We start from the raw sequence: 115,343 nt of genomic DNA on the forward strand, positions 1-115,343 counted from the left end.
CCTGCTTCGTCGTTGAAGTTGACGTACACGTTCTCGAGGTTGATCAGGCCCAGGTCCAGCTGCATGGCACCGGTCGAGTCGGCAGGCTGGGCTGCCGTGGTATCGGTGGCGAAGGCGTCCATCAGGAAGTCGAAGTTGGACGTGGAGTCAGGGCGTATGTGCAGGTTGAGGGTGGCCTGCTGCAGGTCTATTTTACTGATGTTGATTTTGCCGCTCAACAGCGACCATACCTTGAGGTCGAGCCCGAGGCGTTGGCTATACCAGAGCGTGTCCTGCTGCTGGTCTTCCATGTACACATTCTCCAGCACAATGGCATTGCGCCAGTCTGTCTTAAAACGCCCGATCTCCACCCGAGTGTCGAGCATGCCGGCCAGGTATGAGGCTCCTTTCTGCGCAGCAAAATTTTGTACTTTCGGGATTTGCAACGCGATTATAATGAGCAATAAAAGCCCCACTACGATGGCGAGGAACCACAGTATTACTTTGGCAATGATCTGTCCGATATGTTTAGCTGATGCGATAAGTCTGGTATTTATTTTTTGACTTTACGCAGGATTGCTAACAAGGATAGAATTTTTTACTAATGGCAGTTGTTGCGAAAATCCAGGGTTGCCGTGGAATAAAATTACTGCCTTGGTTTACGCTGAGATCCCTAGCGGGCGCAAGTTGAAATATTTAGTGAAGGTTATGTTGTAACTGACTAATAGACAAACTACTAAATAAAATTAGAGTACACTAGATAAGGCTTACTTTATTGCATTCTTTATGGCAGGTTCAGCTATACCCCCCGGGTTTGAGGATATGTTAAGTTTTGGATTAGTGGAGGCCTTGTTGGGGCGTAGGTCGCGCCGCTTTTTCAGAGGTGCAGAGATTCCGGACGGGGTATTTGCCTACAGATCGAGGCATGAACCCATGCCGCTCTCAGAACTGGAGAAGCTTCTCGTGGTGACTGCCTGCGCCGGCAATACGGGTTGGCACAATATGATCTACCGCGCTCAGCGTTATGCTCCCTACCTCTCGAACTACGCCGCCGCCGCCGGGGGACGTATTTTTCCATCTGCAGCGGGCTTTCATACTTCCATGACCTTTTTCACAGATGACACTGGTGTGTATGTGGTCAACAACCGCGATGCTCCTGCCTCCGCTGATCGCAAAAAGGATAGTTCGCTGGAACTCGATGATGTGGTGCAAGCAATGCGTAGCCATATCACCAAATTACAGGACGGCCGCTTGAAATTACCATCTGAGGTGCCCTTTGTAGAAGCACATAATACCTGGGTGAGTAACAAGCCCGGCACACTACTCGTCATTCCGGTGGCAGATCTGGCGCAACATATGCTGCTGGGCCTTTGTTATATGCTTCAGAACGGACTCGTACTGTACGACGACATCAACAAACGGCAGATTCCAGGTATAGACCGTTTCAAAGCGCTGGCCGATCCGGATAGCACGTGGCCGATCACGTTTGTCGAACAGCTTTCGCTGGCTGAGGTTTCAGTAGAGATGTCGACTTCCTGCTACGCGGGGACGCTGATGCTGCAGGCCATGGGGCTCGGCGGCTGGCTGTATGATGGCATCGATCCAATCAGTGTGTTGGGAGCAAGTGGCGTAGCGGGAGTAGATGGACTTGGTTTCCGTTACGACACCGATGACCGGTGGCCCTACCCAAACCCAACCGGGCTGGACGGGGTGATGGAAGCGCACTGTCCGCCACACTATGCTGATATGCGCGCTGCTGTGGATGCAGTTTGTGATCGTAAATTCGGCAAAGGGGGGCCCTATCACCCGGCGACTCCGGGTCCGTGGAAAGATTCGGCAGGAGTGAGGCAAGCTGCGCAGGTACACGATGAAGCGTTCAGGGAATGTGTGGCGCTACAGGCACAGTATGTGTATGATACATTTGGCAAATTTCCAGGCACCGTGCCGTCGGTTTTCATCTGCACTTATCTGCAGGCGCATCACCTCGATCTGGAATTTTACGACAAGTTTTACCAGCCCGGTGCTTACCTGCACACACACGCTAACCACAACAGGCAATGGCACCCGGACCTCTCACAAAATCAGTAGATTTTTTCCTTAGGCCATCATCACGTTGTAGCGACTGTACACGCCCATCAGTTCGCCCATCGCCAGTACGTGCGGACCCAGCACGCGGAGCAGGGCCTGGCGGCCGGTGCCTTCTTTGATGTTGAGCATCACGTCGAGGGCGTAAATCCTGAAGTAGTAATGGTGCAAACCCTGTGGCGGGCAGGGGCCGCCGTAGTGGAGCCTTCCAAAATCGTTGGTGCCCTGTATACCGGGCACATCGCCTTCTTCAATCAGGTTGGTGGGAGGTATGTTCCATACCAGCCAGTGCGTCCAGATGCCCCGCGGCGCATCAGGGTCTTCGACAATCACTACCACACTCTCCGTATACTTAGGCAGGTTTCTGATTTCAAGCGGCGGACTGATGTTCTCGCCGTCACAGGTATAGCGGGTCGGTATCCGCTCCCCCTGCGAAAAGGCGGGACTTGTCAGGTATAGCTTTCCTTGTGTTCTCGGCTGCATAGCGTTTCAGTTCCAGTTTAGTGTAAGTATAACTGTCGTTCAGGTGGGTGGGTAAGTAAAATAGTGGCACATTAGTAGGTGTAATATTTATATTATAACTTTGTTTACTTATAAAGGTTGGGTTTTTAAATAAAAAAAGGTATATATTTACTAATAATTTTATAAGTTTATACCTCCATCAGCCACAAATCAGTTTAGATTCTTAAACTAGGCAGCTATTATTAATTTTTTTTGAAGATTTTTTCGTAAATAATTGAAAATTAGTCAGAACCTATTAACTTTCGTATATAAGGAAACTCGGATAAAAAAGCATGGGGTTATGGAGATATTTATCATCTTGACGGTACTGGCGATTTATGCAGTAGGCTACCTGTTGTACTACATGTATGGCAAAGAGGAGCGAAGCGACCGGAAGTACGATCGCTACCAAAAGTACGACCGTTACCAGGTATAAAGAGGAATCATACTGTTTGTGTATGCAGTGCCCGGGCATTGCCCGCAACTGTTGCGCCATTAAAAAAGGTGCAGGTTAAAGTCCTGCACCTTTTTTAATGAGTCAATTAGGGAATTTGCTTGTCTAACTTGCTTTGCTTAGCTGAAGGTAGTTCACCAGATCGTCAATTGAGTATACCGGAATTTCGTCCGGAATAACGACGCTGTACTTTTTCTCTACAGCCAAAATAATATCTACTACATCAACTATATCCATTCCATTTTCCCAAAGTCCTTTGGGGCCGGAAAGTTTATGGGGGGCGATTGCTTTTAACCTGCTAACCAGGCTAATTACCTCTTTGTAGAGGGTAGTTCTGGGATCTGCCATATGCATCATCATAAAGGGTAGTTTGGAACCTCGTATTCCCCTGATCTCCTCCTGTCACTTTAACTGACAGGAGGAGAGGGGAGTGACATTAAGATCTTAGTGTGCAAACTCGTGTGCCATTTTCTTTTCTTCGAGCTCTCTGGTTTCGTGCTCCAGTTCTTCCAGCGATTTCTCTTCCAGCACAATTACCGTTTTCTTGTCCCAGCCAAACTTAGCGAGGATGCGGTCGAAGCCGTAGTAGATGATCGGCACTACGATCAGAGTCAGGAACATGGATGAACTCAGACCACCGATCAGTGCCCAGGCCAGGCCGTTTTTAGTCGCGGCCACGGAGCCACCCGCGAGCGCAATCGGCAGCATACCGATCACCATCGCCAGCGTCGTCATCAGGATCGGGCGGAAACGGATTCTTACTGCTTCGGTTAGGGCTTCCTTCACTTCCACACCCTCGTCTTTGAGCTTGTTGGTAAAGTCTACTACCATAATGGCGTTCTTGGCTACCAGACCGATCATCATGATAATACCCAGGATCGAGAAGATGCTCAGCGACTGCTGTGCCAGCGCCAGGGCCAGCAAGGCACCAATGATCGCCAACGGTATAGAGAACAGAACCACCAGCGGGTACACGTACGAGTCGTACAGGGCCACCATGATCAGGTACACGAAGATGATAGAGGCCAGCAAGGCAACACCCAGCGTACCGAAGCCTTCGCTCTGGTTTTTCAGGTTACCACCATACTCGATGCTCACACCAGCCGGCATGTCCACTTCTTCCATCAGCGCCTGGATGTCGGCACCCACTGTACCTGTCGGACGACCGATTACCTGTGAGTTCACGTTAATGGACGTCACGCGGTTATAGCGCTCGAGCTGGGACGGACCAGTTGACTGGCGTATGTCGGCAAACTGACCAAGGCGCACCAACTGCCCCGTGTTGTTCACAAAGGATAGGTTGGCGATATCGGTCACGCTGCGGCGGTCAAACTCGTCCAGTCGTATGTTGATGTCGTAGTCTTCGGTACCGGAACGGAAAGTCACGTCGGAGTTACCGCTGAAGGCCAGCTGCATGCTCGCACCCACGTTCTCCAGCGACAGGCCTACGTTGGCCATCTTGTCACGGTCCACCACTACCTCAATTTCCGGGTTACCTCCTTCTACCGACATTTCTACGTCGGCCGTACCTGCCACACCTTCTACCACACGCATTACCTGCTGCGAGAAAGCCATCACGCTGTCCAGGTTAGAACCTGAAATGATCAGCTGGATAGGGGCCTGTGAGTTACCTACCAGACCTACCGGAACCGGCGTCACTTCCACGTTCGGAAGTTTGCTCTCGATGTCGGCCTTAGCCTGACGGCTGAACTGGTCGGTGCTGAAGATACGCTCCTTCACGTCCACAAGCGTAACGGATACCTCCGCTTTGTAAGCCGTGTTCTGGCCCTGCTGCGCCGATGAAGTGGTACCTACGGTGGTAAATACTTTCGATACTTCCGGGAAACCCTCTAAGTACTGCTCTACCTGGCGTGTGGCAAAGTTGGTTTGCTCCACAGTGGAGTTCTTAGGCAGCTCCAGCTGTAAGCTCACTTCGCCACGGTCACCGGCAGGTATAAAGTCCGAACCGATAAAGCCGAGTGGCACCAGCGCAAAAGAAGCGACAAGCAACAGGATCGTTACCGCCAATGTAATGAACTTGTGATTAAACGCCCACTTCAGGGCTGCTGTAAAGCCATCGATGATGTTGTCCAGGAAGCGCTCGAATGCCAGAATAAAGCGTCCGAAAATGTTCTTGTCCGAGATATGCTCCAGGCGTGAGAAACGGCTGGCCAACAGCGGAATCAAGGTAAAGGCTACGAACAATGAGATCATCGTCGATACGGCTACCACTACAGCAAACTGACGCAGAATGTCTGATACCAGTCCTGATGAAAGGGCAATAGGTATAAACACCACCGAGATTACCAGGGTGATGGACGTAACCGTCGCCATGATCTCGCGGATACCGTCGTATGCAGCCTGTGCCGGCTTTTTACCCATTTCCATGTGGCGGTGAATGTTCTCGATCACCACAATGGCATCATCCACCAAGATACCCACCACAAGCGAGAGTGCCAGCAGCGACATCAAGTTGAGCGAGTAGCCGAATAGGTACATGAAAATAAAGGTCGCCACCAAAGAGGCAGGTATAGAAACCATTACGATCACCGCATTTCGGAACGAGTGCAGGAACAGCAACATCACAACTGCCACCAGGATGATCGCGATCATCAGGTCGTGGAGTACCGAGTCGGCAGCCTCCAGGGTGAAGTCTGATGAGTCGTTGGCGATGTTGAAGTTCAAACCAACGTTAGCGTACGTCTTCTCCAGGTCAGCCAGGGCTTCCTTCGTCAGACGGCTCACCTCCACGGCGTTGGCATCCGACTGCTTCTGTATCGTGATACCCACGGACGGGCTGCTGTTCACGCGGGTCAGTACTTCAATGTCTTTCTGCGTGTCCTGTACCTCGGCCACGTCTGACAGGCGCACAATGCCGTTCTGGTCTTCGCGGATGATCAGGCCACGCAACTGGTCCAGCGATGCAAACTTTCCTGCCAGACGGATCTGCGTCTGTCCGCTTTCCTGCTTGATCTTTCCGGTAGGAAAGTCGAGGTTGGAGTTACGGATTTTCTGCTGCACCTGTAGGATGGAGAGGTTGTAGGCTTCCAGTTTGTTGGCGTCGATGTTCACTTTGATCTCACGCTCCTGGCCACCCAGAATTTTGATGGCAGCCATACCTGGTATGCGCGACAGTTCCGGCTTGATCTTCTTGTCGATCAGGTCGTAGAACTCTGTCGGCGACATGTTGGCCGTGGCCCCCATCTTGATGATCGGAAGGTCGTCGAGGTCAAACTTGTTGAGCGTAGGCGACTCGGCATCATCCGGCAGATTGGCCAGGATGGTGTTGATCTTTCGCTGCGCATCCTGCAGGGCCAGGTCCACGTTAGTGCCCTGGTTTAGCTCTACCACTATAATAGAGAAACTCTCAAGAGAGGTGCCGCGCATGGTCTTCACGTTCTCGAGTGACGACAGGGCTTCCTCGATCTCCTTGGTCACCGAGTTCTCTACCTCGTTAGGGGAGGCACCCGGGTAAATAGTGGAGATGGTGAGTACCGGCGGGTTGAACTTCGGAAGAAGCTCGTAGTTAAGCGACTGGTAGCTCGCAACACCCAACAGTGTGAGGACCGTGAAGACCACCACCACCAGGGTTGAGCGCTGTATCGATATTTTGGTTATGTTCATTTCTTAATGTTCTTAATGCTTTAATAGCGCGAGCGTCTTCGCTCGTGTTTGGTATTGTGTGGCCTCTGGCCGCCTGTAACTATCGACTGGACCAAAGGCCACGCTATAGTTAGTCACGAGCGAAGACGCTCGCGCCATATTCCATTATTTCAGCACTGTCACTTTGATGCCTTCACGCAGGTTGATCTGGCCGCTGCGAACTACCTGCTCGCCTGGCTTCACACCATCCAGTATTTCTACCTGATCCTGCGTTACCACGCCTACACGTACCGGGCGCTGGCTGGCCTGGCCGTCTTTCACCACATACACAATCGGGTTCTGGATGCTACCTACGATTGCTTCACGTGGCAACAGCATGGCGTCACGCTGGTCGGCTACGTCGAAGAAAGCGGTGCCATACATACCGGCACGCAGGTTGTTATTAGCGGCATTTTTTACTTCCACTTCCACATCAAACTTCAGGGTAGGGTCAGCCTGGGCGGCGATGGCCGTTACTATACCTTCGTACTCCTGGCCTGAACCAGCATCGGCTTTCACTTTTACTTTGTCGCCTTTGTTGATCAGCAGTACTTCGCTTTCAGAGGCTTTTACTTGCAGTTTCAGCTTGTCTACGTTCACAATGTCGTACAGCTTCGTACCTGCATTCAAGTATGAGCCTACTTCTACATAAATCTCATTGATCTCGCCGCTGATAGGAGCGGTAATGCGTGTCTTGGTCAGGCGCTGACGGGCAGCTACCAATTGGCCTTCCGTAGCTTTTGCATTCAGGCGGGCATCTTCCAGCTGACGCTTAGTGATGGCATCTCCTGCAGCCAAGTTCTCGAATCGCTCGAGGTCACGCTTGGCTTTTTCGGCATTGGTTTGGGCTGTAGCCAGGTCGGCAGCCATGGTGTTGCTTTCTACCTGCACCAGCAGTTCGCCTGCCTTCACTTTGTCGCCTTTGCGCTTGAGCACGCTTTTGATCTGGCCTTGTGTTTCAGACAGTAATGTCAGACTCTGGATCGGAGCAAAGTTGCCTTGCGCTGTAAAAGACTTGTCGAGTTTGGCGGAAGCTACTTCGGTAATGGTGACAGGTATAGCATCGCTCTTGATGGAGGCTACGGCGGCGTTGGCAGCCATTTGCTCTTTGTTGCTCATCAGCTTAAAGCCTATAGCGCCCAAAATCACGATTACGACTACGATATAAATCAGCTTTTTCATTTTGTTCTTTGTGATGCTTATTTAATTAATGTGTTTAGGTCGCCGGTAGCTTTCAGGTAGCCAAGTTGGGCCAGCTGGTACTTCAGCATTTCGTTGTTCAGATTTGTTTTGGCTTCGCGCAGACTCACTTCAGCTTCCAGTAGGTCAGTCAGCGGAGAGATGCCTTCTTTGTACAGGTCGTTGGTGGTGTCGTATACCTCCTGGGCCAGGGCCACATTCTGCTCCTGCGCCGCTATGGACGATGAGCTGTTCTGCAGCTGGCTGATCGAGTTCTCAAGCGCCACTTCCAGGTTCTTGGTCAGTTTCTGGCGATCCGCCTCCAGCGACTTGAGCGTATATTCGGTCTGCTTGATCTGGGAATGCTTTTTCAAGCCATCGAAGATCGGGATGTTGAGCTGCAAACCGACAATACCAGTGCTAAACCAGGGCTGACTAGAGTCAAAGAAGTTAAACTCCTTGCGCATGGCATTGTACTGGAGCGTACCGGTAGCAGACAAGGTAGGGTAGTAACCGGACTTGATGTTCTGCATTTGCAAATCTGTCAGTTCGGTCTGCTTGTTGAGTAACTCCAGTTGCGTTTGACCCTGCACCAGGTCTTTGCTGCTGTTAAATGCCGCAGCACCTGTATCGAGCGTAATGGCAGCGTCTGTCAGGGCTATACCTTCTTCCAGTGGCATACCCATAAAGAACTTCAGAACATTCATCTGCTGGTCAAGCGCACTGGTCAGCGTCTGTAGCTGCGTCTCGAGGTTGGTTTTGTTTACTTTGATGCGGTTCACATCTACCTTGCGGGCCAGGTCGTTTTCGTACTGCAACTGCAGGATCTTGCCTAATTGGTCCAGTCGGGCCAGGTTGGCGTTGATGATCTCGAACTGCTCTTTTGTTTGCAAAATCTGGAAATAAGAAGAGCTCACGTTGTACATGACTTCTTCTTCTGTCATGACTTTGCGCAGGCGGTAGAGGTCCTCGCTGCTTTTGGCTGCCTTAAGTCCTACAAAATAAGACTGGTTGAACAGCAATTGCGACAACTGTATACCTGCTGAGGCATTGTATTTGGTACCGAACTGCACCGGAATCATCTCGTCTGGCTTGCCCTCAAACACGTTCGGGATCACCTGTACCGGGATGGCCGGATACATATTAAAGTTACCAAAGGCATTAACCTGCGGCAAGCCATTGCTCTTCGCCTCTTTCACCATGTATTTGGCGCTCAGTTGGTCATACGAAGCCTTTTGCATGTCCTCGTTATGCTCTAGCGCATACGTGATGGCCTCCTGCAGACTCAGCGTCCGTACATCGGGCTTCTCCTGCGCCGCCACCGGCTTCACGAAAAGCATGGCCAATCCGATTACTAAATATTTGATTTTCACGTTGTTGGTTTATTGTGTTTAGATGTAACTAGTAAGTTCAGGATAAAATGAACTAAAAGCATAAAAAATTATTTGCGGGATTTTTCCCACTCATCAATCAGGGAAGGCATTCTGTCTTTCATATAATCCAGAAAGCTGATAAAATCGTTTAACTTGGCGTCATAGACCGGGTTGTCGCGCTTTCTTACCTCCAGCACACGTTTCAGCAATCCGTTGAGATAGCTCAGGTCCTCCATCTTCTTGACAAAGAATTCGCGCCAGTTAGAAGACTTGATGCGGAAATAGCGCTTGCGGTCGCCAGAAAAGGTCGTGTACTCGATGTGACCTGTGTTAAGCAGCATATTAAGCGCGTTGCTGGTGGCACTTTTACTTATATTCAATGCCTCACTGATTTCTTCGAAAGTAAGTTCCGCCTTATTTGATACAAGCAGTAAGCCCATCACACGAGCCACAGCCGGCTGAAAGCCGTTGTTCTCCTGATAAATGCCAAATTCTTCAATCAGTTGCCTTTGTTCGTTGTTCAATGTCATGTCTTTTGCTTTCTCTTATACAGATTAAACGTTACAAAGGTAATACTTGGTTTCATTAGTTCATAATTTACAGAACTAAAAAATCACTATTATTTTAAACCCCTGATTCAACTTTATTCCAGCATGCGCCGCAGGTAGTTGATCTGGCCCAAATGATAGTTTAAATGACCGCAGAGGTGTAGCAGGAAAAAACTGACAGTCATTTCGTAGCCGAGCACCTGCTCTGGGTAGGATTCTTGCAGCTGCTCTGGAGTGAGGTGCGCCAGCGTTCGGGCAACGGTATGCTTCACTTTGGTGATTTGTTCCAGCAATTCTTTTTTGGGTATGTTCCGAAGGCTAAATTCTGCATCCCTGTTCCGCACATAGCCACTCTGGCCCAGTATAGCTCCAATATAGGTATTAAGGTTACCAACAAGGTGCAGGCAGAGGTTTCCGGCAGGATTAGTTACATGGCCTTTTACTTTCCAAAGATTTTCCTCCTGCTCAAATGCCTGAATCTCTTTATATAGTTTATCCAGGTCGCGTGTTATGATTAAACTTATCTCATTGATCATAAGCGTTTCAAAGTGGTCAGTTGACTTTTGGTAAAGCCTGATTATACGGTTTTTGTTGCCATAAACGAATGCCACGCCTTTACGTTTTAGGCTAGTAGCGCACCCTTATGTTTGTCTTTATTCATAAAACGATGAAAACAATTTGGAAAGAGTCGCCTGGCTACGGGTTGATGAAAATACACGATGACACCGCTGCCCGCAGGCTAGACTTTGATCTGCCTGACAATTGCGGCCATACCTGTGTGCACTACCAGCGCCTGGATGACAGTGACGGAGAAGTAGGTGCTACTATGGTTTCAATACAAATTTCCTGATCAGCTATGAGTCTCGAGAAATATAACCAGAAGCGGAACTTCGGTGAGACGACGGAGCCCGCCGGGAAGGAGCAACAACATAAAGGAAAACTGCGCTTCGTAGTGCAGCGACACGAAGCTTCCACCCTGCATTACGACTTCAGACTGGAAATGGAAGGCGTCCTGAAAAGCTGGGCTGTTCCCAAAGGACCCTCGCTTAACCCGGCCGATAAACGCCTGGCTATGGAAGTGGAGGACCATCCATTTTCTTACCGCACCTTTGAGGGTACAATACCGGAAGGAAACTACGGCGCCGGCCGTGTGGCCATCTGGGACGAAGGCACCTACCATGCCGCCGAAACCGATGAACCTGAAAAAGAGGAGGAGTATCTGTTGCGTGGTCTGCAAGAGGGCAGTATCAAATTTGTGCTGGAAGGGGAAAAACTGCGGGGTGAGTTCAGCCTCATCAAAATGAAAGGGCGGCAGAAAGGAGCCTGGCTTTTGGTGAAGAAGAAAGATGATGAGGCGGTGACAGAAGACTATGACAGTGAGGAACATCTGGGTAATATTACTGTGACCAAACCAGCCAAACCGGCTAAAAAGGCTACTGAAAAAAAATTCACCTCAGCCAAGAGAATACCTAAATCCTCACCTGAGAAAAGTAGCAAAGACGATAGCAGGGAAGAGTTGGAAATTGCGGGGCAGACCGTTTCTTTCAGCAACCTAGATAAATTTTACTGGCCAGCGGAGGGCATTACAAAAGGAGATCTGATAGCCTATTACCAAGGTATAGCCGACGTGCTGCTGCCATACCTGCAAGACCGGCCACAGTCGCTGTTACGGCATCCGAATGGGGCCGAAAAGCCGGGCTTTTACCAGAAAGACATCGACCATACGCCCGACTGGGTGCGTACTGTGGCACTGCATGCAGAGTCCACTGGGAAAGATGTCGATTACCTGGTGTGCGACAACAAGGCGACGCTGGCCTATATGAATAACCTGGGCTGTATTCAGCTAAATCCCTGGAACTCGCGGCTGGCCCACCTGGAGAACCCGGATTACCTTGTCATTGACCTCGACCCGGATGAAAACCCCTACGATGAAGTAGTGGAAACCGCCCTGGTAACTAAAGAGTTGCTGGACAAGGCCGGGGCCGCCTCCTTTGTTAAAACATCGGGAGCCACAGGCATGCATATCTACGTGCCGCTGGGAGCCAGGTATACCTTTGAGCAAGCCAAACAGTTCGCACATGTGGTGGCCCGGATGGTGCACGAGCAGCTGCCCACCCTGACCAGTCTGGAGCGTAACCCGAAGTCACGTAAAGGGAAAATATACCTGGATTTTCTGCAGAATGCCATTGCACAGACGGTGGCTGCCCCTTACAGCGTCCGGCCTAGGGCAGGCGCGCCGGTTTCGGCTCCACTGCGTTGGGAAGAGGTAAAGCCGGGACTGAGGCCAACTGATTTTACTATTTTGAACATGCCGGATAGAATACGCCAGCTGGATGATATTTTCAATGGCGTGCTGGGTAAAGGAGTGGACCTGCCTGCATGTCTGAAGAAACTTGATTCAACACAAACGTAATAATTAGCTGTTCGATTGTAACTCCTGCACATCAGCTTACAACAACACAATCAGCAAAGGCATCCGCTACTTCTCGGATGCCTTTGCTTTATCGGGCTTAACCCTTACTCATGGCTTTGCCGCCTTATCTGCTGTTAGTTTAGGAAGGTCGCTATACCTTGTTTAGGATTGTTTTAGCCGGATGACCATCCCTTCATCGCCGCTCAGACTGACGTGCTTGCTGACTGTTCCGCCCTCACGCTCCGGCAATGTGTCGATCTCGATGGTGCCTTCGAAATTGAAATGCTCCGGTGAGAAATGGCAAGGTTTGTGGCTCAGGTTGAGCAGAATCAGGAAACGCTCATCCGAGGTATAGCGCAGGTAGGCCAAAAGCGGACCGCTGGCTACCACTGGCCTGTAGTCCCCGATGTTCAGGGCGGGCTCATCCTGGCGCAGTTTGATCAGGCGCTTGTAAAGAGCGTAGATCGAGAATTCATCTTCCAGCTGCGACTTCACGTTCACGCGGCGGTAGTCTTCAGGCAGGCGCAGCCAGGGCTTGCTGTTGCTGAAACCGGCGTTTTCGCTCTTGTCCCACTGCATGGGGGTGCGCTGCGGGTCGCGGCTCAGGTCAAGGCCGGGCATATTGAGCCCTTGCGGATCCTGAATTTCGTCCGGAGGTATAGGTACGTCCCGCATCCCGATCTCATCTCCATAGTAGATGGTAGGAGTTCCGCGCAATGTCAGCAATAGCATGGCCGCCACACGGGCTTGAGCCTTACCTACCCGGCTCGTGATACGGGGTTGGTCGTGATTACCCAGTACCCAGTTCGGCCAGCCGCCATCAGGCAGAGCGCCTTCGTATTGATTGATGTTAGACGAGATTTCCGTAGCATCCCAGTCGATGGAGAGTAGCAGGAAGTTAAAAGGCAGGTGAGCTCCGTTCTTGTCAGTTCCGTAGTAGGTCATCAGTTTGTGAATGGGCAGGTATATTTCACCGATCATCATGCGCTCGTCGTAACTGTCGAGCACTTTGCGCATCTTGTGCACGATATCGTGTACCTCAGGCTGGTCAGTGGAGTAAGCCGGGATCAGTTTTTCATAGGTTGCCTGGTGCGCTTTGTAATTAGGGTTCACCGGGTTATCGCGCAGCTGGTCGTCTTTGATCATGTGCCACATCACGTCCACCCTGAAACCGTCCACGCCTTTGTCGAGCCAGAAGCGCATCACATCCAGCATGGCCTCCTGCACCTCGGGGTTGCGCCAGTTCAGGTCGGGCTGCTCTTTCAGGAAAGCGTGGTAATAGTACTGCCTGGTGTGCTCATCCCATTCCCAGGCGCTTCCGCCAAACACGCTGAGCCAGTTGTTTGGCTCGGAGCCGTCTTCATTAGCGTCTTTCCAGATATACCAGTCGCGCTTCGGATTGTCCTTGGAAGAGCGGGACTCTTTGAACCATGGGTGCTCATCAGAGGTATGGTTGGGCACCAGGTCCAGGATCAGTCTCATATCCCGGCCGTGCACGGCCTCCAGGAGTTCATCAAAATTATCCATGGTGCCGAACAGCGGGTGTATGCCACAGTAATCAGAAATATCGTAGCCAAAATCGGCCATGGGAGAGGAGAAGATCGGGGAGATCCAGATAGCTTTGATGCCCAGTGACTTGATGTGGTCGAGCCGTTGGATGATGCCCTGTAGGTCGCCCACGCCGTCGCCGTTGCTGTCCTGGTATGAACGTGGATAGATCTGGTAAATAACTCCTTCCTGCCACCACAGGTGTTTTTGCTGCGTGTCTTTCATAGTGTTTGGTTTGCGAATTGGCCTCAGACCGGTACTCAATAGAATTAATGTCTCATGTACGGGAAACTCTTTGGAGGGTATGGCTTAGGCGGGTAACCGACTCTCTTTGATAGAAGGAAATGTTTAGAATTCCCTTGCCAGAAGTGATTGCCTCTTTGCTACTTCGGATTTACCAATCCGAAGTATAACTGTTGAAGGTCTTCAGACCCGCGTGTACCACCTTTGGGAATACGGGGATTAGATAATCCCACAGCGTATGTTTTCGGATTGATAAATCCGAAAGAGCCTGTAGGCGAGCGCAGGCAGAGGCTCGAATACTAGGCGGCCGACGCTGGATAGCTAACAACCCGAATGCTTTGTGATAAGAGCAGCGTTTATGGGCCTGAGCCACTACCCTAGTTGATAGAAACAAGCTTGGTTGTCCGCGCCATTTTTTAACCACACTCCAAGGCCTGCGTTATAAATAGTTAATAAAAAAACTATGGAGCAGAGTTACTCGTCCTTCCTGGCAGGTCTGGGCCTCATCAGCATCATCACAGGTATAGTAATGCTGATATTTATTGCCTGGAGTGTGATCTAGTCTTACAACGATGCCCAGCGACGGGGCAAGCCTCCCTTGTTGGTGGCCCTGATGGTTTTGCTCATGGTCTGGCCGGTTGGCCTGATCATCTGGTTATTGCTCAGACCGCAAAAAAAGGAGCGGTAGGTATAAGCTAGTCCCAATTCACAATGTCGTCGTATTCTTTATGGCGCTTCACGTAGGCTTCCACGACTGGGCAGGAGGGTACAATCTGGCATTTGCATGCACGGGCGTGATCCAGCCCTTCTTTTACTAGTCTGTCGGCTATTCCCTGGCCCCGGTGTTGCTCGGGCACATAGGTATGGTCAAAGTCCATTTGTCCCTGATTGGTAATAGAGTACGTGAGCTCGGCCTCGCCGCCATCGAGCGTGATATAAAAACGGGTGTCATCTTCGTCGTGAATTATTTCCATGGTAATAGGTAAGAGGTTCGAAACAGGTATACGGCTCCAGGGTGTATGGCGTTAATAAAGCCAAATTTTACGCAGTCATATTAAACAATTTATATATAGTTATGGACTAAAATGCGAAAATTCAGTGCAATTAAATTTTTATCATATATTTAATTTGTTATATGTATACTTGCATCATTATCTACTCAAACTAAACAGTAGCACAATTGCTGTTTCGATTATATGAACCGTATATTATTCACTTTCGGAGCCATAGCCTGTCTTTTTTTTAGCACTGCTGAAGAAGTCCTTGCACAGCGTGATGGAGTTTCCAACTCAAGGGCTAAACGTATTTCACAGCGTTTTTACAAAAAGTCAGATAAGTTTTCATTGATGGCAAGTGGTGGCATTACAGTGATGAACAGCGACAACCGAACCAGTGGTTGGGATGATGGGATGGGAGGCATGTTACGGCAAAATGGGGTTGGACCTAACTTAGGTATAGGGGCGATGTATCAGGTAGCACCCCGTGTAGGGATTCGAACCAACCTGAATTACGTGAGCTTTAATACCAATTTGCTTGACCGCCCAGGTATGCAGGTGCCATTTAATTCGCACGTTGCCGAAGCAAGTGGCACAGTGGTTTTCAACCTCGTGCACAGCTACCTGCCGTCTCGTGGACATGGCAGCTCTGGTCTGCTTCGTTTGGCTGTGCCTTATTTGAAAGCAGGTGTAGGCATGCTCTATTACAGCGCCTCCTCCTCCACTATGGAAGATAATTCAGGGATTGCAGCCTTTATACCTGTAGGTGGTGGTATTCGCTTTAATTATACGAGTAATTTCAGCATTGCTCCGGAGCTTACCTTAAACTATACGACTACAGACTATTTAGATAATTTGCAGCGCGCTGGCGGTTTTACCGGTGACAAGGATGCTTACGTAAGCGCAAGTATTAACTTCATATACAGCCTGCCTACTGTCCGTAAATACAGCTTCCGCAGAGGGCGCTAGATCACCGCGAACCGCATAAAAAAGGGGAAACCCGTCGAATTCGACGGGTTTCCCCTTTTTTATGCGGTTCAGGCTATATTTTGAATAAACTGTTCTATTCTAAAAGTATTTTGAGATACTAGCTTCTTTTAGCAAAATATTTTGCGCAAATTTGCCAACTTAAGAATTACGTATTTGTCTATTAAGGGTTGCGTTGGTTTGGCGCCTTCATGTTGAGACAATTGCCTTATGCTAATGAAAATAAGATTTGTTTACCTCATTGCCCTTCTTTGCTTCGTGTCCTGCACTCCGCGTAACCTGGCATATTTTAGTGATCTACAGGAATCTTCTGAGTATACTGAGAAGATACAGAATAGCAACATAGCCAAGATTCAGCCAGACGATCTGCTGAGTATCAGCGTAACCAGTCCAAGCCCCGAAGCCAATGCTTTGTTCAATCGAGGCGAAAATATTACAACAGGTATAGTTTCGAATTACAGCATCAGTTCTGGTACAACCAACAACCTTTACCGTGAAGGCTATCTTGTTGATGAAAATGGTTTCATCAATTTCCCCGTTTTGGGCAAAGTAGCTTTGGCTGGCCTGACTCGTAATGAAGCAATAGAGAAGTTCTCAAAAGAGCTACAGCCACACCTCAAAGATCCGATTATCAATATCCGCTTTTTGAACTACAAAATTACGGTAGTAGGCGAAGTAAACCGCCCCGCTACGTTCACCATCCCTACTCAGAAGATCAACATTTTAGAAGCACTAGGTATGGCTGGTGATATGACTGCTTTTGGCAAGCGCGAAAATGTGTTGGTGATCAGGGAAGAAGATGGCGTACGTAAAATGACGCGACTTAACTTGAACAGCAAGGACGTCTTGAACTCCCCTTATTTTTACTTGCAGCAAAATGATGTAGTGTATGTGGAGCCTGATAAGATGAAACAGGTGCAGGCTAGCACCAATACCCGAACTATTTCTATCATTGCTTCTGTTACCTCCCTTCTAATTGTAATCGCAACCCGCTTATTTTAATAGTATTTTATCATGGCAGAAAAAGGAGCCCCTGAATTTCAGCGCCCTGTGTTTGCGTTTCAACAAAACCAAGCCGAGGAGATCAACTTGAAAGCTATACTTTATAAGTATGTGCGCTTTTGGTATTTGTTTGCCTTGGGGATCGTAATGGCACTGACACTAGCTTTCTTGTACCTGCGCTATGCCACGCCTGAGTATACTATTAAAAGTAAGGTCCTCATTCGGGATGACAAAAAGGGAGCTGACATGCTAGGAGGTACCGCTCTAGGAGATTTAGATGTATTTCAATCCAGTAAAATTGTTGATAATGAGATAGAAGTGCTTAATGCTGTAAGTCTGATGCAGCGGGTACTAACGGACCTTTCCCTGCAAACAAGCTATTACCGTGAAGGTCGTTTCCGTAGTGGAGAAATTTACGGAAACGCTTTGCCAATAAAGCTTATTGTAAGTAAGTTGGATTCTGCCGCCTTTGGTAAGTCTATTGTGCTGCAGATGCAGGGTGATAATAGTATCGTGCTGGAAGAACAAAACGAAGCAGGCGAAACGATTGCGACGACTCACCAGTTAGGACAAGAGATAAAAAGACCGTATGCGACATTCACCGTGGTAGCCGGGAATCCTGCCGCAGATCGAGAGTCAGGAGATATTATTGTGAAATTCCATGATATCCGAAAACTAGCGAATCATTACCAACGGTTGCTCACTATCAGCCCAGTTAATAAAAATGCCAGTGTACTTTGGATCAGTATAACAGATCCTGTACAGGAAAAGGGGAAGGATATTGTTAATAAACTTATAGAGCTTTATAACGAAGAGGCTGTTGAAGACAAAAACCTTATTGCTTCCAACACGATTGAGTTTATTGATGAGCGCTTAAAGTTTTTGACTGCGGAGCTAACAGACGTTGAAAAAGAAGTTGAGGACTATAAGCGCCAGAATGAGCTGACGGATGTAAGTTCCGAAGCCAAGCTCTATGTAGAGCGTGCCAGCGATTATAATAAGCAGTTAGCAGAGTTTGAAATACAGCTTGATGTTCTCAATTCTATTGAAAAATACCTAAGTGGTAATGGACAGCAATACCAATTGGTACCCAGTGCGCTGAGTATTCAGGATCCTACGTTGATGGGATTGATCACGAAGTTCAACGAACTGCAATTAGAGCGTGAACGCTTGCTTCGCACTACTCAGCCAACCAATATTTTGGTACTGAATGTGACAGACCAATTAACAAACTTACGTGCGAATATTTTAGAGAACCTTACTAATATAAAAAGGGGCCTAACTATCACTCACAATAACTTGAAGGGCAGCATGGCTCAGTTTGAGAATCGCATCCAGCAGGTACCAGCAATTGAGCGCGAGTTGTTGGAGATACAGCGACAGCAGGGGATAAAGCAAGGATTATATCTATACTTACTACAGAAGCGGGAAGAGTCTGCCGTTTCCTTGGCCGCTGCCATCTCCATATCGCGCGTGCTAGACCCTGCCATGGCCAGTGATTCTCCTGTAAAACCTAAAAAGCAGTTAATTTATTTGTTGGCAATTTTACTGGGATTGGGTTTGCCATTTGGTTTTATCTATATGCGAGACCTTTTTAATGATAAGGTAGAGACACTGCAGGAAGTAAAACAAGGTACAACAACGCCGATTCTAGGTGAAATTTCTCATAGTGATTTTCCTGAAAAATTGGTGGTGACGGAGAATAGCCGTAGCACGGTGACAGAACTCTTCCGACTGATCCGAACAAATTTGCAGTTCTCTACTGTAGGGAAGCAGAATAAAGTCATACTGGTAACATCAAGCATGAGTGGGGAGGGGAAAACCTTCTTTAGCATTAACCTAGGTGCTAGTTTGGCGCTGACAGGTAAACGTGTTGTACTGGTAAATTTCGACTTACGCAAACCGCGTTTGATGCAGGACTTGGGTTTGTCTAACGAGCTAGGTATCACCAATTATCTTATTTCAGACAAACTATCGATTGAGGATATCCTAACACCGTCAGAAGAAGTATCAGGCTTGTATGCTATAGGTTCAGGACCTATACCTCCCAATCCAGCGGAATTGATGCTAAGTGCAAAGGTTAATCATTTGCTGGATGAACTGAAGGAGGCATTTGATTATGTCTTAATTGATACAGCACCTGTAGGGCAAGTAGCAGATGCCTTTACCTTAGCGCCTCATGTAGATTCGAGTATTTATATTATTCGTTATGGGTATACGCGTAAAAGTCAAGTGGAAATTGTTGATGATATCTACAAAACCAATAAGCTGAACCACCCTATGATCGTGTTAAACGATGCCAAAAAAGAAAATGGCTATGGCTACGGTTACGCTTATGGATACGGCTATGGCGAAAGCCCACAGCCAAAATCCTGGACTAAAAAACTAAAAGCGAGAGTAGGTGCTTAGTCACAATACATCATTAAACACTCATTTTAAATCCCCTTTTCAGAGGTCAAACCAGTAAGTTAAAAAAAAACTATCCCCTTGAGGGGATTATAGGGGCGTCTTTATCTCTATTATCTATCAATCACATTGAATATGACATCAAATACAACTGGCTTAGAAAACGCCAGAATTACTATAATAGGCTTGGGCTATGTGGGCCTGCCGCTGGCCGTGGAGTTTGCAAAAAAGTACGCCACTGTCGGTTTTGACATAAATGAGGCCCGGGTGCGAGAGCTTAACGAGGGGCACGACCGCACGCTGGAGGTGGAGGACGAATACCTCAAGGAAGTGCTGGTAAATGCACCGCTTGAGAAGGGGCTCTACTGCTCCCACAGACTTGCCGACATCGAGGGCTGCAACTACTACATCGTAACCGTGCCCACGCCGGTGGACAAGAACAACCGTCCGGACCTGACCCCGCTCTACAAGGCCAGCGAGACGGTGGGCAAAGTCTTGAAAAAGGGCGACATCGTGATCTATGAGTCGACGGTGTACCCGGGCGTGACCGAGGAGGAGTGCGTGCCGGTGCTCGAGCGCATGTCGGGCCTGCGCTTCAACGAGGACTTCTTCGCCGGCTACTCGCCCGAGCGCATCAACCCGGGCGACAAGGAGCACACGGTGGCCAAGATCCTCAAGATTACCTCCGGCTCCACACCGGAGGCGGCAGAAAAAGTAGATAAGCTTTACAATGCGGTCATCACCGCGGGCACGCACAAAGCGGCCTCCATCAAGGTGGCCGAGGCGGCCAAGGTGATCGAGAACGCGCAGCGCGACATCAACATCGCCTTCGTCAACGAGCTGGCCAAGATCTTCAACCGGCTGGGCATCGACACGGACGAGGTGCTCGAGGCGGCCGGCACCAAGTGGAACTTCCTCAAGTTCAAGCCGGGGCTAGTGGGCGGCCACTGCATCGGCGTGGACCCCTACTACCTCGCCCAGAAAGCGCAGGAGGCGGGCTACCACCCCGAGATCATCCTCGCCGGGCGTAGGCTCAATGACGGCATGGGCGAGTACGTGGCCCACGAGGTGATCAAGCTCATGGTCAAGAAGGACATTCCTGTAAAAGGAGCAAATATCTTAGTGCTGGGTGTGACCTTCAAGGAGAACTGCCCGGACGTGCGCAACACCAAGGTGGTCGACATCCTACACACACTGAAGGAATACGATACCAACATCACCATCTACGACCCATGGGCAGAGTCGGCGGAGGTGAAGCACGAGTACGGCTGGGACTCGGTGAGGGAGCTCAACGGCGTGAGCGACTGCGACGCCATCATCATGGCCGTCTCCCATAACGAGTTCAAAACCCTCGATCTAAGCAAACTCTGCAAAGAGAAAGCCGTGATCTACGACGTAAAAGGCGTGCTCCCCAAAGAGCTCTCCGACGCAAGACTGTAATAGTAATTAAAACTCCCCTCCTTGGCTAAGGAGGGGCAGGGGTGGTTTGACCCGGTACTTCAAACTCTTTATGAAAAAGGAATATGTATAATACCCCTTACCACACAGCAGACTTAAGCCAGAGCACCTTCCTCGTCACAGGCGGAGCGGGCTTCATCGGCTCCAACATCGTCGAGTACCTGCTCAAGTACGGAGCCAAGAAGGTGCGCGTGCTCGACAACTTCTCCACCGGCTCCCACGCCAACATCGAGGAGTTCAAGTCCAACCCAGCCTTTGAGCTGCTGGAGGGCGATATCCGCGATCCGGAGACCTGCAAGAGAGCCTTAGAGGGAATGCATTATGTCTCGCATCAGGCAGCGCTAGGCTCGGTTCCCCGCTCCATCAACGACCCGATCACCAGCAATGACGTGAACATCAGTGGTTTCTTGAATATGCTGATTGCGGCGCGCGATAGAGATGTAAGGCGCATGGTTTACGCAGCAAGCTCCAGTACCTACGGCGATCATCCGGGCCTGCCGAAGGTGGAGGATCAGATGGGTAATCCGCTGTCTCCCTACGCCGTGACCAAGTACGTGAATGAGCTTTACGCGAGCGTCTTCTCCAAGACCTACGACTTCCACACCGTCGGGCTTCGCTACTTCAACGTGTTCGGGCCGAAGCAGAACCCGAAGGGACCTTATGCGGCAGTGATCCCACTTTTTATTGAGGCCGCTCTTAAGAACAAGACGCCTTATATTAATGGGGACGGGGAGACCAGTCGCGACTTTACCTTTGTAGAGAATGCAGTGCAAGCCAATATCAAAGCCCTGCTTTCTGAAGGTATAGACAAGCATGAGGTAGTAAATGTAGCTTTCGGTGAGCGCACTACGCTAAATCAATTGTGGAACAGAATCACAGAGATCGCAGGAATTGAGTTGACCCCAGAATATAGGGAAGAACGGAAAGGCGATGTAAGGCATAGTTTAGCCGATATTTCGAAAGCACATGCTTTGTTTGGTTATACACCTGCCTATTCAGTTCCAGATGGTCTTTATTTAGCATATCAATGGTATAATGATATTTAAATATAGATCATGTTCATAAATTACTATTAAGGAAAATACATTGTCATGTATAATATATTAAGAAAGTTATATTCTCAATATTTGAAATTTAAATTTAGAAAATTAGGAGTGTTTGATAACTCCGTTGATTTTTCTAAACATACTAGCTTAAAGCTAATAGATGGTAGTAGAAAAGACGATATAGTTATTGGTTCAAAATGTAGAATTTACTGCAGCCTTATTACACAAAGTGGAGGTAAAATTTTTATCGAAGATAATGTTAAAATTGGTCATCATTCGATAATAGGCTCTGTTAAAAATATTCTGATCAAAAAAGGAACGGCAATTGCAGATGGGGTCAAAATATTTGATAATAATAATCATCCCATACATCCCGAGGACCGTTTAAAAATGTACAATTCACCTTGGGATTCCCCTTATAGGAAATGGAAATTCTCAGTTTCGAAACCCATAATAATTGGAGAAAATGTTTGGATAGGTCAAGGCGTTAGAATAAATAAAGGGGTAACTATTGGAGATAATTCTATTATTGCTTCTGGCGCAATTGTAACTAAAGATGTACCTGCAAATGCAATAGCTGCTGGTAATCCAGCTAAAATTGTAAAAACGGATATACAGAACGAACCCAGAACATTATGATAAAGAAATTATCAGCAATGGTTTCTTACAGTTTTATAGCTGTTGTGCTGACTTTTGTATTTCAAACATTAGCTACACACATTCTGACTACTCATGAATATGGAATATTAGCTAAATGGATAACTGATATTGGTTATTTAAGCGTTTTCTTTATACTTGGACTTGACTCTTCTTTACTCTACCATGCTAAATTGGGAGAATCAATAGAAAGGAACATTACAAAAAATATCATTGTATATTTTACAATGCTTGTATTGAGCCTTATTGCAATTTCTATATTACAGGTAGACAAACTATATTACATAACTCTATCAATTAGTATTTTCTTTATTGCTATAGTAGGTTTAGTCAGAGCTAGTTATCAATTCAACCAGAACTTTAAAGTATATAACATACTTTCAATTATAAAACCTTTATTTATTCTTATAGCTTTTCTCTTATTGTTTTTTAAAGGAGAGATTGTTAATTATCAAACTGCATTAATTATTTATTCATTAATGAGCTTGATTGCAAGTGTATGTATTGTCTTAATTTATTTGAAAAATAATACCTTTTACCTAGCTGATAGTAAAATTCTTGATAAGAGTTACTATTCTTATGGGATTAGAAGCATACTTAATAAGGTTTTGTCTCTTACATTATATGCTTCAACTGTGTATTGCATTACTGCTTTATTGGATTTTCAAATAGTTGCGTACTTTTTTGTAGCTAGTAGTATTTCAAAAATTGTATGGGTAGTTCCAGATTCAGTCGGTAATTTGCTATATCCAAGGTTTTTAAAAATTCATAGTAAAAAAGACGATGAAATTGCGCTTAATGAGATGTACTATTATGCACAAGTGGTGTTTATAATTAACATAGCATGTATTATGCTCTTCTTTCTTTTAGGCCCTACAGTTTTGAGTATACTATATGATAGTACCTATTCTGTTAATTATTTTCCAATACTTATATTATTGTTTGGAAATCAAGGAATGGTATATTACAAATTGATCAGTAGGTATCTTGCATCTAAAAACTATTGGAAACCACTCTATCTATCTTTAGCTGTTGGAGTATTTACAAATGTTATTTCTAATTATATATTATTAGAAAGGTTTGGATTGATTGGTGCGGCTATTAGCACGTCACTATCATTTTGGGCTTGTGGATTGACAATAAGCTTCTTCGTAAGAGATAGTCTATTCAAGTTTTTAAATTTAGAATCTCTATATAGATCTTTTACAAACAAAAAAGTTTTAAAAGTATAGTCAATTATTGATGAGTAGATTGTTTTGGATGTTAAGCATTATTACTATTCCATTATTAATGCTTAGAGTTTTTAGGTTTAATGAAATCCCTTTGACACATGCTTTTTTATTTTTAGCTGGATTATTTAATATCAAGCTTCTACTAAAAGATAGAATATTTAAGGTTGAAAAGTCATTCTATTTACTTTATGGGGCTTTTATCCTCCTAGCTATTATTGATTTAACAAGAGCTGTAAGCAATGAAATTACTTATTTTTTTGAACTAAAATTAATAATATTATTAGTTGCATTGAAACTTTATTCTTTCTTAATGTTTAAGTATAGTATAAATTTTTTTTTAAAATACCTATCCATCAGTTCTACAATAATTTTAGTATTACTTCTTTTCAGATCTATCTATATCTATAATGCCCCTTTCTTCGTGGTAGACTCTGAGCAAATTACTGAATCAGGTAAAAATCAAGTAGCATTCTATCTTGCATTGATAATACCTTGCCTTTTTTGGTACTTAAGACAGCATAATGATTTTGGGTATAAAAAAATGCTATTAACGGCATGTTTATTAATACATTTATTTGCTGCAATTTATGTGCAATCTAAGGGGCTATTAATCACTTTAATAGCTGGTTTGGGAATTACTTTTTATCTATTTAACAGAGATAAAATTAAAATTACTACAATTCCTAAAGTTGTTCTATTAGCTTTAGGCCTTTTATATTTTGTAATTTATACTGATGCAATAGAACTAGATGGTTTTGTTGATGAATTGGTAAGTTTATATCAAGGCGATATTGAATCTAATAATTCATCTTCTGAAAGATATCATCTTGCTTTTGCAAGCCTAAATTATTTTGCAGACAGTCCGTGGGTAGGTATAGGAACTAATAATTTTGCTGGTATAGAATCAAAAGCAACTCATAACACTTATTTACAAATTTTAGCTGAAAATGGATTTTTAGGTTTCATTTTATTTATCTCTTTTTTCTGTTATAGTATTTATCATTTAATAAAAAATAGTATTAAAGAAAATTATTTTTTATTAAGTATAAATACTTTGGTTTCATTGCTTGTTTATTTGTTTTTTATAAATGGTTTTTTTAATGCAATTACTGTAATAGTTTTAGCTATGGTTATTTATTATGAGAAGCATAGACTTTTTAAATTTAATTTGAATAAAGGTGTCGTCTAATAAACTCTTACTACATGCTTGGACTGTTGTGTCCATTAATAAGATTTATTATCTTCCATACACTCATTGGATTTATCTTAATGAAATTGTTCGGTATTATGATAAAATAACTCTTCTGGCACCTGTACTTGTAAAAGACGGGTTGGAAGATGATAGCATGTTACCAATTTCTGAACTAGGGAATATCGATGTTTATGCCTTACCATACTCAAGTGGCTATATATCTGCAATACCCAAAATAAGAGCATATATGCAAGCTTACAGAAATCTTGTGGGCTATGATTATGTATATCTGCGTTATCCTGTGCCTTTTGGTTGGTTAAGCAAGCTTTATTTAAAGAGTACTAAAAGAATAATTCACTTTGTTGGTGATCCTATTGATGCCGCAATCAACAATCCTAATTTTAGTGCAATTAAGAAAAAGGCCTTAGTTTCATTTTTCATGCCGGAACACCTAGCTTACATGTGGGCATGTAGGGGCGCAAGAGTTTATACAAATGGGTTTCATTTAAAAAATAAGCTAAGTAAATATGGTGTGGATGCTTCGGCACTAATATCTTCGACACTAAATAAGCATGACTTTTATTTCGAAGCACATAAAGCAATTGTAGAAGAATCTCCTAAACTTTTATATGTTGGATATTTGCGGAAAGCTAAGGGAGTTGAAACTATTGTAAAAGCTTTGAAAAAAGTTCATGCAACCTATCCTACTGCAACTCTTACAATTGTAGGTAAAGGGGAATTCGAGACAGACCTTATAAATCTTACTAAACAACTAGGTTTGTCGGACTTTGTAAACTTTGCTGGGCATGTAGACAATCGAGATTCGTTGAATAAAATTTTTAGAAGTCATGATATTTTTTGTTTTGCAAGTTTATCTGAAGGTTCACCAAGAGTTGTGTTAGAAGCCATGGCAAACGGAATAAATGTATTAAGTACACCAGTTGGTGCCTTGCCTTCTACATTTTCAGATTATAAGGAAATTATTTATGCTAACTATAATGATGAGGTTAGTTTCGCAGATAAGATTCAAAGCCTTATATCTGATCAGGAATTATTTAATGCTATTAGATTTAATGCATTTAATAAAGTAAAAGATTATACTATTGAAAAATTCTTAAAAACCATTTTCAATGATAATTAAAATTTCAATTCTTTATTCTTGGTTTGTTAGAATGGTTACTATAATGTTACCTAACATACCTATATTTATGCGGTTTAGGGGATTTTTATACTCTTTAATGATGAAAGATTGCGGTAAGAACTTTCAAGTTTCTTCTTCAACTGTGATTAATTCTTTGACTAAATTATCTGTTGGTAAAAATGTTTATATCGGTCCTAATACAATTGTTATAGGTCAAGATATTGAGATTAACGATGAAGTTTTAATAGGACCCAGTTCGTTGCTATCAACAGGAAATCATACTATGAAAAATGATTCTTTCAGATTTGGTCCTCCTAAAAGAGGGCAAATAATAATTGGTAGAGGCGCTTGGATTGCTGGTAACTGTTCAGTTGTTTCCGGTGCTATTTTACCTGCTGCATCTGTATTAGCAGCAGGTTCTGTTTTAAATAAAGCGTACATGGAGTCTCATTCTATGTATGCTGGTGTGCCGGCTAAGTATATAAAAAAACTGTGAAGTTTAATTATGAGAAATAACCAAGCTATAGATATTTTAATAACAGGTGATATTTGTATACGTTATCGTGCTAAGAGCCTTTTAGATGAGGGACGAGGAAATGAGATAGCTGACATCACACAATTTAGTGATGTTGATTATAAACTTACTAACCTAGAAGCTCCTTTAGTTGATGATGGTTACCCACTTTTAAAAACTGGGCCTAGTTTAAAAAATCCAACGTCAAGTCTTAATCTCATTAAAAGCATGGGATTCAATCTCTTGTGTTTGGCTAATAACCATATTATGGATTACGGTTGTGAAGGGCTTAATAATACGATTAAACTATGTGAATTAGAAGGAATACCTTTTATCGGAGCTGGTGCAAATTCTAACAAAGCTTCTACTCCATTCTTTATAAATAAAGCAGGCCAAAAAATTGCTATTATTAATATTGCTGAAAATGAATTTGGTGAAGCTACAATAGATTCGCCTGGATTCTATGCTTATGAGGCAATAAATGCATATAACTCTATAAGGGAAATTAAAGGAACAGTGGATCATGTTGTAGTTGTTTTTCATGGAGGTCATGAACATCATCAATTACCCAGTCCAGAGATTCAGAAAAGATACAGATTTTTAATTGATTCTGGAGCTTCAGTTGTTGTTGCTCATCATACTCACTGTTTCAGTGGCTACGAAAAATATAATGGTGGTCTAATTTCGTACAGCTTGGGAAATTTTATTTTTGATCACCCTAAAAAGAGAAATGATATTTGGAACTATGGGTACGCCCTCAAGCTTACTTTTGAAACAGGCTTTGAGCCTAATTTTGAAATATATCCATATTCACAGTGTGATAAAGAAGCTAAAGTTGTTTTCTTAGAGGGCGAGGAAAAGAAAATATTTTTTAATAAAATTTCTGAAATCAATAGTGTCATTTTGAATGAAGAGAGGTTAACTAATGAGTGGAGGAAATATCTAGAAGTTAATTACAAAAAATATTTAACTTATTTAGAAGTTCCTAATTATAAATATTTAAGAGGAGCAAGATTGTACAAGCTTCTACCAAGCTTTATTTCTAAGACCCATAAAGCACTTTTATTAAATATGGTAAGATGCGACTCTCATAATGAAATTTTCAAATTTGCCTTAAAAAAGAGCGTTTTTAAGTAAGACTAAATTCTTCTAGCTTAGTATTGGTTTTACTTAGAATTTTATTTTTTTTAGTTTTACAAATTTCATAATGCTATGAGTATTGTATAAACTATTATTTTTTCTACTTGTAAGGTTTCAATATAGATAGTTTTAAAATCAGTAGGCAAGTAATATCTAATTTTAATTTTGGATATGTATGGATTGTGCATCTAAATTTATAAGTAATAGGAGTTTGTAAGCAGTAAGTAAATCTAAATGAACTGCCGGTAATTTTTATTGAATATAATGAATAATATTATAAGCAAAATAGTATATAATTTAGGTGTCAATTTTAGAAATCCCTCAATTAAGCAGTCACTTGCTTGGCTTAAGGAAACAGATAATTTTAGCCTAGAGGAACTTGAAGCAATTCAATTGCAAAAATGTAAGGAACTGTTAGCTTTTTCTTACAAGTACTCTAAATTTTATAAAAAACTATTTGATGAAATAAATTTTACACCTAGCCAACTAAAGGCCTTAGAAGATTTGAAGTTAATACCAACAATTAACAAGAAAACATTAATTCTTCATAATGCTGACATAAGAACATCTTACTCATTTAATAAGGTTAATGAAGTTGAGACTTCAGGAACTTCTGGGGAGTCTTTAAAATTCTATAAGGATGAACTTTGGGACTCAAAAAATAGAGCTGCTTTGTTTAGGTATTATAGTTGGTATAATGTTAAACCATGGGAAAAAAACGGTTATTTCTGGGGTTATAATGTTGATAAAAGTAAAATCTTCAAAACTCGAATTTTAGATTTTCTTCAAAATAGATTTAGAATATTTTCTTATAAAGAAGACGAGATAAAAGCGTTTACATCGAAACTTGAGAAAGCAACTTATCTACATGGTTATTCATCTATGATATATGGAGTAGCTAAAGTAGTAAATGAAATAGGTTTAAGTCAGAAATATAGTTTAAAGTTTATTAAAGGAACATCAGAAAAGATATATGATAAGTATCAAGACGAAGTTAGAAAAGCCTTTGGATTAAAAATAATAAGTGAATATGGGGCAGGAGAAACAGGTTTGATTGCTTTTGAATGTCCCGAGGGAGGTAGAATGCATATTAATATGCAAAATGTAATTGTAGAAGTTGAAGACGATGAAATAATTGTTACAAATCTACTATCGAATTCATTTCCGATTATTCGTTACAAATTAGGTGATTATGTTAAATTAGCTCCTAAAAATGATAAATGTATTTGTGGAAGACAGCATCTCATTATTGACGATGTTCAAGGCCGGGTTGGAAAACTTATCATAGGTAAAGAGCATTCTTATCCTAGTTTAACATTTTATTATGTCTTTAAAAATTTAGGGTTAGAAAAGAATATTCTTCTTAATTATCAAGCTATACAATATAAGCCGGGTTATATACAGTTAAAGATAGAGCAGAACATGCCTGAAGTTTTATCAGCAATAGATGCCGAGTTAGTTAAATACTTTAAAAATGATATAGAATTTGAAGTGATTTTCGATCAAAAATTACATGCTATGAATGGTAAACTTAGAGACTTCATTTCTCATATTGATTAAAACAATCTATGAGGTAATTCTTGTACTCTTCTCCCATTAATTTATATTTTTATATATCACTTGTGTATCGGTTGGTAAATCAAATAGCTTTTTTTATTTAATAATAATGATTTCAATAGTTACTGCTGCTTATAATTGTGAATTGTACATTTCTGAAACAATTAGATCTGTACAAACTCAGACATATGAAGATTGGGAATTGATAATTGTAGACGATCACTCTACTGATAAAACAAACAAGGTTATTCTTAAAGCAGCTGAGTCAGATAAAAGAATTAAGTACATCTATAACGAAAATAATCTAGGTCCAGCAAAAACTAGAAACAGAGGTATAGAGTTTGCTAAAGGTCAATATTTGACATTTTTAGATGGAGATGATTTATGGTTGCCTACTTTTCTTGAAGTCTCTTTAAGATTTATGGCCAATAATAACTGTGTATTTACGTTTGCCTCATATAAGAGAGTAGATGAAGAACTAAACCCTTTGTTATCTGATTTTATTGTGCCAGATAAGGTTTCCTATTCAGACATTCTTAAAACTTGTTCAATTTCTTGTCTCACTGCATTTATCGATATTAGTAAAGTGGGAAAGCATTATATGCCTGATTTAAAAAAGCGCCAAGATTTCGTATTATGGCTTTCAATTCTTAAAAAGATAGACTTTGCTTATGGTATTAAAGAACCATTAGCTATTTATCGTATTAGAAAAGGATCGGTATCCAGAAATAAATTTAAGGCTTTACAATATAATTGGAGAGTATATAGGGATGTAGAAAAATTTAACTTACTCAGGTCTACATATTATGCTAGTCACTATATCTACAATGGCTTAAGAAAATACGCACGTTAACTTTTGAGCAAGTTTGAGCTTGAATTCTATTATAAATGATTACACTGTTTGATGTAGACAAATAATAACATAAATTGCACTCAAAATTCATATATTACATATTTTAGCATTTTTAATAAGCATAGTTATATATGAAATCTTGACGAGTTTTCGCTAGTGCTAATTATGATACAAACTTTTACGTTCTTTCTAACTGCATTTATCATCACCTATTTTGCAGTTCCTTCAGTTATAAAAGTAGCTTCTATCCGCAATCTTTTCGACGAACCCGACGAGCGAAAGCTGCACAAGAATACAATCCCCGCACTTGGTGGTGTTGCTATTTTTGCAGGTATATTCTTTTCTGTTTTGTTCTGGGCTGAAGAGTTCAATTTCAGTCTCTTGCGTTGGATTATGCTGTCACTAGTTATCATTTTTCTGCTTGGTCTGAAAGATGATATTGTAGCAATCGACCCGATGAAGAAACTAATTGGCTTGCTAGTGGCTTCAGGATTAGTGATTGTGTACGGCGATATTCGTATCATGGGCTTCCATGGCTTGCTAGGGATAAGCGAGTTACCATATTTAATTAGCGTGCTATTTACGCTGTTTGTTTTTATAGTTATTATCAATGCAGTAAATCTCATTGATGGGATTAACGGTTTGGCAGGTGGTATTGGTACAATTGCCTCACTTGCCTTTGGTACGCTATTTCTGTTAAATGACCACAATAATGCGGCTGCTTTTGCTTTTGCTACTGCTGGTTCCCTCTTAGCCTTTTTGCGATATAATTTCTCATCCGCAAAAATTTTCATGGGAGATGGTGGGGCCTTAGTAATAGGTTTTATGCTTTCAGTACTGAGTACCCGATTTATGAACAGTGACATCACATTGGGGTTAATTTCAGATGTGTCAGTTTCTAAGCCTCTCGTGGCCTTAGCTATCCTGATCATTCCTTTGGTAGATACTTTACGTGTATTCACCATAAGGATTCTAAATAAACGATCACCATTCAGTGCTGACAGGAACCACTTGCATCACCAATTACTGGATTTGGGTATGAGTCACAGAAGAGCCGCTGTGGTACTGTATTCGGCTAATATCTATTTTATTGTTCTAACTCTTGCCTCTCAAATTTTGGGTGCGCATACGGTATTATTTCTGATGGTTCTAACTGCTTTTGTATTCAGTCAAATACCTGCTTTAATTTTACGTAATAGAAACGCTGAAACTGTAATTGAAATTAAGCGACAAGTGATGTAGCGAGAGCTTTACATTAGAAGAATTAAAAAAACAGTGGGCAGTGTTAGCTGCCCACTGTTTTTTTAATTCTATAATATCGCTGTAATATTAAGGAATCAGTGAGCTGTGAACTGAGCGTGCCAGAGTATAAAAGACAACTGTTTGAAAGCAACATTAATAAAGGATATAGGAAAATTGTGTTGGGCTAATTTTATACCGAGGAAATCGCTACAGACTGGTAGGAGTAGGTAGTTGGGATATATGGCTGAAATCTGGCTTCGTACAGATGTAGATAATCTATCGAACGAAGAATACATCGTGCGCATATAGGAAAACTTTGGATGGTAGAAGGCCAATCATTTGTTCTTTTTTATAAAAACGAAAGGGAGCAAGCTAAATGCCTGCTCCCTTTTATATTATATCTAGAGTAGAGGATGATTTACTGATCTGAAGTCTTTACTTGCTGACCTGTTTCAAATTCAACCCTTCTATTCCTGGCACGTTCCTGAGCTGTTCTGCGAAGCGACAAGCGTTCATTCACCTTAATCAGCGGACTTGTTTCACCGAAACCCTGGGTGATCAGTCTGCCCGGGTTCTCGACGCCCTTGGTAATTAGGTAGTCTTTAACGGCTTGCGCTCTTTGCTCTGACAGCTTCTGGTTAAACTGTTCGGAGCCGACATGGTCGGTGTGGCCATTAATGTAAAGTTCGTGCTCCGGATATTTGTTCAGGGCTACGGCCACACTATCAAGGTATAGCTTGAACTGATCGGTTAGGTCCGCCGAACCAAAAGCAAAGCGTACTTTCTCCTGCAGTAGCTTATTGGTGTGCTCGTCTATCGCCACAGGTTCTACTTTCACAGGGCAACCATTAGCGTCTACTTCAGTTCCGGTTGGTGTGTCCGGGCACTTGTCATCTTTATCCGCAATGCCATCACCGTCGCTATCTGGGCAACCGTTTGTAGCTGCAGTTCCAGCTTCGTCCGGACAAGCGTCATCTTTATCGGCTACTCCATCCCCGTCACGATCCGGGCAACCACCCAAGTCGGCTGTACCGGCCTCGGTAGGGCATTGATCCTGGTAATCAGGTATACTGTCTCCATCTGTGTCAATAGGACAGCCGTACTCGTCAACCTGAACGCCAGCAGGTGTGTCCGGGCATTTGTCTTTTCGATCAGGTATGCCGTCACCGTCAGTATCTTTCGCCTTTCCAAGGTTGAAGCTCAACCCAACATTATGGCGCAGGTATTGTTCCCAATTGCCCTGGTCGCGGCCGTCAATCTTGTCGGAATCCGTCACCATCCAGGTTGATTCCACAAAAGCATTAATATTGTCTGTGAATCTGAAACGAATACCGGCACCGGTCATGCCTGCCAAACTCACAAACTTTTCAGTAAAAGGCGTTACAGGCATACCTGCCGCCGGAGCTGCATTACCAGCACTGTTGGCATAGACGCCGCCGCCATAGAGCGAAAGGTATGGGCCGATAAATGCATCTTCTTTCAGTAGCGTGCCATAAGCCTTCAGGCGCAGTCCAATCATAGTGCTTCCCAGATCTGCTTCGAAAAACTCATTTGGGTTGGAAGCCTTTACTTTATTATAAGTGAGATGAAGGCCTGCATCGAAAGAAGCACTCAGGTATTTGTTCAAGCCAATGCCACCTCCCCAGTTCAGACGCGGCTCCAGGTAAGCTTCACTGAATTTGTTATTCGGCCAGAACTGGTGTTGTACCTCTCCTTTGTAGGAAAGAGCTGATCCATAGATGCTTAAGTTGAGTTTCTGGTCGGCGTTTTGAGCAACTGTCGCCATTGGAATACCAATAGTTATCAACGCAATAAGCGGAATTTTTAATAATTGTAAAATTTGTTGTCGCATATACTGCAATTTAGGTTGGCGTTTTTCTATATCTTAAAATCTGAAACAGCAATATATTGAAAATTCTATTACTATATGAATTTGCCTATATTTAATTTTATTAATAGATATTAGGGAATAATAGACCAACTACCTATTAGCGTTGCCTGACCATTATGAGTAATCTCGTGACTACTAGAGGATTTTTAAAGATGGGATAAGATCCTATGTGGCTTCCGTTGCCAGCTCTATAAAGGGCCAGTTCGGGGGAAAGCGATTTTTAATGTAATTTGCAGTCAGATATTTAAAACCTGTGGGGGATTGATAGAGTACAATCAGCGGTCCTTCACAATTCACATCTATAAACTATGCATCAAAACGCTAACCTGACCGGCCGCATCGCGCAGCGGTTTTCTCTTTTCCTTTTCCTGTTCCTGATCACCGTGCTGGTGCAGGCGCAGACCATCACCTCCCCGGACAAAAATCTGTCGATGACCTTTGAGCTGGCCGCTAACGGGGTACCCACCTACCAACTCACCTATAAAAAGAAGCCGGTAATCAAGCAGAGCAGGATGGGCTTCGAGATGAAGGACGTACCCTCGATGATGAACGGTTTCTCCGTAGCCAAAACCGAGCAAAACAGTGTGAACGATACCTGGGAGCCGGTATGGGGGGAACAGAAAACCATCCGTAACAACTACAACGAGCTCCTAGTGACGCTTAACCAAAAGGAGCATAAGGACCGCCATATCCTGGTCCGCTTCCGCCTCTTCAACGACGGCTTGGGCTTCCGCTACGAATTTCCACAGCAGGATGAGCTCAAGTACTTCATTATCAAAGAAGAGCACACCGAGTTTAATCTGACTGGTGATCACAAGATCTTCTGGATTCCGGGCGACTACGACACCAACGAGTATGCTTATACCACCTCGCAGATCTCTCAAATCCCGGGCCTGATGAAGAAGGCGACCATCGATGTGCATGCGCAGTTCCCGATCAAAACACTGGCGGTGCAGACGCCTTCCATGATGAAATCCTCGGACGGACTGTACATCAACATTCACGAAGCGGCTTTGCTCAACTACCCTGCCATGCAGCTGAACGTGGATCCAAAGACTTTTAAATTCAGTTCGCACCTGGTGCCGGATGCCGTGGGCAACAAGGGCTATATGCAGACGGAGACGCATACGCCCTGGAGAACAATCGTGGTGAGCGACAAGGCGACCGATATCCTGGCCTCGAAGCTGATCCTGAACCTGAACGAGCCGACCGAATACGAAGACGTGTCGTGGATCAAGCCGGTGAAGTACATCGGCATTTGGTGGGAGTACTTTGTGGCTGGCAAGAGCACCTGGGCTTATGGCAAGGAGACGAATGTAAAACTGACCGACGACTTCACGAAACTGACGCCAAACGGACGCCACGGCGCCACCACCGAGAACGCTAAAAAGCACATTGACTTTGCTTCCGAACATGGCTTTGACGCCGTGCTGATCGAGGGCTGGAACATTGGCTGGGAAGACTGGTTCGGTAACTGGAAAGAGGAGGTATTCGATTTCGTGACAGCCTACCCGGACTTTGATGTGAAGGAGGTACAGAAGTACGCGGAGTCGAAGGGCGTGCGCGTGATGATGCACCACGAAACGTCTTCCTCCGCCACGAACTACGAGCGCCGCCTGCAGGATGCTTTCCAGTTCATGAAAGACAATGGCTACAACTCTGTCAAGACCGGATATGTGGGTAAGATCATCCCGCGCGGCGAGCACCACGACGGGCAGTGGATGGTGAACCACTACAACCACGTTGCGCGCACAGCGGCCAAATATAAGATCATGATCAACAGCCACGAAGCGGTTCGCCCGACCGGCTTGCACCGTACTTTCCCGAACTGGCTGGCGCAGGAGTCGGCCCGCGGTACTGAATTTGAAGCGATGGGCGGCCTCGCCCCGGACCATGCCACGATCCTGCCTTTCACCCGCCTGATGGGTGGACCGATGGACTACACGCCGGGTATTTTCCAGACGGACCTGTCCTACTACCATGGTGGTGAGCAGCGCGTGAACACGACGTTGGTGAAGCAACTGGCCTACTACGTGACCATGTACAGCCCGCTGCAAATGGCCGCTGATATTCCGAACAATTATACCCGCTTCCCGGATGCTTTCCAGTTCATCAAAGACGTAGCAGTGGATTGGGATGATACCTGGGTGCTCGAAGCAGAGCCAGGTGATTACGTGACGATTGGCCGTAAAGCCAAAGGCAAGAACGAGTGGTACATCGGCGGAATCACCGACGAGAACACCCGTACGGCCAACATCCGTTTCAACTACCTGCCAAAAGGCAAAACCTACATCGCCACCATTTATGCCGATGCCAAAGACGCCAGTTGGAACAAGAATCCACAGAAATACGTGATCCGCAAGGTGCTTGTGAACTCAAAGAGCGTACTGAAGCAGCAACTAGCCCCGGGCGGAGGTGTGGCTGTAAGCGTAAAGGAGGGAAGCAAGCAGGAGCAGAAGGGATTGAAGAAGCTCTAGTTGCTATACCTAATGAAATAGAAAAGCGCCGTGCAAAAATGCACGGCGCTTTTTTTTGCTAAAAATCGAATTATTTTAAGGTATAATTTGTATCTTTTTGATAATGAAAACTTTTAGCCACTTTACCTATGAACCCAGACGAATTTGAAGAGAATTATACCCAAATCCTTCACACGCTTCTAAAAGCTTTTGCAAACAGCTCCACAGTCGACCCCGAAAAGTTCTTTGACCTGGCCAATGTCATAGAAAAGCTGCGCGATGCCAGCCCGGCACTCTACGACGCTATCCAATCGTTAGAAGACGAAACGCGCGAAGCTGCTTAGTTTGTAAACCAGGCTGACGGTACTGCAGTAACCTTACATGAACTAGGTTCTTACAGTACCGTCAGCTTTTTGGTGATCATCCCTCGTTCCGTCTGAATTTGCAGGAAGTATAGGCCAGCTTTAGTAGCCGGCAAACTGATCTCCACGGCTTCCGGTCTTGGCCTGGTGATGTGCGTCTGGTGCAGTCGCTTGCCAGGGGCGTCGTATACCTCGATCAGATGTACATCAAAATCGGCATGGTGGAGACTCACCGTGAAAGTTCCGTTGTTAGGGTTCGGGTAGACGGTGATCGACTCAGCTGGCGCCAGCTCCTCTATCACAAAATTGGAGTTACTTTGAGCTTGTCCACCGAAACCGGTGATGGTCACTTTGCCGGTGCTTGTCCCCCGCGGCACGCGTACTTTATACCTGTTGCCAGCGCTTTCGAGCACCAGGGCTTCCTGCCCATTGAAAACGATTTTGTCCTGCAAGCCCATGATGCCGAAATGCTCACCTGTGATCTCGACCACAGTACCCACTGTTCCCGAGGTTGGTTGCATGGCAGTGAATCTCGGACCCGGAATGACTTCGAAGTTAGTGGCAGTAGTGGCCTTTCCGCCGGGTGTTTCCACGGAGATCAAACCGGTCTCGGCCTGCTCCGGCACACGCACCACGAGCTGCTGCGGACCAGCCTCCAACACCTCAGCCTGTGCTTTACCGAAGTATACCTGGTTGCGTGATTTGTCTGTGGCAAAATGCTGGCCGGTGATGGTGATGCTCGCGCCCACAATGTCGGTCTGCTTGCTCTGGCCCGTGATAACCGGGGCATACCACACGGTATAGGCTGAACTGCTCAGGGCCTCGCCACCCTTGGTGCTGATCTGGAATATACCTGTCGTGGCATCTGCAGGCACGCGCACTGTTAGGGTGCTGCCGGTATGGCTTAGGATCTCGCAGGTCAGGTCGCCTAGTCTGATGCTTTCGATCAGCTCGGTCTGCAGGTGTTCGCCAGTGAGTGTTACGGTCTGGCCCACCATACCTTCAATTGGACTAAAGGAACTCAGCAGCGGTGGCTGGTATACCTGGAATTTATCCGTGGAGGTCACACCACCGTCAGGGGTGATGACTTTGATTTTGTCTGTGAAGGCGCCTGTTGGTACGATCACTTTCAGCTCTGTGGTGGAGGCGCTGACAACCGTTGCTGGCTTACCATTCAGGTATACCTTATTGTCAACTGGCTTAGATGCAAAGCGCTGCCCAGTGATGATGATCTCGGCTCCCTGCTTGCCAGCGGCCGGTGAAAAGCCCGCTATACCTGGCGTGGCCAGCACATCCTCCAGATTCACCCGCACGGTTTCGTTGATCACCGGCGGCATGTCGTAAATGCGGTTTTGGGTGACATTGGTGCGGATAGGGGAGTTGAAATCGAAGAAGATGTCAGCGAAGTTTTCCACCAGCGTCTTCACCGGCAGATCGGCCTTCGGCTTGATGCTGAACTGGATGTAGCCATGGCTACCGGGCTCGTCGGCGGTGGAGTCAGGCAGCATGATGTTATCGAAAGTCCAGGTGAGGACGGGACGGCCCTTGCCACTTACCTCCATACGGCCCGGGTGAGAGGTAGCACCTATTTGCAGTGTGCTCAAATCCAGGTGCTCGGAGAGGGTGTCGACCACCACGATGCGGTAGGCCACGTCGGTACCTGTGTTCTGGAAGCGTATTTTGTACTTGAGTGCAGTGTTGGTCGGGGTGTAGTGCTCTTCTGTGCGGCCTACTGGTGTCACCAGCTTGTCGTTCGGGTCATAGGAATCGGTGATCAGCATGCATTCCTCCGACTTCTCGGCCTCCTCGTCATCTGCTGGCAGCAGGTTGACAAAGCCAGAAGTGACGGTGGTGTCAGCCACGGTACCGTTGCAGGGCTCTATAGTGACGCTGGCCGTTGTGTTGTCGCCGTTGCCGGCGGGCTGGTCAGCCTCCAGGCGCCAGGTATAGCCCAGTGATGGCACCCAAAGGACGAGGCTGTCGCCGGCGGCCAGGCGGAACTGCTCCTGCGAGGCCAGTTCCCCATTGGCAAACTTGCGGAACAACTCGTGCTGGTCCATGTCAGCAGTGCCGGTATTACGCACTACGAAGCGGATCATGCCCATCTCAGCATGGCAGCGGCCGGTGATAGAAACGGTCGGCGTTGGCTCCGCAGGCTTGTTGTTAGAGGGCGTGATCCAGGCGCGGGTGCAGACGGTGAGGCCGCGCACCGATTCGTCGCCACAGGTCACGATGTCCTGGATGGTGATAATGCCTGACTGGTTTGCGGCTAAATCGCCCACGGAGAATTCGTAGGTGCCGTCGGGAAGGCGGGTATACGGTTTGTCAACAGAGAGCAACCCCACTTCAGAAGGTAGTTGCAGGTATACCTTGGCGTCAGGGGCGTTGGCGAAGCCGGAGTTGCTATAACGAACGGTCGTCGTGCTCTCGAAGCAGCGGCGGCGGCGCGTCGAGGAGACGCTCACCGAAAGGTGGGGGGAGAGGCTGACGCGGTTAGCGAAATTTATAGTGTAATTAATTTTTTGAAGGTCAGAGGCGTCTATTGCTAGCGAATCAATGTTATTAGGACACAATTGCTCAAACTGTTTCCCAGCTATTTGAGGTAATACCTGTTTGATAGTATAGGAGCCTGGAGGGACCTCAAGTTGATAAAAACCATCTTTGTCAGATTTTGCATAGTAAGGTCCTGGAAGGGCCTCTACAATAATATTCTGTATACTGGATTCATAGTTATCCTGTATACAATTACTGTTGGCATCTAAAAAAACATTACCTGTGATATAGCCTACAATCGGTGCCTGCTCTTGAGTGGAATACGTTCGGATAGTGTTGAAATACATTCCATCTCTGTATATATGTGTAATCGTTGTCCCATCATAACTTACATAAAGACCTGCGTTTTGCGGATTACTGGCTATTGTATACCTGTCTTCTATTTTATTTACCAATTTACCCGACGGATCAAATATTTTTATTCCTAGACGATCAGTAACATATAGGTATCCTTTGTTATCCGAAGATATCGTGTTTCCATAATAACTTTTTGAATCTAATACTTCGAGGGCAAAGAGCATATTGCCGCTTGGGTCGAATTTTAGAATTTCCTTATCATAAATTGCATAAAAATTACCTAATGGATCTATCGTTATAGATGCCGTAGGAATCAAGGATTCGTATTTGGTATATTCTAGTTTGAAATTGATTTGTTTAATAAAATTCCCCTCAGGACTAAATTTGTAGCACACCCTATTTCCATTCGTCTTTTTCCCAAACAGGTAAATATTATCAGCTGCATCAAGTTTCATAAAGTCAGGAGCAAAGATATCTTGGTCAGGGTATGGTACCTTCATTAAACTTCCTTTGTATTCTCCAGTACTGGAAAAGCGAGACAATTTTCTTGTTTCAGATGTAGAGAGAATAAGAAGCTCTCTTTTGCTGTTTACTACTGCATCCCTAATTTGAGCTGCCTGTAAGTTTACTGCAATGTGCCTCACAAATGTCCCATCTTTACGGTATAGCTTTATCTCTTCGGATGTAAATGTGTAAAAGTTTCCTGCTTTATCAAATGTGGCAAGCCACCAGAGTTCTAATCCGTTATGGCTATGGCGTCCTACATTGCCGAATGAGTGTAGGAATTCAAATGAAGGAGAAAACTTCTGAATTCTGTTGCCATGCGATGTCATATCTCTCTCGAGGATATAGAGGTAGCCTTCTCGATCGAATCTAAGCTTTGTTTCTGTGGCATAGATACTGCCTTCCTCAGGTCCTTCTTGAAAGAAACTGTCGATGTACTTGCCTGAAGGGCTATACCTGTTCATAGTTCTAAACACTCCATTCACTATGTAGATGTTGCCAACTTTGTCAAAACCTAATCCACCTATAAAAGCCTCACCCTCAATAGACATTTCAAAATTTCCTTCAGCATCAAAGCGCTGAAATCTATGTGTATCCGCTACATTTATTTTGCCTTGTGCATCGATTTTTACCTGTGTTGGCTCGTCAAAAGTTCCAGACTTGTAGCCAAAACTTCCGATAATCTTTATAAACTTACCTTGGGGACTAAACTTTTGGATGCGGTGGTTGCGCGTATCAGCAACGTAAATGTTACCCGCTGCATCCAGTTCTATTCCGTTAGGGAAATTGAATTCTGCAGGGCCACTTCCAAGTCCTCCAATACGCATGAGCAATTCACCATCTTGTGAATATTTGCAGAACGTGTGGTCTCCCCTTGTGACATAGAAATTTCCATGACTATCCACTGTTATGCCAAACCCAGCAAGCTTCCCATCTAAAAAATGTTCTTTAAGCAGAACACCTGCCGTATTGAATACCTTTACATTAAAATGGTCCACTACATAGATATTACCATCCGGAGCAATTGCCAGATCGTAAGGATTACTTAATGTTTGACCAATCGTTTGAGTAATCTTGTACTCCTGATGTTGTGCTGGAGCAGAAAGAAAAATGAAAAGCAATAAGAATGAAAGTAAAATTGTCCTCATAGGCTGGAATAGAATAGATTATGCTCCTGTAAATGTATGTATTAAAGATTAAATATATAGCATCAGAAGCTCTTTCCCGCTAGGATGTTAGTAGAAACCACCCTGTGTTATACCTATAAAGTATAACTTTGCCATCTTACCACCGTTATCACACCGATCCATTAAAATAAACTTACATGCCCCATACCTACACCGGAAAAGTAATGTGGTCGCACCTGGATGCGAACATGCACATGCGCCATTCTGCCTATGCTGATTTTGCGGCCCAGGCCCGTATCGAAGCGCTTGACGAACTCGGACTGGATCTCAAAACTTTCCAGCGCCTGCACATCGGCCCGATCTTGTTTAAAGAAGAAACTACTTATCTGCGGGAGATTGGCATAAACGAGGAGATCACCATCCTGACAGAACTGACTGCAGGGCGCAAAGACGGCTCGCGCTGGGCGCTGCGGCACGAACTCTACAAAGCCAACGGTGTGAAGGCAGCCGTCATCAAAGTGGAAGGTGCCTGGATTGATGTTTTGAAAAGAAAGCTGGCGGCACTGCCAGAGGAACTGGCGCAGCATTTCATGGAGCTGCCGCGCAGTGCCGATTTTGTAGAGTTGGAGGGGTAGGGTTATACCTATATCTGTGCTCAGCGACAGGTATAGCAGTGGAGTCCTTATGCGGTTCTAGTTAATAATCAGAGTCTCTGCTGTCATTCTGACGAAAGGCGGAGCCTGTTTCCCTGATGGGTATACCTCAGAGTCCTCCCACTGGTCGGAATGACAGTGGTTGGCCCAGGTATATAGCGCCGGGTATCAGGATTTGTCAGTTGATTCGTCCATTTTCTTCTTAGCCTCCACGCACCAGAGTAGTTCCTGCAGGAAGTGGTCTGCTCTTTTGTCAGTGGCTTCTTTGTCAGCGGCGTTGCCTTCTTCGTCGTAATTGTCTTGCACTTTGGGCACGGGAAACATGGCGGGCACGGTCCACGCGCGCATTTTCCAGAGCGAGAATTGCAGCGACGTGATGACCTGTGTACCAGCAAAGGCCCCTCCAGAAACCGTCGAAATGGCCACAGGCTTGCGGTGCCACTCATCGTAGAGTAGGTCCACCACGTTTTTGAGACTGGCCGGATAGCCGCCGTTATACTCTGGCGTCACAATGATGACACCATCTGCTTTCACAATCTTTTCCCGGAAGTCCTGCATGGCAGGCGTGGGCTCCTCCAGCCGACTGTAGCGCTCATGAAACAACGGAAAGTCATAGGCCTTCAGATCCACAATTTCGGTTGTGGCCAGTTGGTGTTGTTCGAGGTACTTTTGCAGGTATAGCGCTACACGATGACTCTTGCGGCCGGTGCGCACACTCGAAGAAATAAGGGTGATGTGGGGCATGGAGTTGGTTTTTGGTTTTGGGCCGGACTACCCGACAATGAACTAGTTGCCAAAGGTATACTTAATTTATTTGAACCGCTGCTGCGTCGTCTGCATCGGAAGTCCTTTGTATTTAAGGTATAGAATCCTTCGTCAGGAAAGCTTATTTTTCTAATTCACTGAGCAAATCTTGCAGATCAAGTGGCTGGGTATACATGGTGATCTTGCCTTCTTCGTCGCGTGGCCAGTGCTCCTGCGGCCGATCCCAGTACAGCTCAACGCCATTGCCATCGGGGTCCGACAGGTATAGCGCTTCCGAAACGCCATGGTCGGATGCGCCGTCGAGGCGGTAGCCGGTCTCCCGGATCCGCTTCAGGATAGCAGCCAAATCTTTGCGGGTAGGGTAGAGGATGGCGGTATGAAAAAGACCGGTGCTGCGTGCCGGAGGCGGCGTGCCTCCTTTGCTGTACCAAGTGTTCAGCCCGATGTGATGGTGATAGCCACCCGCCGAAATAAAGGCCGCATCCGGTCCGTACATCATCATCAGTTCAAAGCCCAGCAAATCGCGGTAAAAAGCCAGGGCCCTTTCGAGGTCGGCTACTTTCAGGTGCACATGCCCGATACGGGTCTGGGCCGGGACGGTGTATTTTTCTGATGTCATGGCGTCTGATTTTTCGTGCTTATACGCTAGCCGCAGCTTTTTGTGTTAGAGCAAGCAGAGTTGCTTAGGTTACAGGCTGCTTTGCGCCAGTTCAAGCAGCACATCATAATAGGGGCGGCGGAGCATTTTGGCTTTGAGCCAGGCATAAAAACTTATGGCCTGAATGTCGGTGTTCTCAAACGATTCAAATTCCAGGCTCTGCTCGACCTGCTGAAAAAAGGCCTCACTGGCAACTGCCTCTGGTTGGTCCACCATATGCTTGATTAGCTGTAGGTACTGCTTCACATTGTAGTAGGCTGGTTGTTGCAACAGGTCTTTGAACGTGCGCTCAAACGCCCGGATCTTGTTTAGCACCAGGTCTTCATTGCTGAGTTCATACTGCAGAATCAGTTCTCCCATTTTCTTCTTCAGCACCCACTCGCGCCCCATGGTTTGCTCCAGCCATTTGTCTGACCGCTTGATGCCCAGCAGCACACGGTTCGCTTTGCCAAAAGCGCCCTGCGCAAAGTAATTGAAGCTCAGGCCCAACAGGGCAGTTAACTGGTCACGCTGACTCAGGTGTACCTTGCTTTTGTAGAGTAGCTTCTCCATCAACCCAATGGCCTCCGCGTTGTTGCGCAGAAAGACCAGGTTGGCCACCATCAAAAAAATGTAGCGCGGATAAAAAGTCGCGAAGTGGCTTTTGCCGTCGCCACTCATGCTGTTGTGCAGGAGGGCCAGGTAGTGGATCGACTCCACAAATTTCTTGTTCCGGTACAGCACGTGCGCGATCATGTAGAGGAGGCTGAGTTTGTAATACTGATGCGCCTTGATGAAGCCGTATTTCTGCTCTGTTTCCTGGTACTGGCTAATGATGAAAGGCTCAAAGGTGAGAAAGTCTTTGCGAGCCAGCACAGCACTCCGGGCGATGGACATCAGCTTGTATAGCAATTGCGGTCGTTTGCTCACCGCCTCGGTCAGGCTATAACTGCTGAGGACCTCTTGTATGATCCGGTCAAAGTGCAGGTCGCTGCCCTGGCGCCGGACAGCCTGCAGGCGCTGGCTGATGATACTACTGGCAATGTTTGCCCGCTCTACTTCGTCGGCAGCCAGTTTGTTCAGATTGCGTCTGGCTATGATCTTGTCCAGGTCCCCGGCAAACGCGCTTTCTGCTTTCTCGATCTGCAGGTTGTAGATCGTGTTGAGCAGATCATATTGTTCGTTGGCTGTGGCCATCTTTTCGGCCTTGAGCAGGTAGTGCCAGGCCAGTCGCTCTACCTGTGCGTCGAAGAGGTAACGGGAGAGCGAGAGCAAACCCATGATCGTAGAGGCCGAGGTACTGTCTTCCTCCATCCGCTTGAGCATGATGAAGTCCGTGAGGTGGCGCGTAAGCCTTTTGCGGAGCGCATAGTAGGCCACCGGATTGGGGTCCTCAGGGTATAGGCGGGTGATCAGTTGCTCTGGTGTGTAGTGCTTTTCTTGTAGTAAAAGTTTGTAAAGCGCCAGGTCCTTACGGCTCTTTTTCTTTTTCTGCCGCTGAATGAAAATGCCGAGCTCCCGACGGTCTTCCTCACCAAGCGTTTCCAGCGTTATTTTGAGATCGTCCATCGTGTTTTTAGTAAGGCGTACCGTTTAAAAAATTGAATTCAATCAGATGTAGGTATAGCCAACCTCCTTCATTAAGTTTCTGAGTCTATTTTAAATATTCAAAGTCTGATTATGCTAATATAAGTGATTGTAGACTAGTAATATATACTAAGTAAAAGTAGTTTTAAAAAGTCCTTAATATCGTTTTGGTGGCTTTCTATACCTGTATGTGTGCTGTAAGTTTGATCTATCAAAAACTAGAAATAAACATACACATTACACACATCGACCATGAAAAATTTATTGCTCACCATCATTGCCTGTCTCTTCTGCTTTGCGGGCCAGGCGCAGGACGTGCTCATCAAACGAAACGGCGACGAGCTGGAAGTCAAGGTACTGGAGATCAACCTGCAGGAAGTCAGGTATAAGTGCTTCGACAACTTGGAGGGACCCATCATTTCCATTGCAAAAGCAGACGTGTTTATGATCAAGTATGAGAACGGCACCAAGGTTATTATGAACGAGTCGCGTCCGGCTATGCAGCAACCGGTGTATACCAAACCAAACAATCAGCAAAGCCTGAAACTGGGCGGCCCCCGATTGGGATTCACGGTGTTGAGCCAGAACTACCGCGACCACATCAAAGATGACTTCGACACAAACGTAAGTGCTCTGATGACCCAGTTTGGCTGGCAGTTTGAGACACGGGTTTTCACGCTCGAAAACGGCACTTCCGGTCTGTTCGAATTTGTGCCGCTGATAGGTGGCTTAGAACAGGGAAAATTTCTGCCGAGTCTGAGCGCGCTGGTAGGTATAAGAGGAGCGAAGGGACTTGAGTTTGGCATCGGTCCGAACGTATCGCTGGGTGGAGCCGGACTGGTACTGGCAGCGGGCACTAATTTTCAAAGCCAGGGCGTCAACTTTCCGGTGAATGTCGCCATCGCCCCCTCCTCAGACGGCATGCGCTTCAGTGTGCTCTTCGGCTTTAACTCACGCAAATACTAATCCTTAAACTGAACAGATATGAAAGGAGCGATACTATTTCTGCTGATTTTCAGCCTGCAGCACCTGGCGCTGGCGCAGGATAGAATCATAAAAAAGACTGGTGAAGAAATTCCTTCGCGTGTGTTGGAAATAACGCTGCACGAAGTCCTTTACCAGCACCCTGATTCTCTGCAAGGTATAACACGGCGGCTGCCGAAAACCGAGGTGTTTATGGTGAAGTTTGAGAATGGGACAAAAGAGGTTTTCGAGCAGCTAGATAGTCTGTCAGGTATAGCACAAGGTATGACGCCGGACCAGCTGTATGCGCTAGGCAAAGAAGATGCGAAGCAGTACTACAAAGGCAACGGCGCTATGTGGGGTTCGGCGGCCAGTTCGATGGTCATGTTTCCGCTCGGGTTGGCCGGTAGTCTCGTTATTGGAGCCACGCCTCCTAAAGTAAAGCCTGACCATGTTTCCGATATCCGTTTGCTGGAAGATCAAGACTACATGAAAGGGTATAAAGAACAGGCCGCCCGCAAGAAAAGAGGAAAGGCCCTGGCGGGAGTGGGCATCGGTGCCGGCATTCAACTCGGTCTGATCATCCTGATCGTGTCCACGCTGTCGGCTGCGCCCTGATAGCAGGTATAGGAAAACAAGAACGGGAGTAGCCTTCTTCAAGTTTTGGCTACTCCCGTCTGTTTATATGATCAAATTAGCTTAGCAGCAACCTCCACCCGGCGTACAGGCCAGGTTTTCGATAGGCTTGCTGCCGTAAACCGTGATGCTATAGATACCGGTGTTGCTTTCCCGGAAAGCTTTTATTTCTTCCGCATCCAGGTAGTCCTGTAGGATCTCGTCCGGAACCTGGATCGCTTTCTCTTTCTGCACCGTGATATTTTCAAAGCCCACTTCACGGATAATCTGCAGGTATTCTTCTTTCTGAATGGCGCCTGATACACAGCCGGCGTACATCTCGCTGGCTTGCACAATGCCTTCTGGCAACTCGCCCACCAGCACCACATCCGAAATGCTGAAGTGACCGCCCGGCTTTAGCACGCGGAAAGTCTCGGCAAAGGCCTGTCGCTTGTCCGGCACCAGGTTGAGTACGCAGTTGCTGATCACCACATCGGCACGGTTGGCCGCTATCGGCAGCGCTTCGATCTCACCTTGGCGGAATTCCACGTTGTTGAAGTTCAGCTTTTCGGCATTTTCGCGGGCTTTGGCGATCATTGCCTCAGTCATATCTACTCCAATCACTTTGCCGCTCTCACCGGCCAGGGCACGGGCCACAAAGCAGTCGTTGCCGGCGCCAGAGCCAAGGTCAACGACCGTATCGCCTTTTTTGATCTGGGCAAACTCGGTAGGCACACCGCAGCCAAGCCCGAGGTCTGCATCCGGGTTGTAGCCTTCCAGCTCGGTGTAATTGTCTGCAAAAATGGCGTAGTCTACGGTGCCGCAACCGGTGGCCCCGCAGCAAGAGGTCTCGTTCTGCTCTTTGCTTTGTAGCGCGATTTCGCTGTACTTGTCGCGCACTATTTTTTTAAGTTCTTCTGCCTTGTTCATATTGCTATCGTTTTTATATATCGGTAAATTACGATCAATTTAGGTAAATTTTTTTTAGCAACAATTGTTGTCGCAAGAGGTATAGCGTTTGAATAACTCGCCCAACGTTTCCTGCGCCTGTTTCCATACCTGCTCGTTGATGCAGTAGCATACCTTTTTGCCATCAATGTCTCCCTGAATCAGGCCCACTTCCTTCAGCTCTTTCAGATGTTGCGATACCGTGGACTGCGACAGTGGCAGTTCATCCACGATGTCGCCGCAGATGCAGGCTTTGCGCTCCAGCAGCACACGCAGAATGGCAATGCGGGCCGGATGACCCAATGCTTTGGCATAGCGGGCGATCAGGATATCTTCGTCTGTAAATTGCGCTGTCTTAGTAAGTTCCATGTAGTTGTTTTATGATCGTAAAATTACGATTTATTGATGAATATTCAAAAGAAATTGCCGGATTTTTTTGGTGCTATACCTAAACCGGATCAGGTCTGTAGATGTCTGTCCAGCTCCACCCATCCTGGTACAGAAGATAAGTAAGGATCTCGCGCCGTTGTTTGAAGGTCTCCGGGGAGTGAAAGACACTTAAAAGTTCTGTTTTTAACGGAACGCCCGCTTCGATCAGGGCATCCCAATTCATCTCCGGGAAGGTATAGGGTGCCTGCTCTTCGTTTTTATGATGCCGCTCCAGTATATGCAGGTAGAAATCCTGCGCCCCCCGGATGGTAAGTAAGTCTGCATCAGAAGGTCTGGCCTCATCCTGCACTCCGAACTTCAGAAAATTGATGGCTTCGTCGAATATCGTGAGGTTGAGGATGACGGACTCCCGTTGTTCAATGCTGTGAAAGTAGTGGATGATGGGGTAGGCCTTGTGGTTCTGGCTGTGTTGTGTGATCATGTCGGCCAGGTCGGCGTCGTGCTTGAGCAGCCGGTCGAAGTTCTTCCCGTTCCAACTGTTGAGCAGCATCTGCTGGGGCGAGTTACCCAGGCTGTTGAGAAACACACTGAGTTTCACCTGCAGGATAACCGCCGACAGAACGGGCATGATGTAGGTGATGGAAACGGTAATGAAGGCAAGTCCGCTAAAGGCCAGTAGATTGGCTACAATATCCCACAGCCTGCTTCCCGGCTTGTAGTCGCCATTCCCCATGGTGGACAAGGTATAGCCGGCAAAGTAGAGTTTCTCGGAGGCCGTGGTGATGGCTTCGGTCGTGCTGTTCAGCACCGAGGCCGAGTCGGAGAGCAGCAGCAGAAAAGAACCCAGCCACATACCTGCCACCCACGACGTAATGATGAGGATAAGCAGCAGGTGGCCTATCCGCTCCATCATTTTCCTTTTGCCGTCCTTCCCAGCCAGTTTCAGACACAAACGCCAGGTGTTTTCTGCAATAAAATTCGTCAAACGACCGCCTCCCTGGAAGGACAGGGTGGTCGTGATCAGGTCTTTCAAAACAAACAGGATGAGGGCAATACCTGCGATCGCGTAGAGTATCTGCATAAACAGTAAGCGAGGTGGCGCACTAAGTACCTGTTTTACTTCCTAAGGCAACACGAGGTTCTGAAAAATATTAGCATGGCAGACAGGCGCTAGCGCTTCATCCCGCTGCGCATCCGGTTCATGTGGGTGCTATCCATCATGCCACGCTGTTGCATGCGCGCCATCATACTGTTCATCATACCTGGATGCTGCAGCATGAGACGGGCCATTTCGTTGCAGGCAACCGTGTCCGATTCGCACAGGGTCATCATCTGTTTCATGTGCTGCTGCACCTGCTGGCGGTGCAGGTTGACCATTCCTGACGTGTCGCCAATCGTACCGCCCTGCATCATGCCGCCGCGCATCATGCCTGCGCCCATGTTCTGATCGCGCATCATCGCCATCATTTCGTTGCGCATCTGCTCATCTTCCAGAATGGTGCTGTATACCTGCTGGCGTTCGGCCTCGTCGCGCAGCATTTCCTGCACATTGTCAGGCTGCTGGCAGCCGCTCACACAGAGCAGTACAAAAGAGAGGAGGATCAAGGAGTTTCTCATGGTTCTATTTTCTTTGTTTATACGAGGCACGTTAATTTCTGCTGCTACCTGATCTGCCGGCGCAGCAATTGCGCATTGATCGCCACGATCACAGTACTCAGGCTCATCAGCGCCGCACCCACGGCAGGCGACACCATGATGCCCTGTTTATACAGTACACCAGCGGCCAGGGGCAGTGCGATGACGTTGTAACCGGTTGCCCAGATCAGGTTCTGGATCATTTTACGGTAAGTAGCCTTGCCGAAGAGAATGAGCGAGGCGATGTCCTGCGGATTGCTGTTGACCAGGATGATGTCGGCTGTTTCGGCGGCTACGTCTGTGCCGGAGCCCACGGCTATACCTACATCGGCCTGCGCCAGGGCAGGGGCATCATTCACGCCGTCGCCCGTCATGGCCACAAACTCGCCTTTGGCCTGAAGCTCCTTCACCTTCTCCTGTTTCTGGTGGGGCAGCACGTTGGCCAGGTAGCCGTCCATCTGTAGCTTGTCGCTCACGCTTTTGGCCACCCGCTCGTTGTCGCCGGTCAGCAGCAGGTTCTTAATGCCGTTCGCCTTTAGCACGCGTATAGCTTCTGCCGATTCCTCCCGTATCTGGTCGCGCATGGTGATGTAGCCGACAGCCTGTTCGTCTACCAGCACATACACCACCGTCTCTACACCCTCTTCGGCCTCGCTGGCCGGTACCTGAATGTTAAACTCTTTGAGGTAGTTGGGTCCCACCACCTTCACATCCCGGCCCTCCACCATCCCTTCCAGTCCTTTGCCGGGCAGGTAGTTAAAAGACTGGGAGGGAGGTACGGCTATACCTTGTTCTTTCACTCTGCGGAGGATGCCCTGGGAGATGAAGTGTTCCGAGTTCTGTTCCACTGCAGCGGCCAGCTGCAGCATTTCCCGCTCGTCCACAGACTTATCAAACGTCACGACGGCGGCAATTTCATGTGAGCCCTGGGTGAGCGTGCCGGTCTTGTCGAAGATGACGGTGGTGATGAGGCGGGCGTTTTCGAAAGCGGTGCGGTTGCGGATCAGCAGGCCGTTGTTGGCGGACACAGCTGTGGAAATAGCCACTACCAGTGGCACGGCCAAGCCTAGCGCATGCGGACAGGAAATGACCATAACCGTGACCATCCGCTCCAACGCAAAAGCCAGGTCGCGCCCTAGCATAAGCCACATGGCAAAGGTGCCAAAGCCCGCGGTCAACGCTACATAGGTTAGCCATTTGGCGGCGCGGTCGGCCAGACGCTGCGTATCCGATTTCGTTTTCTGGGCATCCTGCACTAGCTTGATCACCTTGTTGAGGTAGCTTTCCTTGCCGGTATGCTCCACCCGCACCCGGAGGGCCCCGTTGCCGTTCACGGAGCCGCCAATCACTTTATCATCTATCGTCTTTTTAACAGGTTTACTCTCGCCGGTGAGCATGCTCTCGTTCAGGTGACTTTCCCCATCTTCCACCACGCCATCGGCAGGCACCTTCTCGCCCGGCTTTACCAGGATCAGGTCGCCCTTCTGCAGTTCCTCGATGCGCACGCGCACCGTTTCCCCATCCCTGATCAGCATGGCTTCAGCCGGCATCATGCTCACCAGCAGCTCCAATGCCCGGGAAGCGCCCAGCACCGATTTCATCTCGATCCAGTGTCCGAGCAGCATGATCACGATCAGCGTAGCCAGTTCCCAGAAGAAATCCATACCCCCAGCCCAAACACAATGGCTGAACTGTAAAGATATGCCACCGTAATCGCCACCCCGATCAGCGTCATCATGCCTGGGGCACCTTTTTTCACCTCTTCGACCAGTCCCGTCAGGAATGGCCAACCACCGTAGAAATAGATGATGGAGGAGAGCATGAAGGCGATGTACATACTGTAAGGCACATCCAGCGTAAAGCTCAGGATATGCTGCACCATCGGGCTCAGGATGATGACAGGTATAGACAGCACGAGCGAAATCCAGAAGCGTTTTTTAAAGTCCTCGATCATCATACGGTGATGGTCGTGGCCATGCTCACCGTGTCCGCTGTGGGCATGCCCGTCATGTGGCGGGTGGCCGCTGGTGTCTTTGGGTATGGCATGTGCATGTCCATGCAGCGCCGTTTCCTTCGGCTTTTCGGTTAGCTGGTCCTGTTGCTTTTTGGCCTGCTGCTTCTGGCTGTCGGGATGGTGCCGGTGGTCGTGGTCCATGATTTTGGAGGATTTAAGCTCTCAGCTTCTGCGCCATTTCAGGCGTGATTGCCTGCGCGTAGGGGCCGTAGGCATCCACCAGCACGCCTTTCACACCACTCGAAGAAGAGATGGCGTAGATCACCGAGTTGTCATCCGGATTGCTCATGCCCTCAAAGCGGTGTACTTCATCAATGTAAAACTCTTCAGGTTTCAACTCCAGCGATTTGGAGGCGCAGACAATGCAGTTTTCCTTCAGGTTAAAATCCTCGGTATACCCTCTTTTTTTGAGGTCGTTCAAGGCGCCGGATAGGGTGGGATAATTGTTATAAGGCATAGTTTTTTAGGTTTAAGGTTCATGACTATAGCTTTGTACTACGCTTGCAAGGCTTTCGTTTTAACCTGCCCTTTCTTTAAGCTTCTACAGCGTCATTAGTGCTTCATTGATGCCGGGTATGGGAGTGTTTTAATTTCAGGAATAATTTGTAGCTTGTCCTCGTACATAAGTACTCAAAACAACTCAGAGCCATGAAAAAAGCATCTACCCGAATAGCCTTAGGGCTTGCGCTCACTGCCACCCTGACGTATTGTAACCAGCCGGAACAGGAAAAAGAGCAGGAGACGTCTGCAGCACAAGAAAGCCATTCCGGGCATAATATGCAAGCCAGCGAGGGCTCCCGCATCATCGGGATGCAGGCAGAGGCGGACACACTGAAAGGCAGCCTGAAGGCGGAAGCCCACGGCATGATCGGGGACGCCCACCTGACCATTGCCTACCATTCGCCTGCCGTGCGTGGACGCGTGATATGGGGCGGATTGGTGGCCTATGACCAGGTATGGGTAACGGGCGCGCATACTGCCACCAGCCTGATGACTGACAAGGACATCACGATAGGGGGAAAGGCACTGCCGGCAGGGAAGTATGCCCTGTTTACGATACCGGGTGAGCAGGAGTGGACGATCATCATCAACAAAAACTGGGAGCAGCACCTGGCCGACGACTACAAGGAAGCAGAGGATGTGCTCCGATTTACCGTAAAGCCCGAACTGGCGCCCACCAAACAGGAAAGACTGCGCTATGAAATCATTTCAGGGGAGGAGGGTGCAGGCAGCATTCAGATTACCTGGGATATGCTGCGGGTGACGCTTCCGGTCACTCAGCGATAAGCATCCGGATCAGTATTAAATATAAAAAGGACAGGCGTATACCTGTCCTTTTTTGTTGCTGCATTTTTTGTAGCGTCTACTGCTTCGGCGTAATTTTCCAGAGCTCGCCGTTCTCCTGGTCGGTTACCAGGTATAGCGCACCGTCTGCTCCCTGGCGTACGTCACGCACCCGCTGCTCGCGGTCTTTGAGCAAGTGCTCTTCGCCCGTCACGCGGTTGTTCTCGATGCGAAGACGCACCAGCGCTTGTGCGCGGAGGCCACCCACAAACAGGTTACCCTTCCACTCCGGAAAAGCACTGCCTGTGTAAAACTGCGCTCCTGACGGGGCAATTACCGGGTCCCAGTAATAGACAGGATCTACAAATCCCTCTTTGGTGGTAACCGCGCCAGGGACAGGCTCCCCGGAGTATTCCTCCCCGAAAGTGACCGTAGGCCAGCCATAGTTCTTTCCTTTTTCGATCAGGTTCAGTTCGTCACCTCCCTGCGGGCCCATCTCCACGATCCAGAGCTGGCCCTGTCCGTTAAAGGCGGCAGCCTGCACGTTGCGGTGACCGGCAGTCCAGATCTCAGGCAGGTTGTTTTCTTTCTTTACAAACGGGTTGTCGTTTGGCACTTTACCGTCCGGCGCAATGCGGATGATCTTGCCCATGTGGCTGTTCATTTGCTGCGCCTGCGGACGAATCTCTATATCAGATCGCTCGCCCAGGGTGATGTACAGCATACCATCCGGTCCGAATGCCAGTCGGGAGCCGTAGTGCATCGTGCCATCGTAAGTGGGTTGTGCCTGGAAGATCACCTGCACGTTCTCCACACGCGTACGGTCTTCGGAAAGCACCCCGCGGGCTACGCTGGTGGCGTTGCCGCCCTGGCGTGGTTCGGTGTAGCTCCAGTAGATCATCCGGTCGGAGTCGAACTTGGGGCTGAGGGCCACGTCCAGCAAGCCGCCCTGACCGCGGGCGTCTACTTTCGGTATACCTGTTATCGGGGTGCCAATCTGTCCGGTGGCCGACACTAGGCGCATCTGGCCGCCCTTTTCGGTTACCAGCAGGTTGCCATCCGGCAAGGGTTCCACAGCCCAGGGCTTTTTAAGGTTCTTGGTGAGCACCTGCACGTCAATAGCCGTTTCAGATTTTATCTCACAGGCGCGGGTCTGGCCCTCGAAGGTAGGTTTCTGCTCCGGAGAGTTGGCGGTGCCCCTGTCAATTGGCTGGCAGTCTTCCTGCGGCGTGGTGGCTACGGGTTCCTGCGGGTCTTTGTCTTCCTGCTCGGTTGCCCTTTCTTCGCTGCAGGAAGCGCCCATGGTAGCCAAACCGATGGCACTCAGAAGGATGAGTCGGGATAGTTTCATAGTATCTTATTTTTTGTGGTTGGTATAAAGCGTTTAATCATTCGTTTTACTCCATTGTAACTAATTTGTTCGCAGCTGCCCGTAAACCACAAAGCCGCACGGTTTGCAGGTGCGGCTTTGCAGGTATAGCATACGGATAGGGCTGGCCTAAGAATCCAGCGCTCTTTTCTTGAGGAGAATGAATTCTTCCTCAGTAATCGAGCCGCGCTCACGCAGATTCTCCAGCCGCTCGATGGTGGTGATGGAATCTTCTACTGGCTTGCTGCGGTAGTCTCTGTTCTCGCTGCGGTCAGTTACACGTCTGGCTTGTGCATCACGGTCTGGAGTAGCATCGTGCACGGCATAGAAACGGTCCTCGTTAAACGACTCGTCGTTGTAAAAGTCCGGATTGATGCGGCGCGTCGTGGTGGTGTCGTGCTGCAGGGCATCGTCAAACTCAGACTTGTACTCGTTCTTGTCGTCGAAGGCGTCACGGTGGGCGCGGCGGAAGTTGTCACGCACGGCATATTCATAATCAGGCGAAATTGGTCCGCCCGGATAGGCCGGGTAGGTGGCAATGCTTTTCGCATCAACAGAGGCCACGAAGATGTTCTTGCCTTTGCGGTCGAGGGCAGCTGCGCCAATCGGTATGAGTAGGTAGGTATCACGGTCGCGGTCGAAGAAGCGGTGGTCTCCAAGCACGGAAAGGTAGCGTACTTTCATAGCGTCCATGTCCACCACCAAGTCTTTCACGTCGCCCAGTTTTTCGCCGTCGGCACCTACTACGCGCCAGCCTGTCACGTCGGTGTTGTTTTTGGCGACCTCGTAGTCTTTCAGCTCGCTCAGAGGCACCAGTCTTTCGTTTCTTAACTCGTTGTCGTTCATAAGTTCAGTTTAAGTGCGTATCAAATCAGGCGTCAGTTCAGGGCTTGGCGCAGGCAACAGCGTGCTGAAAGCGGCAAGCGCCTGGACTTGTCCGTCCTTCAGAAACAGTTCATAGACAGCCCAGCCCAGCAGGAGTAGTATCACGACCAGCAGGATCCAGGGCCACACGGGTTTTTCCTTTTTTTCGATGTGTATCTCAGCCATTTTGCGTTTTTATTTTTTCCATAGTTTTATCAGTTCACCTGCCCCTGAAACTTGTGCGCAGGGTGGTGTTTTGCTTAATACGCTGTTGCAGAGATGATTGTTAAAAAGGTGCCCGCCTACCCTGTGTAGAGGGAGTATTTAAGTAAGATTCTGTTTGCTGAGCCACTCTAGGGCATCCATCATGTGCCAGAAAAACCTTACCTCAGGTGTCTGGTTGCTGGCCTCTATTGGTTCCAGTAACGCTTCCTCAGGTGGCAGCACGTAGGCAATGTAGCTGATGCCTTCTTCAACCAGCCCTTCCATATCCCAGTCAGACCACATCAGGTAATCGGCCGGCCCCTGGTGAAATTCCTGCACATCGTTTAGTATAGAGCGACAAGGGTATTTACGGATCACTTTTCTGAGCCCTATTGCCACATCCTTTATACCCTCCCTGGTTGCGGTATCTTTCCAGATAAGCTGGACCATTTTCCGCGATCTGAAGTAGCGGATGGTGCAGTATCGCTGGCCGAGACTGTTCCAGTAGTGTTTGAATGGTTTTAACGTGTACATTTTATGGATGCTTGTAAGTGTAGGTTTATTTTCAATTAGATAGCGTGCTGTTTTATCTAGTACGTACTTGTGGTAGCCTTTCTGACAAACTTTATTTTTTATACCGGAGGCCGGATGCTAAATGTTGCCACGGAGGGAGTGGATAACCGAGTGAGTGAGAGACTGTATCTAATACGTTGCGTCAGGTAATTGACCACAGTCGATCACTGATCAGATACGGTATCAGATTTCTTCGCTAGTGCGAGCTTGTAGCTCGTGCTGGAATTAATAGCTTACTTTGCTTTGTAGCGGCGGCTGTTGCAGGTATAGCAGATGCGCAAATGCATAGCTGGCTTTTGCCCTGGCCGGGCGGGCCCTACTTTTTTCCTTGATGAAAAAATCGAGGGCCCCTACCCCCAGTAGGCAAAAAGATCAAGACGCTCCAAATCGAGGGGCCCTACCCCCACTCGCTGAACGCTCAAACAGTGGAGCGTCAATTGGTGCACCTGGCTAATGCTATAACTTCGTAGTTTCAGTGCAAGTTAGTCTTCCTATACCTGCCAGTGTTGCGTGTCATTGTGAGTCAGTTTCTACAAAGCTTATACCTTGAGATGGCAGTTACAGGCTCCCTCCTTAGACAATGAGGGGCAGGGGTGGTTGGAACCGGTATAGAAAGAGAACTGCAACAGCTATAACATTTGTACCTTTAAAGGAGCAGCTTCACAAATTCCCCTCTTGAGAGGGGCAGGGGTGTGTTATAATAACTGCCTATCCTCCCTTCAACCAAGATCCTTTCTGGGTGACACGTGGGAAAGCACTAGCGGCGAAAGTTTCCCTTCGGGTAGGAGCCCTCGACAAAGAACGGGGCAGGGCTGCCATTAGCCGGTATAACTGAAGAACTGCCGCCGCTGCCGCTGGTCTGTGACGTGCAGCCGTCACGCAGCTTGACTTCAAAATTGAAACTAATCGAGACTGGGGTGGGGCAGGCCTTGTTTAATATCGGTATATTGCAACGTGCACTACGCTGTCAAAAATATAGTCTTTGCGCTCTCGCTCTTTTTTGCTTTCTACGGAATGCAGACCAGGGCGGCGATGGAGATGCGGGCCCAATCGGTAAAGGAATGGGCCACGCAGGGCGAACCCTCTCATTTTGACAAAGGCAAACTTGGAAGCACGTCGGGACTCCTCCAGCCGGAAGAGCAACTGCGCTTAGGGCAGCCAAGGCCTTCGGCACCTCTCAAGCAGGCGTTCCCGGGACTGGCCGCCTTGATCTTGACACAGGAGTTCAGGCTGCAGCTGAAGGCGGTGCACTACCTGCAACGGGCCCGGTATTTTAGTCCCGGCCTCACCATCCGCGACATCATTTTCCCGTTCCACTACTTCTGGTAGTTTCTTTTCTTTTTTAGCGATCAGCAGAGCATAAGCCCCACTGATCAACACCATCAGGTATGAAGCGGTTAATGCACCGGCAGGCATACCTGTACCTATCATTTTACATTATATAAAAAAGAAAAGAAAAATGGATACATCAACCATCCTCATGGTCATAGTGACTTTAGCCCTGTTTGTGGTTCCTGCTATTTACATACAGCGCAGGCAAAAGTCGAAGTTAAACATAGCAAAACAGCCTTTTATAGAGGCCGCAAACCGGCAGGGGCTGCAACTGGGCGAGCATGATTTCTGGAACGAGAAGTACGGCATCGGTCTCGACGAGGCCAATAACCGCCTGTATTTCTGGCACAAAGAGGATAACGATCCGCAGGAGACAATCCTGGACCTGGGTTCTGTCAAGCAAAGCGTTGTAGAAAATGCGCACCGCGATGTGAACGGCAACCGCATCATCGACGCGGTCGGGCTGCGCATCGCCTTTTACGGGGCGAAAGCGACCAGCGTATACCTGCCGTTCTATGTTACGAAAGACATCATGATGCTGAAAGGCGAGCTGCAGCTTGCTGAGAAATGGAATGCGATCATTCAGAAGAGGATCGTGCAGACTCCGCAGGCCGTGAAGGTATAAGTTTGAGTTTTCAATACAACCCTGGCCCTCCCCATAACGGGGGAGGGTGTTCAGGGACTTCAAAGTATCATTTTATTGTATGGTTTTGGCGCAAGCGTACATGCTAGTGTCAGTAAAAGAAAAGGGGCTAATGGCCCCTTTTCTTTTTGTTAATTTTATAGGTGTAGCTACGGCTGTTTCAGGTATAGCAAACAGTGTTGTGTTATAGCTTCGCCTGTGCGGCGGGCACCTACTTTTTTCCTTGATGAAAAAAGTAGGCAAAAAAATCAAGACGATTTTAAACTCGCTGATCGCTCAAACACAAAATCGTCGCTTGTGCACATGGCTGAGGCTATACCTTCGTAGCACACACCACTGGCAAGTTAGCCTTGCTATACCTGCCAGTGGTGTGTGCTACGACGCTTATACCTAAAAATTGGGTAGCGGCGGACTCCCCTCCTTAGACAAGGAGGGGTAGGGGTGGTTGGACCCGGTATGGCAATAGATGCTACAGAGCTTTACCTGAATATGGGCAAAATCCGAAAAGTCCCCCTTCGAAGGGGGCAGGGGGATGTCAATCGTGCACCTCTCCTTCCCCTGTTCTTAGGGGAAGGCCGGGATGGGGTAATCAACTACAACGCTTATACCTACTAATTAGTAGAGGTGGCAATTCCCCTCTGGGGGAAGGGGCCCTCTTTGAAGAGAGGGGCAGGGGGTGTGTTATAGCCATCTACCTGCCTCCCTTCAACCAAGCTTCAATCAGGAAAACAGGTAGGAGAACAGCAGCAGAAAATCCACTTGACAACAAATACTAACCCTACACACCAAATTGGTTTAAGTGGTGGTCGAGGTGTTTGTAGAACATGTTGTTCCACTCCTGGCTGGTGAGCGGGCCGAAGGAATGGGAGTCAAGGCCTTCGAAATGCGCGGCTCCCAGGGTTTCTGTCTGGCGTATGTACTGCAGGAGGCGTTCTTTCTCGGTTGCAAAGTCTTTGTCGCTCTTCATCTTGAGCTGTGGCGCGGTGGCGCTGTTTTGCTTGTAAGGTTTTTCGTTGACTACCGTGTTTTTCAAAAGCAGTCGCAGGATGGTCCGCTTGAAGGCGTTGGGCTTAGGGTGCTTGTCTTCATAAGCCATCTCGTAGATGACGTTGCAGTGGGCGAGCATCTGGGCGGCGTTCATTTTTCCCCACAGTTGTTTTGTGTCAGGTGCAAGCTTGTTGATGCGCTGGGTAAGTGCTGCTGTAGTAGTTGAGGTGAAGAGGTTCTCCATGGGTTAAGTGTTTGAGGTGAAAGTACAGGTTTCCGAATGCCTCAAGATACACTTTACAGCAGGTATATCAGCGCCTGCACCTGGTTTATTCATTGGAATCAGGAGGCAAAAGAAAGCTGTTGCCTGCTGAGGTATACCTGAAAAGGGAGAAGGAACAACAAAGCCCCTGGGGCTTGGTGCTTTCTCCTCAGGCCTTCACCTTTGCCTCTTTCTCTGGCAGCGGATGCCGGTAAAGCGTGAGGCCGAACCAGGCGGCCAGGCCGGCATAGATGGCGCAGAAAATCCAGAGGATGAAGGGCTGCTCCGGGTAGCGGAACAGGAACTTGAGCATGGCCATCGCGCCAATGAAAAAATGGGTGAAGTTGGCGATGCAGATCGGGCGGTTGTAGATGCCGCCGATCAGGCTGCCTTTGGCCATCCAGTTGAGCATGGCAAAACCCAGGTATAGCGCTCCCAGCACTTGCAGCAGCAGCACAACAAGCAGATCCGGCTCCGAGCCCAGGTATACCGCTAACTCTTCGGGCAGAAAGGTAAAGGCTATACCTAGCACGGCCAGTAAAGCGGCGCTAAAGGTCATCATGATTCTGGTTTGCATAAGTTATTCGTCGGTTTAAGTGTATGATTAGTTCGTGTTTATTTAAGCAATTCATGAAGTGAAAAACTGACAATCTCCTCATCCAACCACATCGTTTCACCTGGTTTTATCGCTTCTTTGGAATAGCCATGGTGAGAGTCGAATACTTCACCTATCTTCCAGTAGTTCTAGCATTTACAGCACTTAAAAATAGTCAGTTTCAAATGCCCGCCTATCCATTTCTCGGTTTTTAAAACCTTCATTTCCTGTAGCAACCAACCTTCGCAGGTCAGTCGCCTGATCCTATCCTGGCCAGGCTCAAAATTGCAATATGGCTGTTTAACCGGCATTGATTTATCTTGAAATTCAGTTTTGTTATTGTCTTAAAAGCTTCCCCGCTCTTTCTGATTCATAATCCGCATGGTAAAGGCCGTTATTCAGGCTTAACTGACAGGTGGCGAACCCGGGATAACAATTGCTGTACGTCTGGCAGGCTATACCTGCTTTTTAGGTTGCTGCTGCCGTTGTCTGTATAATGTCGCGGTCGCTCGACGCGCGCTGGTATGGTAGCTGCAGTTAAGCGTGGTATCTTAGCACTGAAAATTATCTCACCCTAATGAAGAAATTACTTTATCTAGCCCTCGCTTTTAGCGCCGTATCCTGCTCCTCAGACAATAACCTGGAAGACACCTTTTACAACGTAGTAGAATCCGGTGCCTCGATGGTCATTGACTCGCTGCACCATACCGCCAACAAGGAGCTGGAACGCTACACCGGCATCGACTCGCTGGCCAACAAGATCGGTGCGGCCGATACCATTAACGTGGAGCGCGAAATAGAGCGCGGCGTTAAGCGTAGGATTATCGAAGAACTGTCCAAGTAAAGGAGCGCTATACCTGCGTTCCACCACTTTTCTCCGCTTCGCCTATACCTGCTCTCTCGGGTTTGAAAATCCGGGAGAATAGGTTTTGTAATATAAACAAATACATTTGTATTTTGCTTTATTCCGGATTGTGTGTTGCTGTTATTTTAGGTATAGCGGTGTGAAGTAGGGGCTGTAAAGTGATTTTGAGTTAGCTATACCTATACCTTTCTTATATCTGTACCGGATCTTTTACCTATACCTGTACCGGGTCCAACCACCCCTGCCCCTCCTTGTCTTTTTAGAGGGCCCCTACCCCCAGGAGGGGAGTTTTTCTTACTACATCAGCGTTCTAGCGTTTACTTGCTTGCTTACTTATTGCTTTTTACTTACTGAAGCAGGTTTTGATTTCTTGTAGGACGGCATCTAGCTGTTGGAAAACTTCTTTGTTCTCGAAGCGAAGAACTTTAATACCTAATTCATTTAGTTTTAAATCACGGTCCATATCAGCTTGTTCGGTAACAGAATGTTGGTGCACTTGACCGTCCAACTCAATGGCGAGTCGCTCAGAGGGGCAGTAGAAGTCAAGTATGAAGTTGCCTAATCTGTGTTGGCGTCTGAATTTGCGACCTTCCAGTTGACCAACTTTCAAGTGGTTCCAAAGTTCAGCCTCCGCCGGCGTTAAACTATTCCTCAGAATCAGCCTGTTCTCTTTCAAATATTTCCTGTTGTGCAAACCCATAACATTCAGCTTCTTGTGGAGTACACTTAAACGCAAGAAAGCTAAAGAAGGAAGTAATAAGTAACTAACTAAACGCGAGAACGCCAAAGTAGTAGGAAAAACTCCCCTCCTGGGGGTAGGGGCCCTCTAAAAAGACAAGGAGGGGTAGGGGTGGTTGGACCCGGCACAGGTATAGGTATAGTTACAGGTATAACAACAAGCACAGGTATAGCCCAGACGCTCGCGGGACCTTCGGACGCCGCGAGGTCTTTACTTCACATACTGCTCCTGCTCGGTTTTTCTTAACAGGCCCAGGCCATGAAGCGTTTGCAGCAGGCTGTCGATCTGCTGGAGGCGCTGCGTCTGCTGGGGTTTGGCCACGGGCTTGAACTGGCGCACCAGGTCTTCGGCGGTGGCGGGGCGCTCGTGCAGCTGCAGGGCCCGTTGCACGGCCTGCGCCTGCTCGGCCAGCGTTTTCGGCCAGGCCAGTACTTCTTTGGCGGTGGCTATGGCGGTTTTGCCTGCTTTTTTGCTTTCTATACCTAGCTCGCCCTGCTGCGTGCCCTGCGGATTCTGGTACTCGGGGCGGAGCCAGCGGATAAGGCCGCGTGCCTCTTCGGCGGCGCGTTCTTTGTTAAGGGCCACCAGTCGTTCCAGTATTTCCTCTTCCGGTAAATCGGCGGGCCAGCCGTAGGCGGCGGCCACGGCGGCGTCGAGCTCGTTGTGGAGCTGCAGCAAAATACTCACCAGCCCCTGCTCGTGGGTTTTCTGCTCTTTGGCTGAAAGCGCCTCACCCGACCGCAGTTTCTCCAGCACGTTATACATGTCGGTGATGGTGAGCGTAGGGTGCTGCGTCTGCCGCTGCTTGCGGTGCGCGTCCAGCTGCTCGGCTATACCTCGGATCTGCTCTTTCTGCGCTTCGGTTGGGGTAGGGAAGGGGAAGGTTTCGAAACAGGTAGTTTTGTTATAAAGCGGCCTGTCTTCTAAGCTTCCACCAGTTGCTAAAGACCAAGTAATATGAAGTCTGCTAGATAGAACGCCTATGTTATATGCGTCAGAAAAAGCTATAGCAACAACTGTATCATCAGGAACTATAGATGCATCCAGAAATTGAAAGACCCTAAATTTAGCTACATATACGGTTACAATGTATCTCTCTATGTCATCTATAGCAGGCCTAAGATCTGTTCTAGGTCGAGCAAATAACCACCAATTTGTTCGAATAGACTTATCTTTATTTTGGTCTCTCTCAGGCTTTACTCTTTCAAATAACCATTGATAAACTTCTGGATGTAAGGTTCTTAATTCTTGCTCAGTGAAACCGTGAGTATCAATAACGTAAACATTCCTTGATGATTGATTGATGTCTCTACCTGTTCTGTATGGCTTTACTATACTTGATGAATTACTGTTAGAGACTATTTTAGATTTCTCTTCTTCTGTTAATACAAAGCCCTGACCGTGGGGTATCACACCACGTGAGCAAATATTTCCATTAGATTTCAAAGCTACTACTTTAGAAATGTTTGCACCAACTTTCAAATCTGTATGAATAATACCTATTTTCTCTCCTAATACTACCTCTTTACCTAATTCTCCAGTTTCTTTCTCCACTAAACAATTGTTAAGTCTACCTAATATTTTCCCCTTTTCAGCAACTGTCATAGCAATTCTAACAGCTGCACCAACATTACTATCTACCTAAGGATGGTCAGGTATAGCATAAGTTATTGAGATTGGATTATTGGATTCAGTAAATGATTGAAGTAACCTGCGATTAAAAGACTGTGTTATACTGTTGGTCGTTATAAAACCGAAACGTTCTATACCATCTTCTGCTAACAAATCGGCAGCTTTATACCACCAGTACATCACAAAATCTGCGCTGTCAGGCACTCTACCTTTATAAACCTTTCTAAGTGCTACGGTATATTCATCACCCAAAGCATCGCGCATACGCTTGTTGCCCACAAACGGCGGATTGCCGACAATGAAATCGGCTTCGGGCCAGGAGGCGGGTTTGGGGTCGAGGTAATCGTAGACGATGGTGCGGGCGGTTTCGTCGGGCACTTCCTGTCCGGTGACCGGGTGCAGTTTGGTGCTGTGGCCGTCCCAGCGGGTAACGGGCTGTCCGTTGGCGTCGAGGCGGGGTACTTTGTCGGTATAGCTCAGCACCGCGTCCTGCTGTTTGATGTTTCCGTACTCGCGCAGGATCGGGTCGCTCAGTCGGGCAGCTGAGCCCTGCGTCCGGAAATGCCACTGCAGGTAACCGATCCAGAGCACCACATCGGCAATGGCCGCCGCGCGCGGGTTCACCTCCAGACCGAGGAACTGCGCCGGCGTTACGGTATAGGCGCCCGTCATGTCGAGTCCCAGCTGACCGGGGAAATGGGCCAGGTGTTCCAGTACTTCGCCCTCCAGCCTTTTGAGGTGCTCCAGTGTCACGTACAGGAAGTTACCGCTTCCGCAGGCCGGGTCCAGCACACGCACCGAGCACAGCCGGCGGTGGAAATTGTCGATCTCTTTGCGGGCTCCCATTTCGTCGCCGGCGTCTTCCAGTATGGCCGAAGCCGTGCGGGCCGCTTCCCACTCTTCGCGCAGCGGCTCAATGACGGTCGGCATCACGAGGCGCTCCACATAGGCGCGGGGCGTGTAGTGGGCACCCAGTTTGTGGCGCTCGCGCGGCTGCAGTGCCCGCTCCAGCAAGGTACCGAAAATGGCAGGCTCCACCTCAGCCCAGTCGGCTTCGGCGGCCAGCACCAGCAGGTCGAGCTGCGCCGCCGTAATGGGCAGAGCCTCGGGGTTTTTGAACAGGTAGCCGTTAAAGCGCGGAATTTTGGTGTGCAGAATAGCGGCAAATCCGCCGGTGTCCATTTTCTCCCACAGCGCCTGCAACGCATCCTGGAAGTGTTCGAGGTTCTGGCGGTAGTCCTGCAGCAGTCTGGTGAAGGAGTTGTCGGGCAGCAGCTTCACATCCTCGGCAAACATGGTAAAGAGGCAGCGCATCAGGAAACCCGCCACCTGCTCTGGGCTATGGCCGGCCTGTTCGAGCGAGGCCGCCAGCTTCGCCAGCCGCTCGGCCAGCTCGCGGGTAACACGGGCTGCACGGCGGCTCGGGTCCAGTTCCAGCGGCCCCGTGAAGAGCAGTCGCAAGCGCTCGCGCACTTCGGTACGGTGCAGCTCGTCGAGCGTAATTCTATAGTTTTGCGGATCGGGGAAAGGCACATAGGTCTTGCCCTGCCGCGCGAAGTCAGCGTACAGATCGATGCAATAACCCACGTCCACCACGGCCAGGAACGGCGGCCATCCTTCGGTGGTGGGCAGGGAGCGGGCGTAGCGCAGGGCTGTTCCTTGGCCTTTTTCATTTCGCGCTCCCAGGTACGGGTGTCGCGGGTAGCGGTGCCGGTTTTGGTTTTCACACGCTCGCCGCCCAGCTGTTCGGCCTCTGTTATACCTGCCTTGTCGGCGCCCTGCTTGGCCTCCAGCACAAAGCAGTCCTTTTTGTAGAGGTCGATGAAATTGGTACTTGTCTTCCCCTCGCCGTCGTCAAACACCACAGGCCGCTCAAAGGTATAGGTCGCCTCGTGCACCTTGTCGGTAGCCGGCTGCGGCTTCTCCACGCCCAGCAACTCGCACAGCTCCGACAAAAACAGCTGGTAATTGGCTCTCTCGGAAGCGCCGGAAGCCTTCCAGCGGGTGATGAAGTTGGTAATGGTAGGGGTAGAGGTATGGGGCATGAGCAGCTTGAATTCAGGGTATAGGAGAATAGTCAGAAGCAATATATAAATTTTTAGCTATATTTGTTTAAACATCCTCATCAAACATTTATTCAAATCTTACATGAAAGCAAATTTACTCTATGCGCTATTAGCCATTCTGTTCCTGTCTTCAGGCTGTTCATTTAATGACAAAGACCCAGAGCCGGATAAGACTTATTTACTACAGCGCAAGTACTCAGAAGTGATTTTTCCTAATGGAGGAGGGGGCACAATCGACCTGACTTATACCTATGATGATAACAATCTGCTTACAAGAATAAGTGGAGTTACATTTTGGAAGGGTGAGTTAAAGACGATTTATACCAAACTGGCTTACGATAGCAAAGGTAGAGCAGAGCAGATTAACACTTTGTCAGGTACAGAATGGGTTCTTTTCTATAATGACAAAGACCAACTGGTGAAAGTAACAAGAGCCTATCTAGGTTCGATGATGGGCTCCTATATGCACTACTACGATGATAAAGGCCGACTTTCAGAAATTAAATTTTACTCAGGAGCTTTAAGTGAGGGCAATTTATCGAATCACAGAGTATTTTCTTATCCCGGCGCTAATCAGATTAAAATAGCGATTCAAGTAGGGAATGAAAAAACAAGCGAATACACGTTGTTGACGGATGATAAAAAGAGAAACCTCCCAGCACTACCACATCAAATTTCGTCTGAATTTTTCTCAGAAGAACTGATGTCAGAAGGTATAATTACGCAGCATAACATTATAAGCTATGAGCAATTAGTTTTTAACAAAATGACTGGCACAGGTAATATAACAGGCCCAAGCTATCAAACAGAGTTTACTTATAACGATGGTGGCTACCCCTCAACATGTGTAAGAACATTTCAGGAAGGTTCAATACAGAAAGTAACCTATACCTACGCTGTGAAATAAGTTTGATCATGTATATAAAAGGCCCTCCTCCGCATTCGGAAGAGGGCCTTGTTTTTTTGCGGCGTAGCCTATTCCTGAGTGATCAACAAGGCGATGTAGCGCACGCATTTGCTTACGATTATAATTTGTACAAGTAGTATACGCTCCTATCAGCCAACTGCGGCAATAACAGCAGGTATAGGATTAAATAACAGAATATGAATCAGTTATAAGAAATACGCATTGCCGTATATAGCAACAAAATTGTATTAAATCTGTATAATGTTTAATTGACTTTATTAAACTTAAATCGAACATTATATGGCAGATTTACTCGAGTCACTGCGGGGTTATATATCCCCGGACCTCATCTCAAGAACCAGCAGGGAGTTAGGCGAGAGCGAGCCTGCCACTGCTAAAGCCTTTGGCGGCATCGTACCCGCCGTGCTGGCCGGATTGGTTAACCGCACATCCGAGCCGGGCGCCATGAGTTCTATTTATAACATGATCCGGGGTAGCGACAGCGGTTTGTTGTCCAGTTTAAATAATACCGTTCCGGGAGCACCGGGAAGTACGGCGTCTGTTGGCAACAATTTCTTATCCCAGATCTTTGGCAATAACATAGGCGGCGTCGAAAATGCACTCAGCAATTTTGCAGGTATAAAATCCACATCAGTCTCCGCTATACTCGGCTACATAGCGCCGTTGGTGTTAGGCTTCCTGGGTAAAAAGGTGCACGATGATGAGCTGGACGAAGGTGGCCTGAGCAATTACCTGAGCAGCCAGAAAGCAGGAATTATGAGTGCCCTCCCTGCCGGACTGGGCAGTGCGCTGGGCTTAGGCAGTTTAGGTGGAGCCGCAGCTGCCGCCGCGCCACATATGGACAGACCACCAAGACCAGCGGCCGCGGCAACGACCGAAAGAGTGCATCCTGCTGCCCCTGAACCTCGCAAAAAAACAAACTGGCTCTGGCCACTGCTGGCGATTGCTGCACTCCTGTTGCTTATTTTCGGCCTCCGCAATTGCAACGACGATACAGAGGATGTGACCACGGACCCAACTACCACCACGGCTCCAGCCACCACAGAGCAAAATCCGGCTACCACTGAGGAGAGAATGGATTCAAGGCAAACCGACGTGGCGATGACCGAACGGGAGATTCCGGGAGGAGTGGTGCTCAATATCCCGCCGAATGGCATCGAAAGCAAACTGGTAGCCTTTATTGAGGACGAAAACAAGGTGCCTGACAAAACCAGTTGGTTTAGTTTCGACCGGCTGCATTTTGAGACCGGAAGCGCCCGCATTCAACCTGAGTCCCAGGAGCAGATTGACAACATCGTCAAGATACTGCAGGCGTATCCGCAGGTTAACATCAAAATTGGCGGGTATACGGATAACGTTGGCCAACCGGCCTCCAACCTCAAGCTTTCTCAAAGCAGGGCCGAAGCTGTGAAAAATGCCATCCAGCAGCAAGGTATAGCAGCCAATCGGCTGGAGGCGGAAGGGTATGGCGAACAGCACCCCATAGCAGACAATACCACCGAGGAAGGCCGCGCCCAGAACCGGCGCATTGATGTGTTGGTAACCAAAAAGTAACCAATTCTGCAGTATGGCTCTTAGTGGTGCCAGCATCAGAACAGACGGGAAAACCAGGGCGGCTTTCCCGTCTGTTTTTTTATTTGATCACAGGAGCGGGGAGATGAGCTTGAATACTTTCTCGATGAGTTGCCGGTACATGGGGCGAGACTTCCATTCCTCCGCGTTTATTTTAACGGCATGTTCCAGGTCCCGGAAGAAGGCGTCGCGCAACTCTCCGGCAAAAGCGGTGTCGTACACCACGGCGTTCACTTCAAAATTCAGGTCAAAGCTGCGGTAGTCCATGTTGGCGGTGCCCACCATCGACAGGTTTTGGTCCACGACCAGGGTTTTGGCATGGATGAAGCCTTTCTGGTAGAGGAAGATCTGCACGCCTACCTCCAGCAGGCTTTCATAATAGGAGCGGGCGGCGGCATTTACAATATAGGAATCAGAGTTTTCCGGCACCAGCAGTTTCACCGTCACGCCGCCCATGGCGGCAATCGACAAGGCGTCCAGTATGCTTTCGCCAGGTATAAAGTAAGGCGTGGTGAGCAGGATCTCTTCTTTTGCCAGGGCAATGGCCTGCAGGATGGAGAACATGATGGTGGGCTTGGGGGAGTCGGGGCCACTCGACGCGATCTGCACCACGGTGTTGCCCGGCAAGGTGTCAGGTGGCAGAAAGTATTCCTTCTCCGGCTCCAGGTGCCGTTGCGACGAAAAATTCCAGTCTGTAAAGAACATATACTGCAGGTAAAATACGCCCGGCCCGTCGATGCGCAGGTGCGTGTCGCGCCAGTAGGGCTTCTCTTTCTGATCAGGGTAATTAATATAGCTGTCGCTGACGTTTATGCCCCCGACAAAGGCCGTTACGCTGTCCACCACAATGATCTTGCGATGGTTGCGGTAATTGAGCCGGTTGGCCAACAACAGGAAATGTACCTTGTGAAAAGGGTATACCTCCACACCGGCAGCCTGCAGCTCCTTCCTGAAAGTCCGGCGGATGGAACGGCTGCCAAAGTCATCATAGATCAAACGCACGATGACGCCTTCTTTTGCCTTCTGTATCAGCAGCGCTTTGAGTTTGTTGCCGATGTGGTCATTCCCGATGATGTAGTACTCCAGGTGAATGTGGTGCCGGGCATTTTCGATGGCTTCAAACACCTCGGCAAACTTCTGTTCCCCATTCAGCAGCAGCTTTACTTTGTTGCCTGCAGTCAGGGGGCTGAGGTTGTCCTGGAGCAGCAGGCGGGCCAAGGGCTTGTAGTGCTGCACCTCCGCGCTGCTTTCCCTGAAGTTCTGTTTAGAAGTAGAGATGATCCTGCGCTCAATCTGGTTCATGAGCTCCACATTCTGCAGTAGCTTTTTAGAGTACAGGCTGCGCTTGCGGTAGTTGATGCCAAACGAGAAATAGAACAGGATACCGGCAAAGGGCACGAAAATGACCAGCAGTAGGTAGGCGAGCGTTTTGATCGAGGAGCGGGTGTCGTAAATGATGCGCAGGCACACCAGGATCAGGATGCCCAGGTATAGCGTTTCTCCGATCAGAAGCCAGTTGATGTCAGAGAGCGCCAGTTGCATGCAAAGCCGGGTTTTGGTTTTAAGAAGTGTACACACGGTACATACGCTATTGGCCACTACTTCTGCCATCCAACGCAAATTCCTGTTTTATAACCATAAGATGCGGTTGGAAATTGTTGGCAACAAAAAAGCCTCACACTTGCAGCGTCAGGCTTTCATTGGAATTTGGTATGTGCGACGAGTGAATACTACAGTAATTCGGGGGCATCTGCCTGAGCGGATGATACTAATTTTCGAAGCTTGCTGATCCCGCTGGCATCAATCTCTTCGCCTTCTCCGGAGACGTTACGTAATTCGGTGATGATGTTTTGCTCACTGATGAACATACGGTCTTTATACAGTCCGTCTTTAAAAAAACGACAGTAGAGCCGATCTTCACCGACAAAAGTAAGAACTATTAAATCGCATTCGCAGGTTTCGAGCTTTTGTAATAACTCGGTTAATTCACTCATGCTTAAAAGGCGGTAAGGTGGTATTACAGTTTAAACGGAATTTAAGCCATAATGAATGATATGTTTACAGCTTAAAGTATGAAACTTTAAAGTAAAAGGAATTACAAATATAGCAAATAGTTAACGATTATATATAGGACAATTTCAAGTTCTTCTACTCCTGGCTGATCAGCAGCGCGAGGTAGGCCACATAGAGCAGCAGGAATACAATCCCTTCGCCACGCGACAGCTGTCGCCCTTTGCCAACGAATATAAAAATGAATAACAGCAGACAGGCGCCAATGTTCATGAAAATATCGGTGAAGGAAGCCGGGTTAACAGGCACCGGCGCCACTACCGTCGACACGCCCAGGATTAAGAAAATGTTGAAGATGTTGGATCCCACCACGTTGCCGATGGCAATGTCCACGTTGCGTTTGCGCACCGCCACCACCGAGGTGGCCAGTTCCGGGAGCGAGGTGCCGATCGAGACGATGGTCAGGCCGATGATGCGTTCAGACAGACCAAAGGCTGCCGCGATGTTCACGGCACCCGTCACGATCAGCCTGCCGCCAATCACCAGGCCTGCAAGACCCAGCACAATAAAGAGCACTGACTTGAGGTAGGTATAGTCCTTTGTTTCTGTTTGCTCGTCATCCGCATTTCCGCCCAGTCCGATCACTACATTATAAACCAGGAAAATGGCGAAAAAGAGCAGCAGTATGAGTCCGTCGGAGCGGGTGATGATATTGCTTGCAGCGCCATCGAAGTAGATATCGCTGGATATAATGAGCACGACCACGGCCGCAAGAAAGCTTAGCGGTATCTCGAGCCAGGTGGTGTTGCGCTTGACGGTGAGGGGGAAGATGAGGGAACAGACCCCCAGAATGGCCAGGCCGTTGAACAGGTTACTACCGATGACGTTGCCCAGCACCATGTCTGTGTTCTTGTTAATGGCCGCGAACACGTTTACTACCAACTCGGGCGCTGAGGTGCCGAAGGCCACGATGGTCAGACCAATTACAATGTTCGGAACACCCAGCTTTTTAGCGAGGGCAGAGGCGGCGTCCACCAATTTGTCGGCCCCGAATATAAGGGCTACGAAGCCACCCAGGAGAAGGAGTATGTTTAGCATGCAGATGGTTTATTTTTTAGAATAATCAAAGATATGCAAGCTAACGTAATTCTAAGGCAAAGTTTTCAAACCCATATTGCCCAGGTAGGAACCCGCGGCCATGATGAGGCATGAGATAACGACCCCGATGCTAACGGCCATAAAGGCTTTGTAACGTTCTATTTTAAGCACGTAGGCGGCAATGGTGCCCATGTAAGCACCTGTGCCGGGCAGTGGAATCATTACAAAGACCATCAGTCCCCAGAAGCCATACTTCTGAATTTCGGATCCAACGCCTTTTTTTGCCCTCCTCCCGAGCTTGACCACGCCTTTTTTGTACACGCGATTTGGCCAGAGTTTTTTGCTGAACGACTCGATCAGCCAGGCGAGCAGGGGGAAGATGAGCAGGTTGCCGACAAGGCCCACCACAAACGCCCAGAAAACGGGCATATCATTGAGTACGGCGTACGGAATGCCTGCTCGCGCCTCGCCAAAAGGGGAGATGCTGAGCAGGAAGGTATAAATCAGGATTTCAAGCATAAAGAGCGGCAGGGTAACAGAACCCTGTACAGAAAAAAGTAGGACTATAAATACAAATGTGCGAAAAAAGTTGAAGCGACGCGATCCGATCGGTTTTTATACTAATAGGACTGCTTCGCTTCAACAAAAATGGCTTAGCAAAGTGGGTTAAGCGGAAACAGGTTTTTCTTCTTGTTCTACCTGCAGTTCCGGGTTCGTCGTTTCTACCAGGCCTACTTCCGGCTGCGGATCAAACTCGCCTTCCCAACGTGCCACAACGGCAGTGGCCAGACAGTTACCGGTCACGTTAATGGAGGTCCGGGCCATGTCCATGAGCTCGTCTATACCCAGGATCGCAAACAGCGGCCACACCGGCAGGTTAAACGAAGCAACGGTACCCAGTAGGATAACGAGTGATGCACGCGGTACCCCGGCTACGCCCTTGGAGGTAAGCATGAGCGTGAACACCATCAGCAACTGCTGTTCCCAGCTCAGGTCGATGCCTGCGGCCTGTGCCACAAACACAGCCGCCAATGCCAGGTATAGCGTCGTGCCATCCAGGTTAAAGCTGTAACCTGTTGGCATCACAAAAGCTACGATGCGGCGCGGTACACCCAGCTTCTCCATTTCTTCCATGGCGCGTGGCAGCGCCGCCTCCGAACTGGTAGTGGCAAAGGCAATGGAAACCGGGCCGGAAATGGCTTTCAGGAAACGCACGATAGGAATGCGGGCGATGAGCGCAATCGGCAGGAGCACCAGCAACAGGAAGGCCAGCAGCGCCACGTAGAGTGTAGCCAGCAACTGGAACAGGTTCACCAGAATACCAAAGCCCATGTGCCCCACGGTATAGGCAATAGCGGCACCCACACCCACCGGGGCGAAGTACATGATGATGTTCGTGAACTTGAACATGGTCTCAGAGAGGCTTTCGCAGAAATCGATCATCGGCTTGCGTTTTTTCTCCGTCACCATGGCCAGACCAATGGCAAAGATCACGCTGAACACCACGATCTGCAGTACTTGACCCTCTGCCACTGACTTGGCGATGTTTTCAGGAAAAATATGCAGGATGATATCTTGCCAGGTTTGTTTGGCTGGCGCCACAATCTCCTCGGTCTCGGCAATGCCGGTCATATCAATGCCTTCGCCGGCTTTGCTGATGTTGATGGCAGCCAGGCCGATAAAGAGGGCAATCGTAGTCACCACCTCAAAATAGAGGAGCGCCTTCCAGCCCATGCTGCCAATCTGCTTGAGGTTGGCATGACCGGCTATACCTACTACCAGCGTGGCGAAAATGAGCGGCGCGATGATGGTTTTGATCAGTTTCAAAAACACTTTGCTGAGCACGTTCAGGCTCTGTCCAACATCTGGGAAATCGTAGCCGATCTGAGCGCCGATTACCATACTGATCAGAATCCAGGTGGTGAGGGAGCGTTTTTGGATTCCGTAGAGTATCAGCACACCGGTGCCGGCCCAGCGGATGGTGGTGAGAACCTGGGTAGGCAGGGCAATAACCTCATACTGCTGCAACACCGTCAGTAGGGCGGCAATGCTGATGCAGATCAGGGTAAAGAGTGGCAGTATGGCCTTCTTGTTCATAAATTTATTCGTCTAAAGCTTTGATTTTTATTAACTTTGCGCAGTTTTTCTCTTCGACAGCCAGCCTTTGATGGCGGCGATGATAGGAGGGGTAATGGAAAGGATGATGATGGCCAGAATAAGCAGGGAGAAATGGCGTTTCACGGCCGGCAGGTTACCAAACAAGTAGCCGATCATCATAAAGAACACCACCCATACCAGGGCTCCGATCACGTTGAAGCTGAAGAAGCGCTTGTATTTCATCTTGGCTATACCTGCCACAAAAGGGGCGAAGGTGCGGACGATGGGCACAAAACGCGCATAGATGATGGTGAGTCCACCATATTTTTCATAAAATTTCTGCGTCTGGTCGATGTGGGAGCGGCGCATAAACCAGAAGTCGCGCAGGTAGATGCGGCTTCCGATCTTGCTCCCTACGTAGTAGTTGAACGAGTCGCCCATGATGGCGGCCACAACCAGCAATACCATCAGCAGCACCAGATTAAGACCCGATGCAGGTATGGCAGCCAGCGCGCCGAGCGCAAAAAGCAGTGAGTCGCCAGGCAGGAAAGGGGTAACAACTAAGCCCGTCTCACAGAACACGATCACAAACAAAATGAAATAAATCCACTGCTCGTACTCCTGCACAAGTTCAACCAGATGCCTGTCAATGTGGAGAACAAAGTCTACTAAATAATAAATAAAATCCATCGGGTATTTATGCTATGTGTGCCGGGCTTGGCTGCTATTTCTTCTCGTCGGTGTTTTGCACTGATTTGTCGATCTCGCTTTTGATCTCGGTAGTAGCGTCCTTAAACTCGCGTATACCGCGGCCCAGACCGCGCGCCAGTTCGGGTATGCGTTTGGCGCCAAAAAGTAGCAGGATAGCGAAAATAATAAGGACCACTTCAGAGCCCCCCAAGCCACCTATAAAGGCGAAAATTCCGATGCTGTTCATATTGAGATAAGGTAAATTCTGTGTAAGGTAATAAGATTTAAAGGTCCCGCTTTAAGTACAGCCAGAGGTTTGTAGCTAGCTGTTAAAGGGAGCGGGCTACAAAGCCACCCTGCAAACGCTCGAGGCTAAATGAGTGAGCGGGTGAGGATGAAGCGGAGTTTACAACAATCCACGCAATACCTGTAGGTGCCAGGCGGAGCAGACAGCTGCGCTGGAGCAGGATCTAGCTGTAAAAAATGTATGTCAACATACTAGGGAGCTTGCGGCTGACTGGAGGTATAATAAAACTGGCAAAAAAAGTTATCGCCCGGCGCCCTTGCCGAGTAGGGTGGGATCGCCTGGAGGCTGGAAAACCTGATGTGAAATGATTTTGTATCCGGTGCAGAAGGCTGCAGGCTGAGCGTCAGTAGGGAGGTTGTTCCTTCCTGGGCCAGGTATAGCTTACCGGATTGCAGGCCTGTAAGGGTGTTGTCTCTGCCTGCCGGGTCAGCTTGTGTTATACTGACAGTGCTGCTCTGCGCTACCTGTGTTGTACCATGGGCATAGGTTACTGCGCTATGGAACAGAACAGCCCAAAGCAGAGCGAGCGACATGATCAAATGCCTCAGTAGGCGGTATTTAGGCAGATTTTGGGCCATAAGCCATCGCAAATATAATACAAATTGCAAGTAAGTGAGTTATCTGTGAATTAAATTTACAGACTGCTCAAAAACCGTATTTGTGCGCTTTGTCAGATCCTGGCAATTCAACCGGACAGTGTGGCATAAAAGTGCTACAGGCAAGGCCGCAAGCGGTTAATGCAGCATTTCATACCTGGCTGGGCGGGGCTTACAGAAACACCTGTTCCAGCACGTCGCCCACAAAATAAGCCAGCGAAGCCGCCAGGCCACCCAGCAGAAGCGTCTCCGCTATACCTGCCAGTATGTTGCGCTCTGTTACCATACTTTTCAGGGCTCCTACTATTGTAAGGGCGATGCCGGTGAGGACGCTGGAGTAAAGGAAGAGTTCTTTGCCGGCTATACCTGAATCCAGGCCGGCAAAGATGTAGGCCAGCAAAGGAATGGCCCCGACTATGACAAAGCTGATAAAAGTGACCGAAGCAGTTTTAACGGGTGTCTTGTCGTCCTTGGTCATCTCCAGTTCCTCTTTCATCATGGTATCCACCCACACGTGCTTGTCCGCTGTGATCACCTCGACTACCTGGTTCAACAGCTCGCCTTTAAAACCTTTGGCCTCGTAAATCTCCCGAATTTCGTCCTTCTCCGTTGCGCTCAGGTGCTCGACCTCCCAGTACTCGCGGGCTTTGTGCCGGTCAAAATTATCGCGGGAGACCTTCGTAGAGAAGTAGTTGCCGACGGACATAGAGAAGCCGTCCGCGATCAGGTTTGCCAACCCCAGGATGATTACCACCGATATACCCAGGCTGGCGCCCTCCGCTCCGGCCACTACGGCAAACGTCGTGATAGCCCCATCAACGCCGCCATACACAAACTCGGAAATATATTCTTTCTTGAAGAAAAGAATTTTGTCTTGTGACTGTAACTCATGGTGTTGCATGGCGCGGAGCGTTAAGGTATTATGCTCAAGTTACAGGAAAAAAAGAATAATTCGGAAAACTGAGAGTTGAAGAGTTTGGGAATTGAAAAGTAGCTGCGTTACTTGGTAACCTCGTGGCGGTAAAAGGCGACAGGAGCAGGTAACTATAGTTGTCGTTTGCAGAGGCAGGTTATGGCCTATCGGAATAGTTTACGCGTATTTATTTGTCTAGATCAGGATTTTCAGGATGCTCGTGCATAATTGTCATCTTCCTGGCCCCTTCGGAGGGGACTTTTTGGTATTTCTGATTCTCAGGTATAGACTTTTTTAGCTTCAGCAGTTCTCATGACATACTGGGGCCAACCACCCCTAACATATCCTTATCCTTATAGAGGGCCCCTACCCCTAGGCGGGGAATTTCCGCCACTTCCATTTCATAGATATAAGTTATATAGCACAGAACACTGGCAGATATAGGAAGGCTAACTTGCACGTCAACTACATAGAAGATGACATTAGCCCGGTGCAGAAACGACGATTTTGTGTGGGGGGTAGGGGCCCTCTTTCTTTTCATCAAGGGAAAAAGTAGGGCCTGCCCGGCCAAGGCAAGCAATGAAACAGCTTAGGAAGCTATACCTGCAAAGCATTAGCTACAGAGCAAAGCTATACCTATACCTATACCTGGGGCTGAGGCCCCACCATAGCATATACGAGCGTGGACGCTTGCACCATAAGTAACTACTTCTCTGGTATCACCTAAGCAGCGTTACCATTTCTAAACCAGTGTGCTTTCCTCTGCAGCAGGTATAGACTGTTTTGCTTTCATAGGCTTTACTTCTTCTTCAGGTATAGCCGAACGCTCCTTAAAAGGATAAAACTGCTGCTCCAGAAAAGACTTCGGATAAGCCTCCACTTCTTCGAAACCAAGTTCGATATCGCGCCCATCTTCTGGCATATAGGCCGTGCCGAACAGGTAATCCCACACACTCAGGCTGATGCCGTAATTGGCACCGTAGCGATGAGGCAGAACCTTAGCGTGGTGCCAGATGTGCATTTGCGGGTTGTTGACTAAATAGCGGAGCGGACCCAGCGGGATGTGCAGGTTGGAGTGGTTAAAGTGGCCTATCGCTGTCGCGAAGATGTGCACCACAAAGAAATCCTGAATGCCGAAACCGATCATGACCAGCGGAATGTACTCGATGGTGCGATAGACAACTGTTTCGCCCCAATGGAAGCGCAGGTGCGCCGCAAAGCCCATTTGTTGCACCGAGTGGTGCACTTTGTGGAAGCGCCATAGCAAATCAGAATGGTGGAGGAGACGGTGTACGTTCCACTGAATAAAGTCGCGCAGTACAAAGAGCGTGAGCAGTTGCGCCCATACGGGCCACGACTGTATCTCGAAAGCCACTAAATTCTGAATGCCGAACAGAGCCAGGAAATCGTTGAAGGCCTCTACGCCGATGTTGGAGATGGCATTGAAACCAACCAGCGAGAAGAGGAAAAAATTGAAGAACATGTAGAAGCCGTCGAGCCAGAAATCCTGCCGGATCAGCGGCTGTCCTTTCCGCCAGGGCACCACGATCTCGAGCAGCCAGAAAAACAGCGAGAGCCCCAGCAGCCAGTAGAAATAGTTGCCCCAGTCCGGGTGCAGCAGTTCACGCCACAGGTAGTTGCCGTAGTCTGAAAAAGAGGTCGTGAAGATGTGCCAATATTTTTCCATGCCGCGCTTCTGTCAATATTTTTTAAAGCTAAATCGTTCCAAACAGTTTGCTGAGGTAAGTATAAAAAAATAGTCGGCTTTATGTTTCAGCCGACTATTTTTGATAAGCTTATTTTGCCAGTCCCTCCAGGAACTCGCGCACTTCTTTGGTGTCGTACTCAGCCATACCTTCCTGCTTGGCCACGATCTTACCCTCCGGCGAAATGATGAACGTGGTAGGTATAGCATTGCTGTAAAACTCCTGTGGGAATTGGCTGGCCGGCATGTATACCGGGAAAGTATATTTCTTCTTGTCGATGAACTTCTTCACCTTCTCCATACCGCCTTCATCCACCGATAGCATCACGAACGCCACTTTGTTAGGGTCCATTTTCTTGTACAAACTGTGGATGTTCGGCATCTCGGCAATACAGGGCGGACACCAGGTAGCCCAGATGTTAAGGAATACAACTTTCCCTTTCAGGCTTTCGAAGGCCACGGTTTTGCCATCAAGTCCCACCATTTTGAATCCGGCTCCGGCCATGTTTGCTCCGGTTGTAACTTCGGCTGTGTTTTCAGCGGAGGTGGTTGCAATTTCGTCTATGGCGGGCACATCCGCGTTTTTTATACCTGTCGCCAGCAATATGCGCTGTACCTGCCCGATGGCCTCGGTGTGCAGACCGGTCAGGTATAGAATGCCGAAGATACCGAGTGTGATCGCCCAGCCAGGTATATTTTTAATAGAGAATTTATTCTTGTCCATGATAGTATGTTTAGTAGGATCCGTCTTGTGCGAATCAGTTTAAATCGATTTTATAGAGTTAATTTTGAGCTTCACTCTTAATTAGCTTAAGCTTAAAGCTCAACTGTTTTATAGCCTTGCTGCTGCAGGTCAAACATGTAGGTCAAACCGTTCGGAATTACTTCTACACCTTCTATCAGCGTGCTGGCGTCGATGTTAAACTGCTTGAGTGACATGCCGCATACGCGGTAGGTGATGCCAGCTGCTTTGCCTTTTTCTAACTCCTGTGCCATACTACTGCCCTTCACAAATGCTTCCACGGACTTGCCGCATGCCATCACCACAAAGCTCTCCCGCTGGTAGCGGCTTTCTTTTGTAATGGTTTCAGCGGTGTTCACAGCGGCTTTCAGGTGGTTCGGCTGACTAATCAGCACAGCGTATTTTTTACCGGTTTCAGCTGCAATAGCTTTGGGAGCAGTAGTGTTATGGGCAGCCGTCATACCTGTGGCGCAGGAGCCGAGGAACATCAGTAGACCAACTGCCAGCACGGCAACATAGTTTCTGGATAATTTATTCTTAAGAGTTGAACTTATTTGTTTGTTTCGAAAAAATGTCTGGTCCAGACCATAATGAACGGCACCATTCACAATGAAAAACATAAGCATCCCGATCAGGGCAATGTTCTTGAACAAGGGTCCGGAGCCTTCGGCGCCAACCTGTACAGTTAGGGTGATGGGAATCAGGATACCCAGCAGTAAAGCAGCAGCTAGTCTCGTTTTGAATCCGGCCAGCAGCATAGAGCCGCCAATCAGCAAGCCCACACCTGACAAGATGATCAGTGTTTCGGCGGGAGCGATCCAGCTAGCTAAATGGGCAAAAGGAGCCTTTTCGAGTCGTGCGGCAGCGCCTGCGGTTAGAAGTAGATGATTGAAACCAGCCATGATAAAGATCAGGCTGCCCATGATGCGGAGCACCAGGAATGATATTTTTTGCAAAGCAGTATTTTCCATAAGATCGCTTATTTTCTTTTAATAATAGTCACAGCAGGATAGGAGGTCCCTATCGTCTGGACAAGTCGAACAAGGCACAGCCCGGGAGGTATAGCAACAGGGGCAAACCTGGCAACTGGTGGCTGTGTCAACATGGTGCATTCGTTCGGTTAAGAAAATCGGGGAGGATCGGGGTCAGCGCCTAAATGCGGCGAGAGGTAACGGAGCTGAGAAGGCGCAGCGGACTGTTTCCCGGTAGCTGGATGGAAGAGTAAGTCAGACTGAGCAGCATCCACCACAGCGTAGAGTTGTGGACCGCAGTCAACCAGGACGGTGGCGGGAGTGTTTCGCTCCGAGTGCGTCTGGTGTCTCAGGCATTTTCTGGCGCAGGGACGCTTCAGTTTTTTATGGTTGGTTGCTGCATTCAATTCACTCTTTAAAACACAGTCAAGCCCACTCACCGGCTTTTGAGTAGTAGCCTGGGTGAAAAGGAGTAACAGAGTACCTAAAAGAAGGAGCAGCGTTTGCTTCATGGTTTTAGTGGAGGCAGCAGGTATAGCCAGCCGGTAATCACGTAAATTTACAATACTAAGTCCGGATTGCCAAGTTCGACGCACATTCCGGGCTATGCCACAAGAGCTTTTTGGTGCAGCACATGCGTATTTCGGAAAATACACCGGCGCCTACGGTCAGGATGGCTGTGCCCAACAGTACAAATTCCACGCCAAAAAGATCGCTGAAAACACCGGCCACCACGGCGCCTGCCACATAGCCGAAGTCGCGCCAGAAACGGAAGGTGCCCAGGCTCTGTGGCCGCTGCTCCGGGTGCGTGTTTTCGGCTACTACCGACAGAAAATTAGGGTATACCAACGCTGTGCCGGCCCCCAAAAGTACCAGTGCCACGATCACGACTGCATAGGCCTGACTGAAGAAGAGCACACCAATGGCTATACCTTGCAGTAGCATTCCCAGGCTCAGCAGTTGTTTTTTGCAAAGTACATCACCGAGTTTGCCTGTCACCAACTGCCCAATGCCCCACACCGCCGGGTAGATGCCTGCCAGCAAACCGACCTGCTGCAAGGTATAGCCTTTTGACATCAATAACACGGGCAGTAAACCCCATAGGATGCCGTCATTCATGTTGTTCACAAAGCCACTCAGCGTGACAGATCCCAGGTTGGCATGCCGCCAGGTCGTGTCTTTCCAGACGCTACGCAGGAGCGGTATGCTGGTCTGTGCCGTTTCCGTTTTGACGTGGGCATGGGTATCGCGTACGAAGAACCTTGTCAGGAGTAGGCCTATGATGGAGAAAGCTATACCTGGAATAAAGGCATAGGTCACTTCTCCTGTTCTGGAAGCGATGTAACCGGCCAGGAACGCCACCAGACCGACAGCCAGGTAACCGGCAAATTCGTTGATGCCCATCGCTAGTCCGCGGTTCTTTTCGCCTACTAAGTCTATCTTCATAACCACGGTTGCAGACCAGGCTAGTCCCTGGTTTATACCTAGCAGCAGGTTCGCAAAGATCACCCACCACCAGTTGTTGGCATAAAGCAGGAGCCAGGGCACCGGCAGGGCAAAGAGCCAGCCGATTAAGAGTAGCTGCTTGCGGGTGAAGCGCAGTGTGAGGCGGCCCATCATCACGTTGGCAAATGACTTGGCCAAACCAAATGCCACGATAAATGACAAGAGCGCCGTGTGTCCGCTGATACCGAAAACCGTTTCGGCAAATTCCGGAATCACAGAACGCTCCAGCCCGACCATGGCGCCGACAAAGCCGTTGATCAGCACCAGGAGCCAGAACTGCTGCGCATTCTCTCTTAAGCCTAGTTTTGTATCAGTTGTCGACATGATCCTCTAGTTTTGTGGTATGCTTGAAAACCACCGCTTGTGGCAGATGGCTTTCAGCAAATACTCAACAATTAGCCAATTTCTTACTTAATGCGGTAATCTGTCTTTGAGGGCTCCGTACAGGTATGTGCCTGACAGCGCTCCGGCTATTGCAATGAAGATTGCCCAATAGCTGTAGCCTATGTTCACGAACATCGGACCCGGGCAGGCGCCTGTAAGTGCCCAACCCAAACCGAAAATGGTACCGCCGATGATGTAACGCGGAATCGATTTTTCCTTGGGTGTGAACACAATGGGGTTGCCCTGGTAATCACGCAGTTTAAACTTCTTGATCAGGAAAGTAGCCAGCGTACCCAGCACCACTGCCGTACCAATGATACCATACATGTGGAAGTCCTGGAAACGGAACATCTCCTGAATGCGGAACCACGAAATAGCCTCCGACTTACTCATCACGATGCCGAACAAAATGCCGGCTATTATAAATTTTATACCTTTCACGATTTATAGCTAAAATAAGTGACGACTTAGAAAATTAGAGGCATCAACACAAAAGTGGTGATCAAGCCACCGATGAAGAAGCCGATCACGGCGATCAGGGAGGGTAGCTGCAAGTTGGAAATACCACTGATGGCGTGTCCTGACGTACAGCCGCCTGCATAACGAGCACCAAAGCCGATGGCAAAGCCGCCCAGCAGCAGAATCAGAAATCCTTTGAGGCTGAAAGCTGCGCTCAGACTGAAAATTTCCTCAGGCTGCATACCGTCCGGCGATGAAATACCCAGCTGCTGCAGGTCCTGAATCGTGGCCTGTGATATCTGAACGGCTTCCCCGTTCGAGAGAAACTCTGCCGAGATGAAACCACCGATGATGGCGCCTACCAGGAACAGCAGGTTCCAGATCTGGGTACGCCAGTCAAAATCAAAAAACTTAACCGTTTTGCCGGCCCCGCAGGCCGAACAAATAGTGCGCAGGTTGGAAGAGAAACCAAACGACTTCCCAAAAAACAACAGCAGCACCATAATAAAAGCAATGACGATACCGGAGGTATACCAGGGCCATGGTTGTCTTAAAAGCTCTAACATTTCTTTTTAAAAATTTAATTACTGTTTAGGGTTTAGGAGAGAAGAGCAGGGAAGGAGCGAGGTCGCTTGCCCCTTCCTTATCTGCTCCGTTTTTTTGTTAGTTGTTTGGCCAGGCGCCTATACCTCCCGCGAGGTTATAGCACTTGAAGCCCTGTGCGCTCAACAGGTCGCAGGCGGAACCGCTGCGGTTGCCGCTGCGGCAGAACACGAAGTATGCTTTGTCTTTGTCAAGCGAGCCGAGCGCATTCTGAAATTGCCCTGAGGTCACGTCCAGGTTCCTGGCGCCCTTTATGGTGCCAGAGGCAAACTCACCGGCTGTTCTTACATCCAGCAGCTCCGCTTTGGGCGCGTTCTGGAATTTTGTTTTGAATGCTTTTCCGTCCAGATTTTCGTAATTCTTAGGAGCGGATTTGAAGATATTGAACATGGCTTTTTAGATCTTGTTGTTTGTGATTTGAAATTAACAATACAAAGGTACAGGTATAGTGAGCGGGGTTCAGTGACTTTGGTCACGCAACCTGGATTTAAAAAAAGCGGGGCCAGTTTCAGACCGGCCCCGCTTTCCTTATCAAAACACTAAACCATTTTACTTCAGAGTGGACGGACAAACGTAGGCTGTTCTGGGTACGTCTGTATCGGCTATGGCTTTAAAGCCGCCTTCCACGTTAATGACGTTGTCAAAGCCTCTCGCCTTCAGGATAGAGGCCGCGATCATGGAACGGTAACCGCCGGCGCAGTGGATGTACATAGCCTCCTCTTTCGGAAGCTCGGCCAGGTGGTCGTTCAGGTAATCGAGCGGGGCGTGCTGGGCTGTCTCCACGTGCTCGGCCTGGTACTCGCCGGGCTTGCGCACATCTACTACTTTTATGCTGTTGTCTTTGGCATAATCAGCCGCAAAAGTCGCTGCTGAGATCGACCTGATGGTATCCACTTCCTTGCCAGCCACCTGCCAGGCTTCAAAACCGCCCTGCAGGTAGCCAAGTGTATTGTCGTAGCCGACACGGGCCAGTCGGGTCACCACTTCTTCCTCACGGCCTTCGTCGGCAATGAACAGGATCGGCTGCTGTACATCCGGAATCAGGGCGCCTACCCAGGGAGCAAAGTTGCCGTCGATGCCGATGTTGATGGCATTCGGGATAAATCCGGCAGCAAAAGTCTCGGGTTTGCGGGTGTCCAGCACCAGGGCGCCTGTTTCGTTCACGGCTGCTTCAAATGCCTCCGGCGACCATGCCTGCTGGCCTTGGGTGAGCACGTCGGCGATGTTGGCGTAGCCTTCCCTGTTCATCTTCACGTTCATCGGGAAGTAGCCGGGAGGAGGCAGTAAACCATCGGTTACCTCTTTTACAAATTCTTCTTTCGTCATGTCGGCACGCAGCGCGTAGTTCACCTTTTTCTGATTGCCCAGTAGGTCGGTGGTTTCCTTACTCATGTTTTTGCCACAGGCAGAACCGGCGCCATGCGCAGGGTATACGATCACGTCATCCGGCAAAGTCATGATCTTGTTACGCAGCGAGTCGTACAGGTGTGCGGCCAGCTGTTCTTCTGTCAGGTCAGATTTTACTGCCAGGTCAGGACGGCCAACGTCGCCAATAAAGAGCGTGTCGCCAGAGAAGATCGCTGTTTCCTTGCCGTTTTCGTCGAGCAGCAGGTAGGTAGTCGACTCCATGGTATGACCCGGTGTGTGCAGTACCTTGATGGTCACGTTACCAAGTTTTAGCTCTTCGCCATCGGCAGCAATGTGCGCCTCAAAAGTAGGCTGCGCATTCGGTCCGAAAACGATCTGGGCGCCAGTGGCTTTGGCCAGGTCCACGTGACCCGAAACAAAGTCGGCATGGAAGTGCGTTTCCAATACATATTTAATTCTGGCGTTGGCCTTTTCAGCCTTTTCCAGGTATGAGCTGATCTCACGTAGCGGGTCAATAATGGCCACTTCACCATTGCTTTCGATGTAGTAAGCGCCTTGTGCCAGGCAACCGGTATAGATCTGTTCTACTTTCATGGGTATAGGAGTTTAGGTCTTTTAATTTTTGGTTAATGCTGTCACCTGCTTAACTGGTGACGATACAAATATCAGCATATAATCAGCGCGACACAGTGACATTGGTCACGCAAGCGTTTTTTTTAGAAGAAAAGCTCTTTCCCGATGATATAAACACCCATCACCAGGACGAACCATCCGAAAAATGTTTTGAGTTTGTCGGCTTGTATTTTAGTAGAAAGGGCGGTACCGATGAAGATACCGGCAATGGAGATGGCCGAGAAAATACCCAGGAACATCCAGTCGATCTCGTAATTGAAAATGTCACCGATAAAGCCGAAAAGGGACTTTGCTGCGATGATGAGCAGGGAAGTGCCCACCGCCATTTTCATGTCGAGCTTACTGAAAAGCACGAGCGCAGGTATAATCAAAAAGCCACCGCCCGCACCGACTAATCCTGTCAGCGTACCAACTACCAGCCCTTCGGCCAGAATGCCACCGTAGTTGAATTTGGGTTGCGGGTGCACTGTGCCGTTTCCTTCCACATCAATTTCCGTATCGATGTTCTCGTCTACCATGTCCACTGGTTCAGTTGGAGCAGGATTCTTCTTTTTCCTGATCATACTGATCGAGGCGAACACCATCAGGCCGGCGAAAAGCAGCATCAGCATAATGCCTTTGGTCACCAGAAAGTCGCCTACCGAGAATAATTCTTCCGGTATGGCCGGCACCAGGTAGCGGCGCGTCAGGTATACTGCTATGATAGAAGGTATACCAAACACGATAGCTGTCTTCATGCTGACAAGACCATTTTTGTAGAATTTGTAAGAACCCACCAGGCTGGTAAGCCCCACAATAAAGAGCGAGTAGGCGGTGGAGACAACGGGGCTCAGGCCGATCAGGTATACCAGTACTGGCACCGTCAGAATAGAGCCGCCTCCACCAATCAGCCCGAGCGAAAGACCGATAAGCATGGCCGCCAGATAACCTAGAATTTCCATTGATGTAGTCTTTTGTTTTGTAACATGCTACAAAGGTATAGCGATCCGGACGGACTGGCAGTGACTATTATCACAGAGGGAGGAGTTAAGCGTTTTATTTTAGGAACAGGTCTCGACCTGACCCTAAGAACTAAACCACCTCCAGATCATGTACTTCGATGTAATTTCTGTGCAGTGCAATGGCACCGGTCTGTTCCAGTTTTTTGAGGAGGCGGGAAATGACTTCACGGGAGCTGTTGAGCTCGAGGGCGATCTGCTGGTGTGAAAGGCGAATCTCTTTTCCGCTCACTTTTACGTGGCGCTTGAGGTAGAACAACAAGCGCTCGTCGAGGCCTTTGAAAGCGATGCTGTCAAGGGTTTGCAGCAGCTCTTCGAAGCGCTGGCGGTAGGAAGCGATCACGAAGTTGTGCCAGGTCTTATACTTGGCCAGCCACTGCTCGGAAAGGTGTGAAGGGATCAGGATAACTTCCGCTTCCGTCACGGCTTTGGCCATGATCTGGCTCTGCTCGTCGCGGGCGGTGCACATCATGGACATGGCGCAGGCATCCCCCGGTTCGAGGTAGTACATCAGAAATTCATTGCCTTCGTCGTCCTCGCGGTATACCTTAAGCAGCCCGCTCAGAAGCAGCACCGTGGAACGGATAAACTGCCCGGTGCGCATAACCTCTTCACCTTCTTCCACCTGCCGGATGGTGCTATGTGCCAAAATATCATCAAGGAGCGGCTGTTCGAACTGCGGGAATTTCTTCAGGATATTTTCTTTCTGCGTTATTTCCATATGGTATGAATTTAATGAAGTCGAATAAGCAAGATAGACATTCCTGCTCTCAAGTGCAGTGCCTTTTATTCCTCGAAAACAAACACAAATCCTATTCTCATTATGTTAAGAAATTTGTCAGAGATAAAGGGCTTTTACCCCCGGAGGTTAAGCTAAAACAACTGGCGGCGTAGGGGACCTCTACCAGGATCCTAACAGGATGACAAAAGGAATAGCATGAAACGGCCCTGATCTTTTGTGGGACAAGGGTGTGTGAATGTATACGCATATAAGCAAAAAACCAGTGCAGGAACTAAAAGTCCCCACACTGTTCAAGATCAATTCATTTAAAGCTTATTTAAAGTCGTTGACGGCTTCGCTCAGGTCAAGCACTTTGGTGTCAGGCAAAGCGGCCTCCACAATGCTGCTACCGGCAGCTGATCGGTATCCTGCTGCACAATGTACTACCACGGGCTTATCGGTCGGAATTTCTTTGGCCCGCTCACGCAGTTCGGGCAACGGAATGTTAATGGAGTTGGCAAAAAACTTGCCGCCTTTCACTTCAGAAGCATTGCGCACATCTACGATGGTATAGTCTCCCTGATTCTCTTTGAACGCAGCCACATCCATCACCTGCGACTTCTCTTCGGCGGCTTCGGTTTGCACAAATACCCCCTCAATGAGCAGTTCGTATCCGATCTTAGAAGCCTTGCGGATCAGATCGTCCAGTTCATTTTCTGTTTCGGCAACCAGGTAGAAGCGCTCGTCAGGGCCTACAATGCTACCCAGCCACGTTTCGAACTTGCCTCCGTTTTGGATGTTAACCGCGCCTCTCAGGTGTCCTTTTTTGAAGACCTTTTCGCTGCGTGCATCCACAACCACCGTGCCCGCTGATGGCTTGTAGTTATTGTCAAGCCGCTTCACTTTGTCCAGACTTTGCTGGTAGGCAGGAGCGCCTTGTTTGTTCAGTCCCACATCGTAGCCGAAGTACTTTGGTATAAATGGCTGGTCTGCTGTGAGCACTTTCACGAAACCTTCTTCGCTCATGTCCTGCAGGGCGTAGTTGCTTATTTTCTCAGCACCGATCGTGCTGCTATTGGCTTCACTCAGCCCTTTGCCGCAAAGCGAACCCGCACCATGGGCCGGGTATACCAGCACATCATCGTTTAGCTTCATTAGCTTTTCGCGTGTGCTATGGTACATTTGCCGGGCCAGATCCTCGCGTTTTGCCGTTACGTTGCCAGCACTCTCACGCAAATCCGGACGGCCTACGTCACCGATGAACAAGGTATCTCCCGTGAATACGGCTATGTCCTTGCCCTCATGCTCCAGTACAATGCTGATGCCATCCGGGGAGTGACCCGGCGTGTGCAGCGATTTCAGTTTGATGTCTCCCATCTCCAGTACAGCGCCCTCGTCAAAGGTTTTGTGGGGATAGTCGGCACCCACCAGGCTGTGGGTATAGATAGTGGCCCCGGTTTTTTCATGGATCTCGAGGTGCGAACTCACAAAGTCTGCATGTGGGTGTGTCTCAATCACGCCAACGATCTTCGCATTGTTTTTTTCAGCGAAGTCATAGTAGGGCTGTGGATTGCGGGCCGGGTCTACCAATACGACTTCGCCGGTTTTTTCACTTAGGATGGCATAAGCGTAATGTGCCAGGCCTTTGTCTTCGAACTGCTCTATTTTCATGAATTTTGGTTTTACGTTTTAGCAAAAATGAACGAAACGTTCTTAGTCTGTTGCAAAATTAGAGTATACACGAGCCGCACACAGTGACATAAGTTACATAGCGCTTATCACGAGTAAAATGTTACTATTTTAAGTGATAGGTGAGGAGCGGGCGGATGCAGTGGTTGACCAGCGTCTCGGCGATGCTGCCGTAGAAGATGTGACTGAAGCCTTTGCGCCCGTGCGTGCCGATCAGTACCAGGTCCATGTCTGTTTCGCGGTTAAAGTTGCGTACGCCGGCCGGCACCTTATCATCACTCTTGAAGTGAATCTCATAGTTTTGCAGGTTAAGCTTTGTGGCAAAGCGCTGCATATTCTGTATCGTTGTGTCGAGTTTAAGGTCATCTTCTTTATCGATGATCTGGAGCAGGTGCAGTTGCGCGTTAAACAGTTGCTGCAAAGTCTTGATGGTGTTAACGGACTGTTCAGGTTGTTTTTCGGCAGCGAAGTCGGCCACCCACAGGATGTTCTTGATAGGGGTAATGGAGGCGTCTTGCTGAATGGTGATGACAGGTATATGCGTATGGCGCACCACGTGCTGTGCCTCCGAACCGGAAAGGCGCTCGAACCAGCCGTCTGACCCCTCTGTGCCCATGATGATCAGGTCAATGCGCTGCTGCTCGGCATACCTGGTCAGGCTGGTCGTCAGGCCGCCGTAAACCACGGTGCTGGTGAAACCGATGCTGGTCTGCTTCCTGAGTTCGTCGAATTGGTGGTTGGCCTGTTCCTCCCGGGCTTTCATCTCCGACTTGTCTATACTTTCAGAAGATTCCATTGAGCCAGCCCATTCGGCGGCGTTCACTTGAATGACATGTACCAGATGGAGATCGGCCGGGGTTTTCTCCAGCAATAAGTTCAGGAATTGTAGCGCTTTGAATGATACCGGTGTGAAATCCATCGGCACCATGATGTTGAGTTTCTTTTCCATTGTCTGTCTCTTTGTTAGTTGTTTTATGGTTTATGTATACTAACTATACAAAGGTCATTGCTTTATCGGTAACGTTCGGTGACTTTGGTTACATAAGCAGGCAATTTTGGAAACAGGATGCCGGATGCTTACCCGAATGAAAGTGTGGTGTAAAGCAACTAAACCCTTTTGTAACAGGTATATGGGTCAGTCTGATCCAAAGGATTTTACAGGTATAGCCTATGATGAAAACCGCTTGTGTACTCCCTCGCATGACGTTGCTGATGTTGTTTGTCTTGCTTATCCATTTGCCTGCTTCGGCCTGCACCACCTGCAACCGCCCCCTGCAGGCGGCCATCTTCGACGATAGCTTTCTGCAGCTATTACTCTATATGTTGCTGCCTTTCCTGTTCATCGGGCTGGTGGTATACCGACTTCATAAACTCAAATAAGATGCTATGAAAAGACAAATACCCATTGAAGAAGTCAAGCCCGCCCGAACTGGTCCGCTGATTGCGGCGGCCACACTCATAGGTATAGGAATGGGCGGGTTTGTGGACGGCATTGTGTTGCACCAGATCCTGCAGTGGCACCAGATGATCTCCGCCAAACTGCCGCCGGACACGCTACTCAACAAAGAGACCAACATGTTCTGGGACGGTATATTCCACGCCTTCACCTGGCTCACTACAGCACTGGGTATCTACCTGCTCTGGCGGGTTGCCAAAGAGCGCAAAGTCGTGCTGTCGAACCGCATTTTCGGCGGCAGTCTGCTGTTTGGTTTCGGCCTGTTCAATGTCGTGGAGGGTATCATCGATCACCACATCCTGGTGCTGCACAATGTGCGCGAAATCAGTCAAAGCCCTGCTGCCTGGAACTTCGGCTTTCTAGGTATATCGCTTATAATGTTGGCTGTTGGCTGGTTGCTTGTGCAGAAAGGCAGGAGAGAAGCGCAGGTATAAATTGGCGAAAAAATAAATTGGCAACAGTACAACGTGCGGCGGGTGCCCGGCGTTTAAATGACAACGAACAGCCTCATCATGAAGCACTAAGCTTTACACCTTAATTTTTTGAGATTGCACAATACCTGTCCGCAGGCATGGCTCATTATGTCAAACTACTAAAAAGGTGAATATGCAACGTGCTTTTTCTTTTGCCCTTCTCTGGGCGCTGCTCTCGCTTGGCTACACTGCCAATGCACAGGCCACTACCGACAATTTGAAATGGGAACACCGCTACGAGGAAGCCGCCAGGCAGGCCGCAGCCGATCACAAACCCATTCTGATGGTGTTCGCCGGCTCCGACTGGTGTAAGCCCTGCATCCTGCTGCGCAGGGAGGTATGGGATACGCCTGCCTTCCGGGATTATGCCAAAGAGCACTTCGTGCTGCTCGAGCTCGACTTCCCCCGTTTCAAGAAAAACCAGCTGCCGGAAGAACAGAAAAAATACAATGAGCAACTGGCAGACAAATATAACCAGGAGGGCCTGTTCCCACTCGTTGTCCTGACAGATGAAAAAGGAAATGTGTTGGGCAAAACGGGCTACCAGCCTGGCGGACCCGACAAGTATATTCCGCACCTGGAGCAACTCCTGCACCAGAAGTAGATCGCCTGCTTAACCTTAACCGCTGTATTTTTATGGATAGAATCATGCAATTCTGGCTGGTAGCGTTGTTGCTAGTATGCAACGCCGCACAGGCGCAGGCTCCTGCCGGGGAGCTGAAAACGCAGAAAAAAGTACTGTTGCTGATGGGCACCCGGTTTGAACTGGTAGCCGTGTCGGAGGATGAAGAACTGGCCAATAAGGCCATTGAAGCAGGTATACAGGAAATTCAGCGGATCGAGGCGCTCATTTCAGAGTGGCAACCAACCTCCCAGACCAGCGCCATTAACCGGAGTGCCGGCGGTATGCCAGTGCCAGTGGATGAGGAACTCTACGAGCTCATCCGGCGCAGCCTTCGCATTTCCGAGCTAACGGGCGGGGCCTTTGACATTAGCTGGGCGGCCGCCGACAAGGTATGGAAGTTTGATGGGTCTATGAAGGAGATGCCGTCACCGGAAACTGTGGAGAATTCCATCCGTCACATCGGTTACCAAAAGATCCAGCTGATTCCGGAGACGCACAGTGTATTTCTGAAGGAAGAAGGGATGAAGATCGGATTTGGTGCCATCGGCAAAGGCTATGCCGCCAACCGGGTACGCGACCTGATGCGCAGGATGGGTATACAAAGCGGCGTGGTGAATGCTGCCGGCGACCTGATCACCTGGGGCAAACAGGCCGATGGCCAGCCTTGGTACATCGGTATAGCCGACCCTGCAGACAAGGAAAAGGTTTTCTCCTGGCTCACTGCCGACCACACTGCCGTCGTGACTTCTGGAAGCTATGAAAAGTACGCCCAGATCAATGGCAAACGCTACGGTCACATCATAGACCCACGCACCGGTTATCCGGTAAGCGGCCTGAAAAGCGTCACCATCATATGCCCTGATGCCGAGCTGGCTGATGCGCTGGCCACAGCCGTATTTGTGCTGGGGAAAGAAGAGGGACTATACCTGGTCAATCAGCTAAAAGGGGTGGAGTGCCTGCTGGTGACAGATGAGAACGAAATGGTAACCTCTGACCAGTTGCACCTGCATTACTACAAAAACAAGCCGGCTTCAGCCAAAGCGGCTATACCTGCCAAAACCTCTAAAATCTAAGCCCAATGAAGTTGATCAGATGTGTCGCATTGTATGCCCTAGGTGCTGTTTTGCTCGGCTCGCTGGGCGGCTGCGAAGTCGTTAAACCTTATCAGAAAACCCTGCTGAACGAGGAGGAGATGAAGCTGAGCGCACGTAAACTGGAGGCCTTTGAAACGAATTTCCAATCGTACCGCGAAGGTGCCTCGGGTGCAAACGGTGGTAAAGTAGGAGGGGGGTGCGGATGCAACTAAGGTACATCGGCCTGATGATGGTCTGCACCATGGCCACAACAGCCTTTGCGCAAAACACAAGCACAACTGCCCCTGTGCGGCGGGTGCGTAAACTGGAACCAGCCGAGGTGAACATCCTCGGCAGCTACTATAGCCAGGACAGCAACCACTCGCCGGTGACCGGGGGCATTGGCACCGAGCAGTTGACGGATGTCACGCCGACCATTATCGTGAACGTGCCGCTCGACACGGTCACCAACCTGAATGTGAACTTCGGGATGGACTTCTACTCCTCGGCTTCTACCGACAATATAGATTTTAACGTTTCATCCGCCTCCAAATCCGATTTGCGCACACACCTCAACCTGGGTATAAGCCGCCGCAACAGTCTGACAAGGATCACGAAAAGTCTGATAATCGGAGGTTCTACCGAGTACGATTACCAGTCGTTGTCAGTGGGGGCTGGCTGGGCGCAGGAGTCGCGCGACGGCAACCGGGAACTCAGCCTGATGGGCATGATCTACTACGACACCTGGACGCTGATATACCCGGAGGAACTGCGCAATGGCAAAAGCTTGGTGAGCACCAACAAGCGGCAATCCTATAACCTTTCGGCTACCTTGTCGCAGGTGATCAACCAAAAAATGCAAGCTTCTTTAAGCGCCGACATCGTCTATCAGTCCGGTTTGCTCTCTACGCCCTTTCACAGGGTGTATTTCCGGGAGCAGGAAGCGGCGCAGGTAGAGCAACTGCCGGACCAACGCCTGAAATACCCACTGGGGTTGCGGGTGAACTACTACGTGAATGACTATGTGACTTCGCGCTTCTTCTATCGCTTCTACAGCGACAACTGGGGCGTGACGGCCAACACCATCGAGCTGGAGACACCCATCAAATTCGGGCCATTCTTCTCGTTCTACCCTTTTTACCGCTTCCATACCCAAACGGCAGCCGACTACTTTGCACCCTACAAAGAGCACAGCCTGAGCCAGGAGTTCTATACCTCCGATTATGATCTGTCGGGCTTTACCAGCCACAAAGCAGGTATAGGATTGCGCTACTCGCCCCTGTCAGGTATAGCCAAATTCGGACTGCCTTTCTCTAAGAACAAAACCTCGCTGAAAGGAATAGAACTGCGGGGTGCCAACTATTGGCGCAGCGACGGTCTCAAGGCTTTCATCATCAGCACGGACCTCAACTTCACGCTGCCGTCCAGAAAGTGATCTGGGGACCAGGAGTAGGTGAAGGAGGAAAGAGTCCTACCCTGAATTACAAAGCTGTTGATTTTTCCCTACGCGCCCGCAGGTATATTTTGCCCAGTTCATTTACCAGCAGCGGTACTAATCCTAAGGTTAGGACCATTAACCATCCGGGCGTATCGAGCATGGTCAGGTTGAAAGCCTTCCGCATAAAAGGGACTGCTATCACCACTAATTGTAGTGCCAGCCCCAGCACGATGGCACCAATCAAGTACCTGTTCGAGAAAACGCCAAGCTGGAAGATAGACTTTGTATGATGTCGCATGGCCAGAGCGTAAAAGAGCTGGCAGGCCACCAGCGTCATAAAGGCCAGGGTTCTAGCATTCTCCAGCGTGGCGACCGGTACAGCATCATCAAAAGGGGTGTAGCCGTGCTCGTAGTAGCCGAACCAGAAGGAAAAAATGGTGAGCGTACCGATCAGAATGCCACCCCCCAGCACACGCCAGCCCGCAATGCCGGTAAAGAAGCTTTCGTTGGGGTTGCGGGGTTTTTCCTGCATCACATCCGGGTCGCCGGGGTCCATGCCTAGTGCGACGGCCGGCATAGAGTCCGTAAGCAGGTTGATCCAGAGGAGCTGGGTTGCGATCAGAGGCGCTTCCCAGCCTATCATCAGCGTGATGAACATGGCCACTACCTCACCCAGGTTACAGGACAGCAGAAAGAGGACGGCTTTCCGGATGTTGTTGTAGATGTTTCTACCCTGCTCAATGGCCGATACAATGGTGGCAAAATTATCATCGGTCAGAATCATGTCCGAAGCGTTTTTGGCTACGTCGGTCCCTGTAATGCCCATGGCCACCCCAATGTCAGCGGCATTGAGTGAGGGCGCATCGTTCACGCCATCTCCGGTCATCGACACCACATTGCCCTGCACTTTGAGGGCACGCACAATCTTCACTTTGTGTTCCGGCGAAACCCGTGCGAAAATGCGGTAGCCATTGACCTTTTCGCTGAATTCGTGCTCGCTTAGCCTTTCTATCTCCTGACCTGTAATAGCCTGTTCCAGGTTGTCGGCTATACCTAGTTCATGGGCAATGGCGAAGGCGGTGATCTTGTGGTCGCCCGTGATCATGACGGTCTTGATGCCCGCTTCTTTTGCTTTACGCACGGAGTCTTTTACCTCGGTTCTCGGAGGGTCCATCATCCCGACAAGCCCCAGCAAGATCAGGTCCTGCTCCATCTCATCGGCGCCAATCACCGTGTCAACGGGCTTGTAGGCGACCCCCAGCGTACGAAGGGCCTGCTCCGACATGCGGGCGGTCGCTTCCTCCACCTGCTGTTTGTGTTTCTCAGAGAGCGGGAGCACTTGCCCTTTTTCTTGTACACGCGTGGTCAGTTGCAGGAGGTTATCGATGGCGCCTTTGGTGTATACCGTATACCTGCCGTTTTCCTCGTTCAGAGTCGACATCAGCTTCCGGTCCGAATCGAACGAAAACTCGTCGATGCGTTTGCTCTGCCTGTCCAGTGCCTGGCGGTCTATACCTAGGTCGTCTCCCAGGATCAGCAGGGCGATTTCGGTGGGGTCGCCGGTTCCTTCGCCATTCTCGTAGGTGGCGTCGGAGCAGAGCACCATGGCTTTGGCGAGCAGGGCGGCATCCTCAGTAGGGGAATTCTCTTTTTCCCGCTCCACTGTCACTTCCCCCTCGGAGTTAAAGTATCGGAGAACCGTCATCTTGTTCTGGGTGAGCGTACCCGTTTTGTCGGAACAGATGATGTTGACGGAGCCCAGTGTCTCCACCGCCGGCAAACGCCTGATGATGGCGTTGCGTTTGGACATGCTCGTGACGCCAATCGAAAGCACAATGGCCACGATGGCGGCCAGTCCCTCCGGTATAGAGGCTACGGCCAGCGAAACCGAAATAAGAAACATCTCCGCCAGGTCGCGGCCCTGCAGCAGGGCTACCACAAAGATCAGCACACAGATGCCAATCGCGAATTTGCCAAGCGATTTGCCGAGTTTGTTCAACCGGACCTCCAGCGGGGTTTTAATATCTTCTTCGGTGTCGATGATGGTGGCGATCTTGCCCACTTCGGTCTGCATGCCGGTGCCCACGACCACACCCACGCCTCTGCCCGCCGTCACCAAGGTGGACATGAATGCGGCATTATCGCGGTCACCGAGGGGGGTATTGGGCGCTTTTAAGGTAACGGTGGCATCTTTGGGGGAGGGAACGGACTCGCCGGTCAGGGCCGACTCCTCTATCTGCAGGTTGGCCGATTCAAGCAGGCGGAGGTCAGCGGCAATATACCTGCCAGCATCCAGTATCAGTACATCGCCCGGCACTACGGTATCAGAGTCAACCTCTGTCACGACTCCCTCACGGCGCACGAGGGCTTTGGGGGAGGCTATTTTTTGCAACGCTTCGATGGCATTGCCCGCTTTCACTTCCTGCACCACACCCAACACCGCATTGAGTATTATCACAGCCAGGATGATGATGGCGTCGATGTATTCGCCCATGAACAGGGTGATCACCACTGCCGCAAACAGCACATAAATGAGCCAATCCTGAAGCTGGGCCAGGAATAGCTGCAAGATGCTCTTTTTCTTTTTTGCCGTCAGCTTGTTAGGGCCATACTTTTCCAGACGGACTTTCACTTCTTGTTCAGTGAGTCCCTGAGCCGGATCTACTGCCAGTTCTTTCAGAACAGCCTCTTTTGATTTGGAGAACCACATATCATGCTATCGATTCGTGACGTCAATAAATTAAAGTTAGCGATAAGCAGTGATAGTTCGTTTACATCGGCTTCAGTTTCAACTTAATAGTTCTCAAGTGATACCAAAGCCCTGTGGCAAATCTCGCGGCCCAATTCAATCTGGCTTTTGGCCTTGTGAAATTCGAAAATGGAGCAGGAGTTCACTGGTATTTCCACCAGCACATCAGGTGGGTGCACCTCTAGCATTAAGTTGGTCAGGCGATCTTGTGTCATTTGGTAGGCCAGCAACAGAAGCTCTCTCAGAGAGTAATCTGATAGTGGTGAAAAATCACCGGAAGCGTTCTCAGTGTCCTGCCCAGTTAGCTGCAGCCATTTCCAAAGGGCTGACACAGCTTCAGGGCGTTCGTTCACCTTCAGCATCGGTTTGTCTTCGGAAGCCGGACCGTTCAGATTGACTGCCACGACCAGTTCGCCTTGCTTTTTACGCACCAGGTTAAGGGGGAGCGGATTAAGCACACCGCCGTCGACCAGGAACTGCCCGTTCTCAAGCACCGGTGTGAACACGCCAGGTATAGCAATGGATGCGCGAAGGGCCTTGTAAAGATCACCTGAAGTATAATTTACTTCCTGGTTTCGGAGCATATCAGTAGCCACAGCCGTGAAGGGTACTTTCAGATGCTCGATATCCTGCGGACCTGTTACCTCGCGCAGCAGGTTAAATACCTTTTCGCCTTTGATGAAGCCTTGCCGGGTGAAGGTGAAGTCGAGCAGGTTGAAGACCGAGCTTCTGGTCAGGGTAAGCATCCATTCTTTGTAAGCCTGGTTGTAGCCCGCTGCATACAAGCCGCCCACAACAGCTCCCATCGAGCAGCCGACGACGCTGGCTATTTCAAAGCCTTTCTCTTCCAGCACTTCAATGACGCCGATATGAGCCAATCCGCGCGCACCGCCGCTTCCCAGCACCAAATGTACTTTCCTGTTTTCCATGCCGCAGCAATTTATGTTTTTTCATCCGGGATATTATCAAAGACTATAGCAACACGCCTAATACTAGCACGCCCGGACCAGAGTCAATTGTTCAGTTGGCAGGTAACGTTCACGGGTGGCGAGTAAAAGGATAGTTAAATATATTTTTGTATTCTTTTGTTGATTTTTGTTGTAATACGTATTTAATGATTCTACCAGAATATTGTTGGATTGAATTAGTTATAGCTCGCATAATCATGAGCAGGAATAAAAAGGTCTTGGTTACAGGCAGTGCAGGCTTCATCGGGCACCATGTCGTGATGGCTTTGCGGGGTGCACATTTTGAAGTGGTAGGGCTTGATGTCATCAACAATTACTATGATCCGGCCTTGAAATACGATCGCCTCCAACAACAAGGCTTTGACAGATCCTTGATCCATTACAATACCTGCATCCGAAGTTCCGACAATCCGTCCCAACAATTTATTTTGCTTGATTTAACCGATGCAAGCGCCCTTGAGAAACTCTTTCAGGAACAACAATTTGACATAGTGGTGCACCTGGCCGCGCAGGCCGGGGTGCTGTACAGCCTGGAAAATCCGATGGCTTATGTGGAGAGTAATTTGGTCGGATTTGCCAACATGCTGGAAGCTTGCCGGAAACATCCGGTGAAGCACTTCCTGTTTGCCTCCTCCAGTTCGGTGTACGGCCAGCATGTAGAGATCCCTTTTTCCACAAGCCACAGGACAGACCAGCCGATTTCTTTCTATGCCGCCACCAAAAAGGCCAACGAAGTAATGGCGCACAGCTATGCACATTTGTACGGTATACCTACCACGGGCATGCGTTTTTTTACCGTATATGGACCCTGGGGCAGACCGGATATGGCCTGCCTCCACTTTGCCAAATGCATTGCCGAGGAGCGTACCATCCGGCTCTACAACCAGGGGAACATGTGGCGTGATTTTACCTACATCGACGATGTGGTGACCGCCGTGACGAAACTGCTGGTTCGCGCTCCGAAGGTTGCCAAGAAGAAGCGTGCTCCCGAAGCACCATATCGCCTGTACAATATTGGCAATAACCAGCCTGTGCAGTTGCTCGAGATGGTGGCGCTCCTGGAGCGGGGCTTGCATAAAAAGGCCCGCATTGACCTGCTTCCCATGCAGCCCGGCGATGTGCCCGTGACCTATGCCGATGTGGAATCGCTGGTGACGGCCATCGGGTATAGGCCCCGCACCAGCCTGGAGGAAGGTATAGGAAAGTTTCTGGATTGGTTTAAAGCCTACTATACGGCTCACCCTGTTGAAAAAGCAGCCTGATGGGGGTGTCGGTATTCACTTGACTTAAATAGAACAAGGTATGGTAAATGAACTTTACAATGAGGGGACTGCAAAAACTTCCCTCACGATTCTTGTACCCGTCTTTAACGAAGCGGAATGCCTCTTGCGCCTAAGTGAGGCCCTGGACGCCTTTCTTCCACAGTCTCCCATTCCGGCGGAGGTGTTGTTTATCAACGACGGGTCGACAGACAACAGCCTGTCCATGATCCGGGAGATATGCGGGCGAAAAAATCTATACAACTACATTTCGCTGAGCCGTAACAGTGGCCTAAGTACGGCCATTAAAGCAGGTATAGACCATTGCCAAAGCACTCATATTGGGTACATAGATTCCGACCTGCAGACGTCGCCAATGGATTTTCTGCTGTTTTTCGAGCACCTGTCGGAGTACCAGATGATTTGCGGCATCCGGACGAAGCGCAAGGATACGTTTGTTAAGAAAATTTCTTCCAGAATTGCTAACGGTTTCAGGCGGCGCATGATCAACGATGGGATTGTCGATACGGGTTGTCCGTTAAAGATCATGGACGCTGCATTTGCCAGACGCGTACCTTTTTTCGACGGTATGCACCGTTTTTTGCCGGCGCTCATACAACTGCAGGGCGGAAAAATAAAGCAAATCCCCGTACAGCACTTTGAACGTTATGCGGGCACTTCAAAATACCATCTGTTCAACCGCCTGTGGGGTCCGCTGAACGATACCTTCGCCTTCCGTTGGATGCGCAAACGCTATATCCGGTATACCATCTCTGAGCAGTTCATCAACAAGGCGGCGGTGCGGCATGAGCAGGTCTGAGATCGGAATATTGAGTCTGGGACTGATGGCGCAGGCGCTGTTCTCTGCCCGCATCCTGGTGCAATGGATCACGTCGGAGCGAGCGGGCAGGGTGCTGTCACCCACATCGTTCTGGACGTTCAGCCTGCTGGCATCTTTCCTGCTGATGCTATACGGTATGTTCCGCCAGGACCTGGTTATCATCGGCGGCCAAGTGATCTCTTACCTGATATACCTGCGTAATCTGCAATTCAAAGGAGTTTGGAGTGAGTTGCCTGCCTGGGTGCGTTGGCCGGCTGTGCTGTTCCCGCTAGGGGCAGTGGTCTGGTTGGTTTTCGGGGACGCGTATAGTCTGGCGTATATCTGGCAGCACAGCAAGGTGTCGGGTTTGCTTATAGCCTGGGGCGGTGCGGGGCAGGTTATCTTCACGATTCGTTTTGTGTACCAGTGGTATTACTCAGAACTAGCCCAGGAGTCTATCTTGCCGAACGGTTTCTGGGTGATTAGCCTGATAGGCAGTCTGATGATCGTGACCTATGCCGTGCTGCGCCTGGATCCGGTTCTGCTGCTGGGGCAGGTGGTAGGCGTCGTGGCCTACAGCCGTAACCTATACCTGGGGCTGCAAAAACAATCTACTAGCCAACGTACTGTTTCCTGAATGGATATGAAGCAAGCTATTGCTGGTCTGCGCCACCATACCCTTGTGGCAGCATTGCTTTTTGTGTTGTTGCTGGTCCTGCTCTATAACCTGGGCGGTTGGGGTTTGGTGGAAACCAGCGAAGCCCGCTATGCCGAGATCAGCCGTGAAATGCTGCTGAGCGGTGACTGGATGCATCCCCGCTTGCTTGGAATCCACCACTTTCATAAGCCCCCCATCACCTATACAATTTCTGCTGCAGGTATGGGCCTTTTCGGAGTAAATGAATTCGGGGTGCGTTTTTTTCTGCAGCTCTCTTTGCTGGGACAGGCCCTGATGGTATACCTCATCGGACAGGAGCTGTTTCAGTCACGCAAAATGGCTCTAACCGCTCTTATCATTTACGTGACCCTGCCCGCCGTTCTGATCGCTGCCCGTAACCTGACGACAGATTCATTTCTGGCTACCTTCGAATTGCTGGCCATTTGGGCCTGGATGAGGTATAAACCCAGCAAAAAGCCTGCCTGGCTATACCTGTTTTACCTGGCACTGGCCTTGGCTTTTCTAACCAAAGGTCCGGTGGGCCTGATATTTCCAGTGCTCGTCGTTATAGGGTATAGGGTTAAGGGTGCAAGCGGGTATCTCAGTCTTGTGCATCATCTGTTAGCCTTCTCGCTGTTTTTGGTGCTAAGTGCCTCCTGGTACGTATACCTGATGTGGCAGGACAGGCAATTTGTCGATTATTTCCTGCTCAACCACATTGTCAAGCGCTATACCAGTCCGGAGACCTTCGGCCGGTCCGAACCCTGGTGGTTTTACCTGGCGTTCATACCTGTACTGAGCCTGCCCTGGTCTGCCGTACTGCTATTGCATTTGCCTGCACTTCGAAAACTCTTGCCCGAACACAAGCGGCTTTTTGTGCTCTGGCTGCTGATACCGCTTCTTTTTTTCTCATTATCAAGTTCCAAGCTGATTTTGTACGTCCTGCCGATGCTGGCAGGTATAGCCCTGCTGATTTCCTGGTTAGTATACCAGCTGACCGCGCGCGACCTCCGGATTATCGCTCGGGTCACCTTCGTATACCTGGGCCTGGTTGTCCTTAGCCTTATACTGCTACGGTTCCTGCCACTGGGCTTCACCGTGCCCTTGCCCCTGGTCCTGTTTGCAGTGCTGATGCTGGGGGTGATATACCTGCTGTGGCGGTACATGCAGCAAGGTATACAACAGGTAGTGGCTGCTGTACTGGCCTTCACCGTATTTCTGATACCCTTTTCGACGCACCTCCTGGGTGCCAATGCGGAGCAGATGAACTCCAGTAAAGCAGTGGCCGATTTGATCAGGGAGGAGAATCTGCAGGGGAGAACCATCATCGTCTATGACCGTCTGCTACCGTCCCTGGCCTTTGCGCTAAACAAGGACATCGTATCGGTGAGCGACCAACACCACAGCCTTAAACGCGAAACACAGTTTGAAACAGGCGACGCGTGGCGCAACCACCTGCTCCGGATACAGGACAGGCAGGACTCTGCCAGACTTCGGGAGATGCTTGGCGGCCAGGCTGTCCTCGTCTCTAAGAGGGAGTTGCCGGCCAACAGGAACTGGTTGAGAAGTCAGTTGACCCATAGCAGACAGGTGGGCGTCTGGATGGTGTATTACTGATCCGGATGGCCAGGTGTTAGTTGAAATAAGCTGCTATCGTGATGTCCCTCTGGTCGTCTGCACTATATATTCTGTACAAAATATAGAACCCTGAAAATCATTTTTCGTTAACCCGTGTGAACTGCCACCACGCGTTGGCAGGCTCCATTAAACAGCCATCACTATTTTGTATGAATCATAAGTACTTAGTTCACCTGCAAAGAAGGTATAGTTTTTTTTGCCTTTTTCTGCTGTTCCTTACTTTTCCATTCTCTCTTGTAGTTGCAAATAAAGTTGATTTTGGCAGTACACTAGCCGCTGCAGCGCCTGCAGCGGTAGAAGCGCAGCCCTCGCTGGTAGGTGCCATCACCCTTCAGTGGAATGCCGTAACAGGCGCCACCCAGTATGTGGTGGAGCGTTCTCTTTTCGCAAACAGTGGCTTTCAGGTGCATGCCACCGTTGCTGCCGTAAGCGGCAAAACAATCTATACCTACCGCGATACCGGGCTAGGCTACGGGGAAAGTTACCACTACCGCGTAAAAGCGGTGACGAGCTCCGGTGACTCGCCCTTGAGCAGTACGGTGAATGCCACGACGCACGCACAGAGCAAAATTTTTAATATCATGCCACTCGGCGACTCCAACACCCACGGTACCAAATTCAGTGACAACCGAACAGACGCTGAGCGCATCGCTTATCGCAAGCAGCTCTACGATTTGCTGATGGGGGCCGACGCCAAATTCACGTTCGTGGGCAGTGAGCGCTCGGGTAGTGCCACACTGGCGAACGACCAGCATGCAGGTTTTCCGGGATCCCGCACCGGCGACATCGCGAGTTTGCTGCGCACCAGCAGCTACCGCAACCAGGACAATGTGTTGGTATCTCGTGGCTCCGGTACTTACCTGGACAAGTTCAACCCGGATGTCGTGTTACTGCACCTGGGCACCAACGGCGGGCAGTTTGGGGTCACCGACGACGAGCAGGCCATTGCTGAAATGGCCGCTATACTCGACGAGGTGGATGCCTACGAAGCCAGGGCCAACAAAGAGGTAACCGTTGTACTGGGGCTCATCATAAACCGCGTTCCCCAAGAGAATGATCCGGCGGCGGTGGAGTATACCTCGCGTTTCAATGCGAAACTGGCTGCTATGGCTGAGAACCGCATCAAAACGAAGAGCGACCGGCTCATTATAGTAGATATGGAAAAAGCGGCCGGCATCATCTACAAATTAGCAGGCGATGGCGGAGACATGGACGACAGCCTGCACCCGGCACCATCCGGCTATCAGAAAATGGCCAATCAGTGGTTTAAGGTCCTGAACCCGCTCCTGAAGCCAGCCAGTATTACCGCCAGCAACCCGGAGACCACCATCACGAAAAAACCGACCGAAATATCAAAAGAGAAGTCTCCAACGTTTGAATTTGCCAGCAATAAAAGTCCCGTATACTTTGAAGTGAGCCTGAATGGAGGCGCTTATGAAGCTGTCAGCAACCCGTATACCCTGACCAACCTGGCCGACGGGCGCTATACCTTGTCGGTGCGGGCCGTGGACGCGGGTGGCAGAAAAGACGCCACACCAGTTTCCTATACCTGGACCATCATCACAGAACCTCCCACACCGCCTGTTTTTACAACAATTACCGAAGACCGCGGCCCTGTTAACAACGACCGCGTGACCTCCGATAACACTATTCGTCTGGCTGGTAAGGCGCAAAATGGAGTAGAAGTGACTGTGAGTGAAGCCGAACGTGGTGTGCTGGGCAAAGTTAACGCCAACAACAGTGGCGACTGGACTTTCAATTACGAAGGCACCGCTCTGCCAGCGGGCGTGTACCGTTTCACTGCAATTGCAACTGATATTGCGGACAATGTGAGCAAAGTGAGCAGCACCTTTACCGTCACCATCGATCTGACCCGTCCGGATGTTGCCATCTCGCCCGAGGCGAAAGCACCGGTAACCAAAGCCTTCCCAATTCAGCTTACCTTCACGGAGGAGGTCTACGGCCTTGCTGCCGCTGAAATCACTGTGACAGGTGGTACATTGAGCGATCTGAAAGAAGTAGACAAATCCACCTATACCGCCACCATCACCCCACCTGCTAACGGGCAGGGTATGGTAGCCATAAGTCTGGCCGCTGACAAAGCGACCGACCTGGCGGGCAACGGCAACACGGCCTCCAATAAACTGGAGATCGCCTATGACCTGAAGCGCCCGAAAGTGACGCTGAGCTCGGATGCCCCGCAGCTCGTAAAAGCGCCGTTTACGGTGAAGTTTACCTTTGATGAAGCAGTAACGGTTTTTACAGCTTCCGATATCAGTGTGCAAAATGGGGCGGCAGGAAACCTTAAGGCCGAGAGTGCTACAGTGTATACGGCCACCATCAGCCCGGCTACTGACGGGGAGGTAGTGGTGAGTCTGGCGGAAAACAAGGCAACTGACGAAGCCGGCAATGGCAACGAATCCTCCGCCGAACTGAAGCGCCTTTATGACGTGGCACCACCGACCGTCACGCTGGCCACCACGGCGGGTGAGCTGTCGAATACCGCTATACCTGTCACGGTCACGTTCAGCGAGCCCGTAACAGGTATAGCCCTGACCTCCTTTAGCGTAACTAACGGCATACTGAGCAACCTGCAGAAAAAAGACAACACGACCTATACTGTCGTGCTCACGCCTGAAAAAGATGGGGAAGTAAGCCTGCAACTAGCCGCTGACAAGGTAGAAGACCAGGCCGGAAACGGCAACACCGCCTCGAATGTCCTCAAAAGCCGGTATGATGCTACAGCACCTACAGTGGTGCTGAGCACCGACGCTCCGGAACTGACCAATAAGCCTTTCACCGTGAGCTTCCGTTTCAGCGAAGCTGTAGAAGGGTTCGTTGCGGCCGATATCACCGTATCAAATGGGGCAGCCAGTGAGTTTAAGAAAACAGACGATCAAGCTTATAGCGCTCTGATCAAACCATCAGCAGATGGCGAAGTGACGGTACGGCTGGGGGCAGGTATAGCAAAAGATGCAGCGGGCAACCCCAATGCTGTTTCGAACGCGTTAAGCATACGATTCGACGGCACGGCCCCATCCGGCTATACCGTGGCTTTCGGCACCGAAAAAGTAGATCACAGCAACCAAAAGCAGGTTCCGTTCACCGTGAAGGGAGCAGAGCAGGCCGCCACGTACTTCTATACCATCAGCAGTGACAAAGGTGGCAGTGATGTGGCCGGCACATCCAGCACGACGGCTTCTTCCTTCAACGTGGAGAACCTGGACCTGAGCGGTCTGTATGACGGCACCCTCACCCTCACGTTCTACCAGGTGGATGCCGCCGGTAACCGGGGTGCGGATGCCACGGCACAGGTGGTGAAAATGACCAAGAACATCGCATCCGTAAATAGCCTTGAGGCAATCAAAGTGCCGTTCCGAACCAGCTTTGAAAATTTGCCGCTGCCTGCGCAGGTGAAGGTGAATTATACCAATGGGGAGGAAGAAGAGCTGGAAGTAAAGTGGCAACAAGGCGACTACAACGGTTTGAAACCCGGCGTTTATACCTTGAGCGGGGAACTGGTGCTGCAGCCGAACACTACCAACCAGGACAACCGCATGGCCACCATCACCGTGACCGTGGAGCCGAACCAGCCACCAACCGCTATCGCGATCAGCCAGAACTCGTTCAAACCCAACGCGACTCCGGATGAGAGTTTGCTGACTTTCAGCACCACCGACCCCGATGATGAAACCCATACCTATACCTTAGTGAGCGGGCAGGGTGCTGAACACAACAACTTTTTTGAGCTCAGAGACGGCCAGCTATACCTAAAGTCCACGACCGGACTGTCAGGCATCCGCAACTTCCATATCCGGGTGCGCACCACTGATCCTTACCAGAACAGCTTTGAGCAGACCTTCACCCTCAGCAAGGAGGTATACCAGCCGGCCAACCCGATCAAACTGGTCAATGCCTTTTCACCGGACGGGGATGGGGTAAACGATACCTGGACGGTGCCGGAGCTTAAATTTTATGACGAGATCAACATCCAGGTGTTCGACCGGGCGGGGAGAAGACTCTTCCATACTACCAATCCGGAGCAAGGCTGGGACGGCCGCGGCCAGGACGGGCAGGTAAAAGAAGGTTCTTATTTCTACATCATCGAGGTGAAGGATATCAACCTGGTGCAGAAGGGTGTATTAACAGTACTTAAGTAAGCATACATGAACAGATTAATTTTTATAGCTCTATTCTTTTTGACCGTTTCGGGGCTGCAGGCGCAGAACCGCAAGTATATCAGTAATTTTTCAGCGTATCAGCATTTTTACAACCCGGCACTCACGGGCAGCGAAGGCTCTATGCTCCGGACCTATTACCGCAACCAGTGGACGGGTTTTGAGGATGCTCCCAAGACGCTCTTTTTCTCAGGGGAGATGGATCTGGCGGATATGAACAAGAAAACAGACAAAACCAGCCACTACCAGTACCGGGATTCGCGCAGCAATTACATGGGCGCCCGGCATGCGTTCGGCCTGATCGCCTTGCAGGAGCGCTTCGGCCCGACGAGGGAAACGCAGCTTGGATTGAACTATGGCACCGGTGTTCGGCTTTCGCAGTCGCTCAGTCTGCGTTTCGGCACCTCGCTTACCTTCAACAACTTCCGGCTCGACGGCAACAGCCTGGTGGTGGACAACACAGGCGACCCGCGCTACCAGCATGTGCTGGGCGACCAGAACAGCATGAGCAAGTTTGATTTGAACCTTGGTTTTGCCCTGACCTCCGCCAATTACTACCTGGGCTACGCCATGCAGGACATCACCAAAGGCCATTTTTTGAAGAGTGGTGACAGTTTCATGAAAGACGTGTATACCCGGAAGCACATCGCACAGGCCGGCTTCCGTGCTGCTTTGACTGAGCCGTTTGGGTTGATCGTCAATGGCCTCTACCAGTACGACGAGCAGCTAAAAGGCACTGTGGAAGGACAGGTGAAACTGGTGTATAATGACTTGCTGTGGGCAGGCGGAGGCTATCGCAACGACCAGGCCTTTCATGTGGGAGCTGGTCTGCACTACCGCCAGTTCCGCATCACGTACGCCTACGAAAGCCCCATCCAGGAGGCTCGCTCTATCAGCCGCTCTACTAACGAGATTGGCTTAGCCTATACCTTGCGCCCACTTACCACAGGCCGCGCAGGAAGCAGCGGACCTTTGTTCTGGTAGCGTTTAGCCCGCATGGGAGACGGTGCCGATCGGGATGAAGAGTTCAAAAGAAGACCCACGCCCCGGCGTACTTTGTACCTGCATGGTACCGTGCAGGCTCTTGAGTAGCTGGCGTACCAATTGTAAGCCCATGCCGTAGCCAAGTTCGCCCTGCGTGCCCGAGGTGCTCGGCGATTGTCCTTTCTCCATGGCATCGACCTGCTCCGGACTAAGGCCTATACCGGTGTCCTGCACCTGGATCTTAAGTACCCGGTTGTTTTGCGACAAGGTAAGATCCAGATCGACAGAAACTTCGCCTAAGGGAGGGGTGAACTTAAGCGCGTTCGAAACTAGATTGACGACAATCTGCATCAGCCTGGTTTTGTTGAAGGTAATGTCGCTGAGATCTTCGTTGATGTGCACCCCGAAGCTGATGGCTTTTTCGGTGGCCTGCGGTAGGAACAGTTGTTCGAGCGCTTCTCTAAAGCTCCCCAGTGTGATCCCGTCCTGGATCTCGGATTGCGCTGCAGGCTGCTGATTGGGCTGCAGGATTTCATCTGCCAGTGCCAACAGCGAAGAACTGCTCTTGTGAATCATCTGGCTAGTCTTAAGCACTTCTTCCGGACTACTCTTGCCCTCTTTCTGAATAAGCCTTTTCGCTAGACCTATGATGCCACCGATCGGTCCGCGCACATCGTGTGCCACCCGTTTGATCACGGCTCTGGCTTCCGTCAGTTCGCTGCGCACTAGGCGCACCTCTTTCAGCAATAGCAGCCGTTTTACAATTTCTTTCGCCAGGGCCTTGAGCAGGTCAACTTTATCAGCAGAAAGTGTGATCTCGTGACTATCCAGGACACAGAGTGAACCAATATTGTGACCGTCCGGGGTGCGGAGCGGTACGCCAAAATAATAACGCATCATCGGCCCGTCTTTGATGCCGGCCAGGTCTTTGAATCGCTCGTCCTCCTGCAGGTTCTTGACCTCAAAATGGTCCTGTTCCAGGATCGTGTACTGACAAACCGAATTTTCGCGGGGCGTCTGCACCATCGGGAATCCGTGGCCGGCCACCGTCCACTGCGTGTACAGGTCGATCAGGTTGAGCAGGGAGACCTCTGTGCCGGCCACGCGTGCCGCCAGGGTAGTAAGCTCCTCAAACTCTTTTTCTAAGTCACTGTAGTCTAAGTCAAAGGACATCAGATCAAAGATCCGTGTGCTTTCGTTTTCAGGATAAGATGCTTGCTGAGAGGCGGGCTGGTGCATGTAGGTAGTGCTCATGGGTACTATAAGCTAAACGCGTTGATGAGAGGTAGAAGTTGCATAACCCACTTTCACCAACTCCGGCTGGCGTAGCTGGTGCACGGTCAGCACGGCCACGGAGAACAGGACAACTGCTACCAGTTGGTGCAGCACGCCCAGGCTGATCGGCACAACCAGTACGAGGGTGAAGATGCCCAATAGTACTTGCGCTATACCTGTAAGGAGTAATAAGCTGGCGAACTGTTGCGTGCGGCCTCTCCATACCTGTTGCTTCACCCTGTACCACAGCAGCAAAATGCCGGCAAGTGCTACAAAAGCAAACCAACGGTGCATGAACTGCACGGCCACGCCATTGTCGTAAAATTCGGAAAATGAAACGCCATTCAGGACACCTGGGAGTAACTCTCCCTGCATCAGCGGCCAGGTGTTGTAGGAGAAACCCGACTTAAGGCCGGCCACAAAAGCGCCCAGTACAATCTGTGCCATTATAGCCCCCAGCACCAGCCACGACAAGGTATAAGCAGGCCGCTTGGCTGTAGATTTTTGCTCAACAGGAGCAACCAAGTCGGCTACTGTCCAAAGGATGACTCCCACTAATGACAATGCCAGCATAAGGTGTGCTGCTAGTCTGTAGTGGCTCACGTGGGGATTCTCACTGAGTCCGCTCATCACCATCACCCAGCCCATCAGGCCCTGCGCCATACCTAGCAGCAGGATGAAGACAAGTCGCTTTACCAGCCAGGGCGCCAGCATTTTGCGGAGCAGGAAATAAAGAAAAGGCACAATGAAGACGATACCAATGATCCGGCCGAGCAGGCGATGCAGGTACTCCCACATAAAGATCTGTTTGAAGCCCGCGAGCGTCATGCCGAAGTTCAGTTTCTGGTACTCCGGAAACTGCTTGTACTTCTCGAACATGACGAGCCACTCGTTTTCTGAAAGCGGAGGCAGCGTACCCGAAATTAAATTCCACTCTGTGATGGAAAGACCGGAGCCGGTCAGGCGCGTAATGCCCCCGATGATGACCATGGCCAACACCAGCACAATACCGCTGATGAGCCATAGAACGACAGGTATAGAAACAGATTTTTGACGCATAACATGGAAAAGAACAAATATCCATGTTTTTAATCTGTCAGAAGATGATGATTGTCATTTTTATAAATTATATACCTACGTATTCCGCACTGTGTCCAGAATTTCAGTGGGAGAGCTTTTAGGGGAAATGTCATCAAAATCACCGCGCAAAGCCTTCAGGGCGTAGCGTTCTTCGTCTATCTCCCGGCGACTGCGGATGCCGAGCGACCGCAGGACGGGCAGGGGAGGGCACCAGCCCTGCAGGCCGTGTTGCAGCAAAAAAGTACTCACAATACCCGGCAGAATGAACCAGCGTTTGTTTACAAAAGCGCCCAGCAGCGTGCCGGACAAGGCTAATGTAGAGGCGTTTACCTCCAACGTGCGTTCGATGCTCCATTCCTGGTCGAGCTCACGGATGCGCTCGGATATCTCGCCATGACTCCGGCCTTTGTAACGGGCGATGCTCTGCCGGATGGAGCTGTCTATCCGCTCGTTTATACGGTCAGCTGTGCTCTCTCGCACTCGTCCCTGTTCTTCCTGTTCTATAGTTGCCATCTGATTCCTGTTGTCATTATCTTACTATAGTGCTATACGTCATTGCATGAATATTTAGTTGTGCCGGAATTGAAACATGTCCGGGCAAAGGAGCGTTATGGCGCAAATTGGAGGTCATCTGTCGTTATTTGTAAGTTTTATTACGAAATCTGTAAGCACCTCCGGCTTTTACTGCCTACTTTTGTAAAAGAAACTATATCTTCGTTACAACAGACGCACAAGAATTTGAAGCTGACGCGCACCATACTGACCCTGACACTGGCTTTGCTGGTTGTTTTCTCCTCGCTGGGGATGACGATCACGCAGCATTTGTGTGCAGGTGAAGTTATGTCGATGGCTTTCTTTTCACACAGCGCCGAATGCGACATGGAGAAACAGCGCGAGGCCATGCCGGATTGCCACAAGCCGGCCATGGACGACGATTGCTGCCAGGACCATACCTTGGTGCTGGAAGTAGAGGATGAGCAACAACTCAGTCCGACCTTTAAGCTCTCTGTTCCGGATATGACTTTTATCGCTGCTTTTACGGCGGTATGGTCAGCACTTTTCGAATTTTACGAACCGGCCTTTACCCATGTGCCGGACTACGCACCGCCCTACCTGGCGCAGGACATCCCTGTTCTTGTGCAATCCTTCCTGCTATAACCCTGCTTTTTCGATGATGCCCGGCCTTTCTGGTCAGGTATAGCTATTGGCTTTTCCTTAGGAAAATCACCATTTCTTTTTGCATTCAATCGAACAAAGCATGTTAAGCAGCATTATAAAATTCTTTCTGGAACAGAAGCTGGTGACCGTCCTGCTGCTGCTCCTTATTGTGGGCTGGGGCATTATCGTGGCGCCCTTTAACTGGAACGTGAGCTTCCTGCCCCGCGACCCGGTTCCGGTAGACGCCATACCGGACATAGGCGAAAACCAGCAGATCATTTTCACTGAGTGGATGGGCCGCTCCCCGCAGGACGTGGAGGACCAGATTACCTATCCTTTGACGACCTCTCTGCTAGGTATGCCCGGCGTGAAGACTATCCGCTCTACGTCCATGTTCGGCTTCTCGAGTATCTATGTCATTTTTGACGATGAGGTAGAGTACTACTGGAGCCGCTCGCGCATCCTCGAAAAACTTAACTCCTTACCCGCCGACCTGCTGCCTGCAGATATAACACCCAAGCTGGGACCTGATGCCACAGCACTCGGGCAGGTATACTGGTATACCCTGGAGGGGCGCGACGAGGATGGCAATCCGGCCGGGGGCTGGGACCTGCACGAACTACGCAGCATCCAGGATTTTTATGTGAAGTATGCACTATCCGGATCGCAGGGCGTAGCGGAAGTGGCCTCCGTAGGCGGCTATATCAAAGAATACCAAGTGGACCTCGACCCGGTGGCGATGAAGGCCAATAATGTCTCCATGATGGAGGTGATGAACGCCCTCAAAAACAGTAACCAGGAAGTAGGGGCCAGCACGGTGGAGATCAACCAGATCGAGTACCTGGTGCGCGGACTGGGCTATGTAAAGGAAATCAGTGACATTGAAGATGCGACCGTACGGGTGGCCAACAACGTGCCGATCCGCATCCGCGATATTGGTCGGGTGAACATAGGTCCTGCTGACCGCTCTATGCTGGGCGTGCTCGACAAGGGGGGTGCTGAGGCAGTGGGTGGTGTGGTCATCGCCCGGTATGGCGACAATCCGCTGGCCGTTATCAACAACGTGAAGGAGAAGCTGGACGAAATCGCGGCGGGTCTACCTTCCAAGAAGCTGTCCGATGGGCGAACCTCCAAAGTAACCGTAGTGCCTTTCTACGACCGCACACAGCTGATCAACGAAACGCTCGGCACACTCAACTCTGCCATTATTCTGCAGATCCTGATCACCATTATCGTGATCATTGTGATGGTTTACAACCTGCGGGCCTCCCTGCTGATTTCGGCGCTTCTGCCGCTGGCGGTTCTGATGACCTTCATTATGATGAAATACTTTGATGTGGACGCCAACATTGTGGCCCTGTCAGGTATAGCCATCGCCATCGGGACCATGGTCGATCTGGGCATCATTCTCAACGAGAATATCCTGCGGCACATGAAGGAAGCGCCGCCGGGTCAGTCGCTACTCAAAACAGTTTATGATGCCACAACAGAAGTAGCCACCGCTATCGTAACGGCCGTTTCCACCACCGTGGTCTCTTTTCTGCCGGTGTTCACGCTGGAGGCGGCGGAGGGCAAGCTGTTTGGTCCGCTGGCCTATACCAAAACCTTCGCGCTTGTTGCCTCGCTTGTCTTCACGCTTGTGTTTATGCCTGCCTTTGCGCATGTGGTTTTCGGTCTGAAGTCGCGCAACGTCGCCTGGAGTAAGATCCTGAACTGGGCCCTGGTAGGTATAGGTATAGCGGGTTTGTTCATTCTGCCGCTGGCTGGTGTAACGCTCATTCTGGTAGCAACAAATAACCTGCTCAACATCTACCAGCCGGAGCGTTTCGGAAAATACCACAGCCAGGTGATGGTGGGTATCATGGCGCTGGCCGTTTCGTGGCTGCTGGCCACCGAGTGGGTGCCACTGGGGGTTTCGGTAAGCTACTTCGTCAATTTCCTTTTCATTCTCTTAATTATTGGCTTGTCGCTGGGCTTGTTCCTGTTCTTTATCAAGGTATACCCGCGCGTGCTGGGCTGGTGTCTGGCCAACAAAGGTACTTTCCTGCTGATTCCGGCTTTCATCATGCTGCTTGGTCTGAACATCTGGATGGGTTTTAATGGTGTGTTCGGCTGGGTGGCGAATGGCTTCGATAAAGTAGGAGTAAACGTGCGCACTACCGCCCCGTGGAGCAATATGGTACATACCTTCCCGGGGATGGGCAAGGAGTTTATGCCCTCCCTCGACGAAGGGGCTTTCTTGCTGATGCCGACCTCTATGCCGCACACCGGCGTGGAGGCAAACAAGCGCTACCTGCAACAACTCGACATGCTGATTTCGGCTATACCTGAAGTGGAGATGGTGGTGGGCAAGGCCGGCCGAGCCGAAACCGCGCTCGACCCTGCGCCGATGTCGATGTACGAGAACGTCATACAGTATAAATCAGAATACATCACCGATGCCAATGGGTATAAGCTTCGCTTTAAAGTAGACGACGAAGGCATTTTTGTGCGTGACGAAAATGGCAAACTCATTGAAGACGAGCGCGGCGAGTATTTCCGTCAGTGGCGCGACCACATCCGTACGCCGGAAGATATCTGGAGCGAGATTGTAGCCGTTGCCGAATTGCCAGGCGTGACTTCCGCCCCGAAGCTGCAGCCGATCGAAACCCGACTGGTGATGTTGCAGACCGGTATGCGCGCGCCCATGGGCGTAAAGGTATACGGACCCGACCTGAAGACCATAGAGGACTTCAGTATGCAGCTGGAGCGGCTACTCAAGGAGGTGCCGTCCGTGAAACCGGAGGCTGTTTTTGCCGATCGCTCGTTGGGTAAGCCCTACATGGAAATAGACCTGGACCGCCGCGCCCTAGGCCGCTACGGACTGAACGTGGCCGATGTACAGGAGTACATCGAAGTGGCGATGGGCGGCATGGCGCTGACAACCACGGTGGAAGGGCGGGAGCGCTATTCCATCCGGGCACGCTACGCCCGCGAGTACCGCAACGATCCTGAATCGGTGAACCGCATCATGATTGCCACACCGCAAGGAGGGCAGATTCCGCTGATCTCCATTGCTAAAGTCGAGTTCCGTCCGGGGCCGATGATGATTCGTTCTGAAGATTCCTTCCTGACCGGCTACGTGCTGCTCGACAAGCAGGAGGGATTTGCTGAAGGAGCGGTGGTGGAAGATGCGCAACGCTACCTGCAACAGAAGATCACTTCCGGCGAACTGGTGGTGCCGGCAGGAGTGAGTTACAAATTCTCGGGCAACTACGAAAATCAGATACGGGCTGAGGAGCGGCTGGCTTTCATTGTGCCAATCAGCTTGATGATCATCTTCCTGATTCTGTACTTCCAGTTCCGATCAGTGAGCACCACGTTGTTTGTTTTCTCAGCTATTGCCATGGCTTTTGCCGGAGGTTTTTTGATGCTGTGGCTCTACGGGCAGGACTGGTTCATGAACTTCTCGTTCGGCGAGACCAACATGCGGGAACTCTTCCAGATGCGTACTTTTAACCTGAGTGTGGCCGTGTGGGTGGGCTTTATTGCGCTGTTCGGTATCGCCACCGACGATGGTGTAGTGATGGGAACGTACTTGAAACAAAGCTTCGAGCGTAACAGCCCACAAACACGGGACGAAGTGCGGGCGGCAGTGTTAGAGGCAGGAAAGCGCCGCGTGCTTCCTTGCCTGATGACCACCGCCACCACCTTACTGGCGCTACTACCGGTGCTCACCTCTTCCGGACGTGGCTCTGACATCATGATTCCGATGGCGATCCCTTCCTTCGGGGGGATGTTCGTGGCCCTGATTACGCTGCTGATCGTGCCGGTGCTGTACAGCTGGCGAGAAGAACTCAAAATCAAAAAAGAAACCGTATGAAAAAGTTACTGGCCTATATAATACTGTTACTGGGGGCAATACCCCTGGCACAGGCGCAGACGCTGGAAGAGTACCTGGTTGAAGCAGGCGAAAACAGCCCTACTCTGAAAGCCCGCTACGCCGAGTACCAGGCGGCCCTGCAGCGAGCCCCGCAGGTGGGGGCGCTACCGGACCCGGAAGCGACTTTTAATATTTTTTTGCAGCCAATGGAGCGCTACATGGGCAACGAGGTAGGCGGTGTGTCCGTGATGCAGATGTTCCCTTGGTTCGGTTCTAATAAGGCGGCTAGGGAGGAGGCAAACTACATGGCACAGATGAAATTTTCTTCTTTTATCGAGGCGAAAATAAACCTGTACCACGACGTGCGCACTGTTTGGTACCAGCTATACCTCAACGACCAGGAAGCCGTCCTGATGGAGCGGGAAGTGGCGATTATGAAGGCACTGGAACGACTGGCGCTGGCTAAGTATACATCGGCCCCGGCGGGCGGCACTTCGGGCGCTGCCACGCCAGCTCGCAGCACAACTGGAAGTTCTAGCAGTTCAGCTGGTGCTTCCAGTGGTGGTAGCTCAGGTATGGAAGGTATGGGTGGCTCCGGTGGCAGTGCAGCAAGCGGTTCTGGTAGCATGCCCTCAGGAGGTAGCAGCATGTCGAGTATGGGCAGCTCTGGAGGCTCTTCCATGGTCGATGTGATGCTGATTCGCCTGCAGTTGAAGGAACTAGAGAACCAGATGCTCATTCACCACGAAGCCCGCCGTCCGTTGCAGGTACAGTTTAACCAGCTGCTGCGCCGTCGACCGAGTATGACCGTTTTATCAGCCGATACGCTGCTGCCTGTGGCGCTGCCGGCTACCTTGTCCCTTATCGAAGACTCTATACGCTCGAACCACCCGATGCTCAAAATGTACGAGTGGGATGAAAAGGCACGGGAGTCACAATTGCGCATGGCGCAGCTGATGGGGCGGCCGATGTTCGGGTTGGGGCTGAACTACATGATTTTCCAACCTCGCCCGGATGATGGTATGCAGATGGGCGGTGAAAACATGATCATGCCGATGGTGAGCGTGTCCCTGCCAATTTACCGTAAAAAATACAATGCGGCCAAAAAGGAAGCGGAGTTCTCACAGCAGGCGGCAATTTATCAAAGGGAAGCAACAGAGCGGGAGCTTTTTACAGAGCTGGAGAATCTGCTCTACCAGTACCAAAGTGCCGTGAGCCGCATCAACCTGCTGAAAGACCAGATCACGCTGACAGAACAAACCATCCGCCTGCTCACGACCAACTACTCCGTTTCAGGCACAGGTATAGACGACATCATACGCCAGCGCCAGTCCCTGCTCAGTTACCGGCAACAGCAGGTACAGGCCATCACGGACCAGCACATCGCTGTGTCAGGTATAAACCGGATGATGCAGGGGGATAATTGAGAGAGGCAGGTATACCCGTTCACTTCAATCATCCTGAAAGGAACTAGTCAGAAGAGAGATTATGTCTCGGCTCTACCACACAAGCTTAGAAGCGAGCAATATTTTAGAAGAACAACAGTCATTAGCAATTAAAACATGACAACTAGAAATAAAAGAATCGGAACCTATCTATTGGTGGCCCTGGGCGGATTGCTGCTGGGTTGGCTGCTATTTGGCGGAAGAGGTTCGGAACAGGGGCATGAACATGCCGGTAAAGTAGCCGGAGCAACCGAGTATACCTGTTCCATGCACCCGCAAATCAGGCAGGACGGCCCTGGGAAGTGCCCGCTCTGCGGCATGGACCTGATACCGGTGAGCAACGGAGCAAGTGGCGGCAAGACGAGTCGCTATGTCCTGGAGATGACGCCGGAGGCGATCGCGCTTTCGAACATCCAAACCACCAAACTGGAGATGGTGAATCCGGAAAACGAGCTAACACTTTCAGGAAAAGTAACTTTGAACGAACAGCAGGTTTCTTCTATCACGGCCAAATTTCCGGGTCGCATCGAGCGCCTTTATGTGAACTTCACAGGGCAGGAAGTGCGCCGAGGCGAGCGACTGGCTTCGCTTTATTCTCCGGAGTTGATCACAGCCCAACGAGAACTGCAGGAGGCTGTGCGCGCCAAAGATCTGATGCCGGAACTATACCAGGCGGCCCGTGCCAAACTCAAACTCTGGAAGCTGACTGATGCCCAGATCAAACGCATTGAAAATGCTTCGGACATCATCACCAATTTCGATATCTACTCAGATGCCGCTGGCGTGGTAACGGAGCGCCTGGTAAATACCGGGGATTACGTGAGCACAGGCTCGGCGCTTTTTGAAGTAGCGAATTTGTCTTCGGTATGGGTGGTGCTCGATGCCTACGAGGCTGATCTGTCCTGGATAAAGCAGGGCGGCAACATCACTTTCACGGTGCCAGGTATACCGGGCAAAGAATTTACGGCTAAGGTAGCCTTCATCACGCCGGTTTTGGATGCTACTACACGCGCCATTGAGGTGCGGGCGGAGGTGCAGAATCCGGGCAACCAGCTGAAGCCGGGTATGTTTGCTGATGCGCGCATCAAGACTTCAACAGGTGCCAAAGAACAGTCGCTGTCGGTGCCGAGTAGTGCCGTGCTGTGGACTGGCAAGCGTTCGGTGGTGTATGTGAAAGTGACAGGGCAGGAGATGCCGGCCTTTGAGATGCGCGAAGTGGTACTAGGGCCACGCATGGGCGAGAGGTATGTGGTGGAGTCTGGTTTGCAGGCAGGAGAGGAAGTGGTGACCAATGGCGTATTTGCCGTTGACGGCGCGGCCCAACTGCGTGGCAACTACAGCATGATGTCGCCACCGCCAGCAGGTGGACCAAAGGCACCAGAGGCTTTTCAGAAACAGCTGACCCAGCTCGTTGACCAGTACTATACCTTAAAGAATGCGCTGGTTGCATCGGATATACCGGCGGCTCGTCAGGCGGCGGGAACCTTTGCGATGAAACTGGGCGAAGTGGATATGACCAAACTCGACGGCAAACTCCACGATCAATGGATGGCACTGTTACCAAGCCTGAAATCTAATACCGAGTCTATCCAGAAAAGCAGCGACGTTGAGAAGCAGCGGGCCGCCTTCTCGCCGCTTTCTGATCATGTGATTGAGGCCGTGAAAATATTCGGTATGCAGCACGAAGTAGCCTACATTCAATCGTGCCCGATGGCACTAGGCGACAAAGGCGCTTTCTGGTTGAGTGAGATCAAGGACATCCGCAACCCTTACTTCGGAGAGGCCATGCTGACTTGTGGTGAAACTGAGGAAACGTACAGGAGAGGGCAGAGTGCGGGAAGTGATGCAGCAGAAGCAGCTAAGCCGGTTCAGGGGCATCAGCATTGATTCTTCTTTGTCATTTCGAGTGAAACGAGAAATCTGAATTGCTTTAACGTTTTTTCGGTCAGTTAAGTCCGAAGGCAGATTAGCCCGACACTGCCTTCCCCGTATGTGGGTTTCATTTGCAGGTATAA

General features: G+C 49.4%; 104 protein-coding genes and 4 pseudogenes (1 of these 108 running past the window's edge). 47 read left to right on the forward strand and 61 right to left on the reverse strand.

Translation table 11 applies throughout. From position 1 onward, the window contains the following. On the reverse strand, positions 1–536 hold the start of the coding sequence (locus tag L1278_RS11135) for a translocation/assembly module TamB domain-containing protein (RefSeq protein WP_371927353.1). Its footprint begins 4,606 nt before the window's first position; 536 of the gene's 5,142 nt are visible here — the first part of the coding sequence; the start codon lies at positions 534–536; its stop codon lies off the left edge, out of view. A gap of 265 nt (positions 537–801) precedes the next feature. On the opposite strand from L1278_RS11135, the gene L1278_RS11140 reads away from it, so the two are divergent. Continuing rightward, complete coding sequence (locus tag L1278_RS11140) at positions 802–2,067, forward strand: hypothetical protein (protein ID WP_253404009.1); 1,266 nt, start codon at positions 802–804, stop codon at positions 2,065–2,067. Positions 2,068–2,076: 9 nt separating this feature from the next. Here L1278_RS11140 and L1278_RS11145 read toward each other — a convergent pair whose 3' ends face one another. Continuing rightward, on the reverse strand, positions 2,077–2,547 hold the full coding sequence (locus tag L1278_RS11145; protein WP_253404011.1) for a YbhB/YbcL family Raf kinase inhibitor-like protein: 471 nt from the start codon (positions 2,545–2,547) through the stop codon (positions 2,077–2,079). Between the two features lie 319 nt (positions 2,548–2,866). Between L1278_RS11145 and L1278_RS19510 the strand changes: the two genes are divergently transcribed. Next, complete coding sequence (locus tag L1278_RS19510; RefSeq protein ID WP_256488587.1) at positions 2,867–3,001, forward strand: hypothetical protein; 135 nt, start codon at positions 2,867–2,869, stop codon at positions 2,999–3,001. A 123-nt stretch (positions 3,002–3,124) separates the two neighbouring features. Here the strand turns inward: L1278_RS19510 and L1278_RS11150 are convergent, their stop codons facing one another. The 6 genes from L1278_RS11150 to L1278_RS11175 all read right to left on the reverse strand — a co-directional run bounded on the left by L1278_RS11150 (position 3,125) and on the right by L1278_RS11175 (position 10,297). Next, on the reverse strand, positions 3,125–3,367 hold the full coding sequence (locus tag L1278_RS11150; protein WP_253404013.1) for an acyl carrier protein: 243 nt from the start codon (positions 3,365–3,367) through the stop codon (positions 3,125–3,127). A gap of 96 nt (positions 3,368–3,463) precedes the next feature. Further along, on the reverse strand, positions 3,464–6,643 hold the full coding sequence (locus tag L1278_RS11155; RefSeq protein WP_253404021.1) for an efflux RND transporter permease subunit: 3,180 nt from the start codon (positions 6,641–6,643) through the stop codon (positions 3,464–3,466). A gap of 144 nt (positions 6,644–6,787) precedes the next feature. Continuing rightward, complete coding sequence (locus L1278_RS11160; RefSeq protein ID WP_253404023.1) at positions 6,788–7,843, reverse strand: efflux RND transporter periplasmic adaptor subunit; 1,056 nt, start codon at positions 7,841–7,843, stop codon at positions 6,788–6,790. A 17-nt stretch (positions 7,844–7,860) separates the two neighbouring features. Beyond that, positions 7,861–9,213 (reverse strand): TolC family protein, encoded by a 1,353-nt coding sequence (locus L1278_RS11165; RefSeq protein WP_253404025.1) that lies wholly within the window; start codon positions 9,211–9,213, stop codon positions 7,861–7,863. Positions 9,214–9,281: 68 nt separating this feature from the next. Continuing rightward, positions 9,282–9,743, reverse strand: a complete 462-nt coding sequence (locus L1278_RS11170; RefSeq protein ID WP_253404033.1) for a GbsR/MarR family transcriptional regulator — start codon at positions 9,741–9,743, stop codon at positions 9,282–9,284. Positions 9,744–9,856: 113 nt separating this feature from the next. Beyond that, entirely contained in the window at positions 9,857–10,297 is a 441-nt protein-coding gene (locus L1278_RS11175) for a DinB family protein (RefSeq protein WP_253404035.1), read from the reverse strand. 131 nt (positions 10,298–10,428) lie between these two features. On the opposite strand from L1278_RS11175, the gene L1278_RS11180 reads away from it, so the two are divergent. Together L1278_RS11180 and ligD are read left to right on the forward strand one after the other, a co-directional pair. Beyond that, positions 10,429–10,611: a hypothetical protein gene (locus L1278_RS11180; protein WP_253404037.1), complete on the forward strand. Its 183-nt coding sequence runs from the start codon at positions 10,429–10,431 to the stop codon at positions 10,609–10,611. Between the two features lie 6 nt (positions 10,612–10,617). Beyond that, complete coding sequence (gene ligD / locus L1278_RS11185) at positions 10,618–12,174, forward strand: non-homologous end-joining DNA ligase (RefSeq protein ID WP_253404039.1); 1,557 nt, start codon at positions 10,618–10,620, stop codon at positions 12,172–12,174. 162 nt (positions 12,175–12,336) lie between these two features. Here ligD and L1278_RS11190 read toward each other — a convergent pair whose 3' ends face one another. From L1278_RS11190 to L1278_RS11200, 3 genes are all read right to left on the reverse strand, one after another. Then, positions 12,337–13,947 (reverse strand): alpha-amylase family glycosyl hydrolase, encoded by a 1,611-nt coding sequence (locus L1278_RS11190; RefSeq protein WP_253404048.1) that lies wholly within the window; start codon positions 13,945–13,947, stop codon positions 12,337–12,339. A gap of 582 nt (positions 13,948–14,529) precedes the next feature. After that, positions 14,530–14,670 (reverse strand): hypothetical protein, encoded by a 141-nt coding sequence (locus tag L1278_RS11195; RefSeq protein ID WP_253404050.1) that lies wholly within the window; start codon positions 14,668–14,670, stop codon positions 14,530–14,532. Further along, on the reverse strand, positions 14,661–14,939 hold the full coding sequence (locus tag L1278_RS11200) for a GNAT family N-acetyltransferase (RefSeq protein ID WP_253404052.1): 279 nt from the start codon (positions 14,937–14,939) through the stop codon (positions 14,661–14,663). The genes L1278_RS11195 and L1278_RS11200 overlap by 10 nt, the downstream gene beginning before the upstream one ends. Before the next feature lie 222 nt (positions 14,940–15,161). Here L1278_RS11200 and L1278_RS11205 point away from each other — a divergent pair, with 222 nt between their 5' ends. From L1278_RS11205 to L1278_RS11270, 14 genes are all read left to right on the forward strand, one after another. After that, positions 15,162–15,929: a hypothetical protein gene (locus L1278_RS11205; protein WP_253404054.1), complete on the forward strand. Its 768-nt coding sequence runs from the start codon at positions 15,162–15,164 to the stop codon at positions 15,927–15,929. Positions 15,930–16,163: 234 nt separating this feature from the next. Continuing rightward, complete coding sequence (locus tag L1278_RS11210) at positions 16,164–16,949, forward strand: polysaccharide biosynthesis/export family protein (RefSeq protein ID WP_253404056.1); 786 nt, start codon at positions 16,164–16,166, stop codon at positions 16,947–16,949. A gap of 12 nt (positions 16,950–16,961) precedes the next feature. Then, the gene (locus tag L1278_RS11215; RefSeq protein ID WP_253404058.1) at positions 16,962–19,358 is read left to right on the forward strand and encodes a tyrosine-protein kinase; all 2,397 of its coding nucleotides are present in this window, start codon (positions 16,962–16,964) and stop codon (positions 19,356–19,358) included. Positions 19,359–19,490: 132 nt separating this feature from the next. Continuing rightward, a complete protein-coding gene (locus L1278_RS11220; RefSeq protein WP_253404060.1) occupies positions 19,491–20,795 on the forward strand; it encodes a nucleotide sugar dehydrogenase in 1,305 nt (434 codons plus the stop codon). A gap of 83 nt (positions 20,796–20,878) precedes the next feature. Continuing rightward, positions 20,879–21,859 (forward strand): SDR family oxidoreductase, encoded by a 981-nt coding sequence (locus L1278_RS11225; protein ID WP_253404061.1) that lies wholly within the window; start codon positions 20,879–20,881, stop codon positions 21,857–21,859. Between the two features lie 45 nt (positions 21,860–21,904). Continuing rightward, positions 21,905–22,498 (forward strand): DapH/DapD/GlmU-related protein, encoded by a 594-nt coding sequence (locus tag L1278_RS19605; RefSeq protein ID WP_305884439.1) that lies wholly within the window; start codon positions 21,905–21,907, stop codon positions 22,496–22,498. Continuing rightward, positions 22,495–23,748: a polysaccharide biosynthesis C-terminal domain-containing protein gene (locus L1278_RS11235; protein ID WP_253404063.1), complete on the forward strand. Its 1,254-nt coding sequence runs from the start codon at positions 22,495–22,497 to the stop codon at positions 23,746–23,748. Before L1278_RS19605 ends, L1278_RS11235 begins: the two co-directional genes overlap by 4 nt. Positions 23,749–23,776: 28 nt before the next feature. Next, the gene (locus tag L1278_RS11240; protein WP_253404065.1) at positions 23,777–24,937 is read left to right on the forward strand and encodes an O-antigen ligase; all 1,161 of its coding nucleotides are present in this window, start codon (positions 23,777–23,779) and stop codon (positions 24,935–24,937) included. Positions 24,938–24,965: 28 nt separating this feature from the next. Continuing rightward, the gene (locus L1278_RS19645; protein ID WP_253404068.1) at positions 24,966–26,081 is read left to right on the forward strand and encodes a glycosyltransferase; all 1,116 of its coding nucleotides are present in this window, start codon (positions 24,966–24,968) and stop codon (positions 26,079–26,081) included. Beyond that, positions 26,071–26,577 carry an acyltransferase gene (locus L1278_RS11250; RefSeq protein WP_253404070.1) on the forward strand — a complete coding sequence of 169 codons (507 nt, stop codon included), beginning with the start codon at positions 26,071–26,073 and terminating at the stop codon, positions 26,575–26,577. Before L1278_RS19645 ends, L1278_RS11250 begins: the two co-directional genes overlap by 11 nt. A gap of 9 nt (positions 26,578–26,586) precedes the next feature. Beyond that, the gene (locus tag L1278_RS11255) at positions 26,587–27,732 is read left to right on the forward strand and encodes a CapA family protein (RefSeq protein ID WP_253404072.1); all 1,146 of its coding nucleotides are present in this window, start codon (positions 26,587–26,589) and stop codon (positions 27,730–27,732) included. A gap of 267 nt (positions 27,733–27,999) precedes the next feature. Further along, positions 28,000–29,295 (forward strand): phenylacetate--CoA ligase family protein, encoded by a 1,296-nt coding sequence (locus L1278_RS11260; protein ID WP_253404074.1) that lies wholly within the window; start codon positions 28,000–28,002, stop codon positions 29,293–29,295. Between the two features lie 106 nt (positions 29,296–29,401). Further along, the gene (locus L1278_RS11265) at positions 29,402–30,145 is read left to right on the forward strand and encodes a glycosyltransferase family 2 protein (RefSeq protein ID WP_253404076.1); all 744 of its coding nucleotides are present in this window, start codon (positions 29,402–29,404) and stop codon (positions 30,143–30,145) included. Positions 30,146–30,310: 165 nt separating this feature from the next. After that, positions 30,311–31,387, forward strand: a complete 1,077-nt coding sequence (locus tag L1278_RS11270) for a glycosyltransferase family 4 protein (RefSeq protein WP_253404078.1) — start codon at positions 30,311–30,313, stop codon at positions 31,385–31,387. A gap of 418 nt (positions 31,388–31,805) precedes the next feature. Here the strand turns inward: L1278_RS11270 and L1278_RS11275 are convergent, their stop codons facing one another. Continuing rightward, positions 31,806–33,173 (reverse strand): OmpA family protein, encoded by a 1,368-nt coding sequence (locus L1278_RS11275; RefSeq protein WP_253404086.1) that lies wholly within the window; start codon positions 33,171–33,173, stop codon positions 31,806–31,808. A 413-nt stretch (positions 33,174–33,586) separates the two neighbouring features. On the opposite strand from L1278_RS11275, the gene L1278_RS11280 reads away from it, so the two are divergent. Both L1278_RS11280 and L1278_RS11285 read left to right on the forward strand, forming a co-directional pair. Further along, positions 33,587–35,755, forward strand: coding sequence for a glycoside hydrolase family 97 protein (locus L1278_RS11280; protein WP_253404088.1), 2,169 nt, complete (start codon positions 33,587–33,589; stop codon positions 35,753–35,755). Between the two features lie 128 nt (positions 35,756–35,883). Then, entirely contained in the window at positions 35,884–36,078 is a 195-nt protein-coding gene (locus L1278_RS11285; RefSeq protein ID WP_253404103.1) for a hypothetical protein, read from the forward strand. A gap of 50 nt (positions 36,079–36,128) precedes the next feature. On the opposite strand, the gene L1278_RS19650 is transcribed toward L1278_RS11285, so the two are convergent. Further along, positions 36,129–38,561, reverse strand: a complete 2,433-nt coding sequence (locus tag L1278_RS19650; protein ID WP_253404105.1) for an IPT/TIG domain-containing protein — start codon at positions 38,559–38,561, stop codon at positions 36,129–36,131. Between the two features lie 1,608 nt (positions 38,562–40,169). Beyond that, a pseudogene (locus L1278_RS19655) lies at positions 40,170–40,598 on the reverse strand (NHL repeat-containing protein); the annotation flags it as partial. Positions 40,599–40,774: 176 nt separating this feature from the next. On the opposite strand from L1278_RS19655, the gene L1278_RS11295 reads away from it, so the two are divergent. Next, entirely contained in the window at positions 40,775–41,212 is a 438-nt protein-coding gene (locus L1278_RS11295; protein ID WP_253404107.1) for a thioesterase family protein, read from the forward strand. Between the two features lie 186 nt (positions 41,213–41,398). Here L1278_RS11295 and L1278_RS11300 read toward each other — a convergent pair whose 3' ends face one another. The 3 genes from L1278_RS11300 to L1278_RS11310 form a co-directional block, all read right to left on the reverse strand. Beyond that, entirely contained in the window at positions 41,399–41,974 is a 576-nt protein-coding gene (locus L1278_RS11300) for an NADPH-dependent FMN reductase (protein WP_253404109.1), read from the reverse strand. A gap of 142 nt (positions 41,975–42,116) precedes the next feature. Continuing rightward, positions 42,117–42,614 carry a VOC family protein gene (locus L1278_RS11305; protein ID WP_253404111.1) on the reverse strand — a complete coding sequence of 166 codons (498 nt, stop codon included), beginning with the start codon at positions 42,612–42,614 and terminating at the stop codon, positions 42,117–42,119. A 69-nt stretch (positions 42,615–42,683) separates the two neighbouring features. Then, positions 42,684–44,201, reverse strand: a complete 1,518-nt coding sequence (locus L1278_RS11310; protein ID WP_253404113.1) for a hypothetical protein — start codon at positions 44,199–44,201, stop codon at positions 42,684–42,686. Between the two features lie 270 nt (positions 44,202–44,471). Between L1278_RS11310 and L1278_RS11315 the strand changes: the two genes are divergently transcribed. Further along, the gene (locus L1278_RS11315) at positions 44,472–45,185 is read left to right on the forward strand and encodes a hypothetical protein (RefSeq protein WP_253404115.1); all 714 of its coding nucleotides are present in this window, start codon (positions 44,472–44,474) and stop codon (positions 45,183–45,185) included. An 18-nt stretch (positions 45,186–45,203) separates the two neighbouring features. Further along, positions 45,204–45,800, forward strand: coding sequence for a hypothetical protein (locus tag L1278_RS11320; protein ID WP_253404117.1), 597 nt, complete (start codon positions 45,204–45,206; stop codon positions 45,798–45,800). Between the two features lie 81 nt (positions 45,801–45,881). Here L1278_RS11320 and L1278_RS11325 read toward each other — a convergent pair whose 3' ends face one another. From L1278_RS11325 to L1278_RS11350, 6 genes and pseudogenes are all read right to left on the reverse strand, one after another. Beyond that, complete coding sequence (locus L1278_RS11325) at positions 45,882–46,727, reverse strand: arsenite methyltransferase (protein WP_253404119.1); 846 nt, start codon at positions 46,725–46,727, stop codon at positions 45,882–45,884. A 54-nt stretch (positions 46,728–46,781) separates the two neighbouring features. Continuing rightward, positions 46,782–47,114: a helix-turn-helix transcriptional regulator gene (locus L1278_RS11330; protein WP_253404134.1), complete on the reverse strand. Its 333-nt coding sequence runs from the start codon at positions 47,112–47,114 to the stop codon at positions 46,782–46,784. Positions 47,115–47,193: 79 nt separating this feature from the next. After that, positions 47,194–48,216 carry a potassium channel family protein gene (locus L1278_RS11335; protein WP_253404141.1) on the reverse strand — a complete coding sequence of 341 codons (1,023 nt, stop codon included), beginning with the start codon at positions 48,214–48,216 and terminating at the stop codon, positions 47,194–47,196. A gap of 89 nt (positions 48,217–48,305) precedes the next feature. Further along, entirely contained in the window at positions 48,306–48,752 is a 447-nt protein-coding gene (locus L1278_RS11340; RefSeq protein WP_253404143.1) for a hypothetical protein, read from the reverse strand. Positions 48,753–48,796: 44 nt separating this feature from the next. Further along, positions 48,797–50,925: pseudogene (locus tag L1278_RS11345) on the reverse strand (copper-translocating P-type ATPase). Positions 50,926–50,938: 13 nt separating this feature from the next. Beyond that, positions 50,939–51,241: a phosphoribosylpyrophosphate synthetase gene (locus L1278_RS11350; RefSeq protein WP_253404146.1), complete on the reverse strand. Its 303-nt coding sequence runs from the start codon at positions 51,239–51,241 to the stop codon at positions 50,939–50,941. Between the two features lie 191 nt (positions 51,242–51,432). Here L1278_RS11350 and L1278_RS11355 point away from each other — a divergent pair, with 191 nt between their 5' ends. Next, complete coding sequence (locus L1278_RS11355; protein WP_253404148.1) at positions 51,433–52,071, forward strand: DUF2911 domain-containing protein; 639 nt, start codon at positions 51,433–51,435, stop codon at positions 52,069–52,071. A gap of 76 nt (positions 52,072–52,147) precedes the next feature. Here L1278_RS11355 and L1278_RS11360 read toward each other — a convergent pair whose 3' ends face one another. The 4 genes from L1278_RS11360 to L1278_RS11375 all read right to left on the reverse strand — a co-directional run bounded on the left by L1278_RS11360 (position 52,148) and on the right by L1278_RS11375 (position 55,039). Further along, the gene (locus tag L1278_RS11360) at positions 52,148–53,419 is read right to left on the reverse strand and encodes a PQQ-dependent sugar dehydrogenase (protein WP_253404150.1); all 1,272 of its coding nucleotides are present in this window, start codon (positions 53,417–53,419) and stop codon (positions 52,148–52,150) included. Between the two features lie 147 nt (positions 53,420–53,566). After that, a complete protein-coding gene (locus L1278_RS11365) occupies positions 53,567–54,283 on the reverse strand; it encodes a PRC-barrel domain-containing protein (RefSeq protein WP_253404152.1) in 717 nt (238 codons plus the stop codon). Positions 54,284–54,292: 9 nt separating this feature from the next. Next, entirely contained in the window at positions 54,293–54,487 is a 195-nt protein-coding gene (locus L1278_RS11370; RefSeq protein WP_253404154.1) for a hypothetical protein, read from the reverse strand. A gap of 138 nt (positions 54,488–54,625) precedes the next feature. Continuing rightward, positions 54,626–55,039 carry a hypothetical protein gene (locus tag L1278_RS11375; protein WP_253404156.1) on the reverse strand — a complete coding sequence of 138 codons (414 nt, stop codon included), beginning with the start codon at positions 55,037–55,039 and terminating at the stop codon, positions 54,626–54,628. A 1,053-nt stretch (positions 55,040–56,092) separates the two neighbouring features. Between L1278_RS11375 and L1278_RS11380 the strand changes: the two genes are divergently transcribed. The 3 genes from L1278_RS11380 (at position 56,093) to L1278_RS11390 (ending at position 57,447) form a co-directional block, all read left to right on the forward strand. Continuing rightward, entirely contained in the window at positions 56,093–56,407 is a 315-nt protein-coding gene (locus L1278_RS11380) for a hypothetical protein (RefSeq protein ID WP_253404157.1), read from the forward strand. A gap of 130 nt (positions 56,408–56,537) precedes the next feature. Continuing rightward, positions 56,538–57,035 (forward strand): hypothetical protein, encoded by a 498-nt coding sequence (locus tag L1278_RS11385; protein WP_253404159.1) that lies wholly within the window; start codon positions 56,538–56,540, stop codon positions 57,033–57,035. Positions 57,036–57,279: 244 nt separating this feature from the next. Then, positions 57,280–57,447, forward strand: a complete 168-nt coding sequence (locus L1278_RS11390) for a hypothetical protein (RefSeq protein ID WP_253404161.1) — start codon at positions 57,280–57,282, stop codon at positions 57,445–57,447. A 384-nt stretch (positions 57,448–57,831) separates the two neighbouring features. On the opposite strand, the gene L1278_RS11395 is transcribed toward L1278_RS11390, so the two are convergent. Continuing rightward, positions 57,832–58,284, reverse strand: a complete 453-nt coding sequence (locus L1278_RS11395) for a DUF1569 domain-containing protein (RefSeq protein WP_253404164.1) — start codon at positions 58,282–58,284, stop codon at positions 57,832–57,834. 187 nt (positions 58,285–58,471) lie between these two features. Then, positions 58,472–58,879: a hypothetical protein gene (locus L1278_RS11400; protein WP_253404166.1), complete on the reverse strand. Its 408-nt coding sequence runs from the start codon at positions 58,877–58,879 to the stop codon at positions 58,472–58,474. 595 nt (positions 58,880–59,474) lie between these two features. Between L1278_RS11400 and L1278_RS11405 the strand changes: the two genes are divergently transcribed. Beyond that, positions 59,475–59,741 carry a hypothetical protein gene (locus L1278_RS11405; RefSeq protein ID WP_253404168.1) on the forward strand — a complete coding sequence of 89 codons (267 nt, stop codon included), beginning with the start codon at positions 59,475–59,477 and terminating at the stop codon, positions 59,739–59,741. A gap of 364 nt (positions 59,742–60,105) precedes the next feature. Here the strand turns inward: L1278_RS11405 and L1278_RS11410 are convergent, their stop codons facing one another. The 5 genes and pseudogenes from L1278_RS11410 to L1278_RS19665 all read right to left on the reverse strand — a co-directional run. Continuing rightward, a complete protein-coding gene (locus tag L1278_RS11410) occupies positions 60,106–60,438 on the reverse strand; it encodes an endonuclease domain-containing protein (protein WP_253404170.1) in 333 nt (110 codons plus the stop codon). A gap of 273 nt (positions 60,439–60,711) precedes the next feature. Continuing rightward, a complete protein-coding gene (locus tag L1278_RS11415; RefSeq protein WP_253404172.1) occupies positions 60,712–61,266 on the reverse strand; it encodes a hypothetical protein in 555 nt (184 codons plus the stop codon). A 162-nt stretch (positions 61,267–61,428) separates the two neighbouring features. Next, a pseudogene (locus L1278_RS19660) lies at positions 61,429–62,106 on the reverse strand (type IIL restriction-modification enzyme MmeI); the annotation flags it as partial. Between the two features lie 36 nt (positions 62,107–62,142). Next, entirely contained in the window at positions 62,143–63,936 is a 1,794-nt protein-coding gene (locus L1278_RS11420) for a DNA methyltransferase (RefSeq protein ID WP_371927354.1), read from the reverse strand. Beyond that, positions 63,873–64,178: pseudogene (locus tag L1278_RS19665) on the reverse strand (type IIL restriction-modification enzyme MmeI); the annotation flags it as partial. The gene L1278_RS11420 and the pseudogene L1278_RS19665, both read right to left, overlap by 64 nt. A gap of 103 nt (positions 64,179–64,281) precedes the next feature. Here L1278_RS19665 and L1278_RS11425 point away from each other — a divergent pair. Next, positions 64,282–65,106, forward strand: a complete 825-nt coding sequence (locus tag L1278_RS11425) for a hypothetical protein (protein WP_253404182.1) — start codon at positions 64,282–64,284, stop codon at positions 65,104–65,106. 300 nt (positions 65,107–65,406) lie between these two features. Then, positions 65,407–66,681: an OmpA family protein gene (locus tag L1278_RS11430; RefSeq protein WP_253404189.1), complete on the forward strand. Its 1,275-nt coding sequence runs from the start codon at positions 65,407–65,409 to the stop codon at positions 66,679–66,681. An 87-nt stretch (positions 66,682–66,768) separates the two neighbouring features. Here the strand turns inward: L1278_RS11430 and cls are convergent, their stop codons facing one another. The 9 genes from cls to L1278_RS11475 all read right to left on the reverse strand — a co-directional run bounded on the left by cls (position 66,769) and on the right by L1278_RS11475 (position 74,398). After that, positions 66,769–68,241 (reverse strand): cardiolipin synthase, encoded by a 1,473-nt coding sequence (cls, locus tag L1278_RS11435; protein WP_253404191.1) that lies wholly within the window; start codon positions 68,239–68,241, stop codon positions 66,769–66,771. A gap of 188 nt (positions 68,242–68,429) precedes the next feature. Beyond that, positions 68,430–68,693 carry a hypothetical protein gene (locus L1278_RS11440; protein ID WP_253404193.1) on the reverse strand — a complete coding sequence of 88 codons (264 nt, stop codon included), beginning with the start codon at positions 68,691–68,693 and terminating at the stop codon, positions 68,430–68,432. A 154-nt stretch (positions 68,694–68,847) separates the two neighbouring features. Then, on the reverse strand, positions 68,848–69,807 hold the full coding sequence (locus L1278_RS11445; protein ID WP_253404202.1) for a calcium/sodium antiporter: 960 nt from the start codon (positions 69,805–69,807) through the stop codon (positions 68,848–68,850). 51 nt (positions 69,808–69,858) lie between these two features. Continuing rightward, the gene (locus L1278_RS11450) at positions 69,859–70,326 is read right to left on the reverse strand and encodes a small multi-drug export protein (RefSeq protein ID WP_253404203.1); all 468 of its coding nucleotides are present in this window, start codon (positions 70,324–70,326) and stop codon (positions 69,859–69,861) included. Positions 70,327–70,473: 147 nt separating this feature from the next. Further along, complete coding sequence (locus L1278_RS11455; RefSeq protein WP_253404205.1) at positions 70,474–71,904, reverse strand: dicarboxylate/amino acid:cation symporter; 1,431 nt, start codon at positions 71,902–71,904, stop codon at positions 70,474–70,476. Positions 71,905–71,934: 30 nt separating this feature from the next. Beyond that, on the reverse strand, positions 71,935–72,594 hold the full coding sequence (locus L1278_RS11460; RefSeq protein ID WP_253404207.1) for a DedA family protein: 660 nt from the start codon (positions 72,592–72,594) through the stop codon (positions 71,935–71,937). Between the two features lie 34 nt (positions 72,595–72,628). After that, positions 72,629–72,841 carry a twin-arginine translocase TatA/TatE family subunit gene (locus L1278_RS11465; RefSeq protein ID WP_253404209.1) on the reverse strand — a complete coding sequence of 71 codons (213 nt, stop codon included), beginning with the start codon at positions 72,839–72,841 and terminating at the stop codon, positions 72,629–72,631. A gap of 251 nt (positions 72,842–73,092) precedes the next feature. Then, the gene (locus L1278_RS11470) at positions 73,093–73,434 is read right to left on the reverse strand and encodes a hypothetical protein (RefSeq protein WP_253404211.1); all 342 of its coding nucleotides are present in this window, start codon (positions 73,432–73,434) and stop codon (positions 73,093–73,095) included. A 235-nt stretch (positions 73,435–73,669) separates the two neighbouring features. Further along, positions 73,670–74,398, reverse strand: coding sequence for a VIT1/CCC1 transporter family protein (locus tag L1278_RS11475; RefSeq protein ID WP_253404219.1), 729 nt, complete (start codon positions 74,396–74,398; stop codon positions 73,670–73,672). A gap of 591 nt (positions 74,399–74,989) precedes the next feature. Between L1278_RS11475 and L1278_RS19525 the strand changes: the two genes are divergently transcribed. Then, complete coding sequence (locus L1278_RS19525; protein ID WP_256488589.1) at positions 74,990–75,115, forward strand: hypothetical protein; 126 nt, start codon at positions 74,990–74,992, stop codon at positions 75,113–75,115. Positions 75,116–75,152: 37 nt separating this feature from the next. On the opposite strand, the gene L1278_RS11480 is transcribed toward L1278_RS19525, so the two are convergent. The 13 genes from L1278_RS11480 to L1278_RS11540 all read right to left on the reverse strand — a co-directional run bounded on the left by L1278_RS11480 (position 75,153) and on the right by L1278_RS11540 (position 87,138). After that, on the reverse strand, positions 75,153–76,097 hold the full coding sequence (locus L1278_RS11480; RefSeq protein WP_253404221.1) for a sterol desaturase family protein: 945 nt from the start codon (positions 76,095–76,097) through the stop codon (positions 75,153–75,155). 109 nt (positions 76,098–76,206) lie between these two features. Further along, complete coding sequence (locus L1278_RS11485) at positions 76,207–76,839, reverse strand: TlpA disulfide reductase family protein (protein WP_253404223.1); 633 nt, start codon at positions 76,837–76,839, stop codon at positions 76,207–76,209. 92 nt (positions 76,840–76,931) lie between these two features. Beyond that, positions 76,932–77,828 carry a DoxX family membrane protein gene (locus L1278_RS11490; protein WP_253404225.1) on the reverse strand — a complete coding sequence of 299 codons (897 nt, stop codon included), beginning with the start codon at positions 77,826–77,828 and terminating at the stop codon, positions 76,932–76,934. A 149-nt stretch (positions 77,829–77,977) separates the two neighbouring features. Further along, positions 77,978–78,424, reverse strand: a complete 447-nt coding sequence (locus tag L1278_RS11495) for a hypothetical protein (RefSeq protein WP_253404232.1) — start codon at positions 78,422–78,424, stop codon at positions 77,978–77,980. Continuing rightward, entirely contained in the window at positions 78,396–79,658 is a 1,263-nt protein-coding gene (locus L1278_RS11500; RefSeq protein ID WP_253404234.1) for an MFS transporter, read from the reverse strand. The genes L1278_RS11495 and L1278_RS11500 overlap by 29 nt, the downstream gene beginning before the upstream one ends. A gap of 87 nt (positions 79,659–79,745) precedes the next feature. Beyond that, complete coding sequence (locus L1278_RS11505) at positions 79,746–80,159, reverse strand: DUF6691 family protein (protein WP_253404236.1); 414 nt, start codon at positions 80,157–80,159, stop codon at positions 79,746–79,748. Positions 80,160–80,185: 26 nt separating this feature from the next. Continuing rightward, the gene (locus L1278_RS11510; RefSeq protein WP_253404238.1) at positions 80,186–80,743 is read right to left on the reverse strand and encodes a YeeE/YedE family protein; all 558 of its coding nucleotides are present in this window, start codon (positions 80,741–80,743) and stop codon (positions 80,186–80,188) included. 97 nt (positions 80,744–80,840) lie between these two features. Further along, on the reverse strand, positions 80,841–81,170 hold the full coding sequence (locus tag L1278_RS11515; protein WP_253404240.1) for a rhodanese-like domain-containing protein: 330 nt from the start codon (positions 81,168–81,170) through the stop codon (positions 80,841–80,843). Between the two features lie 159 nt (positions 81,171–81,329). After that, complete coding sequence (locus L1278_RS11520; protein WP_253404243.1) at positions 81,330–82,742, reverse strand: rhodanese-like domain-containing protein; 1,413 nt, start codon at positions 82,740–82,742, stop codon at positions 81,330–81,332. Positions 82,743–82,864: 122 nt separating this feature from the next. Continuing rightward, entirely contained in the window at positions 82,865–83,722 is an 858-nt protein-coding gene (locus L1278_RS11525) for a sulfite exporter TauE/SafE family protein (RefSeq protein ID WP_253404245.1), read from the reverse strand. A 130-nt stretch (positions 83,723–83,852) separates the two neighbouring features. Further along, entirely contained in the window at positions 83,853–84,500 is a 648-nt protein-coding gene (locus L1278_RS11530; RefSeq protein ID WP_253404247.1) for a Crp/Fnr family transcriptional regulator, read from the reverse strand. A 333-nt stretch (positions 84,501–84,833) separates the two neighbouring features. Further along, positions 84,834–86,171, reverse strand: coding sequence for a rhodanese-like domain-containing protein (locus tag L1278_RS11535; protein WP_253404254.1), 1,338 nt, complete (start codon positions 86,169–86,171; stop codon positions 84,834–84,836). A gap of 124 nt (positions 86,172–86,295) precedes the next feature. Continuing rightward, complete coding sequence (locus L1278_RS11540; RefSeq protein WP_253404256.1) at positions 86,296–87,138, reverse strand: universal stress protein; 843 nt, start codon at positions 87,136–87,138, stop codon at positions 86,296–86,298. 221 nt (positions 87,139–87,359) lie between these two features. Here L1278_RS11540 and L1278_RS11545 point away from each other — a divergent pair, with 221 nt between their 5' ends. The 6 genes from L1278_RS11545 (at position 87,360) to L1278_RS11570 (ending at position 91,251) form a co-directional block, all read left to right on the forward strand. Continuing rightward, a complete protein-coding gene (locus tag L1278_RS11545; protein ID WP_253404258.1) occupies positions 87,360–87,569 on the forward strand; it encodes a hypothetical protein in 210 nt (69 codons plus the stop codon). A gap of 6 nt (positions 87,570–87,575) precedes the next feature. Next, positions 87,576–88,079, forward strand: coding sequence for a DUF2243 domain-containing protein (locus L1278_RS11550; protein WP_253404260.1), 504 nt, complete (start codon positions 87,576–87,578; stop codon positions 88,077–88,079). A 172-nt stretch (positions 88,080–88,251) separates the two neighbouring features. Next, on the forward strand, positions 88,252–88,722 hold the full coding sequence (locus L1278_RS11555; RefSeq protein ID WP_253404261.1) for a thioredoxin family protein: 471 nt from the start codon (positions 88,252–88,254) through the stop codon (positions 88,720–88,722). A gap of 32 nt (positions 88,723–88,754) precedes the next feature. Then, complete coding sequence (locus L1278_RS11560; RefSeq protein ID WP_253404263.1) at positions 88,755–89,816, forward strand: FAD:protein FMN transferase; 1,062 nt, start codon at positions 88,755–88,757, stop codon at positions 89,814–89,816. 5 nt (positions 89,817–89,821) lie between these two features. After that, positions 89,822–90,049, forward strand: a complete 228-nt coding sequence (locus tag L1278_RS11565; RefSeq protein ID WP_253404271.1) for a DUF4266 domain-containing protein — start codon at positions 89,822–89,824, stop codon at positions 90,047–90,049. Next, positions 90,040–91,251, forward strand: coding sequence for a DUF3570 domain-containing protein (locus tag L1278_RS11570; RefSeq protein ID WP_253404273.1), 1,212 nt, complete (start codon positions 90,040–90,042; stop codon positions 91,249–91,251). Before L1278_RS11565 ends, L1278_RS11570 begins: the two co-directional genes overlap by 10 nt. A gap of 46 nt (positions 91,252–91,297) precedes the next feature. On the opposite strand, the gene L1278_RS11575 is transcribed toward L1278_RS11570, so the two are convergent. Then, a complete protein-coding gene (locus tag L1278_RS11575; protein WP_253404275.1) occupies positions 91,298–93,964 on the reverse strand; it encodes a cation-translocating P-type ATPase in 2,667 nt (888 codons plus the stop codon). Positions 93,965–94,047: 83 nt separating this feature from the next. Further along, entirely contained in the window at positions 94,048–94,932 is an 885-nt protein-coding gene (locus L1278_RS11580; RefSeq protein ID WP_253404284.1) for a patatin-like phospholipase family protein, read from the reverse strand. A gap of 236 nt (positions 94,933–95,168) precedes the next feature. On the opposite strand from L1278_RS11580, the gene L1278_RS11585 reads away from it, so the two are divergent. The 6 genes from L1278_RS11585 (at position 95,169) to L1278_RS11610 (ending at position 104,508) form a co-directional block, all read left to right on the forward strand. After that, positions 95,169–96,233, forward strand: a complete 1,065-nt coding sequence (locus L1278_RS11585) for an NAD-dependent epimerase/dehydratase family protein (RefSeq protein ID WP_253404286.1) — start codon at positions 95,169–95,171, stop codon at positions 96,231–96,233. 40 nt (positions 96,234–96,273) lie between these two features. Further along, complete coding sequence (locus L1278_RS11590; RefSeq protein WP_253404294.1) at positions 96,274–97,050, forward strand: glycosyltransferase family 2 protein; 777 nt, start codon at positions 96,274–96,276, stop codon at positions 97,048–97,050. After that, complete coding sequence (locus L1278_RS11595; RefSeq protein ID WP_253404296.1) at positions 97,037–97,687, forward strand: lipid-A-disaccharide synthase N-terminal domain-containing protein; 651 nt, start codon at positions 97,037–97,039, stop codon at positions 97,685–97,687. The genes L1278_RS11590 and L1278_RS11595 overlap by 14 nt, the downstream gene beginning before the upstream one ends. A gap of 6 nt (positions 97,688–97,693) precedes the next feature. Next, on the forward strand, positions 97,694–99,325 hold the full coding sequence (locus tag L1278_RS11600; protein WP_253404298.1) for a phospholipid carrier-dependent glycosyltransferase: 1,632 nt from the start codon (positions 97,694–97,696) through the stop codon (positions 99,323–99,325). Positions 99,326–99,495: 170 nt separating this feature from the next. Further along, the gene (locus tag L1278_RS11605; RefSeq protein ID WP_253404300.1) at positions 99,496–103,506 is read left to right on the forward strand and encodes an Ig-like domain-containing protein; all 4,011 of its coding nucleotides are present in this window, start codon (positions 99,496–99,498) and stop codon (positions 103,504–103,506) included. 6 nt (positions 103,507–103,512) lie between these two features. Beyond that, positions 103,513–104,508 carry a type IX secretion system membrane protein PorP/SprF gene (locus tag L1278_RS11610; RefSeq protein WP_253404302.1) on the forward strand — a complete coding sequence of 332 codons (996 nt, stop codon included), beginning with the start codon at positions 103,513–103,515 and terminating at the stop codon, positions 104,506–104,508. A gap of 3 nt (positions 104,509–104,511) precedes the next feature. Here L1278_RS11610 and L1278_RS11615 read toward each other — a convergent pair whose 3' ends face one another. The 3 genes from L1278_RS11615 to L1278_RS11625 form a co-directional block, all read right to left on the reverse strand. Then, a complete protein-coding gene (locus tag L1278_RS11615) occupies positions 104,512–105,762 on the reverse strand; it encodes a GAF domain-containing sensor histidine kinase (protein ID WP_253404304.1) in 1,251 nt (416 codons plus the stop codon). Positions 105,763–105,774: 12 nt separating this feature from the next. After that, positions 105,775–106,842, reverse strand: a complete 1,068-nt coding sequence (locus L1278_RS11620) for a COX15/CtaA family protein (protein ID WP_253404306.1) — start codon at positions 106,840–106,842, stop codon at positions 105,775–105,777. Between the two features lie 75 nt (positions 106,843–106,917). Further along, positions 106,918–107,376, reverse strand: coding sequence for a hypothetical protein (locus L1278_RS11625; protein WP_253404308.1), 459 nt, complete (start codon positions 107,374–107,376; stop codon positions 106,918–106,920). 225 nt (positions 107,377–107,601) lie between these two features. Between L1278_RS11625 and L1278_RS11630 the strand changes: the two genes are divergently transcribed. The 4 genes from L1278_RS11630 to L1278_RS11645 all read left to right on the forward strand — a co-directional run bounded on the left by L1278_RS11630 (position 107,602) and on the right by L1278_RS11645 (position 115,215). Further along, positions 107,602–108,021 carry a hypothetical protein gene (locus L1278_RS11630; protein ID WP_253404310.1) on the forward strand — a complete coding sequence of 140 codons (420 nt, stop codon included), beginning with the start codon at positions 107,602–107,604 and terminating at the stop codon, positions 108,019–108,021. Between the two features lie 100 nt (positions 108,022–108,121). Then, complete coding sequence (locus L1278_RS11635) at positions 108,122–111,883, forward strand: efflux RND transporter permease subunit (RefSeq protein ID WP_253404326.1); 3,762 nt, start codon at positions 108,122–108,124, stop codon at positions 111,881–111,883. Continuing rightward, positions 111,880–113,310 (forward strand): TolC family protein, encoded by a 1,431-nt coding sequence (locus L1278_RS11640; RefSeq protein WP_253404328.1) that lies wholly within the window; start codon positions 111,880–111,882, stop codon positions 113,308–113,310. Before L1278_RS11635 ends, L1278_RS11640 begins: the two co-directional genes overlap by 4 nt. A 135-nt stretch (positions 113,311–113,445) precedes the next feature. Next, entirely contained in the window at positions 113,446–115,215 is a 1,770-nt protein-coding gene (locus tag L1278_RS11645) for an efflux RND transporter periplasmic adaptor subunit (RefSeq protein ID WP_253404330.1), read from the forward strand. Positions 115,216–115,343: the final 128 nt, after the last annotated feature.

Source organism: Pontibacter sp. HSC-36F09 (assembly GCF_024171605.1).
GTDB lineage: Bacteria > Bacteroidota > Bacteroidia > Cytophagales > Hymenobacteraceae > Pontibacter.

Bases quoted from the DNA above. Each gene is read 5' to 3' on its own strand.
- L1278_RS11575 (WP_253404275.1), bottom strand. From the start codon at position 93,964: ATGTGGTTCTCCAAATCAAAAGAGGCTGTTCTGAAAGAACTGGCAGTA.
- L1278_RS11560 (WP_253404263.1), top strand. From the start codon at position 88,755: ATGGATAGAATCATGCAATTCTGGCTGGTAGCGTTGTTGCTAGTATGC.
- L1278_RS11215 (WP_253404058.1), top strand. From the start codon at position 16,962: ATGGCAGAAAAAGGAGCCCCTGAATTTCAGCGCCCTGTGTTTGCGTTT.
- L1278_RS11370 (WP_253404154.1), bottom strand. From the start codon at position 54,487: ATGGCTGAGATACACATCGAAAAAAAGGAAAAACCCGTGTGGCCCTGG.
- L1278_RS11255 (WP_253404072.1), top strand. From the start codon at position 26,587: ATGAGAAATAACCAAGCTATAGATATTTTAATAACAGGTGATATTTGT.
- L1278_RS11585 (WP_253404286.1), top strand. From the start codon at position 95,169: ATGAGCAGGAATAAAAAGGTCTTGGTTACAGGCAGTGCAGGCTTCATC.
- L1278_RS11340 (WP_253404143.1), bottom strand. From the start codon at position 48,752: ATGAGAAACTCCTTGATCCTCCTCTCTTTTGTACTGCTCTGTGTGAGC.
- L1278_RS11330 (WP_253404134.1), bottom strand. From the start codon at position 47,114: ATGGAACTTACTAAGACAGCGCAATTTACAGACGAAGATATCCTGATC.
- L1278_RS11220 (WP_253404060.1), top strand. From the start codon at position 19,491: ATGACATCAAATACAACTGGCTTAGAAAACGCCAGAATTACTATAATA.
- L1278_RS11400 (WP_253404166.1), bottom strand. From the start codon at position 58,879: ATGCAAACCAGAATCATGATGACCTTTAGCGCCGCTTTACTGGCCGTG.
- L1278_RS11155 (WP_253404021.1), bottom strand. From the start codon at position 6,643: ATGAACATAACCAAAATATCGATACAGCGCTCAACCCTGGTGGTGGTG.
- L1278_RS11145 (WP_253404011.1), bottom strand. From the start codon at position 2,547: ATGCAGCCGAGAACACAAGGAAAGCTATACCTGACAAGTCCCGCCTTT.
- L1278_RS11250 (WP_253404070.1), top strand. From the start codon at position 26,071: ATGATAATTAAAATTTCAATTCTTTATTCTTGGTTTGTTAGAATGGTT.
- L1278_RS11320 (WP_253404117.1), top strand. From the start codon at position 45,204: ATGAAAGGAGCGATACTATTTCTGCTGATTTTCAGCCTGCAGCACCTG.
- L1278_RS11455 (WP_253404205.1), bottom strand. From the start codon at position 71,904: ATGAACAAGAAGGCCATACTGCCACTCTTTACCCTGATCTGCATCAGC.
- L1278_RS11205 (WP_253404054.1), top strand. From the start codon at position 15,162: ATGAACCGTATATTATTCACTTTCGGAGCCATAGCCTGTCTTTTTTTT.
- L1278_RS11275 (WP_253404086.1), bottom strand. From the start codon at position 33,173: ATGGCGACAGTTGCTCAAAACGCCGACCAGAAACTCAACTTAAGCATC.
- L1278_RS11635 (WP_253404326.1), top strand. From the start codon at position 108,122: ATGTTAAGCAGCATTATAAAATTCTTTCTGGAACAGAAGCTGGTGACC.
- L1278_RS11140 (WP_253404009.1), top strand. From the start codon at position 802: ATGTTAAGTTTTGGATTAGTGGAGGCCTTGTTGGGGCGTAGGTCGCGC.
- L1278_RS11525 (WP_253404245.1), bottom strand. From the start codon at position 83,722: ATGGAAATTCTAGGTTATCTGGCGGCCATGCTTATCGGTCTTTCGCTC.
- L1278_RS11160 (WP_253404023.1), bottom strand. From the start codon at position 7,843: ATGAAAAAGCTGATTTATATCGTAGTCGTAATCGTGATTTTGGGCGCT.
- L1278_RS11415 (WP_253404172.1), bottom strand. From the start codon at position 61,266: ATGTATAACGTGCTGGAGAAACTGCGGTCGGGTGAGGCGCTTTCAGCC.
- L1278_RS11515 (WP_253404240.1), bottom strand. From the start codon at position 81,170: ATGTTCAATATCTTCAAATCCGCTCCTAAGAATTACGAAAATCTGGAC.
- L1278_RS11580 (WP_253404284.1), bottom strand. From the start codon at position 94,932: ATGGAAAACAGGAAAGTACATTTGGTGCTGGGAAGCGGCGGTGCGCGC.
- L1278_RS11180 (WP_253404037.1), top strand. From the start codon at position 10,429: ATGAAAACAATTTGGAAAGAGTCGCCTGGCTACGGGTTGATGAAAATA.
- L1278_RS19510 (WP_256488587.1), top strand. From the start codon at position 2,867: ATGGAGATATTTATCATCTTGACGGTACTGGCGATTTATGCAGTAGGC.
- L1278_RS11150 (WP_253404013.1), bottom strand. From the start codon at position 3,367: ATGGCAGATCCCAGAACTACCCTCTACAAAGAGGTAATTAGCCTGGTT.
- L1278_RS11555 (WP_253404261.1), top strand. From the start codon at position 88,252: ATGCAACGTGCTTTTTCTTTTGCCCTTCTCTGGGCGCTGCTCTCGCTT.
- L1278_RS11540 (WP_253404256.1), bottom strand. From the start codon at position 87,138: ATGGAAAAGAAACTCAACATCATGGTGCCGATGGATTTCACACCGGTA.
- L1278_RS11335 (WP_253404141.1), bottom strand. From the start codon at position 48,216: ATGCAGATACTCTACGCGATCGCAGGTATTGCCCTCATCCTGTTTGTT.
- L1278_RS11200 (WP_253404052.1), bottom strand. From the start codon at position 14,939: ATGGAAATAATTCACGACGAAGATGACACCCGTTTTTATATCACGCTC.
- L1278_RS11480 (WP_253404221.1), bottom strand. From the start codon at position 76,097: ATGGAAAAATATTGGCACATCTTCACGACCTCTTTTTCAGACTACGGC.
- L1278_RS11280 (WP_253404088.1), top strand. From the start codon at position 33,587: ATGCATCAAAACGCTAACCTGACCGGCCGCATCGCGCAGCGGTTTTCT.
- L1278_RS11620 (WP_253404306.1), bottom strand. From the start codon at position 106,842: ATGCGTCAAAAATCTGTTTCTATACCTGTCGTTCTATGGCTCATCAGC.
- L1278_RS11550 (WP_253404260.1), top strand. From the start codon at position 87,576: ATGAAAAGACAAATACCCATTGAAGAAGTCAAGCCCGCCCGAACTGGT.
- L1278_RS11460 (WP_253404207.1), bottom strand. From the start codon at position 72,594: ATGGATTTTATTTATTATTTAGTAGACTTTGTTCTCCACATTGACAGG.
- L1278_RS11300 (WP_253404109.1), bottom strand. From the start codon at position 41,974: ATGCCCCACATCACCCTTATTTCTTCGAGTGTGCGCACCGGCCGCAAG.
- L1278_RS11470 (WP_253404211.1), bottom strand. From the start codon at position 73,434: ATGTCGCTCGCTCTGCTTTGGGCTGTTCTGTTCCATAGCGCAGTAACC.
- L1278_RS11240 (WP_253404065.1), top strand. From the start codon at position 23,777: ATGTTAAGCATTATTACTATTCCATTATTAATGCTTAGAGTTTTTAGG.
- L1278_RS11355 (WP_253404148.1), top strand. From the start codon at position 51,433: ATGAAAAAAGCATCTACCCGAATAGCCTTAGGGCTTGCGCTCACTGCC.
- cls (WP_253404191.1), bottom strand. From the start codon at position 68,241: ATGCAACTGGCGCTCTCTGACATCAACTGGCTTCTGATCGGAGAAACG.
- L1278_RS11260 (WP_253404074.1), top strand. From the start codon at position 28,000: ATGAATAATATTATAAGCAAAATAGTATATAATTTAGGTGTCAATTTT.
- L1278_RS11610 (WP_253404302.1), top strand. From the start codon at position 103,513: ATGAACAGATTAATTTTTATAGCTCTATTCTTTTTGACCGTTTCGGGG.
- L1278_RS11485 (WP_253404223.1), bottom strand. From the start codon at position 76,839: ATGGACAAGAATAAATTCTCTATTAAAAATATACCTGGCTGGGCGATC.
- L1278_RS11175 (WP_253404035.1), bottom strand. From the start codon at position 10,297: ATGATCAATGAGATAAGTTTAATCATAACACGCGACCTGGATAAACTA.
- L1278_RS11235 (WP_253404063.1), top strand. From the start codon at position 22,495: ATGATAAAGAAATTATCAGCAATGGTTTCTTACAGTTTTATAGCTGTT.
- L1278_RS11360 (WP_253404150.1), bottom strand. From the start codon at position 53,419: ATGAAACTATCCCGACTCATCCTTCTGAGTGCCATCGGTTTGGCTACC.
- L1278_RS11590 (WP_253404294.1), top strand. From the start codon at position 96,274: ATGGTAAATGAACTTTACAATGAGGGGACTGCAAAAACTTCCCTCACG.
- L1278_RS11315 (WP_253404115.1), top strand. From the start codon at position 44,472: ATGAAAAATTTATTGCTCACCATCATTGCCTGTCTCTTCTGCTTTGCG.
- L1278_RS11640 (WP_253404328.1), top strand. From the start codon at position 111,880: ATGAAAAAGTTACTGGCCTATATAATACTGTTACTGGGGGCAATACCC.
- L1278_RS11310 (WP_253404113.1), bottom strand. From the start codon at position 44,201: ATGGACGATCTCAAAATAACGCTGGAAACGCTTGGTGAGGAAGACCGT.
- L1278_RS11545 (WP_253404258.1), top strand. From the start codon at position 87,360: ATGATGAAAACCGCTTGTGTACTCCCTCGCATGACGTTGCTGATGTTG.
- L1278_RS11510 (WP_253404238.1), bottom strand. From the start codon at position 80,743: ATGTTAGAGCTTTTAAGACAACCATGGCCCTGGTATACCTCCGGTATC.
- L1278_RS11615 (WP_253404304.1), bottom strand. From the start codon at position 105,762: ATGAGCACTACCTACATGCACCAGCCCGCCTCTCAGCAAGCATCTTAT.
- L1278_RS11270 (WP_253404078.1), top strand. From the start codon at position 30,311: ATGATACAAACTTTTACGTTCTTTCTAACTGCATTTATCATCACCTAT.
- L1278_RS19605 (WP_305884439.1), top strand. From the start codon at position 21,905: ATGTATAATATATTAAGAAAGTTATATTCTCAATATTTGAAATTTAAA.
- L1278_RS11430 (WP_253404189.1), top strand. From the start codon at position 65,407: ATGGCAGATTTACTCGAGTCACTGCGGGGTTATATATCCCCGGACCTC.
- L1278_RS11385 (WP_253404159.1), top strand. From the start codon at position 56,538: ATGGATACATCAACCATCCTCATGGTCATAGTGACTTTAGCCCTGTTT.
- L1278_RS11565 (WP_253404271.1), top strand. From the start codon at position 89,822: ATGAAGTTGATCAGATGTGTCGCATTGTATGCCCTAGGTGCTGTTTTG.
- L1278_RS11170 (WP_253404033.1), bottom strand. From the start codon at position 9,743: ATGACATTGAACAACGAACAAAGGCAACTGATTGAAGAATTTGGCATT.
- L1278_RS11210 (WP_253404056.1), top strand. From the start codon at position 16,164: ATGAAAATAAGATTTGTTTACCTCATTGCCCTTCTTTGCTTCGTGTCC.
- L1278_RS11375 (WP_253404156.1), bottom strand. From the start codon at position 55,039: ATGTACACGTTAAAACCATTCAAACACTACTGGAACAGTCTCGGCCAG.
- L1278_RS11605 (WP_253404300.1), top strand. From the start codon at position 99,496: ATGAATCATAAGTACTTAGTTCACCTGCAAAGAAGGTATAGTTTTTTT.
- ligD (WP_253404039.1), top strand. From the start codon at position 10,618: ATGAGTCTCGAGAAATATAACCAGAAGCGGAACTTCGGTGAGACGACG.
- L1278_RS11325 (WP_253404119.1), bottom strand. From the start codon at position 46,727: ATGAACAAGGCAGAAGAACTTAAAAAAATAGTGCGCGACAAGTACAGC.
- L1278_RS11350 (WP_253404146.1), bottom strand. From the start codon at position 51,241: ATGCCTTATAACAATTATCCCACCCTATCCGGCGCCTTGAACGACCTC.
- L1278_RS11440 (WP_253404193.1), bottom strand. From the start codon at position 68,693: ATGAGTGAATTAACCGAGTTATTACAAAAGCTCGAAACCTGCGAATGC.
- L1278_RS11645 (WP_253404330.1), top strand. From the start codon at position 113,446: ATGACAACTAGAAATAAAAGAATCGGAACCTATCTATTGGTGGCCCTG.
- L1278_RS11570 (WP_253404273.1), top strand. From the start codon at position 90,040: ATGCAACTAAGGTACATCGGCCTGATGATGGTCTGCACCATGGCCACA.
- L1278_RS11390 (WP_253404161.1), top strand. From the start codon at position 57,280: ATGAAAAAAGTAGGCAAAAAAATCAAGACGATTTTAAACTCGCTGATC.
- L1278_RS11285 (WP_253404103.1), top strand. From the start codon at position 35,884: ATGAACCCAGACGAATTTGAAGAGAATTATACCCAAATCCTTCACACG.
- L1278_RS11295 (WP_253404107.1), top strand. From the start codon at position 40,775: ATGCCCCATACCTACACCGGAAAAGTAATGTGGTCGCACCTGGATGCG.
- L1278_RS19525 (WP_256488589.1), top strand. From the start codon at position 74,990: ATGAAACAGCTTAGGAAGCTATACCTGCAAAGCATTAGCTACAGAGCA.
- L1278_RS11625 (WP_253404308.1), bottom strand. From the start codon at position 107,376: ATGGCAACTATAGAACAGGAAGAACAGGGACGAGTGCGAGAGAGCACA.
- L1278_RS11600 (WP_253404298.1), top strand. From the start codon at position 97,694: ATGAAGCAAGCTATTGCTGGTCTGCGCCACCATACCCTTGTGGCAGCA.
- L1278_RS11305 (WP_253404111.1), bottom strand. From the start codon at position 42,614: ATGACATCAGAAAAATACACCGTCCCGGCCCAGACCCGTATCGGGCAT.
- L1278_RS11530 (WP_253404247.1), bottom strand. From the start codon at position 84,500: ATGGAAATAACGCAGAAAGAAAATATCCTGAAGAAATTCCCGCAGTTC.
- L1278_RS11465 (WP_253404209.1), bottom strand. From the start codon at position 72,841: ATGAACAGCATCGGAATTTTCGCCTTTATAGGTGGCTTGGGGGGCTCT.
- L1278_RS11475 (WP_253404219.1), bottom strand. From the start codon at position 74,398: ATGCAACACCATGAGTTACAGTCACAAGACAAAATTCTTTTCTTCAAG.
- L1278_RS11445 (WP_253404202.1), bottom strand. From the start codon at position 69,807: ATGCTAAACATACTCCTTCTCCTGGGTGGCTTCGTAGCCCTTATATTC.
- L1278_RS11405 (WP_253404168.1), top strand. From the start codon at position 59,475: ATGAAGAAATTACTTTATCTAGCCCTCGCTTTTAGCGCCGTATCCTGC.
- L1278_RS11395 (WP_253404164.1), bottom strand. From the start codon at position 58,284: ATGGAGAACCTCTTCACCTCAACTACTACAGCAGCACTTACCCAGCGC.
- L1278_RS11595 (WP_253404296.1), top strand. From the start codon at position 97,037: ATGAGCAGGTCTGAGATCGGAATATTGAGTCTGGGACTGATGGCGCAG.
- L1278_RS11190 (WP_253404048.1), bottom strand. From the start codon at position 13,947: ATGAAAGACACGCAGCAAAAACACCTGTGGTGGCAGGAAGGAGTTATT.
- L1278_RS11535 (WP_253404254.1), bottom strand. From the start codon at position 86,171: ATGAAAATAGAGCAGTTCGAAGACAAAGGCCTGGCACATTACGCTTAT.
- L1278_RS11520 (WP_253404243.1), bottom strand. From the start codon at position 82,742: ATGAAAGTAGAACAGATCTATACCGGTTGCCTGGCACAAGGCGCTTAC.
- L1278_RS11225 (WP_253404061.1), top strand. From the start codon at position 20,879: ATGTATAATACCCCTTACCACACAGCAGACTTAAGCCAGAGCACCTTC.
- L1278_RS11380 (WP_253404157.1), top strand. From the start codon at position 56,093: ATGCAGACCAGGGCGGCGATGGAGATGCGGGCCCAATCGGTAAAGGAA.
- L1278_RS11500 (WP_253404234.1), bottom strand. From the start codon at position 79,658: ATGTCGACAACTGATACAAAACTAGGCTTAAGAGAGAATGCGCAGCAG.
- L1278_RS11265 (WP_253404076.1), top strand. From the start codon at position 29,402: ATGATTTCAATAGTTACTGCTGCTTATAATTGTGAATTGTACATTTCT.
- L1278_RS11365 (WP_253404152.1), bottom strand. From the start codon at position 54,283: ATGAACGACAACGAGTTAAGAAACGAAAGACTGGTGCCTCTGAGCGAG.
- L1278_RS11450 (WP_253404203.1), bottom strand. From the start codon at position 70,326: ATGCTTGAAATCCTGATTTATACCTTCCTGCTCAGCATCTCCCCTTTT.
- L1278_RS11490 (WP_253404225.1), bottom strand. From the start codon at position 77,828: ATGGAAAATACTGCTTTGCAAAAAATATCATTCCTGGTGCTCCGCATC.
- L1278_RS11425 (WP_253404182.1), top strand. From the start codon at position 64,282: ATGAAAGCAAATTTACTCTATGCGCTATTAGCCATTCTGTTCCTGTCT.